This window comes from Klebsiella sp. NPDC088457 (assembly GCF_044900465.1).
Classification (GTDB): Bacteria; Pseudomonadota; Gammaproteobacteria; order Enterobacterales; family Enterobacteriaceae; genus Klebsiella.
Genome location: NZ_JBJDNH010000005.1, coordinates 1 through 115,343 on the forward strand (window position 1 = coordinate 1; position 115,343 = coordinate 115,343).

Annotated in this window: 95 protein-coding genes, 1 tRNA gene, 3 other RNA genes and 1 pseudogene; 53 read left to right on the forward strand and 47 right to left on the reverse strand. The window is 58.3% G+C overall.

Annotated elements, in window-relative coordinates; translation table 11 throughout:
* Positions 1 to 134 precede the first annotated feature (134 nt).
* Positions 135 to 692 carry a DcrB family lipoprotein gene (locus tag ACI2JR_RS04680; protein WP_132729437.1) on the forward strand — a complete coding sequence of 186 codons (558 nt, stop codon included), beginning with the start codon at positions 135 to 137 and terminating at the stop codon, positions 690 to 692.
* On the opposite strand, the pseudogene ACI2JR_RS04685 reads toward ACI2JR_RS04680, so the two are convergent.
* Positions 693 to 1,912 (reverse strand): annotated as a pseudogene (locus tag ACI2JR_RS04685) (MFS transporter). It abuts the gene before it with no gap.
* Positions 1,913 to 2,572: 660 nt separating this feature from the next.
* Between ACI2JR_RS04685 and ACI2JR_RS04690 the strand changes: the two are divergent.
* The 18 genes from ACI2JR_RS04690 to acpT all read left to right on the forward strand — a co-directional run bounded on the left by ACI2JR_RS04690 (position 2,573) and on the right by acpT (position 17,515).
* Positions 2,573 to 2,962, forward strand: coding sequence for a lipoprotein (locus ACI2JR_RS04690; protein WP_132729435.1), 390 nt, complete (start codon positions 2,573 to 2,575; stop codon positions 2,960 to 2,962).
* Between the two features lie 498 nt (positions 2,963 to 3,460).
* A complete protein-coding gene (locus ACI2JR_RS04695; RefSeq protein ID WP_462477995.1) occupies positions 3,461 to 4,183 on the forward strand; it encodes a beta-ketoacyl synthase chain length factor in 723 nt (240 codons plus the stop codon).
* Positions 4,168 to 4,983, forward strand: coding sequence for a lysophospholipid acyltransferase family protein (locus ACI2JR_RS04700; protein ID WP_132729489.1), 816 nt, complete (start codon positions 4,168 to 4,170; stop codon positions 4,981 to 4,983). The genes ACI2JR_RS04695 and ACI2JR_RS04700 overlap by 16 nt, the downstream gene beginning before the upstream one ends.
* Positions 4,964 to 5,221 (forward strand): phosphopantetheine-binding protein, encoded by a 258-nt coding sequence (locus ACI2JR_RS04705; protein WP_132729488.1) that lies wholly within the window; start codon positions 4,964 to 4,966, stop codon positions 5,219 to 5,221. Before ACI2JR_RS04700 ends, ACI2JR_RS04705 begins: the two co-directional genes overlap by 20 nt.
* Positions 5,222 to 5,231: 10 nt before the next feature.
* Complete coding sequence (locus tag ACI2JR_RS04710; protein ID WP_132729433.1) at positions 5,232 to 5,483, forward strand: acyl carrier protein; 252 nt, start codon at positions 5,232 to 5,234, stop codon at positions 5,481 to 5,483.
* A gap of 5 nt (positions 5,484 to 5,488) precedes the next feature.
* On the forward strand, positions 5,489 to 6,070 hold the full coding sequence (locus ACI2JR_RS04715) for a hypothetical protein (RefSeq protein ID WP_462477996.1): 582 nt from the start codon (positions 5,489 to 5,491) through the stop codon (positions 6,068 to 6,070).
* The gene (locus ACI2JR_RS04720) at positions 6,067 to 7,425 is read left to right on the forward strand and encodes an AMP-dependent synthetase (protein ID WP_462477997.1); all 1,359 of its coding nucleotides are present in this window, start codon (positions 6,067 to 6,069) and stop codon (positions 7,423 to 7,425) included. Before ACI2JR_RS04715 ends, ACI2JR_RS04720 begins: the two co-directional genes overlap by 4 nt.
* Complete coding sequence (locus ACI2JR_RS04725; RefSeq protein WP_462477998.1) at positions 7,412 to 7,762, forward strand: hydroxymyristoyl-ACP dehydratase; 351 nt, start codon at positions 7,412 to 7,414, stop codon at positions 7,760 to 7,762. The genes ACI2JR_RS04720 and ACI2JR_RS04725 overlap by 14 nt, the downstream gene beginning before the upstream one ends.
* Positions 7,753 to 9,444, forward strand: coding sequence for a glycosyltransferase (locus ACI2JR_RS04730; RefSeq protein ID WP_462477999.1), 1,692 nt, complete (start codon positions 7,753 to 7,755; stop codon positions 9,442 to 9,444). Before ACI2JR_RS04725 ends, ACI2JR_RS04730 begins: the two co-directional genes overlap by 10 nt.
* A gap of 3 nt (positions 9,445 to 9,447) precedes the next feature.
* The gene (locus ACI2JR_RS04735; RefSeq protein WP_462478000.1) at positions 9,448 to 9,870 is read left to right on the forward strand and encodes an acyl-CoA thioesterase; all 423 of its coding nucleotides are present in this window, start codon (positions 9,448 to 9,450) and stop codon (positions 9,868 to 9,870) included.
* Positions 9,867 to 10,472 (forward strand): LolA family protein, encoded by a 606-nt coding sequence (locus ACI2JR_RS04740; protein WP_132729427.1) that lies wholly within the window; start codon positions 9,867 to 9,869, stop codon positions 10,470 to 10,472. Before ACI2JR_RS04735 ends, ACI2JR_RS04740 begins: the two co-directional genes overlap by 4 nt.
* Positions 10,441 to 12,765 (forward strand): MMPL family transporter, encoded by a 2,325-nt coding sequence (locus ACI2JR_RS04745; RefSeq protein WP_462478001.1) that lies wholly within the window; start codon positions 10,441 to 10,443, stop codon positions 12,763 to 12,765. Before ACI2JR_RS04740 ends, ACI2JR_RS04745 begins: the two co-directional genes overlap by 32 nt.
* The gene (locus tag ACI2JR_RS04750) at positions 12,762 to 13,346 is read left to right on the forward strand and encodes a DUF3261 domain-containing protein (protein WP_462478002.1); all 585 of its coding nucleotides are present in this window, start codon (positions 12,762 to 12,764) and stop codon (positions 13,344 to 13,346) included. Before ACI2JR_RS04745 ends, ACI2JR_RS04750 begins: the two co-directional genes overlap by 4 nt.
* A 1-nt stretch (position 13,347) precedes the next feature.
* Entirely contained in the window at positions 13,348 to 14,517 is a 1,170-nt protein-coding gene (locus ACI2JR_RS04755) for a beta-ketoacyl-[acyl-carrier-protein] synthase family protein (protein ID WP_462478003.1), read from the forward strand.
* On the forward strand, positions 14,514 to 14,990 hold the full coding sequence (locus ACI2JR_RS04760; RefSeq protein ID WP_132729423.1) for an ApeP family dehydratase: 477 nt from the start codon (positions 14,514 to 14,516) through the stop codon (positions 14,988 to 14,990). Before ACI2JR_RS04755 ends, ACI2JR_RS04760 begins: the two co-directional genes overlap by 4 nt.
* On the forward strand, positions 14,987 to 15,718 hold the full coding sequence (locus tag ACI2JR_RS04765) for a 3-ketoacyl-ACP reductase FabG2 (protein WP_462478004.1): 732 nt from the start codon (positions 14,987 to 14,989) through the stop codon (positions 15,716 to 15,718). The genes ACI2JR_RS04760 and ACI2JR_RS04765 overlap by 4 nt, the downstream gene beginning before the upstream one ends.
* Complete coding sequence (locus ACI2JR_RS04770; protein ID WP_132729421.1) at positions 15,715 to 16,944, forward strand: beta-ketoacyl-ACP synthase; 1,230 nt, start codon at positions 15,715 to 15,717, stop codon at positions 16,942 to 16,944. Before ACI2JR_RS04765 ends, ACI2JR_RS04770 begins: the two co-directional genes overlap by 4 nt.
* A 1-nt stretch (position 16,945) precedes the next feature.
* Entirely contained in the window at positions 16,946 to 17,515 is a 570-nt protein-coding gene (acpT, locus tag ACI2JR_RS04775; RefSeq protein ID WP_132729420.1) for a 4'-phosphopantetheinyl transferase AcpT, read from the forward strand.
* A 1-nt stretch (position 17,516) separates the two neighbouring features.
* Here acpT and arnF read toward each other — a convergent pair whose 3' ends face one another.
* The 8 genes from arnF to ACI2JR_RS04815 form a co-directional block, all read right to left on the reverse strand.
* Positions 17,517 to 17,900 (reverse strand): 4-amino-4-deoxy-L-arabinose-phosphoundecaprenol flippase subunit ArnF, encoded by a 384-nt coding sequence (gene arnF, locus ACI2JR_RS04780; protein WP_132729419.1) that lies wholly within the window; start codon positions 17,898 to 17,900, stop codon positions 17,517 to 17,519.
* Positions 17,900 to 18,238 carry a 4-amino-4-deoxy-L-arabinose-phosphoundecaprenol flippase subunit ArnE gene (gene arnE, locus ACI2JR_RS04785; RefSeq protein ID WP_132729418.1) on the reverse strand — a complete coding sequence of 113 codons (339 nt, stop codon included), beginning with the start codon at positions 18,236 to 18,238 and terminating at the stop codon, positions 17,900 to 17,902. The genes arnF and arnE overlap by 1 nt, the downstream gene beginning before the upstream one ends.
* On the reverse strand, positions 18,235 to 19,890 hold the full coding sequence (arnT, locus tag ACI2JR_RS04790) for a lipid IV(A) 4-amino-4-deoxy-L-arabinosyltransferase (protein WP_132729417.1): 1,656 nt from the start codon (positions 19,888 to 19,890) through the stop codon (positions 18,235 to 18,237). The genes arnE and arnT overlap by 4 nt, the downstream gene beginning before the upstream one ends.
* Entirely contained in the window at positions 19,871 to 20,788 is a 918-nt protein-coding gene (gene arnD / locus ACI2JR_RS04795; RefSeq protein WP_462478005.1) for a 4-deoxy-4-formamido-L-arabinose-phosphoundecaprenol deformylase, read from the reverse strand. The genes arnT and arnD overlap by 20 nt, the downstream gene beginning before the upstream one ends.
* Positions 20,785 to 22,770: a bifunctional UDP-4-amino-4-deoxy-L-arabinose formyltransferase/UDP-glucuronic acid oxidase ArnA gene (gene arnA / locus ACI2JR_RS04800; RefSeq protein WP_462478006.1), complete on the reverse strand. Its 1,986-nt coding sequence runs from the start codon at positions 22,768 to 22,770 to the stop codon at positions 20,785 to 20,787. Before arnA ends, arnD begins: the two co-directional genes overlap by 4 nt.
* Positions 22,767 to 23,750 carry an undecaprenyl-phosphate 4-deoxy-4-formamido-L-arabinose transferase gene (gene arnC, locus ACI2JR_RS04805; RefSeq protein WP_462478007.1) on the reverse strand — a complete coding sequence of 328 codons (984 nt, stop codon included), beginning with the start codon at positions 23,748 to 23,750 and terminating at the stop codon, positions 22,767 to 22,769. Before arnC ends, arnA begins: the two co-directional genes overlap by 4 nt.
* A gap of 1 nt (position 23,751) precedes the next feature.
* The gene (arnB, locus tag ACI2JR_RS04810) at positions 23,752 to 24,891 is read right to left on the reverse strand and encodes a UDP-4-amino-4-deoxy-L-arabinose aminotransferase (RefSeq protein ID WP_462478054.1); all 1,140 of its coding nucleotides are present in this window, start codon (positions 24,889 to 24,891) and stop codon (positions 23,752 to 23,754) included.
* A gap of 388 nt (positions 24,892 to 25,279) precedes the next feature.
* On the reverse strand, positions 25,280 to 25,786 hold the full coding sequence (locus ACI2JR_RS04815; RefSeq protein ID WP_165905713.1) for a phenolic acid decarboxylase: 507 nt from the start codon (positions 25,784 to 25,786) through the stop codon (positions 25,280 to 25,282).
* A gap of 96 nt (positions 25,787 to 25,882) precedes the next feature.
* Between ACI2JR_RS04815 and ACI2JR_RS04820 the strand changes: the two genes are divergently transcribed.
* The 8 genes from ACI2JR_RS04820 to ACI2JR_RS04855 all read left to right on the forward strand — a co-directional run bounded on the left by ACI2JR_RS04820 (position 25,883) and on the right by ACI2JR_RS04855 (position 33,742).
* Positions 25,883 to 26,743, forward strand: coding sequence for a LysR family transcriptional regulator (locus ACI2JR_RS04820; protein WP_462478008.1), 861 nt, complete (start codon positions 25,883 to 25,885; stop codon positions 26,741 to 26,743).
* Between the two features lie 113 nt (positions 26,744 to 26,856).
* Positions 26,857 to 28,434 carry a nickel ABC transporter substrate-binding protein gene (gene nikA / locus ACI2JR_RS04825; RefSeq protein WP_462478009.1) on the forward strand — a complete coding sequence of 526 codons (1,578 nt, stop codon included), beginning with the start codon at positions 26,857 to 26,859 and terminating at the stop codon, positions 28,432 to 28,434.
* The gene (gene nikB, locus ACI2JR_RS04830; protein ID WP_132729410.1) at positions 28,434 to 29,378 is read left to right on the forward strand and encodes a nickel ABC transporter permease subunit NikB; all 945 of its coding nucleotides are present in this window, start codon (positions 28,434 to 28,436) and stop codon (positions 29,376 to 29,378) included. The genes nikA and nikB overlap by 1 nt, the downstream gene beginning before the upstream one ends.
* Positions 29,375 to 30,208: a nickel ABC transporter permease subunit NikC gene (gene nikC / locus ACI2JR_RS04835; protein WP_462478010.1), complete on the forward strand. Its 834-nt coding sequence runs from the start codon at positions 29,375 to 29,377 to the stop codon at positions 30,206 to 30,208. Before nikB ends, nikC begins: the two co-directional genes overlap by 4 nt.
* Entirely contained in the window at positions 30,208 to 30,972 is a 765-nt protein-coding gene (locus ACI2JR_RS04840; RefSeq protein WP_462478011.1) for a nickel import ATP-binding protein NikD, read from the forward strand. The genes nikC and ACI2JR_RS04840 overlap by 1 nt, the downstream gene beginning before the upstream one ends.
* Entirely contained in the window at positions 30,969 to 31,760 is a 792-nt protein-coding gene (nikE, locus tag ACI2JR_RS04845) for a nickel import ATP-binding protein NikE (RefSeq protein WP_462478012.1), read from the forward strand. Before ACI2JR_RS04840 ends, nikE begins: the two co-directional genes overlap by 4 nt.
* The gene (nikR, locus tag ACI2JR_RS04850; RefSeq protein WP_132729406.1) at positions 31,748 to 32,164 is read left to right on the forward strand and encodes a nickel-responsive transcriptional regulator NikR; all 417 of its coding nucleotides are present in this window, start codon (positions 31,748 to 31,750) and stop codon (positions 32,162 to 32,164) included. The genes nikE and nikR overlap by 13 nt, the downstream gene beginning before the upstream one ends.
* Positions 32,165 to 32,728: 564 nt before the next feature.
* Positions 32,729 to 33,742 carry a magnesium transporter gene (locus tag ACI2JR_RS04855; RefSeq protein WP_132729405.1) on the forward strand — a complete coding sequence of 338 codons (1,014 nt, stop codon included), beginning with the start codon at positions 32,729 to 32,731 and terminating at the stop codon, positions 33,740 to 33,742.
* A 42-nt stretch (positions 33,743 to 33,784) separates the two neighbouring features.
* On the opposite strand, the gene ACI2JR_RS04860 is transcribed toward ACI2JR_RS04855, so the two are convergent.
* The gene (locus ACI2JR_RS04860) at positions 33,785 to 34,978 is read right to left on the reverse strand and encodes an NAD(P)/FAD-dependent oxidoreductase (RefSeq protein ID WP_462478013.1); all 1,194 of its coding nucleotides are present in this window, start codon (positions 34,976 to 34,978) and stop codon (positions 33,785 to 33,787) included.
* 230 nt (positions 34,979 to 35,208) lie between these two features.
* On the opposite strand from ACI2JR_RS04860, the gene pitA reads away from it, so the two are divergent.
* Positions 35,209 to 36,708 carry an inorganic phosphate transporter PitA gene (gene pitA / locus ACI2JR_RS04865; protein ID WP_132729403.1) on the forward strand — a complete coding sequence of 500 codons (1,500 nt, stop codon included), beginning with the start codon at positions 35,209 to 35,211 and terminating at the stop codon, positions 36,706 to 36,708.
* A 75-nt stretch (positions 36,709 to 36,783) separates the two neighbouring features.
* On the opposite strand, the gene uspB is transcribed toward pitA, so the two are convergent.
* Positions 36,784 to 37,119: a universal stress protein UspB gene (uspB, locus tag ACI2JR_RS04870; protein ID WP_132729402.1), complete on the reverse strand. Its 336-nt coding sequence runs from the start codon at positions 37,117 to 37,119 to the stop codon at positions 36,784 to 36,786.
* Between the two features lie 379 nt (positions 37,120 to 37,498).
* On the opposite strand from uspB, the gene uspA reads away from it, so the two are divergent.
* The gene (gene uspA / locus ACI2JR_RS04875) at positions 37,499 to 37,936 is read left to right on the forward strand and encodes a universal stress protein UspA (protein WP_004126268.1); all 438 of its coding nucleotides are present in this window, start codon (positions 37,499 to 37,501) and stop codon (positions 37,934 to 37,936) included.
* A 305-nt stretch (positions 37,937 to 38,241) separates the two neighbouring features.
* On the forward strand, positions 38,242 to 39,714 hold the full coding sequence (gene dtpB / locus ACI2JR_RS04880; protein WP_462478014.1) for a dipeptide/tripeptide permease DtpB: 1,473 nt from the start codon (positions 38,242 to 38,244) through the stop codon (positions 39,712 to 39,714).
* A gap of 36 nt (positions 39,715 to 39,750) precedes the next feature.
* Here dtpB and ACI2JR_RS04885 read toward each other — a convergent pair whose 3' ends face one another.
* Positions 39,751 to 40,254, reverse strand: coding sequence for an RrF2 family transcriptional regulator (locus tag ACI2JR_RS04885; RefSeq protein ID WP_462478015.1), 504 nt, complete (start codon positions 40,252 to 40,254; stop codon positions 39,751 to 39,753).
* Positions 40,255 to 40,486: 232 nt separating this feature from the next.
* Between ACI2JR_RS04885 and ACI2JR_RS04890 the strand changes: the two genes are divergently transcribed.
* Complete coding sequence (locus ACI2JR_RS04890; protein WP_462478016.1) at positions 40,487 to 41,689, forward strand: NAD(P)/FAD-dependent oxidoreductase; 1,203 nt, start codon at positions 40,487 to 40,489, stop codon at positions 41,687 to 41,689.
* A 66-nt stretch (positions 41,690 to 41,755) separates the two neighbouring features.
* Here the strand turns inward: ACI2JR_RS04890 and rsmJ are convergent, their stop codons facing one another.
* From rsmJ to ACI2JR_RS04905, 3 genes are all read right to left on the reverse strand, one after another.
* Positions 41,756 to 42,508 carry a 16S rRNA (guanine(1516)-N(2))-methyltransferase RsmJ gene (gene rsmJ / locus ACI2JR_RS04895; protein WP_132729398.1) on the reverse strand — a complete coding sequence of 251 codons (753 nt, stop codon included), beginning with the start codon at positions 42,506 to 42,508 and terminating at the stop codon, positions 41,756 to 41,758.
* Between the two features lie 133 nt (positions 42,509 to 42,641).
* Entirely contained in the window at positions 42,642 to 44,684 is a 2,043-nt protein-coding gene (gene prlC, locus ACI2JR_RS04900; protein ID WP_132729397.1) for an oligopeptidase A, read from the reverse strand.
* Positions 44,685 to 44,952: 268 nt separating this feature from the next.
* Positions 44,953 to 46,224 carry a phosphatase PAP2 family protein gene (locus ACI2JR_RS04905; protein ID WP_462478017.1) on the reverse strand — a complete coding sequence of 424 codons (1,272 nt, stop codon included), beginning with the start codon at positions 46,222 to 46,224 and terminating at the stop codon, positions 44,953 to 44,955.
* Positions 46,225 to 46,417: 193 nt separating this feature from the next.
* On the opposite strand from ACI2JR_RS04905, the gene ACI2JR_RS04910 reads away from it, so the two are divergent.
* Positions 46,418 to 47,260, forward strand: a complete 843-nt coding sequence (locus ACI2JR_RS04910) for a 23S rRNA (adenine(2030)-N(6))-methyltransferase RlmJ (protein ID WP_132729395.1) — start codon at positions 46,418 to 46,420, stop codon at positions 47,258 to 47,260.
* Positions 47,261 to 47,354: 94 nt separating this feature from the next.
* Positions 47,355 to 48,707 carry a glutathione-disulfide reductase gene (gorA, locus tag ACI2JR_RS04915; protein ID WP_462478018.1) on the forward strand — a complete coding sequence of 451 codons (1,353 nt, stop codon included), beginning with the start codon at positions 47,355 to 47,357 and terminating at the stop codon, positions 48,705 to 48,707.
* A gap of 120 nt (positions 48,708 to 48,827) precedes the next feature.
* Here gorA and ACI2JR_RS04920 read toward each other — a convergent pair whose 3' ends face one another.
* Entirely contained in the window at positions 48,828 to 49,769 is a 942-nt protein-coding gene (locus ACI2JR_RS04920; protein ID WP_132729393.1) for an AEC family transporter, read from the reverse strand.
* Positions 49,770 to 49,870: 101 nt separating this feature from the next.
* On the opposite strand from ACI2JR_RS04920, the gene ACI2JR_RS04925 reads away from it, so the two are divergent.
* Positions 49,871 to 50,791 (forward strand): LysR substrate-binding domain-containing protein, encoded by a 921-nt coding sequence (locus tag ACI2JR_RS04925; RefSeq protein WP_132729392.1) that lies wholly within the window; start codon positions 49,871 to 49,873, stop codon positions 50,789 to 50,791.
* Positions 50,792 to 50,947: 156 nt separating this feature from the next.
* On the opposite strand, the gene ACI2JR_RS04930 is transcribed toward ACI2JR_RS04925, so the two are convergent.
* On the reverse strand, positions 50,948 to 51,658 hold the full coding sequence (locus ACI2JR_RS04930; RefSeq protein WP_462478019.1) for a FadR/GntR family transcriptional regulator: 711 nt from the start codon (positions 51,656 to 51,658) through the stop codon (positions 50,948 to 50,950).
* 730 nt (positions 51,659 to 52,388) lie between these two features.
* On the opposite strand from ACI2JR_RS04930, the gene ACI2JR_RS04935 reads away from it, so the two are divergent.
* The 6 genes from ACI2JR_RS04935 (at position 52,389) to ACI2JR_RS04960 (ending at position 59,193) form a co-directional block, all read left to right on the forward strand.
* Complete coding sequence (locus ACI2JR_RS04935; protein WP_462478020.1) at positions 52,389 to 53,366, forward strand: NAD(P)-dependent oxidoreductase; 978 nt, start codon at positions 52,389 to 52,391, stop codon at positions 53,364 to 53,366.
* Positions 53,367 to 53,397: 31 nt separating this feature from the next.
* The gene (locus tag ACI2JR_RS04940) at positions 53,398 to 54,423 is read left to right on the forward strand and encodes a hypothetical protein (protein WP_462478021.1); all 1,026 of its coding nucleotides are present in this window, start codon (positions 53,398 to 53,400) and stop codon (positions 54,421 to 54,423) included.
* Positions 54,424 to 54,462: 39 nt separating this feature from the next.
* The gene (locus ACI2JR_RS04945; protein WP_462478022.1) at positions 54,463 to 56,004 is read left to right on the forward strand and encodes an FGGY-family carbohydrate kinase; all 1,542 of its coding nucleotides are present in this window, start codon (positions 54,463 to 54,465) and stop codon (positions 56,002 to 56,004) included.
* A 51-nt stretch (positions 56,005 to 56,055) separates the two neighbouring features.
* Positions 56,056 to 57,309, forward strand: coding sequence for a class II aldolase/adducin family protein (locus ACI2JR_RS04950; protein WP_462478023.1), 1,254 nt, complete (start codon positions 56,056 to 56,058; stop codon positions 57,307 to 57,309).
* Between the two features lie 63 nt (positions 57,310 to 57,372).
* Positions 57,373 to 58,758: an MFS transporter gene (locus ACI2JR_RS04955; protein WP_462478024.1), complete on the forward strand. Its 1,386-nt coding sequence runs from the start codon at positions 57,373 to 57,375 to the stop codon at positions 58,756 to 58,758.
* Positions 58,759 to 58,854: 96 nt separating this feature from the next.
* Positions 58,855 to 59,193 (forward strand): hypothetical protein, encoded by a 339-nt coding sequence (locus ACI2JR_RS04960; protein WP_462478025.1) that lies wholly within the window; start codon positions 58,855 to 58,857, stop codon positions 59,191 to 59,193.
* 51 nt (positions 59,194 to 59,244) lie between these two features.
* Here the strand turns inward: ACI2JR_RS04960 and ACI2JR_RS04965 are convergent, their stop codons facing one another.
* Both ACI2JR_RS04965 and hisD read right to left on the reverse strand, forming a co-directional pair.
* Positions 59,245 to 60,636: a GntP family permease gene (locus ACI2JR_RS04965; RefSeq protein ID WP_165905704.1), complete on the reverse strand. Its 1,392-nt coding sequence runs from the start codon at positions 60,634 to 60,636 to the stop codon at positions 59,245 to 59,247.
* 100 nt (positions 60,637 to 60,736) lie between these two features.
* On the reverse strand, positions 60,737 to 62,044 hold the full coding sequence (gene hisD / locus ACI2JR_RS04970) for a histidinol dehydrogenase (protein WP_132729390.1): 1,308 nt from the start codon (positions 62,042 to 62,044) through the stop codon (positions 60,737 to 60,739).
* A gap of 180 nt (positions 62,045 to 62,224) precedes the next feature.
* Between hisD and ACI2JR_RS04975 the strand changes: the two genes are divergently transcribed.
* On the forward strand, positions 62,225 to 63,241 hold the full coding sequence (locus tag ACI2JR_RS04975; RefSeq protein WP_462478026.1) for a LacI family DNA-binding transcriptional regulator: 1,017 nt from the start codon (positions 62,225 to 62,227) through the stop codon (positions 63,239 to 63,241).
* Positions 63,242 to 63,257: 16 nt separating this feature from the next.
* Here ACI2JR_RS04975 and ACI2JR_RS04980 read toward each other — a convergent pair whose 3' ends face one another.
* Positions 63,258 to 63,881 carry a glutathione S-transferase family protein gene (locus ACI2JR_RS04980; protein WP_462478027.1) on the reverse strand — a complete coding sequence of 208 codons (624 nt, stop codon included), beginning with the start codon at positions 63,879 to 63,881 and terminating at the stop codon, positions 63,258 to 63,260.
* Positions 63,882 to 64,002: 121 nt separating this feature from the next.
* Between ACI2JR_RS04980 and ACI2JR_RS04985 the strand changes: the two genes are divergently transcribed.
* From ACI2JR_RS04985 to ACI2JR_RS04995, 3 genes are all read left to right on the forward strand, one after another.
* Entirely contained in the window at positions 64,003 to 65,151 is a 1,149-nt protein-coding gene (locus tag ACI2JR_RS04985) for an iron-containing alcohol dehydrogenase (protein ID WP_462478028.1), read from the forward strand.
* A 260-nt stretch (positions 65,152 to 65,411) separates the two neighbouring features.
* Positions 65,412 to 67,064 carry an alpha,alpha-trehalase gene (locus ACI2JR_RS04990; RefSeq protein WP_132729386.1) on the forward strand — a complete coding sequence of 551 codons (1,653 nt, stop codon included), beginning with the start codon at positions 65,412 to 65,414 and terminating at the stop codon, positions 67,062 to 67,064.
* Positions 67,065 to 67,136: 72 nt separating this feature from the next.
* Positions 67,137 to 67,676: a GNAT family N-acetyltransferase gene (locus ACI2JR_RS04995; RefSeq protein WP_462478029.1), complete on the forward strand. Its 540-nt coding sequence runs from the start codon at positions 67,137 to 67,139 to the stop codon at positions 67,674 to 67,676.
* Between the two features lie 90 nt (positions 67,677 to 67,766).
* On the opposite strand, the gene ACI2JR_RS05000 is transcribed toward ACI2JR_RS04995, so the two are convergent.
* The gene (locus ACI2JR_RS05000) at positions 67,767 to 68,525 is read right to left on the reverse strand and encodes an SDR family NAD(P)-dependent oxidoreductase (protein ID WP_462478030.1); all 759 of its coding nucleotides are present in this window, start codon (positions 68,523 to 68,525) and stop codon (positions 67,767 to 67,769) included.
* A gap of 119 nt (positions 68,526 to 68,644) precedes the next feature.
* Between ACI2JR_RS05000 and ACI2JR_RS05005 the strand changes: the two genes are divergently transcribed.
* The 3 genes from ACI2JR_RS05005 (at position 68,645) to ACI2JR_RS05015 (ending at position 72,286) form a co-directional block, all read left to right on the forward strand.
* On the forward strand, positions 68,645 to 69,544 hold the full coding sequence (locus tag ACI2JR_RS05005) for a LysR family transcriptional regulator (RefSeq protein ID WP_462478031.1): 900 nt from the start codon (positions 68,645 to 68,647) through the stop codon (positions 69,542 to 69,544).
* A 121-nt stretch (positions 69,545 to 69,665) separates the two neighbouring features.
* A complete protein-coding gene (yhjD, locus tag ACI2JR_RS05010; RefSeq protein ID WP_132729382.1) occupies positions 69,666 to 70,697 on the forward strand; it encodes an inner membrane protein YhjD in 1,032 nt (343 codons plus the stop codon).
* A gap of 269 nt (positions 70,698 to 70,966) precedes the next feature.
* Positions 70,967 to 72,286 carry an MFS transporter gene (locus tag ACI2JR_RS05015; protein WP_132729381.1) on the forward strand — a complete coding sequence of 440 codons (1,320 nt, stop codon included), beginning with the start codon at positions 70,967 to 70,969 and terminating at the stop codon, positions 72,284 to 72,286.
* Positions 72,287 to 72,336: 50 nt separating this feature from the next.
* Here the strand turns inward: ACI2JR_RS05015 and ACI2JR_RS05020 are convergent, their stop codons facing one another.
* The gene (locus ACI2JR_RS05020) at positions 72,337 to 74,388 is read right to left on the reverse strand and encodes an AsmA family protein (protein ID WP_462478032.1); all 2,052 of its coding nucleotides are present in this window, start codon (positions 74,386 to 74,388) and stop codon (positions 72,337 to 72,339) included.
* A 194-nt stretch (positions 74,389 to 74,582) separates the two neighbouring features.
* Between ACI2JR_RS05020 and ACI2JR_RS05025 the strand changes: the two genes are divergently transcribed.
* Positions 74,583 to 75,512 carry a sugar kinase gene (locus tag ACI2JR_RS05025; protein WP_462478033.1) on the forward strand — a complete coding sequence of 310 codons (930 nt, stop codon included), beginning with the start codon at positions 74,583 to 74,585 and terminating at the stop codon, positions 75,510 to 75,512.
* 162 nt (positions 75,513 to 75,674) lie between these two features.
* Here ACI2JR_RS05025 and ACI2JR_RS05030 read toward each other — a convergent pair whose 3' ends face one another.
* The 9 genes from ACI2JR_RS05030 to bcsR form a co-directional block, all read right to left on the reverse strand.
* A complete protein-coding gene (locus ACI2JR_RS05030; protein WP_132729378.1) occupies positions 75,675 to 77,171 on the reverse strand; it encodes a M16 family metallopeptidase in 1,497 nt (498 codons plus the stop codon).
* Positions 77,172 to 77,390: 219 nt separating this feature from the next.
* Complete coding sequence (locus tag ACI2JR_RS05035) at positions 77,391 to 78,677, reverse strand: dicarboxylate/amino acid:cation symporter (RefSeq protein WP_132729377.1); 1,287 nt, start codon at positions 78,675 to 78,677, stop codon at positions 77,391 to 77,393.
* 155 nt (positions 78,678 to 78,832) lie between these two features.
* Positions 78,833 to 80,839: a biofilm formation regulator HmsP gene (hmsP, locus tag ACI2JR_RS05040; RefSeq protein WP_207896644.1), complete on the reverse strand. Its 2,007-nt coding sequence runs from the start codon at positions 80,837 to 80,839 to the stop codon at positions 78,833 to 78,835.
* 292 nt (positions 80,840 to 81,131) lie between these two features.
* On the reverse strand, positions 81,132 to 84,611 hold the full coding sequence (gene bcsC, locus ACI2JR_RS05045) for a cellulose synthase complex outer membrane protein BcsC (protein WP_462478034.1): 3,480 nt from the start codon (positions 84,609 to 84,611) through the stop codon (positions 81,132 to 81,134).
* Positions 84,593 to 85,702 (reverse strand): cellulose synthase complex periplasmic endoglucanase BcsZ, encoded by a 1,110-nt coding sequence (bcsZ, locus tag ACI2JR_RS05050; protein ID WP_165905703.1) that lies wholly within the window; start codon positions 85,700 to 85,702, stop codon positions 84,593 to 84,595. The genes bcsC and bcsZ overlap by 19 nt, the downstream gene beginning before the upstream one ends.
* Positions 85,703 to 85,705: 3 nt before the next feature.
* The gene (gene bcsB / locus ACI2JR_RS05055) at positions 85,706 to 88,063 is read right to left on the reverse strand and encodes a cellulose biosynthesis cyclic di-GMP-binding regulatory protein BcsB (protein WP_462478035.1); all 2,358 of its coding nucleotides are present in this window, start codon (positions 88,061 to 88,063) and stop codon (positions 85,706 to 85,708) included.
* A 10-nt stretch (positions 88,064 to 88,073) separates the two neighbouring features.
* A complete protein-coding gene (bcsA, locus tag ACI2JR_RS05060; RefSeq protein WP_462478036.1) occupies positions 88,074 to 90,692 on the reverse strand; it encodes a UDP-forming cellulose synthase catalytic subunit in 2,619 nt (872 codons plus the stop codon).
* The gene (gene bcsQ / locus ACI2JR_RS05065; RefSeq protein WP_132729373.1) at positions 90,689 to 91,426 is read right to left on the reverse strand and encodes a cellulose biosynthesis protein BcsQ; all 738 of its coding nucleotides are present in this window, start codon (positions 91,424 to 91,426) and stop codon (positions 90,689 to 90,691) included. The genes bcsA (ACI2JR_RS05060) and bcsQ (ACI2JR_RS05065) overlap by 4 nt, the downstream gene beginning before the upstream one ends.
* A gap of 11 nt (positions 91,427 to 91,437) precedes the next feature.
* Entirely contained in the window at positions 91,438 to 91,626 is a 189-nt protein-coding gene (bcsR, locus tag ACI2JR_RS05070; RefSeq protein ID WP_132729372.1) for a cellulose biosynthesis protein BcsR, read from the reverse strand.
* 168 nt (positions 91,627 to 91,794) lie between these two features.
* On the opposite strand from bcsR, the gene bcsE reads away from it, so the two are divergent.
* From bcsE to map, 5 genes are all read left to right on the forward strand, one after another.
* Entirely contained in the window at positions 91,795 to 93,351 is a 1,557-nt protein-coding gene (gene bcsE, locus ACI2JR_RS05075) for a cellulose biosynthesis protein BcsE (RefSeq protein ID WP_462478037.1), read from the forward strand.
* Positions 93,348 to 93,545: a cellulose biosynthesis protein BcsF gene (gene bcsF, locus ACI2JR_RS05080; protein ID WP_132729370.1), complete on the forward strand. Its 198-nt coding sequence runs from the start codon at positions 93,348 to 93,350 to the stop codon at positions 93,543 to 93,545. The genes bcsE and bcsF overlap by 4 nt, the downstream gene beginning before the upstream one ends.
* Positions 93,542 to 95,203, forward strand: a complete 1,662-nt coding sequence (gene bcsG, locus ACI2JR_RS05085; RefSeq protein WP_462478038.1) for a cellulose biosynthesis protein BcsG — start codon at positions 93,542 to 93,544, stop codon at positions 95,201 to 95,203. The genes bcsF and bcsG overlap by 4 nt, the downstream gene beginning before the upstream one ends.
* Positions 95,204 to 95,381: 178 nt before the next feature.
* Positions 95,382 to 95,600, forward strand: coding sequence for a ParD-like family protein (locus tag ACI2JR_RS05090; RefSeq protein WP_004868736.1), 219 nt, complete (start codon positions 95,382 to 95,384; stop codon positions 95,598 to 95,600).
* Positions 95,581 to 96,360 carry a type I methionyl aminopeptidase gene (gene map / locus ACI2JR_RS05095; protein ID WP_132729368.1) on the forward strand — a complete coding sequence of 260 codons (780 nt, stop codon included), beginning with the start codon at positions 95,581 to 95,583 and terminating at the stop codon, positions 96,358 to 96,360. Before ACI2JR_RS05090 ends, map begins: the two co-directional genes overlap by 20 nt.
* A 56-nt stretch (positions 96,361 to 96,416) precedes the next feature.
* On the opposite strand, the gene ACI2JR_RS05100 is transcribed toward map, so the two are convergent.
* The 16 genes from ACI2JR_RS05100 to ACI2JR_RS05175 form a co-directional block, all read right to left on the reverse strand.
* Positions 96,417 to 97,418, reverse strand: a complete 1,002-nt coding sequence (locus ACI2JR_RS05100) for a glycosyl hydrolase family 8 (RefSeq protein ID WP_462478039.1) — start codon at positions 97,416 to 97,418, stop codon at positions 96,417 to 96,419.
* An 11-nt stretch (positions 97,419 to 97,429) separates the two neighbouring features.
* The gene (bcsD, locus tag ACI2JR_RS05105) at positions 97,430 to 97,906 is read right to left on the reverse strand and encodes a cellulose biosynthesis protein BcsD (protein ID WP_165905712.1); all 477 of its coding nucleotides are present in this window, start codon (positions 97,904 to 97,906) and stop codon (positions 97,430 to 97,432) included.
* Positions 97,906 to 101,958, reverse strand: a complete 4,053-nt coding sequence (locus tag ACI2JR_RS05110; RefSeq protein ID WP_132729365.1) for a cellulose biosynthesis protein BcsC — start codon at positions 101,956 to 101,958, stop codon at positions 97,906 to 97,908. Before ACI2JR_RS05110 ends, bcsD begins: the two co-directional genes overlap by 1 nt.
* Positions 101,955 to 104,354 carry a cellulose biosynthesis cyclic di-GMP-binding regulatory protein BcsB gene (gene bcsB / locus ACI2JR_RS05115; protein ID WP_462478040.1) on the reverse strand — a complete coding sequence of 800 codons (2,400 nt, stop codon included), beginning with the start codon at positions 104,352 to 104,354 and terminating at the stop codon, positions 101,955 to 101,957. The genes ACI2JR_RS05110 and bcsB (ACI2JR_RS05115) overlap by 4 nt, the downstream gene beginning before the upstream one ends.
* Entirely contained in the window at positions 104,351 to 106,462 is a 2,112-nt protein-coding gene (gene bcsA, locus ACI2JR_RS05120; RefSeq protein ID WP_132729363.1) for a UDP-forming cellulose synthase catalytic subunit, read from the reverse strand. Before bcsA (ACI2JR_RS05120) ends, bcsB (ACI2JR_RS05115) begins: the two co-directional genes overlap by 4 nt.
* Positions 106,463 to 106,481: 19 nt before the next feature.
* Positions 106,482 to 107,285 carry a cellulose biosynthesis protein BcsQ gene (gene bcsQ, locus ACI2JR_RS05125; RefSeq protein ID WP_132729362.1) on the reverse strand — a complete coding sequence of 268 codons (804 nt, stop codon included), beginning with the start codon at positions 107,283 to 107,285 and terminating at the stop codon, positions 106,482 to 106,484.
* Positions 107,276 to 107,806, reverse strand: coding sequence for a cellulose biosynthesis protein BcsO (locus tag ACI2JR_RS05130; RefSeq protein WP_132729361.1), 531 nt, complete (start codon positions 107,804 to 107,806; stop codon positions 107,276 to 107,278). Before ACI2JR_RS05130 ends, bcsQ (ACI2JR_RS05125) begins: the two co-directional genes overlap by 10 nt.
* A gap of 486 nt (positions 107,807 to 108,292) precedes the next feature.
* Positions 108,293 to 109,306 (reverse strand): dipeptide ABC transporter ATP-binding subunit DppF, encoded by a 1,014-nt coding sequence (gene dppF, locus ACI2JR_RS05135; RefSeq protein ID WP_462478041.1) that lies wholly within the window; start codon positions 109,304 to 109,306, stop codon positions 108,293 to 108,295.
* Positions 109,303 to 110,286: a dipeptide ABC transporter ATP-binding protein gene (gene dppD, locus ACI2JR_RS05140; RefSeq protein ID WP_132729359.1), complete on the reverse strand. Its 984-nt coding sequence runs from the start codon at positions 110,284 to 110,286 to the stop codon at positions 109,303 to 109,305. Before dppD ends, dppF begins: the two co-directional genes overlap by 4 nt.
* Positions 110,287 to 110,296: 10 nt before the next feature.
* On the reverse strand, positions 110,297 to 111,199 hold the full coding sequence (dppC, locus tag ACI2JR_RS05145) for a dipeptide ABC transporter permease DppC (RefSeq protein WP_132729358.1): 903 nt from the start codon (positions 111,197 to 111,199) through the stop codon (positions 110,297 to 110,299).
* Between the two features lie 9 nt (positions 111,200 to 111,208).
* Positions 111,209 to 112,228, reverse strand: coding sequence for a dipeptide ABC transporter permease DppB (gene dppB, locus ACI2JR_RS05150; protein WP_132729357.1), 1,020 nt, complete (start codon positions 112,226 to 112,228; stop codon positions 111,209 to 111,211).
* Positions 112,229 to 112,335: 107 nt separating this feature from the next.
* Positions 112,336 to 113,943 (reverse strand): dipeptide ABC transporter periplasmic-binding protein DppA, encoded by a 1,608-nt coding sequence (gene dppA, locus ACI2JR_RS05155; protein ID WP_132729356.1) that lies wholly within the window; start codon positions 113,941 to 113,943, stop codon positions 112,336 to 112,338.
* Positions 113,944 to 114,703: 760 nt separating this feature from the next.
* Positions 114,704 to 114,835: non-coding RNA, RtT sRNA (locus tag ACI2JR_RS05160), on the reverse strand.
* Between the two features lie 34 nt (positions 114,836 to 114,869).
* Positions 114,870 to 115,001: non-coding RNA, RtT sRNA (locus ACI2JR_RS05165), on the reverse strand.
* Between the two features lie 34 nt (positions 115,002 to 115,035).
* Positions 115,036 to 115,167, reverse strand: a non-coding RNA gene (locus ACI2JR_RS05170) — RtT sRNA.
* A gap of 34 nt (positions 115,168 to 115,201) precedes the next feature.
* Positions 115,202 to 115,278, reverse strand: a tRNA-Pro gene (locus ACI2JR_RS05175).
* Positions 115,279 to 115,343 lie beyond the last annotated feature (65 nt).

Below are 115,343 nucleotides of genomic sequence, written 5' to 3' on the forward strand. Positions count from 1 at the left end.
GAATATGTAGCTGCAAAAACAGCCAGCTCAAGCTCAGTTATCGGCATTGCAGCCAGGTTAAGAGTACTCGCAAGCTGATGTGATAAGATAAGCGAATGAGCCATTAATGGCCGTTTATCGAAAGGAAGATGTCAATGCGCAATTTGGTTAAATATGTCGGTATTGGCCTGCTGGTTATGGGGCTTGCGGCCTGTGATAACAGCGATTCAAAAGCGCCAACCGAAGGGGCGGCGGCGGAAAGCAACGCCAGCGGGCAGACGATCGAGCTGCTGGATGGCAAGCTGAGCTTCTCCCTGCCGGCCGGGATGACCGACCAGAGCGGCAAGCTGGGCACCCAGGCCAACAACATGCACGTCTACTCCGACGTCACCGGGCAGAAAGCGGTGATCGTGATCGTCGGCGACAGCACCAACGAAGAGTTAAGCGTGCTGGCTCAGCGCCTGGAAGATCAGCAGCGCAGCCGCGATCCGCAGCTGCAGGTCGTGACCAATAAATCCATTGAGATCAAAGGCCACACGCTACAACAGCTGGACAGTATTATCTCCGCCAAGGGTCAGACCGCCTGGTCTTCGGTTATTCTCGGCAAGATTGACGATAAGCTGTTGACCCTGCAGATCACCCTGCCGGCAGACAACCAGCAGCAGGCGCAAACTGCGGCGGAAAATATTATCAACACCCTCGTCATCCAGTAATTACTGGCCTGACGTCGCGGCCTCCGGCGCCACCGCCGGGGGCCGTTTTTTTAAGCGCCAGCCCAATAAGAACGCTACGGCCGCCAGCCCCGCCGCCGCCAGATAAATCGTCGATATTCCCGCCCACGCCATCAGCAGCCCGGCTAACGGACCGCTCAGCCCTAAAGAGAGATCCATAAAAACCGTATAGGTGGCCAGCGCCGACCCCTGGTTCTGCTGCGGCACCGCCTTCACCGCCACCACCCCCAGCGCCGGGAAAACCAGCGAAAAGCCGGCTCCCGCTAAAAACGTGCCGGCTTTCGCCATCAGCGAGCTCTCTGCCAGCCCCACCAGCAATAAGCCGACAATCTCAACGCTAAAGCACAGCAGCGCCACGTTCAGCCCCCCAGACGCTGAATCGCGTTGGGGAACAATAGCCGCGTGCCGACAAACGCACAGCTGAACAACGTCAGGGCGAACGCCGCGCCGTCCCAGCCTTTAGCGGCGTAAAATAGCGTAATAAAGGTGGCGATCGCGCCAAATCCGGCGGAAGCCAGCGCCAGCGCCATACCATAGAGCCAGACCCGGCCCAGCACCGCCCGAAACGACATGGCCTTCCCCTTCGCCGCCTTCACCGCCGCCCTCGGCAGCGCGCAGCAGATAGCCGCCAGCGCGACCGCCATAATCGTCAACGCCAGGCCATGCAGGCCAACGAGGGTGTAACACAGCACCCCGAGCGGCGCCCCCATCGCCATCGCCCCGTAGGTGACGATGCCGTTCCACGAAATCACCCGCCCGATATGTAACGATCCCACCACTCCCACGCCCCACAGGGTTGAACCGGTGCCGGCAAAACTTTGCCCGATACCGAGGATCACGCGGCCAAGGCACAACAGCGCCAGGCTCAGCGTCGGCCAACCGCTCCCGCTCGCCGCCAGGAGATAACTCAGGCCGCTGAGAAAACAGCCGCACAGCCCGAACACAACAATCTTTTTGGGCCCGAGGAGATCGGCATAGCGCCCGGCATGGGGGCGACTGAGAAGGGTCGCAAAATATTGCAGACTGATCACCAGACCGGCCCAGAACGCGCTGAATCCCATCACATCATGAACATACCCGGGCAGCACCGCCAACGGCAGGCCGATCGTCAGGTAGCTGGCAAAATTAAACATCACAACAGAGACAATCCGCAGATTGAGGCGCAATCCATTCAGCGCCGGTGCGTCAACGGGTTCGGGCATCGGGTCCACCAGATTTTTACCACAAGGTTTCACTATTACCATGTCGCCCGCCCAAAAGCAGCACGCGGCGTGGAAATTCCCGCTTCGGCGGGCCGCGCGGTCGCCCTCAGCCTAAGGCGCCGGTTCCGCACGCGGCAATAATAACCCTGCGATATATGATGATTGACTTTCTTTTTCGCCTGGCTACGGCGTGAATGATTTTTTGTATAGCCCTCAATAAGGCGCCAGGAGAGAGAGCAATTCGCCAGGTACGAATTTGAACCGCTGAAGGCGGTCCCCGGCGAGCGACAGGGATGTCCTTACCCTTCCCCTGGAGCACCGCCCCCCACAGACAACGTGAAGTATGGCGGGGATATATTTAAATACCGCCAACGATATGGCTGAATATCCCCGCGAATTAACTGTCTGGCGAATAATAATGTTGATTGTATAAATTTTGTGAATTCCCGTTACGTCGTTAAAATTCAACTTCATAACACCATGGTTCATCACTCATTGCTGCTGGTGGCCTCGCTCGCTATCCTTTATGATAAAAACCGTCCCACCTTGCGATAACACGGAAATCCACACGGGATATTTATCCGGGACGCTCTTGTGGCTGATATTCATTTTAAGGTCATCTATTTCATTGTATTACCGGTAATTTGACAGGGAGTATTCATGAAAAAATATGTGCAGTGGTTTGCCGCTATTGCGGTGGTGGGTACGTTGGCGGGCTGTGCGCGCACCGCGCCGGTTGAGCAGATTCAGACCACCGTCAGCGCTGGCCATAGCGATGCTCAGGTGAAGCAGGCCATTCTGCGGGCCGGGGTGCAGCGCCAGTGGATCATGTCGGAAACCGCCCCTGGCACGATCGCCGCGCGGCAGCAGGCGCGTGACCATGTCGCTGAGGTCCGTATTAATTACTCCGCCACCGGTTATTCTATTCACTACGTCAGCAGCAGCAATCTGATGGCGTCCGATGGGAAAATCCATAAAAACTATAACCGCTGGGTCCACAACCTGGATAAAGATATTCAGGTAAATCTGGCCGCGGGTTCGAGCCTGTAATCGCCCCCGTCGCAGCAATCTATCGTTGCTTCAGGGGTTGGCGCGCCAATGCTTACCCCTGAAGAGGAATAGGGTCAGAGACTATTCTGCTGCGATACTGGATTCGGCATTATCCTATGTATTCATTTGCCGCCCGGTACAATATGTGGCGGAAATGTCGAAGACGGGCCATCAATCTGTTAACGACGGGATGGAATATCTCTGTCAGACGCTGATATTTGCCATAATAAATTGCACTGACGGGCGAAAATATCGAAAATACGCCCGGATCTCGCCCCATAAATTGTCATGCGGTGACTACGCTTGCCCGATATGTCCTCAAGCCAATCCTGAGGGCGGATATCCGGTCGGCAAAAAAACGGAACGCTAAACAATCCAGGTCGGTAACGCGCCGTTCGTTGAGGCGTTAGCCATACTGTATACGCGGGCCAGAACAAAAATAAAAAGTGACGTTAAAAAACGGCACTCAGATCACCGGCTTATCGCGGATACGCGTTGATGAAATTTGCACTAAACATAGTTGACTGGCAGGGCCGGGCCCCGGGAATGAGCGAAACGACGCAGTGGCAGCAATGGTCACGGCATCCGTACGCCATCGATCCCTCAGCCCCACAGGCAAAACTAACCGAATTACCGATGATGACCGCCAGACGCCTCAGTTCCGGCAGTAAACTCGCCGTCGAGTGCGGGCTGGCCATGCTGCGCCGCCATCATATCGATGCCGTACTGTACACCAGCCGCCATGGCGAACTGGAACGCAATTATCGCATTCTCCACGCTCTGGCGACGCAACAGGCCATCTCCCCGACCGACTTCGCCCTTTCCGTCCATAACTCGGCGGTGGGGAATCTGACGATTGCCGCCCAACGGCCGATCGTTTCCTCTTCGCTTTCGGCCGGGCGGGATACCTTCCAGCAGGGGCTATGTGAAGTCATGTGCCTGCTGCAGGCGGGCTATCAGCGGGTGCTGATGGTGGATTTCGACGGCCACCTGCCCGAGTTTTATCATCCGCAGCTACCGCCGGCGATGCCCATCTGGCCCTACGCGCTGGCGCTGGTGATTGAAGCCGGAGAATCCTGGCGCTGCGCCAGCCACAGCGCTAGCCCATGTGCCGAAACAGAACTTCCGCAGAGCTTATTATTTTTACAACACTATTTGCGGGACCGCCCCGCCTTCACCCTCCCCGGCGAACGCGTACAGTGGCAATGGAGTCGCGCATGAAGCGTCTGAACCGGGTCTGGCGGGGAGCCATGACCGGCGTCTGTTTCGCCCTGTTTGGTCTTGGCGGGCTGCTGCTGTCCCTCATCTGGTTTAACCTGCTGCTGGTGGTGGTCAGGAATAAAACCCGTCGTCGTCGCCTGGCGCGCCGCAGCATTGCGGCCAGTTTCCGCCTCTTTCTGACGGTGGTGAAAGCCGTCGGCGTGCTGGATTATCGCATTGCAGGCGGCGACATTTTGCGCCAGGAGCGCGGTTGTCTGGTGGTAGCCAATCATCCAAGCCTGATCGACTACGTGATGCTGGCTTCGATCATGCCGGAGACCGATTGTCTGGTAAAAAGCGCGTTGCTGAAAAACCCGTTCGTCAGCGGCGTGATTCGCGCGGCAGATTATTTGATTAACGATCAGGCGGATTCGCTGCTGCCCGCCAGCCGGCAGCGGCTACAGCAGGGCGATACCATTTTAATTTTCCCCGAAGGGACGCGTACCCGCCCCGGCGAAACCATGACCCTGCAGCGCGGCGCGGCCAATATTGCCGTACGCTGCGCCAGCGATTTACGCGTTGTGACGATCCGCTGCACCGAGCATATGCTCGGCAAGCAGTGCAGATGGTACGATGCGCCGCCGACAAAACCGCTGTTTACCATTGAGGTACGCGATCGGGTACAAATCGACTCATTTTACGATGCCCGCTCGCAGGAGCCGTCGCTGGCGGCAAGAGAGTTAAATCGGCATCTTTTGCTTCAATTACAAACAGGTACTACGCCTACTTCAGGAATTAATGATGCAAGCGCTCTATCTTGAAATTAAAAATCTGATCATAACTACGCTGAATCTCGAAGAACTGTCGGCTGACGACATTGACTCCGATGCGGCACTCTTTGGCGATGGCCTGGGTCTGGATTCCATTGACGCCCTGGAGCTGGGGCTGGCGGTGAAGAACCGGTATGGCGTGGTGCTCTCCGCCGAAAGCGACGAGATGCGCCAGCACTTCTTCTCCGTTGCCACCCTGGCCGCTTTCATCCACGCCCAACGTACCTGAGGCAAGCCCTATGACTCAATCACCCGATATTTATGCAGAAGTCTCGGCACTTCTGGTCAAGCTGTTTGAAATCGACCCGCAGGATATCAAGCCGGAAGCGCGCCTGTATGAAGACCTTGAGCTCGATAGCATTGATGCTGTCGATATGATCGTCCATCTGCAAAAGAAAACCAGCAAGAAGATCAAGGCGGAAGAGTTTAAAGCCGTGCGCACCGTGCAGGATGTGGTTGATGCGCTCGAACGCCTGTCCCGGGAAGGCTGAGCCGCATGTCGGGGGGGCTCTCACGCAAGGGCATACCGCTGCTGACGAGCCTGCTCCTGCTGGCCTGGCCATGTGTCATCTGGCTGGGCCTCGCGCATAACAGCCTGCACTGGCTGCTTCCATTAATGGCGCTGCTGCTGTGTTTACGCCTGCGTCAAACCCGGCGCCAGGCGGGCCCGCTGCGCGTCGTCACCCAGTTGGCGGCGCTGGCGGGGATCGTCCTGTGCGTGGCCAGCGCGCTGCTGAAAACGCACCAGCTGCTGCTGTTTTACCCGGTAGCGGTGAACGCCGTCATGCTCGCCGTGTTCGGCGGTTCGCTGTGGTCAGCCATGCCGCTGGTGGAACGCCTGGCCCGCTTACAGGAGCCTCACCTTCCCGCCGCCGCCGTGCGCTATACCCGCCGGGTCACGCAGGTCTGGAGCCTGTTTTTTATCGCCAATGGCAGTATCGCCCTCTGTACGGCGCTGTATGGCGATATGGCGCTCTGGACCGCGTGGAACGGCATGATTGCCTATCTGCTGATCGGCGCGCTGATGGCCGGAGAGTGGCTGGTACGCCGGCGGATGATTAAGCGAGAATCCTCATGACCTTGCCTCTTTCTATGGCCCGCTGGCTGAATGCTCCCCGCCCGGCCGACACCCTGGTGGCCTGGCGGGACGATCGGGTCTGGACATTAGGCCATTTGCGCGATGACGTCGCGCGCTGGGCGGAACAGCTGCTGCAGCACCCGGGGCAACGCTGGGCGCTCTGTTTTGACGACAGCTATCTGTTTCTGGTCGCGCTGCTGGCCACGCTGCATGCCCATAAAACGCCGGTGATCCCGGGGCATAACCGACTCTCCCTGCTGGAGGAGCAGCGCGCGCTGTTCGACGGCGTGCTCAGCGACACGCCTCTTGGCTGGAGCGGCCCGGCATGGGTCATCAGCAGCGCCCGGCGCTCTCCGCCGCAGGCCGTCGCCTGGCGCGAGCTGGCCGATGACGCCTGCATTGAGCTTTTCACCTCGGGTTCGACGGGGCAACCGAAGCGGATTAGCAAATCGTTAGCCTGCCTCGACCGCGAGGCAGCGCTGCTGGCCACGCGTTTTGCCGCCCGGCTGGAAAGCTGCCGTATTGTCGCCTCGGTGGTGCCGCAACATCTCTACGGATTGACCTTTCGCATCATCCTGCCGATGGCGCTCAGCCTGCCGCTGCACGCGGCCATGCTGCATTATGCCGAGCAGCTCAGCGCGCTGAATCCCCGGCACCGCTATGCGTTTATCAGTAGCCCGGCCTTCCTGAAGCGCCTTGACCCCCGGCTGATCCCGCCGCCGGTAGCGGCCGTCTTCTCTGCGGGCGGACTGCTGCCCTGGGAGAATGTCACCCAGGCGGCCGGGTGGCTTAAATGCTGGCCGGATGAGATCTACGGCAGTACCGAAACCGGCGTCCTTGCCTGGCGCTGCCGCGAACAGGAGCACGGCGCCTGGCAGCCTTTCCCCGGCGTCAGGTTCATTGCGCAAGGCCCGAAAATTCGCGTATTTTCGCCGCTGATCGCCGATCGAGACGGCCTGTTACTCGACGATACCCTGCAATTCACCGAAGATGGGCAGTTTCGCCTGATCGGGCGTCAGGGACGGGTGGTAAAAATTGAAGAAAAGCGGGTTTCGCTCAGCGAGATCGAGCGGCGCCTGCTGGAGCTGGAAGGCATTTGCGAGGCGGCGGCTATCCCCGTCAGCCACGCTGGCCGCCAGGGCGTCGGCGTCCTGCTGGTGCTGGATGAAAGTACCCGTCAGGAGTGGCACTCCGCGGGCAGAGCCCTTGAGCAAAGGTGGCGGCAGGCGCTACGCCCCACGCTGGAGCCGGTCGCCATCCCTCGCTACTGGCGGATTATCGACGAAATTCCGGTTAACAGCATGAATAAGCGTGTCTATGCGCAATTACAGGAGCTGTTTCATGAAACCCCATGAAATTGAACGTCATCAGGCCCAGCAGCAGAGTGAAGTGGTTCTCCATCTCGACCCCAACCTTTTCTGGTTCAGCGGCCACTTTGCCGTACAGCCGCTGCTGCCCGGCGTAGCCCAGCTGGACTGGGTGATGCATTATGCCACCACGCTGCTGGCGCCAGGCTGGCGGTTCCACAGCATTCAGAACGTCAAATTTCAGGCGCCGCTGCTGCCGGATGCTACCGTCACGCTCACCCTGAACTGGCAGGAGGCGCGCCAAATCCTCACCTTCAGCTATCAGCGCCACGACGGCGAAGCGCGACATACCGCCAGCAGCGGGAAGATCCGATTATGTCGCTAACCTTCACCCCCTGCGTGGTGATCCCCTGCTACAACCACGGCGCGATGATGTCTCAGGTGCTTGCCCGGCTGCAGCCGTTCCACCTGCCCTGTATCGTGGTGGACGACGGCAGTGACGAAGCCACCCGGCAGGTGCTGGAGCAACTGGCGATGCGGAAACCGAATCTGACGCTGATTCGGCTGGCGAACAATGCCGGTAAAGGCACGGCGGTAATCCGCGGCCTGCAGGCGGCGGCCGAAGCCGGGTATAGCCACGCCGTGCAGGTCGATGCCGACGGGCAGCACGCCATCGAAGATATTCCGCAGCTGCTGGCGCTGGCGCAGGCCCATCCGAGAGGGCTGATCTCCGGGCGGCCGATTTACGATGACTCTATTCCCCGCTCGCGCCTGTATGGCCGCTGGATAACCCACGTCTGGGTGTGGATTGAAACGCTCTCGCTCCAGCTCAAAGACAGCATGTGCGGCTTTCGCGTGTACCCGATTGCGCCAACCCTACAGCTGGCGCAGCGCGTGGCGCTCGGGAAGCGGATGGATTTCGATACCGAAGTGATGGTGCGCCTCTACTGGCAGGGCCATAACAGCTATTTTGTTGCGACCCGCGTCACCTATCCCGCCGACGGGCTGTCTCATTTTGATGCCCTGAAGGACAACATCCGTATCTCCCGGATGCACACCCGCCTGTTCCTCGGCATGTTGCCGCGTATCCCTGCCCTGCTGTTTCGCCGCGCCGCCCCCCACTGGGCGCAGCAGGAAGAGCTGAAGGGGCTGTGGGGGATGCGCCTGATGCTGCTGGTCTGGCGTCTGCTGGGACGCGGCGCGTTTTCATGGCTGCTCTACCCGGTGGTGGGCGCCTACTGGCTGACGGCGCATCGCGCCCGGCGGGCCTCGCAAAACTGGCTCTCCCGCGTGCGCGATCGGCTTAGCGCCCACCGGCTACCGCTGCCGCCGCGCCTCAACAGCTATCGCCACTTTCTGCGTTTTGGCGAGGCGATGCTCGATAAGATAGCCGGCTGGCGCGGCGAATTGCGTTTCGACCGCGATGTGGTTTTCGCGCCGGGAGCGGAAGAGGCGCTCAGCAACACAACGCCAGGCGGCAAGCTCTTACTGGCCTCCCATCTCGGCGATGTCGAAGCCTGCCGCGCGCTGGCGCAACTGCAGGGCAGCCAGATCATTAACGCGCTGGTGTTTAGCGACAACGCCCGCCGTTTTCAACAGATCATGGCGGAGATGGCCCCGCAGGCCGGGGTAAACCTGATACCGGTAACCGATATCGGCCCGGATACCGCCATCCTGCTGCAAGAGAAGCTGGACCGTAACGAATGGGTAGCCATCGTCGGCGACCGTATTGCCGTGACGCCCCAGCGCGGCGGCGAATGGCGCGTCTGCTGGAGCGAGTTCATGGGGCAGCCCGCGCCGTTCCCGCAGGGTCCGTTTATTCTGGCGTCAATTCTGCGCTGCCCGGTACAGCTGATTTTTGCTCTGCGCCAGCAGGGCAAGCTGCATATTCATTGTGAACCCTTTGCCGACCCGCTGACCTTGCCGCGGGCCGGACGCCAGGCGGCGTTGCAGGAGGCGGTCGACCGCTACGCGCAACGTCTTGAACACTACGCGCTGCAGTCGCCGCTGGACTGGTTCAATTTTTTCGATTTCTGGCAGTTGCCGGATGCCAAAGAGAAGGAGTAAAGGGTGCTTAACGATCCCCGTTTTACTGCCGAGGTAGAGCTGACCGTACCGTTTCACGACGTCGATATGATGGGCGTGGTGTGGCACGGCAACTACTTTCGCTACTTTGAGATCGCCCGCGAGGCGCTGCTCAATCAGTTCAACTATGGCTACCGTCAGATGAAGGAATCCGGCTATCTCTGGCCGGTGGTGGATACCCGGGTGAAGTACCGCGACGTGCTGACTTTTGAACAGCGTTTTCGCGTGCGCGCCCGGATAGAAGAGTACGAAAACCGGCTGCGCATCGGCTATGAGATTTTCGCCGCCGACAGCGGAAAACGCACCACCACCGGCTACACCATCCAGGTGGCGGTGGCGGAGCAAAGCCGCGAGTTGAGCTTCGTCTGCCCGGATATCCTGTTTGAACGTATGGGGGTGAAGCCATGAGAGGGTGGCCCCTGCTGGCGCTCTTGATCAGCCCGCTGGTCAGCGCCCTGACGCTTGATGATCTGCAACAGCGCTTTAGCGAACAACCGACGATCCGCGCCCACTTCGATCAAACCCGTACCATTAAGGATCTGCCGCAGCCGCTGCGATCCCAGGGCCAGATGTTGATCGCCCGCGACCAGGGGCTGCTGTGGGATCAGACCGCGCCGTTCCCGATGCAGCTGCTGCTGGATGATAAACGGATGGTGCAGGCGATCGGCGGCCAGCCGCCGCAAACGATCACCGCCGCCAACAATCCGCAGATGTTCCAGTTCAACCATCTGCTGCGCGCGCTGTTCCAGGCCGACCGGCAGGTGCTGGAGCAGAACTTTCGCGTCGAGTTCGTCGATAAAGGCGAAGGGCGATGGACCCTGCGCCTGACGCCGAAAACCACGCCGCTGGATAAAATCTTCGCCACCATCGACCTGGCCGGCCAGAGCTACCTGGAAAGTATTCAACTCAATGATAAACAAGGCGATCGTACCGATATCGTCCTCTCTCAACATCAACTGACGCCCGCGCAACTGACCGATGACGAACGACAACGATTTGCTGCACCGTAACCGCAGGCGCATCGCGCTGCTCTGGGGAGCGATCTGCCTGCTGATGCTGGGCCTCCTGCTGACGCAGCTGCCCCGGTCGCGCATCAACAGCAGCGTGCTGGCGATGTTACCGCAACAGACGCTCGGAGCCATTCCGCCAGAACTGAACGATGGCTTTGTCCAGCGCCTTGACCGGCAGCTGGTCTGGCTGGTCAGCCCTGGCCAGCAGGCCGATCCTCAGGTGGCGCGCGCATGGCTCAGCCTGCTGCAAAAATCCCACGTCCTGGCCGACGTGAAAGGTCCGATGGATGCCGCCAGCCAGCAGGCCTGGGGAGCGTTTTTCTGGCAGCACCGCAACGGCCTTATCGATGACGCTACCCGCGCGCGCCTGCAAAACGGCGGCGCGGCGCAGGCGCAGTGGGTCCTCTCCCAGCTCTATTCGGCGTTCTCCGGGGTCAGCGGCCAGGAGCTGCAAAACGATCCGCTGATGCTGATGCGCGGGTCGCAGCTGGCGATGGCAAAAAACGGTCAGCATCTGCAGCTCAAAGACGGCTGGCTGGTGGCGCAGGATAAACAGGGAAACAGCTGGTATCTGATCCACGGCGAGCTGGCCGGTTCCTCATTCGATATGCAGCAGACGCACCGCTTAGTCACCACCCTGGCGGCGCTGGAGGGGGAATTAAAAGCACGCTACCCGCAGGCGCAGCTGCTGTCGCGGGGTACGGTATTTTACAGCGACTATGCCAGCCAGCAGGCCAAACGCGATCTCTCCACCCTCGGCGTGGCCACGATACTGGGGGTGATTCTGCTCATCGTTGCGGCCTTCCGCTCGCTTCGTCCGTTGATACTGTGTCTGATCTCCGTCGGTACGGGCGCGCTGGCGGGAACCGTCGCCACGCTGCTGCTGTTCGGCGAACTGCATCTGATGACGCTGGTGATGAGCATGAGTATTATCGGTATCTCCGCTGACTATACGATCTACTATCTGACCGAACGCATGGTGCACGGCCAGGAGGCCACGCCGTGGCAAAGCCTCGCCAAAGTCCGCAACGCGCTGCTGCTGGCGCTGCTGACGGCGGTGGTGGCCTATCTCATCATGATGCTCGCCCCCTTCCCGGCCATCCGCCAGATGTCGGTGTTCGCCGCCGCCGGGCTCAGCGCTTCGTGCCTGACGGTGATTTGCTGGCATCCGCTGCTCTCCCGCGGTTTACCGGTTCGCCCGGTTCCGGCGCTGGTGCTGATGCTGCGCTGGCTGGCGGCGTGGCGGCGCAATAAAAAACTGTTCATCGGCCTGCCGCTGGCGCTGGCGCTGGTATCAGTAGCGGGAATCGCCACGCTGCGCGTCGATGACGATATCGCGCAGCTGCAGGCGCTGCCGCAGCCTATTCTGGCTCAGGAAAAGGCGATCGCTGCCTTAACCGGCCAGAGCGTCGATCAGAAATGGTTCGTGGTCTACGGCGCGACGCCCCAGCAAACTCTGGAACGGCTGGAAGCGTTTATTCCCGCGCTTGAGCAGGCGAAAAAAGCGGGAACGATCGCCGGGTATCGCACCCTCCCGCTGAACTCGCTGGCCCGCCAGCAGCAGGATCTCGCGCTATTAAACAAAGCCGCGCCGGCGGTCGCTGCCGCGCTGCAAAGCGCCGGGCTGAAAAACATAAACGCCGATCTTCAGCCGATGCCGGTCACGGTCGATGCCTGGCTTGCCAGCCCGGCCAGCGAAGGCTGGCGTCTGCTGTGGCTGACGCTGAAAGCGGGCGAAAGCGGCGTGCTGGTCCCGGTTGACGGGGTCAAAGAGAGCGCTGCGCTGCGGGCTCTGAGCGAAAAACAGAGCGGCGTGGCATGGGTGGACCGCAAAAGCGCCTTTGACGATCTGTTCATGCTCTATCGCCACCTGCTGACGGGGCTACTCGGCATCGCGCTGGCGGTCATCGCCTGCGGCGCGATGCTGCGTCTCGGCTGGCGCAAAGGGCTTATCAGCCTGCTGCCTTCGGTGCTGTCGTTAGGCTGCGGGCTGGCGGCGCTCTCCCTGAGCGGCCATCCGCTGAACCTGTTTTCCCTGCTGGCGCTGGTGCTGGTGCTGGGAATCGGCATCAACTACACGCTGTTTTTCAGTAATCCGCGCGGGACGCCGCTGACGTCGCTGCTGGCGATCGTGCTGGCCATGCTGACCACTCTGCTGACCCTGGGGATGCTGGTATTCAGCGCCACTCAGGCGATCAGCAGTTTTGGTATTGTGCTGGTCAGCGGTATTTTCACCGCCTTCCTGCTGTCTCCCCTGGCGATGCCCGGTAAAAAAGAGAAAAAAAGACGATGATTAAGCACAGACTCTGGCGCGCCGCCGCGCTGGCCGCCACCCTCATCCTCGCCGGCTGCAGCCACTCGCCTCAGCCTCAGCAAGGGCGTCCGCAGGCCTGGCTGGAGCCGGGAACCCGCGTGACGTTACCGGCGCCGGGCATCACTCCGCCGCTGAATGCGCAGCAGCTGCTCACCGGACGGTTCAACGGCCAGAGCCAGTCGCTGCTGGTGATGCTCAATGCCGATGAGCAAAAAATCACCCTCGCCGGCCTCTCCTCGGTGGGGATCCGGCTGTTTCTCGTGACCTATGATGATAAGGGGCTGCGCGCCGAGCAATCGATCGTCGTCCCGCAGCTGCCGCCGGCAAGCCAGGTGCTGGCCGACGTGATGCTCAGCCACTGGCCGATAGCGGCCTGGCAGCCGCAGCTGCCGCAAGGCTGGACGTTGACCGACGCTGGCGACCGCCGCGAGCTACGGAACGCTCGCGGCCAGTTGGTGACGGCGATCGCCTATCTGAACCGGCATGGCAAGCGCGAACCTGTCAGCATTGAGCAACGGGCCTTTAAATACCACATCACCATTCAATATCTGGGCGACTGAGATGATCTACCATTCCGCTGTCGGCATGATCAATGCGCTGGGCGACAACTGCGACGACATCGCCGCAAATCTGACGCGCGGCGTCGCCCCCGGTATGCGCCCGCGCGCAGGCTGGCTTCAGGGGCAGCCCGCGGCGGTACTCGGCGGCGTTGACGGCGAACTGCCCGCCATCCCTGACGCGTTTGCCGCCCACCGCTCGCGCAACAACCAGCTGCTGCTGGCGGCGCTGGCGCAGATCCGACCCCAGGTCGACGACGCTATCGCCCGCTACGGCCGCGACAGAGTCGCCGTGGTGCTCGGCACCAGCACTTCCGGGCTCGATGAAGGCGATATTCACGTTGCGTTAACGCTCAACGGCAAACAGAGCGCCGCCTGGCAATATCCGCAGCAGGAGCTTGGCGACCCGTCGCGTTTTCTGAGCCACTGGCTGGCGCTGGACGGCCCGGCGTTTACCCTTTCCACCGCCTGCTCCTCCAGCGCCAGGGCCATCATCAGCGGCCGGCGGCTGATTGAAGCCGATCTCGCCGACGTGGCGATTGTCGGCGGCGCCGATACGCTGAGCCGAATGCCGATCAACGGCTTTCATAGCCTGGAGTCACTTTCGGCAACGCGCTGCCAGCCCTTTGCCCGCGACCGCTGCGGGATTACCATCGGTGAAGGGGCGGCGCTGATGCTGCTGACGCGCGAAGCGCAGCCCATCGCGCTGCTGGGCGTCGGCGAATCAAGCGATGCGCACCATATTTCGGCGCCCCATCCGCAGGGCGAAGGGGCCATCCGCGCGATTACCCAGGCGCTTGATGACGCCGGTATCCCCGCCGGGGCGGTGGGCTACATCAACCTGCACGGCACCGCCACGCCGCTTAACGATCGGGTGGAATCGCAGGTCGTGCAGCAGCTGTTCGGCGACCAGGTGCCGTGCAGCTCAACCAAACACCTCACCGGGCATACCCTCGGCGCCGCCGGGATTACTGAAGCGGCAATCAGTATGCTGATTTTGCAGCGCCATTTGCCGCTGCCGGCCCAGGATTTTAGCCTCTCGCCGCGCGACCCGGCGCTGCCGGCGTGCGGTATCATCACCGCCACACAGCCCCTTGAACGCCCGGTGATTTTGTCCAACTCATTTGCCTTTGGCGGCAATAACGCCAGCATTCTGCTCGGGAGACTTTCATGAGCCACTACCTGTCGCCCGGCGACTATCTGCCGCACGACGCCCCCATGCTGTTGCTCGAAGAGGTACTGGACGTTACCGACGAGACGGCGATCTGTCAGGTGAAGGTCGCCGCCGGGGGCGTGCTGGCGCCGTTTCTTGATGCCAACGGCGATCTGCCAGGCTGGTTTGCGCTGGAGCTGATGGCGCAGACCATTGGCGTCTGGTCCGGCTGGCATCGCCGCCGCCGGGGTCAGAGCAGCATCGCCCTCGGCATGGTGCTCGGCGCCAGAGAGCTGGTATGCGCCGCAGGCGTCCTGCCCGCCGGGAAAACGCTGACCATCGCGGTCAGCTTATTAATGCAGGATGAGCGTTTCGGTAGCTTCGAATGCACCCTCCGCTCCGGGGAGGAAACGTTGGCAACGGGTCGTATCAACACCTTCCAGCCAACCCCCGAAGAGTTAACGACGCTTTTTAATCAGGGAGAGAAACCATGAGTCGTTCCGTATTAGTGACCGGTGCCAGCAAGGGTATCGGGCGTGCTATCGCCTGCCAGCTGGCGGCCGATGGCTTTGTCGTCGGCGTCCATTATCATCGTGACGCAGCAGGCGCGCAGGAGACGCTGAATACCCTCCGCGCCGCCGGTGGCGCAGGCCGGACGTTGAGCTTTGATGTTGCCGACCGCGAACAGTGCCGCGAGGTGCTGGAGCAGGACATCGCCGCCCATGGGCCGTGGTACGGCGTGGTGAACAATGCCGGCATTACCCGCGATGGCACCTTCCCGGCGCTCAGCGACAATGACTGGGATGCGGTGATCCACACCAATCTCGACAGTTTTTATAACGTCATTCAGCCGTGTATTATGCCGATGATCGGCGCCCGTCAGGGCGGAAGGATTATTACCCTCTCCTCCGTTTCCGGGGTGATGGGCAACCGCGGGCAGGTTAACTACAGCGCCGCCAAAGCGGGAATTATCGGCGCGACCAAAGCGCTGGCCATTGAGCTGGCGAAACGCAAAATCACCGTTAACTGCATCGCGCCAGGGCTGATTGATACCGGGATGATCGACATGGAAGAGGCGGCCCTCAAAGAAGCGATGTCAATAATCCCGATGAAACGCATGGGCCAGGCAGAGGAAGTCGCCGGGCTTGCCAGCTATTTAATGTCGGATATTGCGGGCTATGTGACGCGTCAGGTGATTTCCATCAATGGAGGTATGCTATGACCCGGCGCGTAGTCATTACCGGCATGGGCGGCGTCACCGCCTTCGGCGAAAGCTGGCAGGCGGTATCCGCCAGGCTGCAGGCCTACGAGAACGCCGTGCGCAAAATGCCGGAATGGCAGATCTATGACGGGCTGCACACCCTACTCGGCGCGCCAATCGACGATTTCGCGCTACCGGAACACTATACCCGCAAGCGTATCCGCGCCATGGGCCGCGTCTCGCTGATGTCCACCCGCGCCAGCGAGCTGGCGCTGGAACAGGCGGGGCTGATTGGCGATGCGGTGCTGACCAACGGCGAAACCGGGATTGCCTACGGCTCCTCCACCGGCAGTACCGGCCCGGTCAGCGAATTCGCCACCATGCTGACGGAAAAGCACACCAATAACATCACCGGCACCACCTACGTCCAGATGATGCCGCATACCACCGCGGTGAACACCGGCCTGTTCTTCGGCCTGCGCGGCCGGGTAATCCCGACCTCCAGCGCCTGCACCTCCGGCAGCCAGGCGATTGGCTACGCCTGGGAAGCCATTCGCCACGGTTATCAAACGGTAATGGTCGCCGGCGGGGCTGAAGAGCTGTGTCCGTCAGAGGCGGCCATCTTCGACACCCTGTTCGCCACCAGCCAGCGCAACGACGAGCCGAAAACCACCCCGTCGCCGTTCGATGAACAACGTGACGGCCTGGTGATTGGCGAGGGCGCCGGCACGCTGATTCTGGAAGAGCTGGAGCACGCCAAAGCGCGCGGGGCGACCATTTACGGTGAAATTATCGGCTTCGCCACCAACTGCGACGCCGCGCATATCACCCAGCCGCAGCGGGAAACCATGCAGATCTGCATGGCGCAATCGCTCAACATGGCCGGGCTAAGCCCCCAGGATATCGGCTACGTGTCGGCGCACGGGACGGCGACCGATCGCGGCGATATTGCCGAGAGCCAGGCCAGCGCCGCCATTTTCGGCGACAAGGTGCCGCTCTCCTCGCTGAAAAGCTATTTTGGCCATACCCTGGGCGCCTGCGGCGCGCTGGAGGCCTGGATGAGTCTGCAGATGATGCGCGAAGGCTGGTTTGCCCCAACGCTTAACCTGCGCCATCCGGACCCGCAGTGCGGCGAGCTGGATTACATTATGGGCGAAGCCCGCCGCATCGACTGTGAGTTTTTGCAGAGCAATAACTTCGCCTTCGGCGGGATCAATACCTCCATCATCATTAAGCGTTGGCCCTGATATGTATCGCTTTTATCTGGGAAAAATCTCGACATTCAGCACGGGTTCCCTGCCGCCAGCGCTCGCTGCGCAGGCGCCGCAGGGAGCGCGTCGCGCAAGCTGGTTAGCCGGACGCGCCCTGTTAGCTCAGGCGGTATCGCCGCTGCCTGAGATTATCTACACCGGGCAAGGAAAGCCGGGCTTCTCCGGCGAAACGACGCTGTGGTTTAACCTCAGCCACAGCGGGGATGATATCGCCCTGCTGCTCAGCGATGAAGGCGAAGTGGGCTGCGATATCGAAGCCATTCGCCCACGGCAGAACTGGCGTAGCCTGGCCAATGCGTTATTTAGCCTCGGGGAACATGCGGAGCTGGAAGCGGAGCCTCCGGATCGGCAGCTCAGCGCCTTCTGGCGCATCTGGACGCGTAAGGAAGCGATGGTGAAACAGCGCGGCGGCAGCGCCTGGCAGATTGCCAGCGTCGACAGCACGCGGCATCCCACGCTGTCGGTCAGCCAGATCCAGCGCAACGGTCTGAGCATGGCGGTCTGTACGCCCACGCCGTTTGTATTGCAGGCGGAGAGTATTGGCTGAATCAGGCGCCGCGCTTCACCGGCCAGAAGATCGTCATTACGCCAGCGACAATCATCAGCACGCCCGACAGCGACCGCCAGTGGAAAGGTTCATGCCAGCCGGGCAGCCAGATGGCGGCGGCCCATACCAGGATGTAGCTCAGACTCAGCAACGCATAGGCTTTGGCGAGCGGCAGCCGATGTAGCGCAAAGTACCAGCACACCATCGACAGAAGATAGCCGCTCAGCCCGAGCGCCAGGCCGAAAGTCCCGGCGCGCAGATGCAAAAGATGATTGAGAAACGCCAGCAGCCCGCTCAGCGGCGGCAGTTCAACCATCGCCCCGCGTAGCAGCAGCTGCGCGGCGCTGACCAGCCCAACGCTGAGTAACGCCCAGAATAAGCCCATCAGACGCTGCTCCCCAGCACCACAATGCCGACGACAATCAGCCCCACCCCCACCCAGTGACGTCGCGCCACCGGCTCGCGCCAGATCCCCCAGGCCGCCAGCGTCACCCAGACAAAATTGAGGCTCAACATGGGATAGGCAATACTCACCGGAATGGCCTGCAGCACGCTTAACCACAGCAGCATACCGCCGCCGAGCGCCAGCAGCGCCAGTCCAAGCCAGCCGACAATGTGGCGACCGCGCCGCCGGGATTTAGACGGACGCGTCGCCTGTTTCTGACACAGCTGTCCGACGCAGCTCAACAGGCTGGCGAATGCCAGACAAATCCAGACGCTCATTGCGGCAGATACTGGAGAAACACAACCCGCCCTGACACATAGATGTTGTCAGGTTGCGGTAGTGGTAAATCGTCGATACTTTCCCCCTTGTCCATCAGCAGCACCAGAGATACCGGCCCCTGCTGGCGATGCGTTGCCAGCCAGTCGGCAAAGTCACGCTGGCTGACAAAGCTGCGCTGCGCATCCGGCCAGCCTAAACCGTACTTCAGCTCGCCCTGTTTGTCATACATGATGATATCGTCGCGCTTGAGCTCCCATGCCAGAGCGGCGGCAATGCCGACGCTATTACTCAGCACATAGCGGCTTGGCGTCAGTGATTCACTGACAATATCCACCATGAACTGCGGCTGTTTGCTATCAATCACCCGATCGGGGATGGCGAAGCCCATCAGCAGCGCCAGGCCCAGCGGACAACAGGCGGCCAACGGCCAGCGACGACCGTTCTCTTTCATCGCCAGCCAGCCCATCAGCGCCCAGATGGCAAACGCCACCGCCGCCAGCAGGCATTTATACAGCTCAATCTGCGTCCACACCGGTTTATGCATCAGGCCCCACGGCGACACCACCAGCACCGTCACGAGGCCCGCCAGGCCGAAGAGGAGGTTGATCAGGCCGTTAATCCGTAGCGCTTTCGCTCCCGCCCTCGCCGCATCCAGCGCATAGCGCGCCATCAGAATCGCCAGCGGCCCAAAGCAGGGCAGGATGTAGGTTGGCAGTTTGCCTTTGGCTATGCTGAAGAACAGGAGCGGCATCGCCACCCAGCCCAGCAGATACAGCGCCCCGCGGGCGTCATCCCGCTCGGTCCAGCCGCGCTTTAGCGCTCCGGGCAGCAGCGCCAGCCACGGCAGGCTGCCGGCCGCCAAGTACGGGATGTAGTACCAGAACGGCGCTTTATGCTGGGCATCCTCCTCGGCAAAGCGTTGAATATGCTCCACCCAGAAGAAATAACGCCAGAAATCCGGCTCGCGTTTAGCGATAGCCAATCCCCAGGGCAGGACCATCAGCACACAGACGCCCACCGCCAGCCAGCCGTAGGTTAACACTTCACGCCAGCGTTTACGGGCAATCACCCACGGCAGAACGCCCACGACCGGCACCGCCAGGGCGAGGAAACCTTTGGTCATCACCCCCATCCCGCAGGCGGCTCCCAACAGCACATAGCCGATGATTTTGCCGTTGCGGGTCTGCGCCTGAGCCGCCGCCCAGAAGCTGCACATCGCGAGGGTCATCCACAAGGCGATCATCGGATCCAGTACGGCATATGTACCAATACCGTAAACCAGCAGCGCGGTCAGGAAGATCGCCCCTGACAGGATCGCCACCCGTTTGTCCTGCCAGATCCGCCACGCCAGCCAGCCGACCAGCAGCGCGGTCAGGCTAATGGAAAATACCGAGCCGAAGCGTACGCCAAAGTTATTATGGCCAAATAACCACTGGCCGATGCTATTAATCCAGTAGCCGGCAATCGGTTTTTCAAAATAGCGTAGCCCAAGCAGATGCGGCACCACCCAGTCGCCGGACGCCAGCATTTCGCGACTGATCTCCGCGTAGCGCGTTTCGTCGGGCTGCCAGAGCATGCGGAAATTCAGCGGAAGTACATAATAGAGAGCAAATAACACCAGCAAAGCGAGGCTATAACGAATGCTTTTCATACGTCGAACTCAATAATTGTTCACGCCCAAGCCAGCCTTCCCGGCCGGCCAGCTCACCGCGCACCACTTTCCCCACCGGCAACACGCTGAAATCAGCGGGCAGCAGCTGGCTAAGCGGACAAAACTGAATCTCCTCTTCCGCCGCCATCGTGAGCAGGGCATCAAACTGCTGCGCAAAAGCAATCCCTTCGACTTCCGCATGAATGGTATACACCGGCGTGCCGGTATCACGATGAATGCAGTCCAGCAGATAGCGATTGAAACCGTCGGCGTCGACGGCGCTGCCGACCACCTCATCCCAGGTAGGTAGCGTCACCGGGACCTGCACGGTCCCCAGCGCCTCCTGCCCGGTCTGCGGTAGAAATGGCCCGCTCCCCCGACAGTCGCTGTTGTAGAGAAAATAAAACGACTCTTTCGCTTTAATCACCCGCTGGTCGGCCCGCCAGCCCGCCACGGCCGAGCAGGTGACCGGGCGGCCGATGATCCGTTCCAGCTCCAGCAGGCCACGCTCCACCTCCAGCACCAGCCGTTCCTGCGGCCAGACGCCGCTCCAGGTCTGCCAGCTGTAATGATCCCAGGCATGTAGCCCCACTTCATGCGTTTGCGCCGTCTCGCGGATCACCGCCTCATTGCCGGCGCCGATGCGCCGCCCGGGCCACGCGGTACCGGCTAGCAGAATATCCCAGCCGTACAGCGAGGCGGCGTTGGAGCGCAGCATCTTCCACAGAAACTTCGGTTTTATCAGACGCCATAAATGACGCCCCATATTGTCCGGCCCAACGCTGAAGAAGAAGCTTGCCTGAATCCCGTGCCGGCGCAGCAGGGTCAGCAGCCGCGGGACCCCGTCCCGCGTACCGCGAAAAGTATCAACATCGATGCGTAAGCCGACCCGTTTCATGATGTCTTGTCGTCCGCCAGTTCTACGGTGCGCAGGAAGAAGTCGAGGGTCTGTTCCACGGTCGCTTCCATCGGTACCGTCGGCGCCCAGCTCAGACAGCGCTTCGCGTTGCGAATGCTCGGTTTACGATGCTCCACATCCTGATAGCCTTTACCGTAGTAATCGCTGCTCTCCACATCGCGGAAACCGGCGAACGGCGGGAAATTGCCGCGCAGCGGATGACGTTCGAAGCAGTCCAGCAGCATTTCCGCCAGCTCTTTGATACTGGCTTCGTTGTCCGGGTTGCCGATGTTGATAATCTGCCCGTCACAGCGGCCATCTTTGTTCTCGATAATCCGGAACAGGGCTTCGATACCGTCGCTGATATCGGTGAAACAACGCTTCTGCTTACCGCCTTCGATATGCTTAATCGGCGAGCCTTCCACCAGGTTCAGGATCAGTTGGGTAATCGCGCGGGAGCTGCCGATACGCGCGGCGTTGAGGTTATCCAGACGCGGCCCCATCCAGTTGAACGGACGGAACAGGGTGAAGCGCAGGCCGGACTTGTCGCCGTAGGCCCAGATAACGCGGTCGAGCAGCTGCTTCGATACCGAGTAAATCCAGCGCTGTTTATTAATCGGCCCCACCACCAGGTTCGAGCTGTCCTCATCGAAGTTGTTGTCGGTGCACATGCCGTAGACTTCCGAAGTCGACGGGAAGATGATGCGCTTATCGTATTTCACACAGTCGCGGATGATCTTCAGGTTCTCTTCAAAATCCAGCTCGAACACGCGCAGCGGGTTGCGGGTGTATTCAATAGGGGTGGCAATCGCCACCAGCGGCAGGACCACGTCGCATTTCTTGATGTGATATTCAATCCACTCGGAGTGAATGCTGATATCGCCTTCAACGAAGTGGAAACGCGGGTTGCCGAGGAAACGGCTGATGGCGTCAGAACCGATATCCAGGCCAAAGATTTCGTAATTATCGTCCTGCAGCAAGCGTTCGGTCAGGTGGTTGCCGATAAACCCGTTCACGCCGAGGATCAGTACGCGGGTGCGGCGTTTGATCGCCGCCACCGGTTTGCTGCTCAGCACCGCGCCGGATACCAGCCCCAGCGCCTGCGCCAGCTGTGCGCCCTGCATGTACACGCCGTGTTCGGTTTGCCCGGTGACGATCTCCAGCGCGCCGTCCTCACAGGCCACCAGCAGCGGCGCAGTGGAGATCACCGTTCCCGGTTTTGCCGCCGTCAGATCGCGACGCACGCGGGATGTCCAGACGATAAACTTGTTGGCGCCGACATAGCCAAAGGCGCCCGGCCACGGATCGGAAACGGCGCGAACCAGGTTATGCAGCGTCAGGGCCGGTTTGTCCCAATCAAGACGCCCGTCTTCCGGCGAGCGGCGGCCGACATAGGTCGCCTGGCTCTCATCCTGCGCGCGCTCCTGAGTGTTGCCATCGCGAATCGCCGGCAGCGCCTGCCCCAGCAGGTCTGCAGCCGCGGAACACAGTTTGCGATGCAGGGTCAGCGCCACGTCATCGGCCCCGATAGCGACCGCCTGCTGCGCGACGATATCGCCCGCATCGGCACGGCCAATCATCCGGTGCAGGGTGACGCCGGTTTCGCTTTCGCCGTTAACCAGCACCCAGTTCAGCGGGGCGCGGCCGCGGTATTTCGGCAGCAGCGAACCGTGCAGGTTAAAGGCCCCTTTTTCTGCCAGGCTGAGGATTTCATCACCTAACAGGTTACGATAATAGAAAGAGAACAGCACATCCGGCTGCATTTCGCGGATGCGTTCCACCCACAGCGGATGGTTGACGTCTTCCGGCGCCCATACCGGGATACCTTGTTCCGCCGCAATGCGCGCGACCGAACCAAAGAAATGGTTTTCGCCAGCATTATCCGGATGGGTGAAAATAGCCGCGATTTCATATCCGCACTGCAGCAGGGACTGGATACCTGCGCAACCCATATCGTGATAAGCGAAGACTACAGCTTTCATGAACGATCTTCCTCTTGAGATGCCGTTTCCGGCTGACGAACAACACGTTGAATAAAGTAGCGAGGACGGGCGCGCACATCGTTATAGATACGGCCGATATACTCCCCGAGCAGCCCCATGCCGACAAACTGGGCGCCAATAAACATGAACAGCACGGCGAACAGCATAAACACCCCTTCCGCCGCCCACTGCGGGCCAAATACCAGCCGCAGAATCACCAGCAAGAAGGCGAAGGCGAAGCCCAGCTGGGCAATAATGCTGCCGAAGACGCTAAGCAGACGCAGCGGCGTGGTGGTCAGACAGGTCACCAGGTCGTACATCAGGTTAATCAGGCGCATAAAGCTGTATTTCGAATCACCGAACTCCCGTTCGGCGTGCATCACCGGGATTTCGACCGCCCGGCGGGCGAAGGTATTCGCGAGGATCGGGATAAACGTACTGCGCTCATGGCAGTTCAGCATCGCGTCGATGATATGCCGGCGATAGGCCCGCAGCATGCAGCCGTAATCGCCCATGGCTTTACCGGTGGTGCGTTGAATCAGGCGGTTGATCATCTTCGAGGCGCTTTTACGGAAGAAGGTGTCCTGGCGGTTCTGCCGGACAGTCCCCACCACGTCGTAGCCCTCATCGGCCTTCACCACCAGCCGCGGGATCTCTTCCGGCGGGTTTTGCAGGTCGGCATCGAGGGTGATAATCAGGTCGCCGGTAACATGGCTAAAGCCGGCCATAATCGCCGAATGCTGACCGTAGTTGCGGTTTAGCAGCACCGCCACCACGTGGCTGCCTTCGGCTTCAGCCGCCTCCGTCAGCATCCGCGCGGAATCATCGCTGCTGCCGTCGTCGACCAGCAGAATTTCATACTGGCGTCCCAGCGTCGCACAGGCGCTATCCGTACGGCGGATAAGCTCGGGCAGGCTCTCCTGCTCGTTATAAACCGGGATAACAACCGAAATCTTTTTCACGGGAGGGTAACTCAACATATCAACATCCTGACAGCTGGTGCAGCGCGGAAATGACGCGGGTGACGTCGTCATCGGTCATATCCGGGAACAGAGGGAGTGAACAAATGCGCGCGCTGTTCCATTCCGTATTCGGCAATGAAAGCGTCGGGAAACGTTCGCGATAGTACTTTTGCGTGTGCGCCGCGCGGAAATGCAGGCCGGTACCGATGCCCATGGCCTTCAGCTTTTCCATTAAGGTATCGCGGCTGAGGCCGCAGGAGGCTTCATCCACGCGAATAATAAACAGATGCCAGGCGTGCTGATGTTCCCACTCCGGTACCGTCAGCGGTTTGAATGGCGTATCCGCCAGCTCGCGCAGATAACGCTGCGCAATCTCGCCCCGGCGCTGGTTGGCATGCGCCAGTTTATCCAGCTGCACCAGCGCCAGCGCGGCGTTGATATCGGCCAGATTGTATTTAAAGCCCGGAGAAATTACCTCCGCCTGCGGGGCGCGCCCGTGGGTCTGGCGGTCATACGCGTCGACGCCAAGGCCGTGGAACTTCAGGCTGCGGATCCGCGAGGCCAGCCGTTCGTCATCGGTGACAATCAGGCCGCCTTCGGCGCAGGTCATATTTTTAATCGCGTGGAACGAGAAGATGGCGGTACCCCGATAGCCCACGTGGCGGCCTTTGTAGTACGTCCCCGCCGCGTGCGCAGCATCTTCGATAATCGGGATGCCGTGGCGTTCGCCGACGGCGCGCAGCGCGTCGATATCCGCCGGCGCGCCGGCGTAATGCACCGGAACAATCGCTTTCGTGCGCGGGGTGATCGCCGCTGCCACCGCCTGCACGGTAATCATCAGATTATCGCCGTCGACATCGATCATCACCGGTGTCGCCCCCAGCAGGCAGATCATGTTCAGAGTGGAGACCCAGGTCTGCGACGGAGTAATGACCTCATCGCCGGGACCGATGCCCAACGCCATTAAAGTGACGTGCATACCGCCGGTGGCGGAACTGACCGCCACGGCGTGAAGATTACCGGTCAGCGTACAAAAAGCCGCCTCCAGCGCCTGATTTTTCGGCCCGGTGGTGATCCAGCCCGATTGCAACACTTCACGCAGCGCAGCCAGCTCTGCGTCACCCATTGACGGGCGCGAAAACGGCAAAAATTCGCTCATCATGTTCCTGCTCTGTATATGACCCAAACCTAAAACCCGGTGCGATAAAAAATATCCTGCGCCAGTGCACTTAAACAAAATGAAAATGGAATTCTTTCAATGCCACATTTCATGGCATAGTGACGGTATATCATTAAATTTAGTCAGGTTTGCTTAGGATAATATTAAGAAATTAATATTATTTGAGAAGGAATCAAAATATGAATGCAATTCATTGATATATATTGATATTCAATATGAATATTCTCCGAAGAATGCGTTCCTGCAATGAGAAAAACGGGAACGCAATATCGAAAAATTAAACGAAGAGTAAACCAATTCGCAATAATGATTACGGGTGTCAAGATTATGAAACCCTGGATGGGATCACAGATTGTTTTCGAAAATATTACAAATTTTCAGGAAAGTTTTCCGCTAATTCATTAGCCGGGCAATTAATCACATTATCATTGTTAGCGCCACAATCACGAACAAAGGTGATGGTCGCAAACTCATCAATCACTTCAGTGGGGTAGGCAGGACCAGCCTCGCGGTAAGAAATCATCAACGGGATATGCTCATTCTGGAAGCAAACGGTTTTTTCCGGGTTGTTGATAACCCAACGCGGGAAGAAGATCGTACCGTGGAAGAGTTTATCGCCGAGGTTCACGATCAGGCTAACGTCAGTACCGGTCGGCTCGGTCCATGAGATTTTATAAATGCTCTCCCCCACCCGGACGATCCACGCCTGCTGATCTTTCACCCAGCGGTTAGCCACGATCCCGCTGTGAATTCGGTAATCCAGCGTGGTGCCGTTTTTCACATATATCTCGTAGTTCCAGCCATTATCGTAGGTATAAACCAGATGTTTACCGATAAAGCCGCTCAGGTCATGTTTGTCAAAAGTGCTCATTATTTTTGCTCCTCTGTTGTTGAGAAGCAGCTTACTGCTTTAAAAAATGAATGAATAACGCTATGTTTTGATTAAATACATCCACTTTTTAGATGAATTATGCACAAGACAACCCTAGAGCAGTGGGCGCTGCTGGAGAAGGTTATTGAGCTGGGTAGCTTCGCCAAAGCGGCGGAAGAGACCCACCGCAGCCAGTCGTCGGTCAGCTATAACCTCGCGCTGCTCCAGGAGCGTCTGGGAGTCACGCTTCTGACGCCATCAGGGCGCCGCGCCGTACTGACGCCAGCAGGCGAGCTACTGCTCAGCCAGGTCAAACCGCTGCTGCAGGCCTTTGCCTATGTGGAAACTCATGCCGCGACCCTGCGTGACGGCGCGCGAACCCGGTTGAATCTGGTCGTTGACAGCATTTTCCCCCGCGAGCGGCTGTTTGCCATTCTGCGGCAGTTCCAGCAGCGCTATCCGCAAACGCAGGTCAGGATGACCGAGGTACTGGAGACGTTCGATGAAGAAGATCCGGCGCGTAGCGAAGCCGATGTGATGGTGCTGACCCGTCGTCAGGATATTACCGGGCGCGGGGAGTGGCTGATGAATATCGATTTTGTCGCCGTCGCCCACCGGGATCACCCGCTTGCCGCCTTTGACGGACCGCTGAATGATCACGCGCTGGCCCCCTGGCCTCTGGTGCGTATCGCCGATCGCAGCCACGATCCACACTCCGCCCGCGAGGCGTGGACCTTTTCGACCATTGATGCCGCCATCGACGCGGTACAGTATCAGGTTGGCTTCGGCTGGCTCCCGGAAGAACGCATCCGTCGGCAGTTGGACCAGGGCATCTTGCAAGCGCTGCCGCTCGGCCACGGCGCACGGCGGGCAACGCCGCTGCATCTGATCGTCAAACGCGATCTGACCCCTGTTGATGAACAGGTCGCCACGCTGCTGGCGCTGTTCAGGCACGGCTGAGCAGACCGTGGCCGGATATAGGGTTTTCTTATGTTTTAAGGCCTGATATTGATCCAGGTTACGCCCTAAGTATGATGAATTATTAAAATCATCATACTTTCCTGTCCACTGAGATGCATACCTTGTCTATTTTCCGCACGGCCCTGCTGGCGGTTCTCGCCTGCGCTCCTCTGCTCGCCTGCGCAGCGCCAACGCAATTAACCACCGCCTGGCCGGTAAACGTTGGCCCCCTGAATCCGCATCTGTATACCCCCAACCAGATGTTCGCCCAAAGTATGGTCTATGAACCGCTGGTGCAATATCAGGCGGATGGTACGGTAAAACCGTGGCTGGCAAGCCGCTGGAGCCACTCCGCCGACGGGAAAGTATGGCGTTTTACCCTGCGTAACGACGTGCGCTTCTCGAACGGCGAGCCGTTCAACGCCCAGGCGGCGGTTGCCAACTTCCAGGCGGTGCTGGCTAACCGCCAGCGCCACGCCTGGCTGGAGCTCACCAACCAGATTAGCGATGTCAGAGCCCTGAGCGATACGCAGCTGCAAATCACCCTGAAAAGCGCCTACTATCCGTTCCTGCAGGAGCTGGCGCTGCCGCGCCCGTTCCGTTTTATCGCCCCGTCGCAGTTTGTGGAGGGCGGCACCCTGCACGGCATCAAAGCCCCCGTCGGCACCGGCCCCTGGATACTGAAAGAGTCAAAGCTCAACCAGTATGATGTCCTGGTGCGTAACGAACGCTACTGGGGAGAAAAGCCGGCGCTGCGCCAGGTAACCGTGAAAGTGATCCCGGATCCGATGACCCGCGCCGTGGCCTTTGAAACCGGGGATATCGACCTGCTTTACGGTAACGAAGGTCTGCTGCCGCTGGATACCTTCGAACGTTTCCGTCACAACCCGGCTTACCGTACCCAGCTTTCTCAACCCGGCGAAACGGTGATGCTGGCGCTGAACTCCGCCAAAGCCCCCACCAATGAGCTGGCGGTGCGTGAAGCGCTAAACTACGCGGTGAATAAAAAGTCGCTGATCGACAATGCGCTGTACGGCACGCAGCAGGTCGCCGATACGCTGTTCGCCCCCTCCGTCCCGTATGCCAATATCGGGCTGCAACCGCGCCAGTACGATCCCCGGCGCGCCAATGCCCTGCTGGAGAACGCCGGCTGGCTAAGGCCGGCGGGCGAAGAGATTCGGCACAAAAACGGCCAGCCGCTGCGCATTGAACTGTCGTTTATCGGCACCGATGCGCTGAGTAAATCGATGGCGGAGATTATTCAGGCCGATATGCGCCAGGCTGGCGTCGATGTCGCGCTGGTCGGCGAAGAAGAAAGCAGTATTTACGCCCGCCAGCGCGACGGCCGTTTTGGCATGATATTCAACCGTACCTGGGGGGGACCGTACGACCCGCATGCGTTTATGAGCTCTATGCGCGTGCCCTCGCACGCCGATTACCAGGCTCAGCAGGGGTTGGCAGACAAGCCGCTGATTGATAAAGAGATCGGTCAGGTTCTGGCCACCAGCGATGAGACTCAACGTCAGGCGCTGTATCGCGATATTCTGACCCGCCTGCACGATGATGCGGTCTATCTGCCAATCAGCTATATCTCAATGATGGTGGTGGCAAAACCCGAACTGGGGACGATCCCTTACGCCCCCATCGCCACCGACATTCCCTTCGCGCAGATCCAGGGGGTAACCCCCTGATGCGACATTATCTCCTGCGGCGTCTGCTGCTGCTGATACCAATGATTTTCGCCGCCTCGGTGATTATCTTCCTGATGCTGCGCCTCGGCACCGGCGACCCGGCGCTCGACTATCTGCGGCTATCGAACCTGCCGCCTACGCCGGAGATGGTCGCCTCCACGCGGACGATGCTTGGGCTGGATCAACCGCTCTTCACCCAGTACGCCAGCTGGCTGTGGCGGGCGCTGCATCTGGATTTTGGCCGCTCTTTCGCCACCCAGCGCCCGGTACTCGACGACGTCATGCACTTCCTCCCCGCGACGCTACAGCTGGCGGGCGCGGCGCTGGTGCTGATCCTGCTGACCTCCGTACCGCTGGGAATCTGGGCCGCGCGCCATCGCGAGCGCCTGCCGGATTTCACCGTCCGGCTGATCGCCTTTCTTGGCGTGTCGATGCCCAACTTCTGGCTCGCCTTTTTGCTGGTGATGGGCTTCTCGGTCTATTTACAGTGGCTACCGGCCATGGGCTACGGCGGCTGGCAGCACATCATCCTGCCCGCCGTGTCGATTGCTTTTATGTCGCTGGCGATTAACGCCCGTCTGCTGCGCGCCAGCATGCTGGATGTCGCCGGGCAACGCCATGTCACCTGGGCGCGCCTGCGCGGTCTGAACGCCAGACAAATCGAACGCCGCCACATTTTACGTAACGCCTCGCTGCCGATGATTACCGCCGTTGGGATGCATATTGGCGAACTGATCGGCGGCACGATGATTATTGAAAACATTTTTGCCTGGCCCGGCGTCGGGCGCTATGCCGTGTCGGCAATCTTTAATCGTGACTATCCAGTTATTCAATGTTTTACGCTTATTATGGTGATGGTGTTCGCCCTCTGTAATCTGGCGGTAGATGTCCTGAACGCCGCGCTGGATCCACGCATTCGCCGCCATGAAGGAGCGCATTCATGAACGTTTTCCGCGCCGCACCCGGGTCGGTGCGGGTCGCGCTGATCGTCATCGCCCTGCTGGCGCTGGTGGCGCTCACCGGCCAGTGGTGGTTACCGTATGACCCCCAGGCCATTGATTTACCCTCTCGCCTGCTCTCGCCGAACGGCCAGCACTGGCTGGGAACCGACCACCTCGGCCGCGATATTTTCTCCCGCCTGCTGGCGGCCACGCGGGTGTCGCTGGGCGCGGTGATGGCCTGTTTATTGCTGGTGCTGGCGCTGGGGCTGCTGGTCGGCGGCTGCGCGGGCCTGATGGGCGGACGTGTCGATCAGCTCACCATGCGAACCGCCGATATGTTTATGACCTTCCCCACCTCGATCCTGTCGTTTTTTATGGTCGGCGTGCTGGGCAGCGGGCTGGGCAATGTGATTATCGCCATCGCCCTGTCACACTGGGCGTGGTACGCGCGGATGGTGCGCAGTCTGGTGGTTTCCCTGCGCCAGCGCGAATTTATTCTCGCCGCGCGGCTGAGCGGGGCGAGCCGCTGGCGGCTCTTTATCGATCATCTGGCAGGCGCGGTGGTGCCTTCGCTGCTGGTCCTCGCGACGCTCGATATCGGCCATATGATGCTGCACGTCGCCGGGATGTCGTTCCTCGGTCTCGGGGTCAGCGCCCCGACGGCGGAATGGGGGGTGATGATTAACGACGCCCGCCAGTACATCTGGACGCAGCCGTTACAGATGCTGTGGCCAGGCCTGGCGCTCTTTATCAGCGTAATGGCCTTTAACCTGGTGGGCGACGCCCTGCGCGATCGTCTCGATCCTCACCTGATCGCGGAGCACAGTCACTGATGCCGCAGAAGATCCAGTTCGAACAGTTTACCCTGTGCGCCGACCGTCCGCTGGTAAACGACCTGTCGCTGACCTTGCGGCGCGGGCAGGTGCTGGCCCTGATCGGCAGCAGCGGCTGCGGGAAATCGTTGACCTGCGCCGCCGCTCTTGACGTGCTGCCCCCTGGCGTTAAACAGACCGCCGGTCGTCTGCTGCTGGACGGCGTGCCGGCGCACGGCGCGCAGCTGCGCGGCGGCACCGTCGCCACCATCATGCAGAATCCGCGCAGCGCCTTTAATCCGCTACACACGATGGGCACCCACGCGCGGGAAACCTGTCGCGCCGTCGGCCAGCCTGCGGATGACGAGACCCTTATCGCCACGCTGCGGGCGGTCGGGCTGGAAAACCCCTCCCGGCTTCTGCTGCGCTACCCGTTCGAAATGAGCGGCGGCATGCTGCAACGGATGATGATTGCTCTCGCGCTACTGAGCAAAGCGCCGTTTATCTTTGCCGATGAACCGACCACCGATCTTGATGCCGTCGCCCAGGGGCGTATTCTCGATCTGCTGGCAGAGATTGTCGCGACCCGCGGCCAGGGGTTGCTGCTGGTCACTCATGATATGGGAGTGGTGGCGCGGCTGGCGCACGAGGTGGCGGTGATGGACCACGGGCGCATCGTCGAACGCTGCGATGTCGATACCCTGTTTAGCGCCCCGCGGCACCCGGTCAGCCAGCGGCTGCTGGCGGCCCATCTGGCCCTGTATGGTATGGAGAGCGCATCATGAATCTGCTGGACGTCAACAATGTCAGCCACGATTACCCGCACCATCCCGCCGTCCTGCACGAGGTGAGCCTCAGCATCGCCGCGGGAGAAACGGTGGCGTTACTCGGACGCAGCGGCTGCGGTAAAAGCACCCTGGCGCGTATGCTGGTCGGCCTTGAATCTCCGGCTCGCGGCGCAATCTGCTGGCGCGAGACGCCGCTTAGCGTCTTAAAAGGCGAGGCGCTGCGGGCTTTCCGCCGTGAGATCCAGCTGGTTTTTCAGGATGCGCACAGCGCCGTGAACCCGCGGAAAACGGTGGGAGAGATTATCGGCGAGCCGCTGCGCCATCTGTTTCGCGACTCGCGCGATGAGCGGCTGGCGCGGGTCGAGGCGATGATGCGGGCCGTCGATCTTTCCCCCGCCGCGCTCGATAAACGCCCGCTCCAGCTCAGCGGCGGGCAGCTCCAGCGCGTGTGTCTGGCGCGCGCGCTGGCGGTGCAGCCGCGGCTGCTGATCCTCGATGAAGCGGTATCGAATCTCGGCCTCGTTTTGCAGGCGGAGATCGTTGCCTTACTGAAGCGTCTGCAGGTACAGTTTTCTACCGCCTGCCTGTTCATCACCCACGACCTGCGGCTGGTGGAGCGTTTTTGCCAGCGGGTGATGGTGATGGAAAGCGGGCAGATTATTGAAACTACGGCGGTCAACGCCCCGCTGCGCCTTCAGTCTACGGCGGGCCGGGCGCTACAGCGGGCGGTACTTCCCGCGTTTCCGCCCTCCCTTGCTAAAGAGAAACGACCATGCAGCGCGTAACCCTGACTCTTGATGACGATCTTCTGGCGACCCTCGACGCGTTAAGCGCCGGGCGCGGCTATCACAACCGCTCGGAGGCGGTACGCGATATTTTACGCAACGCTTTGATGCATGAGCATGCGCAGCAGAGCGGGCAGCGTGGCTACGCGGTGCTTTCCTATGTGTACGAACACGAAAAGCGCGAGCTGGCGAGCCGGCTGATCGCCACCCAGCACCATCATCACGATCTCTCCGTCGCCACCCTGCATGTCCATATCAGCCACGACGACTGCCTGGAAATCGCGGTCCTGAAGGGAGAAATGGGCGAAGTTCAGCATTTCGCCGACGAGGTGATTGCCCAGCGCGGGGTGCGTCACGGGCATCTGCACTGCTTAACCGCGCAAGACGACGGCCCGCACGACTGACCCGGCGATGCTTGCCGAAACGCAGTTCGACGTATCATCCTGAAAACCGGCCAATTTTACGTGGTTTATCAACCATTGATAAACCACGTAAATTATACGCTTTCACCACTTTCCCACCTGCCTATAATGGCCGCTCATTTAACGATCTCGTTATGGCGAGGCTCCTGCATACATACAAGTTGCCGCCCTGCTGGTATCAACAGAGACCCCTCAGGGAAATACAGGCATCCATCGAATCAAGATGTTGCCAGGGTAACTTCTGACGGCGTTTATGCCGGACAGATACGTTGTGCAGTTCGAGGCTGTGTCCCTGATTATACGTGGCGTTGACGCGTTTCCGGCGCGCGTCCCGAAGGGCTGGGGCTATTTTGCCCCAATGCTGCGTTGCTCACAGCGCATTTGGGGCCCCAAACCACACTGCTCACGCCTTGCTCTGGGGCAAAATAACCGCCAGCGACGTTCACGTCTAATCAGGGGCACAACCTAATCCAGGACGTAGGGATCTGCCTGTGCTCATCCTGTCTTGTTCGCCCCTATGAGGGATTTTTTATAGGGAATTACACCATGTCTTCAATGCAACACTGCGCCGCGCACCTGGCCACTTCCGCCTTCGACGGGGATGCGATCGCCCAGTACATGCGTACCGATTTTATTACTCTGCCCGAGCACCTCAGCGTCTATGAAGCGCGGGAGCTCTTTGTCTCACAGCTCACCAGCGATGATATTCCCGGCCAGGTTTTTGTGGTGGCTGGAAAAAAACTGCGCGGCAGCCTGTCCATTAAAAAATTGCTGCAGGAGAGCGATGCGGCGCAATCCATTCGCTATTTAATGGACAGCTGCCTGTTTCGCGTCAAACCTGATGACGAACGCCAGCAGGTGGTGACCGAACTCACCGAGCGCGGTCTCGACCTCGTGCCGGTGGTCGAGAAAGGCGAGCTGGTGGGCTGCCTGATGGAAAAAGAGATTGCCCATCTGCTGGAAGATGATGTCACCGAAGATGCGCATCGTCAGGGGGCGACGCTGCCGCTGGAGCAGCCCTATCTGGAGATCAGCCCGTGGACGCTGTGGAAGAAGCGATCGGTGTGGCTGCTGCTGCTGTTCGTCGCGGAAGCCTACACCAGCAGCGTCATTCAGCATTTTGAAGAGGCGCTGGAATCGGCCATTGCGCTGGCCTTCTTTATTCCGCTGCTGATCGGTACCGGCGGCAACAGCGGAACGCAGATCACCTCAACCCTGGTGCGTTCCATGGCGCTGGGCGAGGTAAGGCTACGCGATATGGGCCGGGTGATTCGTAAAGAGGTCTCCACCTCGCTGCTGATCGCCCTCACCCTGGGGCTGGCGGGATGCGTACGCGCCTGGATGATGGGTATCGGCATGGAAATCACGCTGATCGTCAGCCTGACGCTGGTATGTATTACGCTGTGGAGTGCGGTGGTCTCATCGGTGATACCGATGGTGCTCAAGCGCGTCGGTATCGACCCGGCGGTGGTCTCCGCCCCGTTTATCGCCACGCTGATTGATGGCACCGGGCTGATTATCTACTTCAAAATCGCCCAGCACTTTCTTGGCCTGAACTGATCGTCCTGGGGTCAGGCTCCGGCAAAGGAGGCTGACCCCCTCTTACGCTTCCGCCAGCGCCTGCGCGCAGGCCCAGGCGCTGGCCCATGCCCACTGGAAGTTATACCCCCCGAGCCAGCCGGTCACGTCCATCACTTCGCCGATAAAATAGAGCCCCGGCACCTTGCGCGCTTCCATGGTCCGTGACGAGAGCTCGTGAGTATCCACGCCGCCAAGCGTCACTTCCGCCGTGCGATAGCCTTCGGTGCCATTCGGCTGGACCCGCCACGCGGTCAGCGTTTCCACCAGCGCCTCCTGCTCGCGCGCGTTCAGCTGCCTGAGGGTGACGTCCGGAATCTGTCCCAGCTGCTGCAGGCACTCCACCAGCCGCTTCGGCAACTGCATCGCCAGGGTGTTTTTCAGGCTTTGATTCGGGTGCGCATTGCGCTGCTGGTCAAGAAACTCAGCAAGCTGACAATCCGGCAGCAGGTTGACGGTGACAAACTCGCCCGGCTGCCAGTAGCTGGATATTTGCAGCACCGCCGGCCCGGATAGCCCGCGGTGGGTAAACAGCAGATTTTCGCGGAACAGCGTGCCATCCTGCGCGGCGATGGTTGAGGGCACCGAAACGCCGGAGAGAACCTGCAGCTGTTCCAGCAGCGGTTTGTGCAGGGTAAAGGGCACCAGCCCTGCGCGGGTCGGCAGCACCTTAAGGCCAAACTGCTCGGCAAGCTTATAGCCGAACGGCGACGCGCCGAGCCCCGGCATCGACAGACCGCCGGAGGCGACAACCAGTTTTTTTGCCGCCACCGGCTCGCCGTTAAGCTGCAGCGTAAAGCCCTCGTCGTCACGTTCGACGCTGAGAATTTCGCTACGCAGGCGAATCTGTACGCCGCCCTTTGCACACTCGGCCAGCAGCAGGTTGACGATTTGCTCGGCGGAATCATCGCAAAACAGCTGGCCGAGGGTCTTCTCATGCCAGGCAATACCGTGTTTGCCCACCAGATCGATAAAATCCCACTGGCTGTAGCGCGCCAGCGCTGATTTACAAAAATGCGGGTTCTGACTGAGATAGGCCGCCGGTTCAATATACATGTTAGTAAAGTTGCAGCGCCCGCCACCGGACATCAGGATCTTGCGGCCTGGCTTTTTACCATTATCCAGCAGCAGCACGCGCTGCCCCGCCTGGCCCGCCTGCGCTGCACAAAACATTCCCGCCGCACCGGCGCCGATCACAATGGCATCAAACCTTTCCACACAACTTTCCTCATGTCCCGATTGTCGGGAATTGTAAATTTTTCACTCTGGTCGCACCAGCACGAAAATCCATGTATTTAGATACATCATTGAAAGATATAGGATTACTCCCAAGCGGGTAGCCCCCAAACAGGAAGAAAATCAAAAAAAGTCTATATTTCACTTTGCCCGCGCCGCTAAAGTCACTGATAATGCGCCGCGTTCATGTCCTCAAAATGGCGTAACGTCCTATGCTACATTTATTTGCCGGTCTGGATTTACACACCGGATTATTACTATTGCTTGCTTTAGCTTTCGTACTGTTTTACGAAGCGATTAACGGTTTTCATGATACCGCAAACGCAGTTGCAACTGTGATTTACACGCGCGCAATGCGGTCGCAGCTTGCTGTGGCGATGGCGGCCCTCTTCAACTTCTTCGGCGTTCTGTTGGGTGGTCTTAGCGTAGCTTATGCCATCGTGCATATGTTGCCGACCGACCTGCTGCTTAATATGGGATCCGCACATGGCCTCGCCATGGTGTTCTCTATGCTGCTGGCAGCGATTATCTGGAACCTCGGAACCTGGTATTTCGGCCTTCCGGCCTCCAGCTCGCACACCCTGATCGGCGCTATCATCGGTATTGGTTTAACCAATGCGCTGATGACCGGCACCTCGGTGGTCGACGCGCTGAATATCCCGAAAGTCATCGGTATTTTCGCCTCGCTGATCGTCTCGCCGATCGTCGGTCTGGTGGTGGCAGGCGGTCTGATTTTCATTCTGCGTCGCTACTGGAGCGGGACCAAGAAACGCGCCCGTATCCACCTGACGCCGGCGGAACGTGAAAAGAAAGACGGCAAGAAAAAACCACCATTCTGGACCCGTATTGCCCTGATTCTGTCGGCTATTGGCGTGTCGTTCTCCCACGGCGCCAACGACGGTCAGAAAGGCATTGGTCTGGTGATGCTGGTGCTTATCGGCGTGGCGCCGGCAGGTTTCGTGGTCAACATGAACGCCTCCGGCTATGAAATCACCCGTACCCGTGATGCGGTCAACAACGTGGAAACCTTCTTCCAGCAGCGCCCTGAGCTGTTGAAAAAAGCGACCGGCGTCGATCAGCTGATCCCATCCCCGGAGCCTGGCGCGGCCAACACCGGCGGTGAGTTCCACTGCCACCCGGCGAACACCATCAACGCGCTGGGTCGCGTGAAGACGGCGCTGACCGGTATTGAAAGCTATGACGCGCTCTCTATTGACCAGCGTAGCCAGCTGCGCCGCATTATGCTGTGTATTTCCGACACTACCGATAAAGTGGCGAAGCTGCCGGAAGTCAACGCTGACGACCAGCGTCTGCTGAAGAAACTGAAAACCGATATGCTGAGTACTATCGAGTACGCGCCAATCTGGATCATTATGGCGGTTGCTCTGGCGCTGGGCATCGGCACCATGATCGGCTGGCGTCGCGTGGCAACCACTATCGGCGAGAAGATTGGTAAGAAAGGCATGACCTACGCACAAGGTATGTCAGCCCAGATGACCGCCGCCGTTTCGATTGGCCTGGCCAGTTATACCGGGATGCCGGTTTCCACCACTCACGTACTCTCCTCCTCCGTGGCGGGGACGATGCTCGTCGATGGCGGCGGCCTGCAGAAAAAGACCGTCACCAGCATTCTGATGGCGTGGGTTCTCACCCTGCCGGCAGCGATTCTGCTGTCAGGCGGACTGTACTGGATTGCCCTGAAGATTATCTAAATCCGCTTATCCGCCATCGCGGTAACAGCATGAAACGGGTCAGGAAACTGGCCCGTTTTTTTACCTCACAGCCGGCTAGTGCCAGATCAGCAGCGCAATCAGACTCACCACCACCAGCCCGCATAAGGCGCTGGTCAGAATAAATTGCCGCCGTACACGCTCGCAGCGACGAATAAACTCGTCATCGTGGTGATCGCGGTAACGTTGGGCATAGATATACCATACCAGGCGCATCTGTTTACCCGGTTGCCCGTGCGAAGTGAAAAAACCTCCACCATCAACATATTGATAAAGCAAGGGATCGCAACCACGTAGCACAACCAATAACGCACGCAATGATGAGAAGTAGCGTGCCATATTCACCACACAAACGATACACAGGGCCCAAAACAGCGCAATAGTGCTGATCATACGTCCTCCCCGGCGACCCGCCCTCGGAGACTCCTCCGGGGCTAGCGCTCCCCAATACCCGACCCAACATACAATACAAGAGTGCGATTCCGATCACGTTTATTTATCCGATCGGCTCATTAAATAGTGTAGGAGATCAGTCCATTTTTTTACCACAAGGTTAATCGTTATCAATACGTAAGATGAATATATTTGTTTAACTTTAGGTGGGCCAGGTGCATTGACGGAGCGCAAGGGGCGCTATAAGGTAGAAATATCTTCTACAATTAAGTCCTTAAAGGGCTGAACCCCCGCGGGTTAGCCCGCAGGACGCGGGCGAAGCGGCAGCACCAGCTGTCTGGTCCAATGGTCATCGACAACTTATGGAAGGAGTAACACTATGGCTTACAAACATATTCTTATTGCAGTAGATCTCTCCCCGGAAAGCAAAGTGCTGGTAGAGAAAGCCGTTTCTATGGCGCGTCCTTACAATGCCAAGGTTTCTCTGATTCACGTCGATGTTAACTACTCCGACCTGTACACCGGTCTGATCGATGTCAATCTTGGCGATATGCAGAAACGCATTTCCGAAGAGACCCACCACGCGCTGAGCGAGCTGTCGACCAATGCAGGCTATCCGATTACCGAAACCCTGAGCGGTAGCGGCGATCTCGGCCAGGTACTGGTGGATGCCATTAAAAAATACGATATGGATTTGGTGGTCTGCGGGCACCATCAGGATTTCTGGAGCAAGCTGATGTCTTCCGCACGCCAGCTGATCAATACCGTGCACGTCGATATGCTGATTGTTCCGCTGCGCGACGAAGAAGACGAATAACCGCCCGCGCCTTGACCATCAGACTTATCAACGCCCGCTTATGCGGGCGTTGTTGCTTTCTCCGGCGCCATCTCCCCTCCCTCTTCTGCGCTTCACTCACGCGAATTCTTTTGCAGAAAAAATAAGCATATCAATCCAATTATTTATTAATGATTAGTGTGATAAACCAATTAAAAGAAAAATAATCTATATAATAATCTACACATAAGGCAAATGACCACGTCATTTAGCTTAAGAATACTTTTCAGCGCGTTCCGGCATACGCGTTCATACTTTTTTGGGATAGCACGACAAGGCGAAGGAATATGAAAACAACAGCACCTACGGGGTTACTGCAGCAACCCCGGCCGTTCTTCATGATTTTTTTTGTGGAATTATGGGAGCGATTTGGCTATTACGGCGTCCAGGGCATCCTGGCGGTCTTTTTCGTTAAACAGCTTGGATTTTCTCAGGAACAAGCCTTTGTTACCTTTGGCGCCTTTGCGGCATTAGTTTACGGCCTGATCTCCATCGGCGGCTATGTGGGCGATCACCTGCTCGGCACAAAGCGTACGCTGGTATTGGGGGCGATTGTGCTGGCGCTCGGCTACTTCATGACCGGACTGTCGCTGTTAAAACCGGACCTGATTTTTATCGCCCTGGGCACCATCGCCGTCGGTAACGGGCTGTTTAAGGCCAACCCCGCCAGCCTGCTGTCAAAATGCTATCCGCCAAAGGATGCCCGCCTCGATGGGGCGTTCACCCTGTTTTACATGTCGATTAATATCGGCTCGCTGCTCTCGCTCTCTCTGGCGCCGGTGATTGCCGAAAAATTTGGCTATGCCGTCACCTATAATCTGTGCGGCGCGGGGCTGATTATCGCCCTACTGGTCTATTTCGCCTGCCGCGAGATGGTAAAAGATATCGGTTCAGAGCCAGACCACCGGCCGTTAATTTTACGTAACCTGCTGTGCGTGCTGTCTGGCACCGTGGTAATGGTGTTCCTCTGCGCCTGGCTGATGCATAACGTCAAAATCGCCAATCTGGTCCTGATTGTCCTCTCCATCGTGGTGGTCGTTTTCTTCTTCCGCGAGGCTTTCAAGCTCGAGAAAACCGGGCGCAACAAGATGTTTGTCGCCTTTATCCTGATGCTGGAAGCGGTGTTGTTCTACATTCTGTACGCACAAATGCCGACCTCGCTCAACTTCTTTGCCATCAATAACGTCCATCACGATATTCTTGGCTTCACTATTAACCCGGTCAGTTTCCAGGCGCTGAACCCGTTCTGGGTGGTGGTCGCCAGCCCGGTACTGGCGGCCCTGTACACCCGCCTCGGCAACAAAGGTAAAGACCTGACTATGCCGATGAAATTTACCCTCGGTATGTTTTTATGTTCGCTGGGGTTCCTGACCGCGGCGGCGGCGGGGATCTGGTTCGCCGATGCGCAGGGGCTGACATCGCCCTGGTTTATCGTGCTGATTTATCTGTTCCAGAGTCTGGGGGAATTGCTGATTAGCGCCCTCGGCCTGGCGATGGTCGCCGCGCTGGTGCCCCAGCATCTGATGGGCTTTATTCTTGGGATGTGGTTCCTGACCCAGGCGGCAGCCTTCCTGATGGGGGGATATGTCGCCACCTTCACCGCCGTCCCGGAAAATATTACCGACCCGCTGCAAACCTTACCGATCTATACCAACGTATTTGGCAAAATTGGTCTGGTCACCCTCGGCGTCACCCTCGTGATGGCGATTCTGGTGCCGTGGCTCAACCGGATGATTAACACGCCGGCGAGCGAGAAATAGCGACGCCGATTAACCTCAGTCAGCGACTGGCTGAGGTTAACTCTTCCGCGCGGCGATCCAGTCCTGTACCTCAATGACAAACTCATCCGGCGCTTTGCGATACATCTTGCGCGTCAAGTCCAGAATAGTATGTTGCCCTAAGGCCTCTTCCATCCGCTGCTGTGCTATCTCCATCACCGAACGCACGCCGCAAATCCCTTCGCAGGCCCATTCCGGCGGCTGTGCGTCAAACACCGCCAGCCGCTGGCGAATCTCACGGCATTCGAAAATACGCTTGTCGCCATCGATGGCATTTACCACATCCAGCACCGTGATGTGCTCCGCAGGCTTCGCCAGCTGGAACCCGCCGCCCTTGCCTTCAATGCTGCGCACCAGGCCTGCTTTGGACAGCCGGGTAAAGATTTTGGCCAGATAATCGTAAGGCACGCTTTGCAGATCGGCGATTTCCCGCACGCTCATATCGCGGGCATCGCCTTTACTGTCCACCATGCACATCAGGCTATGGATGCCGTACTCAACTCCGGAACTGTAGAATGCCATTCTCTAATCTCAGCCAAAATAAATCTGAGTTATTGTAGCTTTTTCGCTACATCCATACCAGATGGATAAAATGCAAGGCAGCAAAGTATAAATTTAATTAGTTAATTATCAATAATATAAAACAAATTACACCGCCATAACTTCCGCGATCGCACAAATCACATTGCCATCACAAACTACGACCGATAAAATCCGAGTAAATACATCGTAGTTAACCGTGAGTGAAGCCATTATGAGTAAGAAAATTGTGATCGTTGGCGCTGGTTTTTCGGGGATGTGGGCCGCGCTTAGCGCCGCACGTCTGGCCGATAAATATCAACATCAGGCCATCGAGATCGCGGTCATTGCGCCGCAGCCGGAACTACGCGTGCGACCGCGTTTCTATGAGAATGCCGTGCCGACGCTGGTGGCCCCATTGCAACCCCTGTTTGAGGCCACCGGGGTCCGGTTCTTGCGCGGGACGGTTTCCCAGCTCCTGCCGGCCAGTAAGTCCGTGATCTGGACGGATGCCAGCGGTGACACGCACTCGCTGGCTTACGACCGCTTAATCCTGGCCAGCGGCAGTCATGTCAACCGCTCACTGGTCGCCGGAGCCGAGCGCTATGCCTTCGATCTCGATCAGCTGGAAACCGCCATCGTCCTGGAGAAGCACCTACAATCACTGGCCCACCTCGCCGATAGCACATCGCGCAACACCGTGGTGGTTTGCGGCGGCGGCTTCACCGGTATTGAGATGGCAATGGAGCTCCCCGATAAGTTGCGCGCGATCGTCGGCCCGAATGCTAAGACCAGAGTAGTCGTAGTTGAGCGCGGTCCACGGCCGGGTTCCCGCTACAGCGACGCATTACGCGACGTGATTGTCGAGGCCTCTGCTGAGCTCGGTATAGAATGGCGGGTTAATGCTGAAGTCGAACGTGTTGATGCCGACGGCGTAGTACTGAAAGATGGGCACAAAATTGCGTCGCAGACCGTTATCTGGACCGTTGGCGTACAGGCTAACGACCTGACGACACAGATTGACGCTCCGCGCGATCGACTGGGCCGTCTGCATGTCAATCCGGCGCTACAGGTGGAGGGCTATGACGATATTTATGCCACCGGCGACGTGGCCTACGCGGCGACTGATGACAAGGGTAATCATGCGCTGATGACCTGCCAGCACGCGATTTTGCTGGGCAAATTTGCCGGCAACAACGCGGCGGCCAGTCTGCTTGAGGTCGCGCCGCTGCCCTATCGCCAGGAAAACTACGTGACCTGTCTCGATCTCGGTGCCTGGGGCGCGGTCTATACCGAAGGCTGGGATCAGCAGGTAAAACTGACCCGCGAAGAGGCCAAGAAACTGAAGATGTCGATCACCCGCGAGCTTATCTATCCGCCGAAGGCTGAGAAAGCCGCCGCCCTGGCGATTGCCGACCCGCTGGCGCCGTTTGTGTAAGAAAACGTGGGCCCGGGGAGCGAACTTCTGCAGCGCTGGACCCGGGCGCTCCACGGGTGTGCGTGTTTACTCAGGCGTACCGGCGTAGATATCGAACCGGTGGCCCTTGGTGACGACGGCGTTCGGCGTGGCGACGTCCGCCAGCGGCGGTGCATAATCCGGGCGCTTCACCACCACGCGTTTACTGGCCAGCCGTCGCGCCGGCTCCAGCAGCCCGTCGGCATCGAGATCCGCTCCGACCAACGACTGAAACACGCGCATCTCTTTCTTCACCAGCGCGCTTTTCTGCTTGTGCGGGAACATCGGGTCAAGATAGACCACCTGCGGACGCGGCGTGATGTCCGTCAGCGCCGTCAGGCTGGAAGCATGGATCAGCTGCAAACGCTCGCGTAACCATGGGCCGATTTCCGGGTCGGCATAGCCGCGGGCCAGGCCATCATCGAGCAGCGCCGCCACCGCCGGATTCCGCTCCAGCATGCGCACGCGGCAGCCCACCGAGGCCAGCACAAACGCATCGCGCCCCAGTCCTGCCGTCGCATCCACCACATCCGGCAGGTAGTCGCCTTTCACGCCCACCGCTTTCGCCACCGCTTCACCGCGGCCGCCGCCAAACTTACGTCGATGGGCCATCGCTCCGCCGACAAAATCGACAAAGATCCCGCCGAGTTTCGGCTCATCGCGCTTACGCAGCTCCAGATGTTCGCGGGTCATGACCAGCGCCATCAGGTTGTCCTCGTCCGGCGTCAGATTCCAGCGGGCGGCAAGAACAGATAAGGCGCCGTCTCCGGCGCCCGTTTCATCAATTAAGCAGATCTTCACTTCCGCTTTACCCTAAATAATTCACGTTGCATCAAGACAACAAGGGAACAAATCCCTGGGAACGGACAAGCGTACGTGCCCAGGGCGAGTGAGAACAGTTGCCGAAGAGGCAGCTTGAAGTATGACGGGTAAATCAGCCTTTAATCCCGTAGTGATCCAGCATCGCGTCGAGCTGCGGCTCGCGCCCGCGGAAGCGTTTGAACAGCACCATCGGCTCTTCAGAACCGCCGCGGCTCAGAATGTTATCGAGGAACGACTGTCCGGTTTCGCGGTTGAAGATGCCTTCCTCTTCGAAGCGCGAGAAGGCGTCCGCGGCCAGTACGTCGGCCCACAGGTAGCTGTAGTAACCCGCCGCGTACCCTCCGGCGAAGATATGGCTGAAGGCATGCGGGAACCGGCCCCACGACGGCCCCGGCACCACGGCGACCTGCTTTTTGATCTCCGCCAGGGTTTCGAGGATTTTGGCCCCCTGCTCCGGCCGGTATTCGGCGTGCAGACGGAAGTCGAACAGGCCAAACTCCAGCTGGCGCAGAATAAACAGCGCGGCCTGGTAGTTTTTCGCCGCCAGCATTTTGTCCAGCAGCGCCTGCGGCAGCGGTTCGCCGGTTTCGTAATGGCCGGAGATAAACGCCAGCGCTTCCGGCTCCCAGCACCAGTTTTCCATAAACTGGCTCGGCAGCTCGACCGCATCCCACGGTACCCCGCTGATGCCGGAGACCCCGGCGGTGTCGATCCGGGTCAGCATATGGTGCAGGCCGTGACCAAACTCGTGGAACAGGGTAATGACTTCATCATGGGTAAACAGCGCCGGTTTACCATTAACCGGACGGTTGAAGTTGCAGGTCAGGTAGGCGACCGGCTTTTGCAGCGACCCGTCGAGTTTGCGCATCTGGCCGACGCAATCGTCCATCCACGCCCCGCCGCGCTTGTGTTCGCGGGCATACAGGTCAAGATAGAAGCTGCCGCGCAGTTCGTTGTTCTCGTCATACAGTTCGAAGAAACGCACCTCCGGATGCCAGACGTCAACATCGGTGCGCTCTTTGGCGGTAATACCGTAAATGCGCTTAACGACTTCGAACAGGCCGTTAACGGCTTTGTTTTCCGGGAAGTAAGGGCGCAGCTGCTCATCGCTGATGCTGTAGAGATGCTGCTTCTGTTTTTCACTGTAGTAAGCGATATCCCACGGCTGCAGTTCATCAACGCCAAACTCCGCTTTCGCGAAGGCGCGCAGCTGGGCCAGCTCTTTCTCCCCCTGCGGGCGGGCGCGTTTGGCCAGGTCGGTCAGGAAGTCGAGCACCTGCTGCGGGTTTTCCGCCATTTTGGTCGCCAGGGATTTGCAGGCATAGCTTTCAAAGCCCAACAGCTGCGCCAGCTCGTGGCGCAGAGCGAGAATTTCTGCCATCACCGGGCTGTTGTCCCATTTGCCGGCATTCGGCCCCTGGTCCGACGCGCGGGTGGAGTAGGCGCGATACAGCTCTTCGCGCAGCGCCTGGTTGTCGCAGTAGGTCATCACCGGCAGGTAGCTCGGGATATCGAGGGTCAGCAGATAGCCTTCCTGCTCTTTGGCCTGCGCCTGAGCCTGGGCCGCCGCCAGCGCGCTCTCCGGCATACCGGACAGCTCGGCTTCGTCGGCGATCAGCTTGCTCCAGCCCATGGTGGCATCCAGGACGTTGTTGCTGTACTGGTTGCCGAGTTCGGACAGCCGCGCGGCGATCTCGCCGTAGCGTTTTTGCTGCTCTTTCGCCAGACCGATACCGGACAGCTCAAAATCGCGCAGCGCGTTGTCCACCGCTTTTTTCTGCGCGGTGTTCAGGGTGGCGTAATGGTCGCCGTCGCGCAGATCGCGATACGCTTTGTACAGACCTTCGTGCTGACCCACCCAGGTGCTGTATTCCGACAGCAGCGGCAGGGTTTGTTCATAGGCTTCCCGCAGCTCGGGGCTGTTTTTGACCGAGTTCAGGTGGCTTACCGGGGAGAAGATACGCCCCAGCACATCGTCCGTTTCGGCCAGCGGCTGACACAGCGTCTCCCAGCTATACGGCGCGCCTTGCGCGACCACGCTTTCTACCGCAGCCCGGCAGTCGGCCAGCGCTTTGGTGACCGCAGGGACGACATGTTCCGGCTTGATCGCAGAGAAAGGCGGCAGTGAAAAAGGCGTCAATAATGGATTGGTCATATGCGCAGTCCTGTTGAAAAGGGTGAATGAAGCGCGCTCCGGCGCTTTAGCATGAGATCTAGAATGGGGGATCGTTGCGGGAATTTCAATGTCACGCCGTGCGTCGCGCCGGGTATTACTGCAATCAGCGTTTGCCGGGGTTGGCCGGATAAGACGTGGGCGCCGCTATCCGGGGGCTCCCGGCGGCAGGGCGGCGCCCCATATTGCGCATTGCAGGGGGGATAGCGATGCCTTCCTGCAATGCGAATACTTCAGGCTCCCGCTTCAATTAGCGCGTTTTCTGCGCCATCTGCCAGGCGGCAGGCAGGTTCACGCGCTGCCAGAACTGCTGGTCGGCGTTCTCTCCCGCCAGCGGATAGCCTGCCGGAAGCGCGGTTTTCACCATCAGCGCCCGACGCTGCGCGGCGGACAGATGCGGCAGCGCGGTTTCCAGCAGCACTTCCGCGCCTTCCGGCACCTTCAGGCCCGGCTTCGCACCCTTCTGCTGCGGCAGGTCGTAGGTCATGGTGAACTGATAAAATGCGTGCATCGCCGGGTCGCGATACGGATCGTCTTTCCCGGCGGGCTTCGCACACTCGGCCAACGAGGCGCCACACTCTTTTTCCAGCGCCGCGCGCAGCTGATCGCGGGCCTCATTGAATAAGGCGCGATACTTCGCATCATTGAGATAATGCGCCACGTTACGCTGAGCCACCATCCGCGACCCCATCACGTCCAGGGGATAGTGGACGCCGAGCACGATACGGGAATACCCATAGCGCGCCCCGCGCGTGACCAGCGCATCGAAGCGCTCTGGGATCATTTCGGCCATCAGCAGCGCATCGGTATACCCGGTATTGGTGTGCCCGCTGGGGAAGGAGCCTTCGTCGGCGGTATAGGGCTGGTTATCCTTAACCACCACGTCGTCCGGCACCAGATGGATGGTGTTGCCCTGAATCAAAAACGGGCGCGGGTTGTTGAAGTGTTTTTTCGCCGCCCCGGTGCTGACTTCGCTGGCCTTGATCAACGCTGCCGCTTTGCTCAGTTCGCCTTTATCGTAGGCGGTGAGGAAAGCTTTCCCCAACCGCGGCCCCAGCGCATCGCTGAGGAAATAGAGATAGTTAATCCCTTCCGCGTCCGCCAGCGCCTGATGACGGGTCGCCTGCGTCGCATCGCGGTTAATGGCGGTGACCGTGGCGAGGTTATCCTTCACGACCGAATCCGGGAGCGTTCTGAAGGCGGAAAGCAGCGCAATCCCCGCCTGCTGGTTGGCTTTCGCCTGGAAGTCATAGCCGCTGGCCTTTAGCCAGGCCTTATCCGCCTGGGTTTTAGTCTGTTTCGCGTGTTCCAGCTGAGCGCGAGTCAGCGTCGCGGCATCGCCCTGCAGCGCATGGCGCAGCTGGCTCAGCGCCTGGCTTTCGAGGGCGCTAAACGCCGGGCCTTCCGCCGCCGGGGTGACGCTGCCGGCGATCGCCGCCGCCTGATTCAACGAAACGTCTTTCGCCAGAACCGGTAGCGCGAGGAGTAACGCCGACGTCAGAAGTGTGATTTGCAGTTTCATTATTTTTCCTTTTATTCAAACAATTACCTTGCCTTCACGCGACGCTAGCGCTGATGTTTGACATTTTTATGACGCAGTCATGTTTTTCAACGCTTTTGTCGGTATTGAAACAGCGCGGCGCTACAGCGGTAATCTGCGCGGATCTGCGGTAAACTATCGATCATCTTGTTTAATTCCCGGAATCTCCGCATCCATGCTCAGTTATCGCCATAGCTTTCACGCAGGCAACCACGCCGACGTCCTTAAACACACCGTTCAGAGTCTGATCATCGAATCGCTGAAAGAGAAAGAGAAGCCGTTTCTCTATCTGGACACTCACGCCGGCGCAGGCCGCTATCAGCTGAGTAGCGAGCACGCCGAGCGGACCGGCGAATATCTGGAAGGTATCGCCCGCGTCTGGCAACAGGACGATCTGCCGGCCGAGCTGGAGCCGTATATTTCCGTCGTTCAGCATTTCAACCGTAGCGGCCAGCTGCGCTATTATCCGGGATCTCCGCTGATCGCCCGCCAGCTGCTGCGCGAGCAGGACAGCCTGCACATGACCGAGCTGCACCCGAGCGATTTCCCGCTGCTGCGTGCTGAATTCCAGAAAGACGAACGCGCCCGGGTGGCAAAAGCCGATGGTTACCTGCAGCTGAAAGCCAAACTGCCGCCGGTTTCCCGTCGCGGCCTGATTCTTATCGACCCGCCATACGAAATTAAAAGTGATTATCAGGCGGTGGTGGCCGGGATTCACGAGGGCTACAAACGCTTTGCCACCGGCACCTATGCGCTGTGGTACCCGGTGGTCCTGCGTGCGCAGATTAAGCGTATGATCAAAGAGTTAGAAGCGACCGGCATTCGCAGAATTATGCAGATTGAACTGGCCGTGCGTCCGGATAGCGACCAGCGCGGTATGACGGCCTCCGGGATGATCGTCATCAACCCGCCGTGGAAGCTGGAGCAGCAGATGAACAATGTCCTGCCGTGGCTGCATAAAAAGCTGTCGCCGACGGGCATCGGCCATGCCACGGTCAGCTGGATCGTGCCTGAGTAATCGCAATCATCGGTGGAACCTTTTAAACCTCGCGCTACAATCGCGGCAATCAACAATGAAGAGCCTATCCCGGTAGGCGCTAAGGATATACGCTATGAGCAAACATTATGACTACATCGCTATCGGCGGCGGCAGCGGCGGTATCGCCTCCATCAACCGCGCGGCAATGTATGGCCAGAAGTGCGCGCTGATTGAAGCCAAAGATCTGGGCGGCACCTGCGTAAACGTCGGCTGCGTACCGAAGAAAGTTATGTGGCATGCGGCGCAGATTCGCGAAGCGATTCATCTGTATGGCCCGGATTATGGCTTCGATACCACTATCAACCACTTCGACTGGGACAAACTGGTTGCCAGCCGCAGCGCGTATATCGACCGGATTCACACCTCTTACGACAACGTGTTGGGTAAAAACAAAGTTGACGTCATCAAAGGCTTCGCCCGTTTTGTGGATGCCAGAACCATTGAAGTCAACGGCGAGACCATCACCGCCGATCATATCCTGATCGCCACCGGCGGCCGCCCGAGCCACCCGACGATTCCCGGCGTTGAGTACGGCATCGACTCCGACGGCTTCTTCGCGCTGCCGGCCCTGCCGCAGCGCGTTGCGGTAGTGGGCGCAGGCTATATCGCCGTTGAGCTGGCGGGCGTGATTAACGGCCTCGGCGCCGAAACGCATCTGTTCGTGCGTAAACACGCGCCGCTGCGCAGCTTCGATCCGCTAATTGTTGAAACGCTGGTTGAAGTGATGAATGCCGAAGGGCCGCAGCTGCACACGCATGCGGTGCCGAAAGCGGTGGTTAAAAATGCCGACGGCAGCCTGACGCTGGAGCTGGAAGACGGCCGCAGCCAGACCGTGGATTGCCTGATTTGGGCGATTGGTCGTGAGCCGGAGACTGATAATTTCAACCTCGCCGCTACCGGGGTGAAAACCAACGATAAAGGCTATATCGTCGTCGATAAGTGGCAGAATACTAACGTTCCGGGGATCTACGCCGTGGGCGATAATACCGGAGCGGTCGAGCTGACGCCGGTGGCGGTCGCCGCGGGTCGTCGCCTGTCCGAACGCCTGTTCAACAACAAGCCGGATGAGCATCTGGATTACAGCAATATCCCGACCGTGGTCTTCAGCCACCCGCCAATCGGCACCGTTGGCTTAACCGAGCCGCAGGCGCGCGAGCAGTATGGCGATGACGCCGTGAAGGTTTATCAATCCTCCTTCACCGCTATGTATACCGCCGTGACCTCGCACCGCCAGCCGTGTCGCATGAAGCTGGTCTGCGTGGGCCCGGAAGAGAAGATTGTCGGTATCCACGGCATTGGTTTCGGTATGGATGAAATGCTGCAGGGCTTCGCGGTGGCGCTGAAAATGGGCGCCACCAAGAATGACTTCGACAACACCGTGGCGATTCACCCGACCGCCGCGGAAGAGTTCGTGACCATGCGTTAGGGCGAAAGCCGAGCCATTTCATTTCTACCGCTAAAAACGCACCAGGCCAGACAGGATAACTATCTGGCCTTTTCTCTGCGCGTCAGGCTGGATGCCGCATATCCACAAAACAAACCGGTGCTATACCCCAATCAGATAAAGATAAATAGAGAGGGTGAATAGCGAGATAATGGTCGAAATAAGGATGCACTGCGACGTGGTGCCCGCTTCGCGCCGATAAAACTCCGCCAGCATAAAGGGTCCCGTACCGGTCGGTAATGCCGCCATCAGTACCGACGTATGGATCAGCAGTGGCGATAAAGCAAACAGATAAGTCGCTGCCCACCACGTGATTAGTGGCTGAACGAGGAGTTTGAGTATCACCAGCATGGCCACGGTCGCATTCTGGTTTTGCGCTTTGCGCGTCGGCTGGCCGGCCAGAAACAGTCCTAATGCGATTAAGGCGCAAGGCGACGCCGCCCCGCCCAGCAGTTTGAGGAAGACGTTTATCGAGCCCGGTACGCTGACGCCAGATAGCGGAATAATCATGGCGATGGCCGGAGAAAACAGCAGCGGGTTGCAGATAAGCGATTTGGCCACCCTGGCAAAAATGATCCGCCTCCTGACTTCGCCCTGCAACCCCGTTTCAATCAGAACGATACCCACGCCAAAGACAACGCAGACCGTCAGAATGGTGGCAATCAGCGTCGGCGCCAGTGACTCATGTCCTAAAAATACCAGCGCCAGCGGAAAACCGATAAAACCGGTATTGGCATAGCCCGCGTTAAGGGCATCGATTGCCGCGTCAGCCAAATGGCGGGTGCGCCTGATCTGGATGAATATGGTGAAGAAAAAGACACATATCATCCCAAGCGAAAATGCCATGATGAACCTGGGCTGGGCGAGATCGCCCCATTTCGCATTGGCGATAATATCGAACAACAACGCAGGCAACGCCAGATAGACGACGAAACGATTGAGTTCAGCAAGCGCATTCTCCCCCAGGATTTTTAACTTACGGGCAAGCCAGCCGACGAGTATCAGGGCAAATATGGGCAGTACAACGTTGAGAGTTGAGAACATATGACAGTTTCAATGGTGAAAGAAACATACTTTAACTACCGCAATTGATATAATCTAATGTCTTTTAGTAGGCTTACTCATACCATAAAGGTATCGCTAGCATGTCGGATCTACGCCAGTTACGCTACTTTGTTACGCTTGCTGAAACGCTGAATTACGGAAGAGCCGCCGCACAGCTAAACATCACGCAACCACCGCTCAGCCGCCAGATCGCCGCGCTGGAAAAGCGGCTCGGCGTGAGGCTATTTGCCCGCCACCATTACGGGGTATCGCTGACCGAGGCCGGGAAAAGCTTTCATGATGATGCGCAGGCGGTCATTGAGGCCTATCAGCAGGCCTGCCGTAACGCTCGCCTTACCGCTATAGGGGAAAAAGGGACGCTCTCGATCGGTTTTATGATGCATGCAGCGTATTCGACCATTCCTGAACTGACGCGCCAGATGCTCACCGCCTACCCTGACGTAAAACTCCTGCTGCATGAAGCAACGCCGGGAGTGCTGGTTAAAGCCGTACTGGACGGCGCGTATGATGCCGGTCTGGTCTTCCAGACCGGTAAAATAAACAGCCTTAATAACATTATCTTACACCAGGAAAAGCTCTGTCTGGCGGTTAATCAGCAGCATCCGCTGGCGCAAAGGGAGCGGATTATTGCCGAGGATCTACGGAATGAACCCTTGATTGTGACACCGCATGCCGCCGCACCGGTGCTCAGAGAGATGATTGATATTTTTCTTCTTAAACAGGGAGTTGAGCCTTATTACCGTCTGGAAACCCAGCTGCAGCAGACGATTATCAGCTTTGTAGCGGAAGGGCTGGGTAGCGCGCTGGTGCCGGAATCGGTGAAAAAGCTGAATTATGCAGGCGTCATGTACCGGCCTGTTGAAGAAAGCCCGGTGATAGAACAGGCGCTGATCTGGCGGAAAGATAATAAAAATCCGGTCCTCACTTCATTTACGCAAACCGCCGCACGTATTTTTAACGACGACTCCCCGTCAGGCGCCAGGGATCTCATCGTAGCGTAGTCAGGCAATCTGGACTACCGTTCCCGCCGTGACGGGAGCGCCTCGCAGCACCGGGACTGCCATACGGGTACCGGCTGAAAAATCCAACCGTGGAAGTCAGCCACGGCTAAATGTGATTTCTCCTGGCCCGTATTTTCACCGCGCTTTTTGCCGTGATTATTTATGATGATCCAGCGAATGCTCTTTCCATTTATCGACGGTGCTATGCACGACTTTTTCAATAGCATCAACATCGTTATCACGTAGCGCTTGTAACATCATACGGTGCTGTTCCAGAATCGCCTCGCACTGCGTTATATTGACCACCGTGAGCGAACTTCGAAATAGCTCCATAATCGTCGCACCGATTAATACCAGGTACGGATTATGAGTACTTTTAAAAATAAGATTATGAAAATCAATATCATTATCAGGAGTATGAATACCCCTTGCATAATCTTTTTCAGTTTTTTCTATCGATTTTTCCAGCAGCAGTAAATCTTCTTCTGTTGCGTTTTGCGCTGCTAGCCTGGAGGCGGAGAGTTCAAACAAAAGACGCAGCTCTATCAGGTCCTTATCGGTATTTTGCTGCAAGATCATCTGAAAAATCATCGACTGTAGAACATCGCTATCGAACGTACTTTTAATTCGACAACCCTGCCCTTTGATTATTTCGATGACCCCCATGGCTTCCAGCATTTTAATGGCTTCACGGGCGCTGGATTTCCCCACGCCCATTTTCGTCACCAGCTCATTTTCTGAGGGAAGAAAATCTCCGGGTTTTAACTCTTTCCTGATCATCGCATCTTTAATCTTTTCCAGCACCATTCTGGAAATAGATTGTTTGGGAATGGGTGTTATCCAGTCTGATTTTTCTTCTTTATTCATCACTTTTCCTCAATAATCCATTCATAACGGCAAGCTATAAAACAGGAATTTTTCAGTCAGTTATCTTTTCTTTTTCCACCTTTCAATGATACAGGGTTAGACCTGAAAACGGTATACCACCGGCGGCGAACCACAAAAAGGCCGCGCATCTTTGATGACCAATCTTCATCGTCACCAGGCGAAAGTCTTCTTCGCAGCCCGCCACTTTCTTTCGTCGAGGACTTTTTTGCCCCTTCAGGCAGTGGTTTTCCCCTATGAACCCCCAGAAAACACGAGGCTCTCCCCCTTTTTCACACTCCGTCACCTTCGATTTAACAACGTTATTCACCTCACAGAATCTCACAAAGGCCGTTGACTTTGTAATCAGCTAAGCAGCAAATAAGACATAGGTCATCAGATGACCTATTATCAGATGTCAGATCTGAAGACATCCACCAGATTACGATGAACAAACCCAAAAAGCAGCCAGCGTTATTTGTATCACTGGACAACGGCTCCCTGCCGTTATTCACGCAGGACGTCACTGCGGGCTTCAGTGATTATTTTTTGCGTTGTCACCAAAAATGAGAGGTGTCATAGCGGTACACCATAACTACCTATATAAGGTGAAAAATTTCCAGGCAGGATGGTAATTCACTTACATTCAATGACATACACAAAAAGAAAGGGTTGTTAAACGCAATAGCAAGAACAGGAGACTTTAACCACATGCGTGGTTGAGTAAAACACGATGAAAAAGATCTTATTAACCCGCAATATCCCGCACGAAGCGCTTGCGGATGCTGAAAAAAATTATCTGATTACGATGCCCGACGTGGAGAAAGATATGTTCTCCGCAGAGGAGCTGATGGGAATGCTGCCGGATCACGATGCGCTGCTGAGCATCAACGAATATCCCGTTCCACAGGAGCTGATCGCCACCTCCGAACGGCTGGCCGTTATCGGTAACGGCGGCGCAGGATTTAACCATATTGACGTCAAAGCGGCTACCGAACGCGGGATCGCCGTGATCAATACCCCCATATCAGTGGTGGAGCCTACAGCCGAATTAACCATCGGTCTTATCCTGTCCATCACCCGCGGCATCGTGATGTACAACAACGAGCTGAAAGCCACCCGCCATTGCCGCAAGGATATGTTCTTCGAACGAGATATGGTGCTGGAAGGCAAAACACTCGGCATTATCGGCATGGGTAATATCGGCAAAAAGCTGTCCGAAAAAGCCCGCGCCTTCGGCATGCAAATCTGCTACTCCGATCGCTCCCCCCTGACACCGGAGATGGAAGCGGTTTTTCACGCGGAATATCTGCCTCTGGAAACCTTATTAGCGCGTAGCGACGTGATTGCCATCCATGCACCTTATCTTCCGGAAACCCATCACCTGATTAACCGCGATAACATCAAGCTGATGAAGCCTACGGCGTACCTGGTGAACGCGGCGCGCGGGGCGATCGTGGAAGAACGCGCGCTGCTGGATGCGTTGCACAACAAAACCATCCGCGGCGCGGCACTCGATGTTTTTGAATTTGAACCCACCATCAGCGAAGAGATGGCCGCCTTCGACAATATCGTTATCACGCCGCACGTGGGCACCAATCTGAAGGAAGTACGCGTCACGATGCTGAAAGAAGCGCTTGCCGGAATGGCGGCCATTTTAGAAGGGCAGCGTCCGACCAATCTGGTGAATCGCGACGTCTTTGACAACTAACTAACGGCTTCATTGAGCCCAGGGAGAACTGATGAATTACCAGAAACACGTGATTGGTACGCTGGACACCTGCTACGCCGTCTCCAGCACTACGATCGGCAGCAGTCAAAAGCTGATTTTTGCGACGGAAGCGCACGGTGGATGCTACCTGTATGACATGGCGGATAAAACTACGCAGGCCGTCTGGAAAGAGCCGGGAGGCACGCTTTCCATTGCCGAAATTCCCGGTACGGGCGGTGATTTCCTGGCGGTGCAGAATTTCTTCCCGGTTTATCAGGCCGCTGAGTCCAACATCGTCTGGGTTCATCCGCAGGAAGACGGGACGTTTAAAGTCACGCCGTTTCTTGATATTCCGTACGTTCACCGCTTCGGCATCATCCGTATAGGCGAGAAGAACTTCATTATTATCGCCACGCTGTGCACCTCGAAACAGAGCATTGATGACTGGTCCGATCCGGGCAAAGTACTGGTGGGGGAATTACCTGACTCCCCTGATGGGCCGCTGTCTCTCCACGTATTAATGGACGGTCTGACCCGTAATCACGGTTTCTGGCAGGGAACGCTCGATGGAGAGAAAACCTTCCTGATCTCCAGCGACGAAGGCGTATTCGGCGTCTGCCCGCCGGAAACACCCGCCGGCCAATGGCGCATGCGTCCATTGCTCAACAACCCAACCGGCGACGTTGCCGCAGTGGATATTGACGGCGACGGCGTGGACGAGCTGCTGACTATTGAGGCCTTCCACGGTAATCAGGCCAAAATTTATAAAAAGCAGGGTAACCGCTATGAAGCCATTTGGGAATATCCTGGTGAAATTGCCTTTGGTCACGTTGCCTGGGGCGGGAAATTAAAAGGCGAACCGGTATTTATTTGCGGTTATCGGGCAGAAAAAAAAGAATTATTTGAAATCAGTTATCACCACGGAGAATTTAAAACACAGATTATCGACAGCGGTCAAGGGCCGAGTAATGTTTATGTCCTCCAGCAGAACGATCGAGAAATTATTCTTGCGGCCAACCGTGAAAATAACGAAGCCGTTATTTATAGCGTGTCTTAATTTCTTTTACCTCACTTCCCTTAAATAAAGGAATGGTTTATGGCAAACTATTTCGTCGGTTCCGACGTGGGTACCACCGGAACAAAATCCGTCATTATTGATGACAGCGGAAATATATTGGGGTTATCCTATATCGAATATCCATTAATAACCCCTCGCCCCGGCTGGGCGGAACATAACCCCGAAGATTACTGGAACGCGGTTGCCGATACGATTAAACAGGCGATTGCCCATGCGGGCGTTGACCCGCGGGATATTCGCGGCGTCAGCATTAGCGCCCTGGCGCCAGCCTGTATTCTGGTGGATAAAAACTTAAGGCCGCTACAAAACAGCCATATCTGGATGGACAGGCGCGGCACTCGCCAGGCACAGTGGCTACGGGACCACATCGGCGAAGAACGCATCCATGCCGCCAGCGGTAATCCGATCGATCCCTATTACGCCACGGTTAAGCTGATGTGGGAGCGGGACAATCGCCCTGACCTGTATCGCACAGCATACAAAATCCAGACCGCAGCAGATTACCCCTGCATGAAACTAACCGGGCGCGCGATTACCGATTATTCCAATGCCAGCCTCTTCGGCGCCGGGTACGACATCGTCAATAAAAAGTGGGATACCGCGCTGCTTGAGGAGATCGGTCTCGATCCGGATAAATTCCCGGACGCTTTCCCCTGCGACGAAATTATCGGCGAAGTCACCCGAGAAGCGGCCCAACGTACCGGGCTGGCTGTAGGTACGCCGGTCATGGCAGGGACGGTGGATAGCGTGGCGGCCTGGATTGCCGGTGGCGCGACCGAAAACGGCGATATGTCGCTCGCAATGGGTACCGCAGGCGTCATGGGCGTCGTGCACACAGAAGCCCGTTTTACTAAAAACATGATAACCATCGCTCACGCCGTGAACTCACGCGACACCTACACCACGGTCGCCGCAATCACCGCCTGCGGTTCCGTGATGCGCTACTTCCGCGACACCTTCGGACAGGAGGAAACCCTGGCGGCGCAGAGTCGCGGAGCTGAGGTTTATGAGCTGCTTTCAGATCTGGCGCAACAGGCGCCAGCCGGATGCGATGGGCTGATCACCGTGCCATATTTCATGGGCGAACGCACGCCGGTCTGGGATCCGATTGCCCGCGCCGTGGTGTTCGGTCTGTCGCTGTCGCACAGCAAAAGCCATCTACTGCGTTCCTTTATGGAAGGCGCCTGCTTCGCTCTTAAGCATAACTATGACCTGATCCAACAGAGCGGTATTCAGATGAATCTGCCGCTGGTGCTTACCGAAGGCGGTGCCAGTAACCCGTTCTGGCGTCAGATGGTGTGCGACATGCTGGGTGTACCCTGCGTCTTTATGAAAGCAGCCAAAGGCGCGCCGTTCGGCAATGCGCTGGTCGCCGGGGTCGGTTCCGGCATATTCAGCGATTATTCGGTGGCGAAACGGTGGACTGAGATTGGCGCATCCCACCAGCCACAGGAAAAGAATACCGCGCTATATCGTCAGCTATTCCGAATTTACCGGAATATCTACGAGGATATCAAAAGGAATTATCAGGACCTGGCGGACGTCACTGGGTTCCATTAATCCCAGCGCTGCTTCTTGCGCTTTGCGATATATAGCAGTGAGGAATCGACCATGAGTGAGAGCACAGTAAACGTCCCTCGGAAAATCGTCGAGGTGATGAGCCTGATTTATCGAAATAACCTGACGACAATATCCGGCGGAAATATTTCCATGCTGGACGAGAACGGCGATATATGGATCACGCCATCAGGCGTTGATAAAGGCAATCTGCAGGAGCACGATATTGTCCGAATCAACGTAGACGGCACGGTTTTCGGGGAGCATATTCCGTCTATCGAGCTGCCGTTTCATCAGCAGATTTACCAGAGTCGTCCCGATATCCGCGCCATTATCCACGCACATCCGCCGGCGCTGATTGCCGCAAGCCTGGTGCATCAAACGCCACCAATCGATATTGCGCCGATGTTTAAACTGCAGTGTGCAAAAATCGATATCGCCCGCTACGCGCTGCCCGGCAGCCCCCTGCTGGGTAAAAACATCGCGCAGCAGTTTGCCCAGGGCTGCAACGCGGTCATTCTCGAAAACCACGGGGTCGCGGTGGGCGACAAATCGCTGGATGACGCCTGGCTAAAATTCGAACTGCTAAATTTTTGCGCCGCCACCGCCATTCACGCCGCGCCGCTGGGGCCGTTGAAAACGCTCAGCAACGAGCAGTGCGAGAAATTCTGGCGCCTGACGCAGACACTTCAGCGCTATCCGCTTGAACAGGAACATCTGGCCGAACGCCGCATTCTGAACAACATCGTCCATCGCGTCCAACAGAAGGGTCTTTCCCCTTGCGGTTTTTTCTCCATATCGCAGCGACTGAAGGACCATACCGTTTTGATGTCCTGCCCCGATCAGGGACTACACATCCTGACGGAGAACGATTTCGTCCGGTTACCGGAGACACCTGTCAACCCGTCGCTAGCGGCGCTCCATCAGGCGATTTATGCACGCCATCCGCACATCCACACCATCATGACGGCGCTGCCGCCGCACGCTATGGCTTTTGCCTGTACCGGTGTGCCATTCGATTCGCGGCTTATCCCCGAGTCTTACATGGTGATGCGGCAGGTGAAAACGCCGGTATATGAATCGTTATTCGACGGTTCACTCCCCGACCTTATCGACCGACGCAGCGACGTGCTGTTGATTCAGAACGCGATGGTGATGGTGTGCGGCGAAAGTCCGCTCAAGGCTTACGACCGGCTGGAAGTACTGGAGTTCAGCGCCAAAGCAGGGGATTACGCGAGGGCGCTCGGCCGCATCGTGCATATCCCGGCACAAGATATCGAGGATATTCATCAAGCATTCAATCTGTAACCCGCCCGGGACGGGCGGTGTATACCGTCGCGTCCTATTTTTATAATAATGATGGAGGCAATCATGCGATTAGAACAATCGGCAGTCGACGTAGTTTTTTCTTCGACGCCTCAGCAACCCAAAATAAAGTCACTCGAGGTCACCCCCGAGCAGTTGCGGCGGGCTATTCTCACCAGCGCGGTCGGCAGCGCGCTTGAGTACTATGACTTTGCCATCTTCGGACTCGCGACGGCGCTGATTTTTAGCCACGTATTTTTCGCCACATTGGATGCCAACTCTGGCCTGCTCGCCAGCTTTGCCACCTACGGCGTGGGTTTTCTCGCCCGCCCGCTGGGTGGGCTCTTCTTCGGTTCGCTAGGCGACCGCAAGGGACGCAAATTCGTGCTGCTGGTGACAATCGCCATTATGGGCGCGTCAACCATGATGGTCGGCCTGCTGCCCGTCGGCCCGGCAGGGGCAATCGGCCTGGTGTTGCTGCGTTTGCTGCAAGGTTTTGGGGCGGGGGCGGAACAAGCGGGAGCATCCACGCTGATGGCTGAAGTAGCGCCCGCAACCAAACGCGGTTTTTACGCGGCGCTACCCTTCGTGGGTATCTTTGCTGGCTTTGGCATCGCCACCGCAACCTTCAGCGTCATGCAGCACTTGCTCGATCAGGAGACGATTCTGGCCTGGGCATGGCGCCTGCCGTTCCTCGCCAGCATTATCCTGATTGGCGTAGCCGTCTGGATTCGTTTGCGCCTGCGGGAAAGTCCCACCTTCGCGGCGCTGGAAGGAGAGCGCAACGTTGTGCACTCGCCAATGAAGCTAGTGATCAAGGAGGCGCGTCGGCCTATTCTGGCAGCAGTACTGATGCGTCTGGCGGAACAAGGTGGATCGACAATTTATACCACTATTGTTATCGCTTTCCTGGGTAGCGTGGTCGCGCCGCGACTTGGCATGGCTGCGGGGGATCTGAGCCGTATCGGCACCACCGCCGCATTGATTGCCACCTTGTCGAGCGTGATTACCACGCCGTTCTTCGGCGCCATGTCGGACCGCTTTGGCCGTAAAACAATTTATCGCTGGGGAGCGACATTCATGTTGCTGTGGGCAATTCCGGCCTGGTGGATGATCAATACCGGCGACGCGCTATGGGTGACCATCGCGATGTTCGGTGGGCTGGCGATCGGCTGCAACAGCATGTTGGGCGCCCAGTGCTCGCACTTTGCCGAATTGTTCGGTAACCGTTATCGCTATTCCGGCGTTGCTCTGGCGCGCGAGCTGGGCGCGATGCTATCGGGCGGCATCGCCCCGCTACTGGGTATCTATTTGATAGGCCTCTCTGGCGGCGCATTCTGGGTAATGGGCGTCTATACCGGCATTCTCTCGATATTGACCTTAATCGGCGTCGCCATTTCCACTGAAACTCGCGGTCGCGACCTGACCGATCTGAAGGACGCCATTCATTGATCCACGAGCATTTGCCGCCATGATCTGCGGTGAATGCCCGGCGTCACTAACCATACACTACCGAAAGTTAAGCTGCTGCGGTTAAAGGAGAAAATAATGACGACATCAGGTTTGACCCGGTGCGCCTTTTTCCAGGGACGTATTCATCCGGGTATGGAAGCCGCTTTTTATCTACATGTGAAAAACGTTATGATTCCGCTGTGGTCGCAGTTTCCTGAAGTACGGGAAGTGCGCGTCCTGACGCAAGAAAGTGCTGACATCGGGGATCCCGCTTATCCACTGGTCATGGTGATGCGTTTTGATAGCCATGAGGATATTGAGCAAGCCCTCTTGTCTGCGGTACGGGCGGAAAGCAAACGCGAGTCAGCCGTGCTGATAGCCATGTTTGAGGGAACGATCTTTCATACCGTCTTTAATCATCTTTATCCCGCTTAGTCTGAACGACCGTCTGACACGCTGCCAGACGGTCTGCTCTGATTGGTCTCGCTACACCAGTCCCGTCGCGTAATAAACGCCAATAATGAAAAACGCTCCGAGAATCTTAAACAGCGTAATTCCGAGTATCGGTTTATAGGCCTGACGGTGAGTTAACCCCGTCACCGCAAGCAGCGTGATGATCGCCCCGTTGTGCGGCAACGTATCCATTCCTCCCGCCGCCATCGACGCGACGCGGTGCATCACCTCCAGCGGGATCCCCGCCGCATGGGCCGCCTCAATAAAGCGATCGGCCATCGCCGCCAGCGCAATACTCATGCCGCCCGAGGACGAGCCGGTGATCCCGGAGAGAATATTGATGGTGATCGCCTGATTAATGAGCGGATTAGGGATAGCTTTCAGCGCATCGGCCACCTGGACAAACCCCGGCAGCGCAGCGATGACGCCACCAAAACCGTACTCCGATGCGGTATTCAACGACGCGAGCATCGCGCCGCCGACCGCCACCTTACTGCCATCCGCCAGCTTGCCTTTCAGGCTGCGCCAGGCAAACAAAAAGATGGTGACAATACCGCACAACAGCGCCGCCATGACCGCCCAGATGGCGACCATCTTTTTGACATCGCTTTCCAGCGGCGCTTTCAGCCCCGGCAGGTCAATCAGGAAATGGCCGCCGTAGGTCAGAGGAATAAGCCAGGTAAAAATCAGGTTGGCGATACCGACCACAATCAGCGGCAGCAGCGCGATAAACGGATGCGGCAAATTGAGGTCCGCCGGGGTTTCCGGCTCATTCACTAAATTTGTGCCGTAGCCCTCCCCGTTACGCTGCGCTTTACGCCGCATCACGTCGAGATAGAGCCAGCCGCCGATCGCCACGAAGGCCGATCCGAGGATCCCCAGCCACGGCGCGGCCCAGGAGGTGGTGCCATAAAAAGTGGTCGGGATGATGTTCTGGATCTGCGGCGAACCCGGCAGGGCATCCATGGTGAAGGTAAACGCCCCCAGCGCAATAGTGGCCGGCATCAGGCGTTTAGGGATCTGGCTCTGACGGAACATTTCAGCGGCAAACGGATAGACCGCGAAGACCACCACAAACAGCGAAACGCCGCCATAGGTCAGCAGAGCGCACACCAGGATAATCACCGGCATCGCCTTGTTCTGGCCCATTAAGCGGGTCACGGCGCTGACAATCGAGCGGGAGAAGCCGGAAAACTCAATCAGCTTGCCGAAGACCGCCCCGAGCAAAAACACCGGGAAATAGAGCTTCACAAACCCAACCAGCTTATCCATGAAGATATCGCTGAAAACAGGCGCAACCGCCGCCGGTTGAGTTAACAAAACGGCGCCAAGTGCGGCCAGGGGGGCAAAGAGGATCACGCTGTAGCCACGATAGGCGGCTAACATCAATAATCCTAACGCCAGTAAGGCAATCAATACGTCCATAGGGCTATCCATCAGCGTGGCCGCCACTTTTCTCCGAGTTATATGGCGGCCGATGTTATCCAGAGGGGCTTATCCTGCCCTCCGCTTCAGTGCTGAATGCTCACTCAGGGATACCGGCGTAAGGTACGTCTTTATGGCCATAGCGACGCACGCGAACGTTGGCCTGCTCGCCGTGTCCGGAGAACCCTTCCAGCGCGCACAGGCGCGAGCAGTACTCGCCAATCTGCGCGGAAGCGCTATCGGTCAGTACCTTTTGATAAGTGCAGGTTTTGATGAATTTGCCGACCCACAGCCCCCCGGTATAGCGGGCCGCTTTGCGCGTAGGCAGCGTATGGTTAGTCCCGATAACCTTATCGCCATAGGCCACGTTGGTACGCGGGCCGAGGAACAGCGCGCCGAAGTTCTGCATACTGGAGAGGAACCAGTCGGGATCTGCCGTCATTACCTGCACATGTTCGAAGGCCAGCTCATTGGCGATCTTCAGCATCTCTTCCTTGTCCTGAGCGACGATGACCTCACCAAATTTATCCCACGATTGACGAGCGATTTCCGCCGTCGGCAGCACCGCCAGCAGACGCTCAATCTCCGCCAGGGTTTCGCGCGCCAGCTTCTCGGAAGTGGTCAGCAGAATAGCCGGTGAATCCAGACCATGCTCGGCCTGGCCCAGCAGGTCGGTGGCGCAAATTTCGCCATCCACGCTCTCATCGGCAATCACCAGGGTTTCGGTTGGCCCGGCAAACAGGTCGATACCGACGCGGCCGAACAGCTGTCGCTTCGCTTCGGCAACAAACGCATTTCCCGGCCCTACCAGCATATCGACCGGAGCAATGCTCTCGGTGCCGACCGCCATCGCCGCCACCGCCTGAATACCGCCCAGACAGTAGATTTCATCCGCGCCCGCCATATGCTGCGCCACCACAATGGCCGGAGCCGGTTTACCGTTAAACGGCGGCGCGCAGGTGACGATGCGCGGCACGCCGGCCACTTTGGCCGTAATGATCGACATATGCGCCGAGGCCAGCAGCGGGTATTTGCCGCCCGGGACGTAGCAGCCCGCCGCGCTTACCGGAATATTTTTATGGCCCAGAATGACGCCCGGTAAGGTCTCAACCTCAATATCTTTCATGCTGTCGCGCTGATGCTGAGCAAAGTTGCGCACCTGCTCCTGGGCAAAACGGATGTCCGCAATATCGCGCGCGGAGAGCTGGGCATAACAGTCGTCAATCTCCTGCTGGCTCAGACGGAAGTCCTCTCTGTCGAGTTTGTCGAACTTAATCGACAGCTCGCGTACCGCGGCGTCTCCGCGCGCTTCAATGTCCGCCAGAATTTTTTCCACCGCTTCACGAACGGAACGATCGTGCGTTTTTACCGCTTCAGATTCAGCACCGCGTTTGATCCAGGTCGCCATGATTTGCCTCACTATGATGTTAATAAAATGCTAATGCATTCGAATTCACTTGTATCCTGGCGTGAATGAGATGTGATGAAAAGGATCAATGCATTCGAATGCAACGCAGATCGCAAAATGAGTGACAGCGGGGCAGATTCACGCATAATGACGAGGCATTCGTTAGCGGGAGACAAAGGAATGGCAGGTGCAATCAAACGAGCGGTGACAAGTTATGACGTGGCGAAAGCGGCGGGTGTCTCGCAATCTGCAGTTTCCAGAGCCTTTACCGACGGGGCGAAAATATCGCCCGCCACCCGGGAGAAAGTGCGCAAAGTCGCCGCAGAGCTCGGCTATCGGCCGAGTTTTATCGCGCAATCGCTGATCACCCGCCGTTCCAATCTGATAGGCATTGTGGTGCCAGGACTGGTCAATCCGTTCTATTCGGCCGTCCTCGATGAGCTTTCGCATAAGCTTAATCTGATGGGATATCGGGTCCTGCTGTTTTCCATGTATCGCGATGACGATACCACGCCGATCATGGAGGAGATCCTGCGCCATCGCGTCGAAGCGCTGGTGCTGGTTTCCAGCAGCCTCTCTTCCCATTTCGCCCTGGAGTGCCAGCACCTCGGGCTCCCGGTTTTGCTGCTCAATCGTAAAAATGACAGCCAGTCCGTCTCCAGCGTCACCAGCGACAACCTCGCCGGCGGCGCGGCGATTGCCGATTTCCTGCTGGATGCCGGCCACCGGCAGCTGGCGTTTATTGCCGGGAGAGATACCTCATCCACCAGCCGCGACCGGGAAACCGGCTTTCGCCGCCGGCTGGAAGCGCGCGGGGCCAGGCCCCCGTTGCGCGATAGCGGGATGTGGTCGATTGAAGAAGCGATGCACGCCACCCGCAGGCTGATGGCCCTGTCAGACCCGCCGGATGCGCTGTTTTGCGCCAATGACATGATGGCTATCGCGGCATTAAACGTTGTGGTGGGCGAAATGGGTATGCGGGCCGGCCGCGATATTTCCGTCGTCGGCTTTGACGATATCGCGATGGCCAGCTGGCCGCTGATCGATCTCACCACCTGGGTACAGCCGCTGTCGGAGATGGTGGAAGCCGCGATCGCGGTATTAAAGACCCAGCTGGATAGCGCGGAGGCGGCCCCCGTGCAGCACGTGCTGAAAGGCAAGCTCATTATCAGGGGCAGTACCCGGCCGCGGCGTTAACGCCGGGAGTCCACCGTCACGCCGTACCGTTATTGCCATGGCGCATAAATGCCGGACGTTGATTGAGCGCCATATACCAGTGCTCAACCGCCGGCAGCTCCGGGTGGGCAAAAGGGGTCATTTTCCAGCGGTGAACCGACAGGCCGAGCACAATATCCGCCAGCGTAAACTGATTCCCCGTCATCCACGCGCCGGTGCGTTGCAGCTGTGATTCAATGATGTGAACACAGCGGGTCCACGTGGCGATGCTTTCTTTCATCGCCGCCGGATCCTGAAAACGCGGGTCTTTACGCACCAGGCCCATAAACGCATAGCGCCAGGCGTTGTTAAACTCCGTGGCCTGCCAGTCCATCCAGCGTTCCACATCGGCTGCGCCCTGCGGCGTGAGCGGCAGCAGATCCTCGCGCCCGGCTTTGCGCGCCAGATAGCGGCAGATGCTGTTCGACTCCCACAGAACAAAATCCTCATCCAGCAGCACCGGCACCAGACTGTTAGGGTTAAAGGCGCGGAACTCCGGCGTGTCGATGGGCTGGAAGCCGCTGCCGTAATCCTCCTGCTGGTAGGCCAGACCGACCTCGTCGCAGGTCCATAACACTTTACGGACGTTAATTGATGAGCGTTTGCCCAGTATTTTTAGCATCGTGAATTCCTTAAGCGATAAGACGTTTCTTCCACCCTACTCCATCCGGCGACAAAGAGGCAGCTTGCCGGATAATGTGTATAGTTGATTTCAGTCTTTTTTGCCGACACAGGAACCCGCCATGCTAACTCCGTTTAACGTTTTAACGCCGGGCAATATCCGTTTTGGCCGCGGCCTTGCCCGTAGCGCTGCCCCCTGGCTGGCGCAGCATACCGCCCAGGTGCTTCTGGTTCACGGGGCCAGCGCGCAGCGGGCCGGTTTTTTACTCGCCGAGCTGCGCGCCCATCATCTTGACGTGATTACGCTATCCGTTGCCCATGAGCCCTGCCTGGAAGATATCGAACAGGGGGTGCGTCTGGCGCGGGAAAATAGCATCGGGGCGGTGGTCAGCCTCGGCGGCGGCGCGGTTATCGACGCCGGAAAAGCGATTGCCGCGCTGGTGCCGGCCTCGGGCCCGGTGATTGAGTATCTGGAAGTGGTGGGCAACGGGCGGGTATTAGAGGGGCATCCGCTGCCGTTTGTGGCAATCCCCACCACCTCAGGCACCGGCGCAGAGGTAACGAAAAACGCGGTGATTAACGTCCCTCAGCAGCAGCGCAAAGTGAGCCTGCGCGACGACCGGATGCTGCCGGACCTGGCGATCGTCGACCCGGCGTTGACCGATAACGCCCCGCGAGCGGTGACCCTGGGATCCGGTCTGGATGCCATCACTCAGCTGATTGAGCCCTGGCTATGTACCCGCGCCAATCCCTTTACCGATGCGCTGTGCCGGGCGGCGATCCCGCGCGGCATCAAAGCGCTCAGCACGCTGATGGAGAAAGAGTGTCCGGACAGCCGCGATGAGATGGCCTGGGTTAGCCTGTGCGGCGGCCTGGCGCTGGCCAACGCCGGTCTCGGGGTGATTCATGGTCTGGCCGGCCCGCTGGGTGGCCTGAGCCATGCCTCTCACGGCGCGCTCTGCGGCAGCCTGCTGCCCTTCGGCCTGGCGCTCAATGAGTCGCAGATTAGCGACCGGGCCGTGCGTGGACGTTTTGCTGAGGTTCGCCAGTGGCTGGCCGCCGGTCTGAATGTCGATGCGGATACCGCCTGGGAGAGCCTGCGGGACTGGAGCCGTCGCGCCGGGCTGGGCAATCTGCGCGAACTGGGCGTACCGCATGAGGCGCTGGAGCCTGCGGCGCTGGCCGCCAGCAGCTCATCATCGATGAAGGCCAATCCGGCGCGCCTCGATAGCGAGCAGCTGCTGGAGATGCTGGAAGCGGCGTGGGAGTAACGCCCGGGCCTTATTCAGCATAATTAGATTTTGTTGCAAAACGATTGCTCCGAATTTGCGCTCTCGCTTCGGGGCAATTAAATTTAATTTAGCAAACAAAATCAATGGATTAATTATAACTTCACTTCAACGCACCGTGAAGAAGCGTGAGCTAACGCACACTTTTACTCCCGCATACCGAAGCGAATGACTAAGCTTAATAGTCAGGCCGGGAGAGGCCCGGCACCCTGAACTGACGCGATCCGGAGGTCCGTATCCCTATGTCCAGCCAGACATTACGCAACGACAATGGCGATGAGTTAAAGATCGAGGTCGATCTGTGCTACGAAGCCGATCCGTATGAGTTAAAACTGGATGAAATGTTCGACGCCGAACCGGAGCCGGAGATTATCGAAGGCTTTCCGGCCTCCGACGCCCTTACCCCTGCCGATCGTTACCTGGAACTGTTTACCCACGTGCAGCGCTCGCGCATCTTCCTCGACAGCAAAACCTTCCCCGACTGCGCGCCAAAACAGGACCCGCTGGATATTTTAATCCGCTACCGTCGGCTGAAGCATACCCCCGGGTTCGATCTGCGCCAGTTTGTCGAAGAGCACTTCTGGCTGCCGGACCACCGCACCGGCGAGTACGTTTCCGATCCCCAGCGATCGCTGAAAGAGCATATCGATCATCTCTGGCCGATCCTCACCCGCGAGCCGCAGGATCATATTCCCTGGTCGTCGCTGCTGGCGCTGCCGCAGTCATATATCGTTCCCGGCGGCCGCTTTAGCGAGACCTACTACTGGGATTCGTATTTCACCATGCTGGGGTTGGCGGAGAGCGGCCGCGAAGACCTGCTGAAATGTATGGCGGATAACTTCGCCTGGATGATTGAAACCTACGGTCATATCCCCAACGGCAACCGTACCTACTACCTCAGCCGCTCGCAGCCGCCGGTTTTTGCCCTGATGGTTGAGCTGTTTGAGGAGGATGGCGTGCGCGGCGCGCGGCGCTATCTCGACCATCTGAAACTGGAGTATCAGTTCTGGATGGATGGCGCCGAATCGCTGATCCCGAATCAGGCCTATCGCCACGTGGTGCGCATGCCGGACGGTTCGCTGCTTAACCGCTACTGGGACGACCGCGATACGCCGCGGGATGAATCCTGGCGCGAAGATGTGGAAACGGCGCGCCACTCCGGCCGCCCGGCGAACGAAGTGTATCGCGACCTGCGCGCCGGCGCCGCCTCCGGCTGGGACTACTCCAGCCGCTGGCTGCGCGATATCACCCGGCTGGCAAGCATCCGCACCACCCAGTTTATCCCCATCGATTTGAACGCGTTTCTGTTCAAACTGGAGAATACCATCGCCAATATTTCCGCGCTGAAAGGCGACCGGGAAGCCGAAGCCGCGTTTCGCCAGAAGGCCAACGACCGGCGGGCAGCGGTGAACCGCTATCTGTGGGATGAAGAGAGCGGCTGTTTTCGGGATTACGACTGGCGACGCGAACAGCTGGCGCTGTTTTCCGCGGCCAGCATCGTGGCGCTGTACGTTGGCATGGCCACGCACGAACAGGCCGAGCGGCTCGCCGACGTTGTGCGCGCTCGTCTGCTGACCCCAGGCGGCATCATGGCGACCGAATACGACAGCGGAGAACAGTGGGATAAGCCCAACGGCTGGGCGCCGCTGCAGTGGATGGCGGTACAGGGGTTTAAAATGTACGGCCAGGATCCGCTCGGCGACGAGATTGCGCACAGCTGGCTGCAGACGGTGAATCATTTCTACAAGCAGCACCATAAGCTGATTGAGAAATACCATATCGCCAGCAGCGTCCCGCACGAGGGCGGCGGCGGCGAATATCCGCTGCAGGACGGCTTCGGCTGGACCAACGGCGTGGTTCGTCGGCTGATCGGGCTGTATGGCGAGCCCTTATAACCAGGTGCTGTTGGTGAAAGTCATCTCCTGCTATGGTCAGTCATATCCTCGTCCCTCGCAGGAATCGTTCTGATGCCCGAATTGCTTACGCCACGGCTGCGCTGTTCACCGCTGCAGCTGGACGACTGGTCCTTTTTTCTCGCGCTGCAGCGGGACCCGCAGGTGATGCTCTATATTGCCGATGCGCGCCCGCAGCGCGAAATTCGCGAGGCCTTTGATTCGCGCCTGCCGCCGTGGTCGCCAGGAACGAAACAGTGGCTGTGTCTGGTCGTTCGCGACCGGCAAAGCCACCAGCCGCTTGGCCTGACCGGTTACCGACACCATGAAGACGATTGTGCGGAAGTCGGATTTTTGTTTACCCCCGAGGCGCAAGGTCACGGCTATGGTTATGAATCCCTGCGTGCGCTGTGCGACTTTGCTTTTAGCGCGGGAGGCGTGCGGCGCCTGACGGCCACCGTCACCGCCGGCAATCTGGCGTCGAAGAAGCTGTTACAGAAGACCGGGTTTCTGCAGGAGGGGGAGCTACGCGAATGTTACTGGCTGAACGGCCGCTGGCATAACGACTGGCTGTTTGGCTTGCTGCGTCGCGATTACCGCCATTCCATTCCCTAAGCAGCTTGCGGACCGGTGCCAGAGTGTGGCCAGGACCCTGGTGCTGGCGGACGGACGTTACGCCTCTCCTCCCGGAGAGGCCCTCAACGATTACAGGAACATCCCGCCGGAGACTTCAACGCGCTGGGCGTTCATCCATGCCAGCTCATCGCTCAACAGCGCCGCGATCGCATCGCCGATGTCGTCCGGCAGTCCTACCCGGCCCAGCGCCGTTTGCGCGGCAATATGCTGGTTGACCTGGGCATTATCCCGCACCACGCCGCCACCAAAGTCGGTCTCAATCGCCCCCGGCGCAATGATATTGACGGAAATCCCTCGTTCCCCCAGCTCTTTTGCCTGGTAGCGGGTCAGTACCTCCATCGCCCCCTTCATCGCGGCATAGGCGGAATAGCCCGGCAGCGCGAAACGCGCCAGTCCGCTTGAGACGTTGAGGATCCGGCCCTTATCCGCCAGCAGCGGTAAAAGACGCTGGGTCAGGAAGAACGGGCCCTTCAGATGGATGTTCATCAGCTCGTCAAACTGCGCTTCGCTGGTCTGGGCAAAAGGGGCGTTCAAACCGATACCGGCATTGTTCAATAAATAATCAAAGGTATCGCGCTGCCAGCGCTGTTGCAGGAGGCTGGCAACATCCTGAGCAAAGGCGTCGAAACTTGCAGCATCACCGACGTTCAGCGCTAATGCCGCCGCTTTCACCCCTTTTTTCTCGATTTCGTTGACCACTTCCAGGGCTGCCTGCCGGTTGCTATGGTAAGTGAGAATAATATCAGTACCCTTCGCCGCCAGCTTCAGCGCGGCGTTTTTCCCCAGTCCACGGCTGCCGCCGGTCACTAAAGCAATACGTTGTGTCATCAGAAAACCCCTTCTCGGTTACATTTGCCTGTCTGAAGAGCTTATTAGCTGCAAGTTAATCAATAAATAGGCTAAATTACGTTTTACTGTTTCAGTTGAAACAACAATAGGGTTTCAGCATGGATAAAATTCACGCAATGCAGCTGTTCATTCGCGTAGCGGAACTGGAGAGTTTTTCCCGCGCCGCCGATACCCTGGGCCTGCCTAAAGGGAGCGTTTCGCGCCAGATTCAGGCGCTGGAGAGCCACCTTGGCGCACGCCTGCTGCACCGCACCACGCGCCGGGTCCAGCTCACCCAGGACGGGATGGTCTATTACGAACGCGCCAAAGATCTGCTGAGCAATCTCGATGAGCTGGACGGAATGTTTCAGCACGATCCCTCCAGTATCAGCGGCCGTTTACGCGTAGATATGCCGGTCGAGCTGGCCAAAAAATGGATTATTCCGCGCCTGCCGGCTTTTTTGCAGCAGTATCCGGGCATTGAACTGGAGCTGAGCAGCAGCGATCGGCTGGTTGACGTGATTCGCGAAGGCTTTGACTGTGTCGTGCGCATCGGCGCGCTGAAAGATTCTGGTCTGATCGCCCGGCCATTGGGCAAACTGACGCAGGTTAACTGCGCCAGCCCGCAGTATCTGGCGCGATTCGGCTACCCAACCGCTCTCGACGATCTGGCCGATCACGCCCTGATCCACTATGCGAGCACTCTCGGCGTTCGCCCGCTGGGCTTTGAGGTGATGAGTGAGGGGGTCGTTCGCTGGGTGAAAACCGGCGGTACGCTCACCGTTAACAGTACCGAAACCTACCAGGCCGCCTGTCTGGCGGGTCTCGGGATCATCCAGGTTCCCCGCATCGGCGTGCGCGAAGCGCTGCGTACCGCCGAGTTGATTGATATTCTGCCGCAGTACCGCGCAGAGCCGCTGCCGGTCTCGCTGATCTACCCGCATCGGCGCAATCTTTCACGGCGGGTGCACCTGTTCATGGAATGGCTGGGCGACGTGCTGAAAACGTATATCGATTAAGCGCCGCAACCCGTGACCAGACCGACCATCCGCTGGTGGGTTTGCCGCTTCGGCGGCCGATGAACGATTTTACGTATATAATTTTGAAGAATATCGCGGTAAAAAAAGGAAGAAATAACGAATGACATCGGAAAACGACACGCAACGCCCGACCCCGGATCCGGAGCAGCCGGCGGCAAAAAGCAAAAGCCCGCTGGCGGCCATTAACGATTCTGCGGTGGCGCAGAAGGCCAACCAGGCGTTGAAGACCGTGACCGGGACGGCGGAAAAAGTCCAGCGTAACCCGATTATCGCCCACCTGCTGCGCGCAGCCGAACGCTTCAACGACAGGCTGGGAAACCAGTTCGGCGCGGCCATCACCTATTTCTCGTTTCTGTCGATGATCCCCATCCTGATGGTCTCCTTTGCCGCCGCCGGTTTTGTCCTCGCCTGGCACCCGACGCTGCTGCAGGATATCTTTGATAAAATCCTGCTCAACGTCAGCGATCCGACGCTGGCGGCAACGCTGAAAAACACCATTAATACCGCCGTCCAGCAGCGCACCGCCGTCGGTCTGGTGGGGCTGCTGGTGGCGCTTTATTCCGGCATTAACTGGATGGGCAACCTGCGGGAGGCGATTCGCGCCCAGTCGCGGGACGTATGGGAACGTACGCCGCAGGATCAGGAAAAAATTTGGGTGAAATACTTCCGCGATTTTATCTCGTTGATCGGCCTGCTGGTGGCGCTGGTGGTGACCTTGTCGATCACCTCGGTCGCCGGTTCCGCGCAGCAGCTGATCATCTCCGCGCTGTATCTCGATAATATTGAGTGGCTGAAACCGGCCTGGCGCCTGATCGGCCTGGCTATCTCAATATTCGCCAACTATCTGCTGTTCTTCTGGATCTTCTGGCGCCTGCCGCGCCACCGCCCGCGGCGCAAGGCGCTGATTCGCGGCACCCTGATTGCGGCCATCGGCTTTGAGATCATCAAAATTATCATGACCTGGACGCTGCCTGCGTTAGTGAAATCGCCTTCCGGCGCCGCCTTTGGCTCGGTATTGGGGCTGATGGCTTTCTTCTATTTCTTCGCCCGTCTGACGCTGTTCTGCGCGGCGTGGATTGCCACCGCCGAATACAAAGATGACCGCCGCATGCCGGGTAAAACCCACGATTGATACCTTCACGGGCTGAATAAAGACGCAACATTCGGCCCCTTTCATCATTTCAGCAGATAAATCCAACACGTAACTTTTATTTAACTCAAAACTGGATTTATCTGCTATTTTTATATTTATGTGAAGCATTTAATGGAAGTTATTTTTACGGAGCGAAAATTATCCGCTTTTTGGCCATTTTTTCGCCGCCACCCTCCCCTGTAACAGATTGAAATGTCCCTTTTGCTGTGGCTATATGACCCTTCGTTCGCTAAAAATAAGAAAGATCTATGCAAGCCACAGCCACCACACTCGACAACGCGCAGGAAACCCCGGTTAATTCGCGCAATAAAGTCGTCGTCGCCTCACTCATCGGCACCGCCATTGAGTTCTTCGACTTCTACATCTACGCCACCGCCGCGGTGATCGTGTTTCCGCACATTTTCTTCCCGCAGGGCGACCCTGCCGCCGCGACGCTCCAGTCGCTGGCCACGTTCGCCATTGCCTTCGTCGCACGTCCGATAGGCTCTGCGCTATTCGGCCACTTCGGCGATCGCGTCGGGCGCAAAGTCACCCTGGTCGCCTCGCTGCTGACCATGGGCATCTCCACGGTGGTGATCGGCCTGCTGCCAGGTTATGAAAGCATTGGCATTCTGGCGCCGATGCTACTGGCGCTGGCGCGTTTTGGTCAGGGTCTGGGCCTCGGCGGTGAATGGGGCGGCGCGGCGCTGCTGGCGACCGAGAACGCGCCGCCGCGCAAGCGCGCGCTGTACGGTTCTTTCCCGCAGCTCGGCGCGCCTATCGGCTTCTTCTTTGCCAACGGCACGTTTCTGCTACTCTCCTGGCTGCTGACCGACCAGCAGTTTATGGAATGGGGCTGGCGGGTACCGTTTATCTTCTCCGCCGTGCTGGTGATTATCGGGCTGTATGTGCGCGTGTCGCTGCACGAGACGCCGGTGTTCGCCAAAATCGCCGCCGCGAAGAAACAGGTCAAAATCCCGCTGGGGACCCTGCTGACGAAGCATGTGCGCGTGACCGTGCTCGGTACCTTCATCATGCTGGCCACCTACACCCTGTTTTATATCATGACCGTCTACTCCATGACGTTCAGCACCGGCGCCGCGCCAATCGGCCTGGGCCTGCCGCGGAACGAAGTGCTGTGGATGCTGATGATGGCGGTCATTGGTTTTGGCGTGATGGTGCCGGTCGCGGGCCTGCTGGCCGATGCCTTTGGGCGGCGTAAGAGCATGATCGTGATTACCACGATGATTATCCTCTTCGCGCTGTTCGCCTTTAAACCGCTGCTGGGCTCCGGCCAGCCGGTTCTGGTCTTCGCCTTCCTGCTGCTGGGTCTGAGCCTGATGGGGCTAACTTTCGGGCCTATGGGCGCGCTGCTGCCGGAGCTGTTTCCGACGGAAGTCCGCTACACCGGCGCATCGTTCTCTTATAACGTCTCGTCGATTCTCGGCGCCTCCGTCGCACCGTATATTGCCGCCTGGCTACAGGGCAACTACGGCCTGACGGCGGTCGGCATCTATCTGGCGGCGATGGCCGGCCTGACGCTGATCGCTCTGCTGCTGACCCACGAAACGCGCCATCAGTCGCTGTAATCCCCTGCTGCCCGGCGCGCCGCGCCGGGCAGCTTTCTTTCTCCGCCCACCTATTTTTTCATCTGTGACAAAATCGTCCGACACTGATTCGCATCGCCTTCTGCCGGCGACACCAGCGCCAGCAGCGCCGCCGCCGGGGTGACCAAAGTCGCCAGTGCCGCCGCGACCGCCCCGCGAGCAATCAGCGGACCGGCCTTCACGCCGGCTTCTGGCGATTTAAAGGTCCCACGGACATACAGCGGGGAGCGCAGCGTAATAATACGCAATCCCTTGCTCTCCGGGTCGATGGTCAGATCAAGCTGCTCCGAAGCAAAGCTGGCGGTTCCGGTCACGTTAATCAGCGCATTTTCGGTATCAAAGGCGAAAATCTGTGGCCGCGCCACGCCGTTAACCACATTGAGGTTTGCCGCTGCGCAGTTCACCCGCACCTCATCGTCGCCAAAAATCTGCCCGATAACATAGTTCCCCACGTTCAGGCCGAGGATTTCCATCAGGTTGCGGCTAATCAGGCCATCGTTCATCAGCAGCTTCAGATTGCCGTTGCTGTTACCCAACAGCGCCGCCACCGAATTGCCGGTACCGCGCAACTGCACGTCGCCATTCATCTCTCCGAGGGTCTTCTGCATCATCTCCACCTTCGGCATCAGGGCCTTCAGCTTCAGCCGCCGCGCCTGCAGGTTGGCTTCCCCCTGCATCGGTTTCTTATTGCCCTGGAGATGGAGCGTGCCGGCGATAGTACCGTTCGCCAGGCCAAAGCGCAGCGGCTGCAGGCGCAGGTCACCCCGTTCAAGGATCACATGGGTAGAAAGGTCGCTAATCGGCAACGTGCCGCCATGTTCAATCCGCCCACCCTTAAAGCGCACATCGGCATCCATCAGCTGCCATTTATCGGTAGCGAAACGATCGTAGGGCAACACCTTCCCCACGGGCTGCGGCGACGACTCGCCTTTACGCCGCTCGCTGCTGCTGGATTTGCCCCCCGGGTTAACGCCAATCAATGGCCCTAAGTCCACCAGCCGCAGCTGGCGTGAGGTCACATCGCCTGCCAGCTTCGGTCGTGGTTTGCCGGTGGTATAGGTCAGAGAGCCATGAATGTCGCTATTGCCAATACGGCCATTAAAATCGCGATAGGCGAAGCGCGAGCCCTTGTTGTCATTAAACGTGGCGCGCAGGTGGCCATCGGTCGAGAAGGCCGGCGTATCGGGCAGCACCACGCCGGTCAGATCGTAAAGGTCCCCTAGCGAATCCCCGGAGAACTTCAGCCGGAGATCGACGCCGCCGAGATTAAGCGGATCGCTGACCGTACCGGTGAAGGCGACCCGGGTATTGCCGGAGCGGAAATCCCCCTGCAGCGGGAACGGCGTTCCCTCGCTGCGCAGGGCCAGCATGCCGCCGATTTTACCGTCCCCGGAGAGAGGTTCTCCGCGCCAGGTTCCCTTCGCCTGCAGGCCGAAAACGTAGTCGCCGGCTTTTGGCGAAGCGCTGCTGCCGCTTTCGCCGGTCACTTCGCTAAAGGGCAGCGGCTTGCCGAGCGGATCGACCGCGATCGTAATATCCGCGCGCGTCACCTTGTCATCAATGGCGATCCGCCCGCGATCGAACAGAATATTATCCAGCCGGAAGGACCAGCTGGAAGGCGGATTCCCGCTGGCGGAAGCGCTGTCCGAGGCCAGATTAAAGGTCCAGTTATTATTTTTTTCTGACAGTCGAATCAGGCGGGCATCGGGTTGCTCCAGCTTAATCCACGGCAGATATACCGTTCTGCTGAGCAACGCCAGCGGCGCCAGGGTAGCTTCGACGCGCGGCAGGTGCACCATCGTGACCTGTGGGATCTCCGGCGGGTTACCGAGAATAATATCTTCGGCGTGGACGTGCGGCCACGGGATCCAGCTGCGCCAGCCGCGTTCGCCGGCCTGACGCTCCCAGACCACGCCCAGGTCGCCGCGAATCGCAAACGGCCGGTTCAGCTCCGCGGAGACCTTCTGATTAATCGTCGGCTTCAGGCGATTCCAGTCAAAGGTCGCCAGTACGATAAAAAACAGAACAATCAGTAAGATTATCGTCCCCGAGATAATGGCAATCGTTTTACGGGTTCTGGTCATCCCCTCTCCACTCCTTTGCGTCTCGTCAGTCCTGAATATAGTTGAAAAGCGCATCTTGCTCTGACAAATGCGTTTTTCGTCACATTACGCGCGTCAGGTCAAAAAAATAATGGAACGATGTTTTAATATGGTTGACCATAAAAACGGCGCAGCGCACACTAGCGCTAATTTCGATTCCATCTCAGGTCATGACTATGTCTAAAAAAATTGCCGTCATTGGCGAATGTATGATTGAGCTGTCAGAGAAAAACGCGGCGGTTAACCGCGGATTTGGCGGCGATACCTTAAACACTTCCGTCTATATTGCGCGTCAGACCGACGCCAACGCCCTCGCCGTCCATTACGTCACGGCGTTAGGCACGGATGCATTCAGCCAGCAGATGCTGGACGCCTGGCAGCATGAAAATGTGCAAACTGACCTGATTCAGCGGATGACCGATCGTTTACCGGGGCTGTACTACATCGAAACCGACGACAGCGGCGAGCGGACGTTTTACTACTGGCGCAACGAGGCCGCGGCCAAATTCTGGCTGGAGAGCGAGCAGTCCGCGGCGATCTGCGAAGAGCTGGCGACCTTTGATTATCTCTATCTCAGCGGGATCAGCCTCGCCATCCTCAGCCCGGCCAGTCGTGAAAAGCTGCTGACCCTGCTGCGCGAATGCCGTGCTAACGGCGGGAAGGTGATTTTTGACAATAACTACCGTCCGCGCCTGTGGGCCAGCCAGCAAGAGACTCGCGAAGTCTATCGGCAGATGCTGGCCTGCACCGATATCGCCTTCCTGACGCTGGATGACGAAGATGCGCTATGGGGGGAGAAACCGGTCGATGAAGTGATTGCCCGTACTCATGCCGCAGGCGTAGAAGAAGTGGTGGTAAAACGCGGCGCGGATTCATGTCTGGTGGCGATTGCCGGCCAGCCGCTGCTGGACGTCCCGGCGGTGACGCTGCCCAAAGAGCGCGTCGTGGATACCACCGCCGCGGGCGATTCGTTTAGCGCCGGCTATCTGGCCGTACGCCTGACCGGCGGTGACGCGGAATCTGCCGCCAGACGCGGCCACCTGACCGCCAGTACGGTCATTCAGTATCGTGGGGCGATTATCCCGCGTGACGCAATGCCGAAGTAGTCCTGGGATCGCGCGTCGTTCGCCAGCCTCCCCCGCTGCCGCTGCGCCTGGCGGGGCTACGACCGGTGCCGTATGTATATGTAGTATATCGCCCGGGCCAGGGGTTACCCCGCCGCCCGGGAGCTTCCCGGTCGCCCTATGCAGACCGGAGATTGCCGCTGCTTACTGCGCAGGCGCAATATCCGTCACCTCGCTATGCGCCTCGGCCGTATCGCTGCTGCCGGTTGCCGGCGCAGGGACGGGCATCATCAGTTTCTCCCAGGTCGCCTTCAACTCCTTCATGTTGTATTCCGGCTCACCCTGCGGCTGTTGCAGCACCAGCGCCATATCCTGCGACAGCTGTTGACGCAGATACTGGTTCAGCATATCGACGGTCAGCGAATCCAGGAACTCCTGACGCAGCTTCTGATACTGCTCCGGGGCGATATCCACCACCTGGTTTTGCAACGAACGGATACGTTGGCTGATCAGGATATCGGTGTCGGTGCGCGCATAGGTCGCAAACAGCTTTTGCAGCTCCAGGTTCTTCTGCGCAATCAGGGTATCGAACTCCTCCTGCGGCAAGCCATTATCACGCACTTTCGCCAGCTCGCGGGAGACGGCGGTCAGATTAGCGTTGAGTTTATTGCCCGGGGATTCAATATTGATGGCGCACTGCGCGCGCTGATACAGCACCCGGCAATCAAAGCCGAGGCTCACGTCTTTGATGTTGCTTCGGCTCAGGTTCTGCTGCACGTGCCAGAACAGCGCCTCGCGCGCAAGGTCATCACGCCAGTAGCGCTGCAGCGCAACCGAGTCACGAATCGGCTGCCATGGGGAATCCCACATGATCGACAGCTTATCCTGACGCACCGTATTGGTCATAATGCTGACCGGCGTCGTCGGTAACGGCGCCAGCGTCGGCACCGCCGCCGGCGTTTCGCGTTTGCCTTTCAGCTCACCGAAGTTTTTGTTGATCTGCTCCGCCACGCTGCGGCTATCAACATTCCCCACCACGATTAGCGTCATCGCATCCGGGGTGTACCATTTCTGATAAAACGCTTTCAGCTGCTCAACATCGACCGGCTTTTTCAGCGGAGCGGCGGGATCGTGGCCCAGCATGGTGGAGCCTTTCAGACGATAGCGCCACCAGCCCTCTTTGGTGTCCAGCGGCCAGGTCGCCACCATATCCTCGCCCTGCAGGGCGTGATTCACGGCTTCCGGGGTCACCGACAGATTGCCGCTGGTATCCGACAGCCAGCTCAACGCCTCTTTCAGCAGGTCGTTGCGGTTATTCGGCAGGCTGAGATTAAACATGGTGTAGCTATATGAGACCAGCGCCGGCGGAAGCGGGCGAGCGGGGTCGATGCTTTGCTGCCACAGCGAACGGGCCTGCATCGTCGGCAGACTGCCGCTTTGCGTCAATGCCAGGCGCGGGATAAAGTGGCTAAAGCCGCTCTGCTGAGTGCTTTCGCTCAGCGAGCCGATATTCACTAACAGACGGACTTCAATACGATCGCTGGGACGCTGCGGTGTCGCTAAAACCTGCCACTGGAGTCCGTTCGCGAGAGTCCCCTGTTGCCAGGCCGGGTCCGGCTGGAGCGCTTCTGCTTGCACATAACCGGCTGCTGCCATCATCAGCAAACCACCCGTTAACAGTCGAATTTTTGTGCCCTGCATGTGAACCCCTGATGAACATTCCTGGTTACAAAAGCAACCCACAAGCGGGCTGCCAAAAATATGGTGAACGAAGTACGTCGGTTAGACCACGCGGAGATGAAAATGTCGCACGGAGACGTAAAATAATCATTTCGTATCATTCCCCCACCCGGAGGAATGATACCTAATTATGCGCAGGAGCCCGGAGTCCAGCAAGGACAACGGGCCTAACAGAAGGATTTAAGAGGATAATTCGTGCGATTTGTTCGCCGGAACGCGGTTATTCAGGACATCATCCAGCTGCTGGCTATCCAGCTCTTTGACCCATTTCGCCACCACGATCGTCGCGACGCCGTTACCGACCAGATTGGTCAGCGCACGTGCTTCAGACATAAAGCGGTCAATCCCGAGAATCAGCGCCAGACCGGCTACCGGTAAATGCCCGACCGCCGAAATGGTCGCCGCCAGCACGATAAAGCCGCTCCCCGTCACGCCAGCCGCCCCTTTAGAAGAGAGCAGCAGCACCACCAGCAGAGTGACCTGATGGAAGATATCCATATGGCTGTTGGTCGCCTGGGCAATGAACACCGCCGCCATCGTCAGGTAGATCGATGTCCCGTCGAGGTTAAAGGAGTAACCGGTGGGAATAACCAGCCCAACCACCGATTTACGACAGCCCAGCTTCTCCATTTTATCCAGCATGCGCGGCAGCGCCGACTCAGACGAGGACGTCCCAAGCACAATCAGCAGCTCTTCGCGGATATAGCGGATAAACTTGAAGATACTAAAGCCGGTCACCCGGGCGATAGAGCCCAGTACCACCACCACGAACAGGATACAGGTGATATAGAAGCAGACGATCAGTTGGCCCAGTTGCACCAGGGTGCCGACGCCATATTTACCGATGGTAAAGGCCATGGCCCCAAAGGCGCCGATCGGCGCGAGGCGCATGATCATGTTGATGATGCCGAAGATCACCTGCGAGAAGCTTTCAATGACGTTAAAAATGAGCTGGCCTTTACTGCCCAGACGATGCAGCGCAAAACCAAACAGCACGGCAAACATCAGCACCTGAAGAATGTTGCCACTGGCAAAGGCGCCGATGACGCTGCCGGGGATAATATCCAACAGGAAGGCGACAATCCCCTGTTCTTTTGCCTGCTCGGCGTAGACCGCCACCGCATGGGCGTCCAGGGTCGCCGGGTCAACGTTCATTCCGGCGCCGGGTTGCACCACGTTAACAATAATCAGACCGATAATCAGCGCGATGGTGCTGACAACTTCGAAGTAAAGTAGCGCCACCGCGCCGGTACGGCCAACGGCCTTCATGCTTTCCATCCCGGCAATCCCCGTCACAACAGTACAGAAGATAACCGGTGCAATCACCATTTTTATCAGTTTAACGAAGGCATCGCCGAGAGGTTTCATCTGCGCGCCCAGTTCCGGGTAGAAATGGCCCAGCAGAATACCGATCGCAATGGCCGACAAAACCTGCACATAGAGGCTTTTGAAGAGAGAGGTTTTCATAGGGTGTCCTTTGGGTATAACCACAGACCTTGAAGGGGTATATGTCGTCTGTGGCTTAAAAGTAACACCAGGGAAACATTTCAGAAATAACTAACCGCGAAAATGCAACGGAATTGTTAAAAACTTTGAGCTGACTCGCACAAGTCCGCAGCCGATTACAGACTTGCACCCTCTTCATTCGCCGGGAAAAAGTGCGCCGTAAACGCCTCCTGCGCTAAGGCGCCGCCAAACAGATAGCCCTGAACAACCTCGACGCCGGCCTCCTTCAGCCACAGATGCTGCGCCTGATTTTCAACCCCTTCGGCAACAATACGCAGCTTCAGGCCACGCGCCAGCTGGATAATCGCCGGGACCATGCTGGTATCGTCGGGCAACATATCGATGAAGGCCTTGTCGATTTTCAGGATGTCGACCGGCAGCGATTTCATATGCTGGAGCTGACGCAAACCCGCGTAGCCCATGCCAAAGTCATCCAGGGCGATACGAACCCCGGCGTCACGCAGCGGACGCAGCAGGGACACGACCATCTGCGGATCGTCCAGCCGACGGCTTTCGGTGATTTCCAGCACCAGCGTGCCGGGAGCGATACGGTAACGTGCCAGTAACGCCAGCATCTCGGCGCCACGATCGTGGTGCAGCAGCTGTAGCAGTGAGACATTCACCGACAGCGGCAGCATAATGCCGCGGCTTTGCCAGGCGGCCAGCTGGCGGCAGGCCTCTTCCATCACCCAGTAGCCGACCGGCACCATCAGTCCGCAGGTTTCAATACGTTCAATCAGATTTGCCGGCAGCGCCCAACTACCGTCGGCCTGGCGTTGACGCAGCAGCACTTCCGCCCCGCAGACCTCGCCGCTGGCGGTATCCACCTGCGGCTGTAGCCAGATAGCAAACTGATGATTATCCAGCGCCGTCAGAATATCGTGCTCCTCCATCAGCCGACGCTGGGCTTTTTCCATCTGCTCCGGGTCAAAAAACTCAATCTGATTTTTGCCTTTGCGTCGCGCGGCGATAGCGGCGGAAAATGCCCGGCGATAGAGCTGCTCCGCGCTCAGTTCGCCATTAAACATCGCAATTCCCACGCTGGCGCAGGGCCGTAGCTGGATACCGTGCAACGGCAGCCGTTCATTTATGACAGTGAGTACTTGCTTACTCAATGTCACCGCCTGCCACGGCTCGCTCATCCCATGGGCCAGAATCGCAAAGTCATACCCGCTGATCTGAGCCAGCACCATTCGCGAGGGGATAATTTCTCGTAGCTTTTCCACCAGAGTCAGCAGCAGTATCTCCCGCTGGGTCTCTTTCAGCACGCCCGCCGTGTCCTGCAAGGTTTCGCAGGCGATGACCAACAGGGCTGACGTTTGCGGCCGGGCGACCGTCTGCTCCAGCAGCGCCATCAAAAACGCTTTATTCGGCAGCTCGGAAACCGGGAAACGGGTGGATTGCAAAGAAAGCTCATCATGCAGGCGCAGCAGGGTCTGCTGGTTGCGGTTATAGCTCCGCACCAACAGGCCAATTTCATCATCATGGTGCAGCCGCGGCACTGTCAGCTGGTGCCCGAGGCGCGCCTGCTGCGGCAGATCGTTGAGTTCACGGGCGACTTTACGCAGCGGACGGACAATCAGGCGGTTGATGCACCAGGTGATGGCGACCGTCAGCATCAGCACCAGCAAGAAGTAAGCGGTCACTAACGTGGAAAGGACGCTCATGACAAATTTGTAGGTCTGGTATGAGTCGGCCTGCAGCACCAGATAGGCGAGCGGCTGCGGGTTGGCCGGTCTCTCCAGCGAGTAAATCGGCAGCGATATCTGTACCGGCAGTTCGAAAATGCGGGTGATCATCACCGGCACCGGACGCTCAGGGATAAAGCGCATCCGCAGCGCCTGAAATTGATTTGGCAAAACGACATCCGCCCGGCTGACGATACCAGCAGGCTGAATATGGCCCAGAATGGCTTCCGCTTCGGGAATATCCGCTTTCAGGATAGCCGCTGACAGCGGTTCGCGAACGGAACGAGCGATACTTTCTAATTGCGTGGCCGTGGTGAGGCGACTCTGTTGCACAAAGTGAAACAACAAAATGGAGCAAAAAACCAATACAAACGCCATGGACACGCCCGCGACCATCGCCATCTGTTTAATTGTAAGTGAACGGCTGACGCGCAACTGTGTTCTCCACTGATACTTAACGCATGTCCGGCCCGGATCCATCAACGCCGGTCTTTATCCGCTGGGGCGCCCCGCAGCAGGCTGATTATATACTCAAACGCGTTCGCCTCGCAGGACGCAAACGACTCAGGCGTTGTTGAACAGCGCTGACGCTGGCCCCGGAGGAGCAAAGGCCCACCAACGGGCCGATCGCGAGCGCAGGCGCTATACCTCGGCGACTCGAAGTATGACGAGTATACGCGAACAGGCGGGTGGAGTGACGCCCGATCGCGTAATTCAGCCTAATCTGCTACCAATCAGCATAGGGGACCAGCGGCTGCGGCGGCATATTCATATCGCCCTGCCAGCCGGAGGCCGAGTAGCGAACGTAGAGCAGCGCGTGGCTCGGGGTATAGTCCTTCGCCTGCTGAATATCCACCGCCGCGCCAACAAACCAGTTGCCGGTGACCCGCCGTTCAACCAGCGCCCGGGCGGTATAGCCAAAGCCGTGGCTGCTGCTGCCCTCTTCCGTTAGCTGACTCGCATCAGCGCGGTACTCTGAGGGGATCAGGTTCAGCAGCGGATAGCGCGCCTGAGTTTGGGTCCGCGAATGGGACCAGGAGACGGAACCGCCCAGCTCCCATGACCAGCTTTCGCTGCGCTGACGCCAGGTAACCGGCACCGCGAACGAGACGTACTCCTGCGGGCTGTAGTAGCCGCCCTGTCCCAGAGTGTAGCCGCTGAGGTCTTTGTCATAGTGCCAGAGCATGTTGTTCAGGCCGACGGTGACGCGACGGTTATCTTCGTTGATAAGCTTATAGTAATACCCGGTCATCCAGCGCACGCGCCAGTTGTCCGCCACGTTTTTCCCCGTGAGCCGATCGGCGCCCAGAGAAGACCACACGCCGTTGGCCTCGCCCTTGTCGTAACTCAGGCTGATGCCGCCGCCGTCGGCACGCACGCCACCCCAGGTTTTCCCGGTATGGCTGCTGCTGTCTTTCTGCCCGCCAAAAGCCAGCAGGGAGCTGGAAATCGGTCGACGGTGCATATTCAGGGTATAACCGACCGGCCCGAGATCGTCGCTGTAGCTCACTCCCCCCACCACATCGACCACGTTGAAACCCATCGGTGTGGTGCCGATATCGCCGCTCCAGGTATCATTCTTCCAGCCCACCGCAACGCTGGCCCCACCGTCGCTCTGGTTCTTGCTGCCGCTGGTGCAGGCAATTTCGCCACAGGTGCCCCAGCTCGGGGAATAGCTGCCGTCGCTGTGAGTTGAGAAGCGGCCGGCATCCATATTCACCAGGTCGGTACGCAAGAACATTCGGCCATCGGCAAGCGGGGCGTCCACATGCAGCATGGTGGTATGCGCTTTCAGGTCGGAATAGCCGCCGGTGCCGCTGGATCCCCAGAAGTCATGTTCGAGGGTGACGTTCAGATCCTGCTGGCGATAAAGATCTGCGGCATCGCTGCGGATCCCGCGCTTCAACCAGTCATCGCTGCTGTCGTTGCGGGTCAGGCGGGTAAAGGCGTCGTTATCCTGCGGACGAGCCGGGGCCACTCCGGAGGCCACCAGCGCGTCTTTGTAACTCTCCAGCGCCCGCTGCGGCTGGCCGCTGCGGGCCTGGAAGCGCGCCGCGTCGCGCAGCACCAGCGCACTGTCCATGGACGGCGGCTGCGCTTTTGCCTGCGGGATGATGCGGTTGAAGATTTGCTGCGCCCCGGCGGTATCACCAAAGCCGGCTTTGGCCAGCGCCACCCGCCGCTGCATATTGATTGAATCGTTCTCTCCGCCTTTCAGCTGTGCGACCTGCGCACGCGCGGCAGAGTCGTCGCCCGCGGCGAGATAGACTTCCGCCAGCCCCAGACGGGCATCGCCGTTGTTTGCCTCCTGATGCAATACCGCGCGGTATTGGGCAATCGCCGTCTGGCTATCGCCGCGCTGCTGCGCCCAGTCCGCGAGGGTCAGGGCGTAGCGCACCGAGGCCGGCTGCTGCTTAATCAATGCGATGGCCTGTGCTTCCTGCCCGCTATCGCGCAGCAGGTTGGCCTGACGCAACACTTTATCGCTTTGCAGTCGCGCCTCCAGCTCACGGATATTATCCGTCCACTGACCGCGCGGCAGAGTGTGAATCTGCGCAAGGGCCATATCGTCCTGGTTGTTCGCGGATAAATACAGGCCCCAGGCATACACGCGCTCGGCATCGCCGGGCCTGCGGTTGACCATATTGCGCATCAGCGTATCGGCCTGTGCCTGCTCGCCTGCGCTAACCAAATCACGGGACAAACGGTAGGTTATCCAGACGCTATCCGGATCAAGCGCCAGACGCCGACGCTGCACTTCCGCCGCCTGCGCCCAGTTTCCCTGGCTTTCCAGCGCTTCAGCCTGTTTCTCCAGCCGCTCGTTGGTCAGGCTACGTTCAATATCGTCAATGCTGCGTCGCTGGGCGGGGGGTAAGCTGGCGATAAAGGCGCTGGCTTTGTCCGCGGATTCCGCCCGATACAGGTTAGCCAGCCCGCGCACCGCCAGGCTGTTGTCGCGATCCATACGCAATGTGCGCTGGTAGTAGCGCTCTGCGGCGGCATTATCTTTGCGCGCCGCGGCAACATCGCCGAGCCCAAGGAGCGCATAGCTGTCGGTATTATCCACCCGCTGCGCCTGCGCGTAATAGTTTTGCGCCTGCGCCAGCTGCCCGGCTTTCAGCGCGCTATCGCCCTGCTTGATCAACAGCCAGTAGCGGTTGGTCTGCAGCAGGCTGTTCCATTTGCCACGGCTCGGGTTATCCGGGTCCATGGCGATCGCTTTACTCAGCTGGGCCACGGCGCGGGCCCTGTCGCCGCGCTGTGAATAAGCCTGGCCCAACGCCCCCACGGCATCGCTATCTTTGGCATCGGTGCGGATCGCCCGCTGTAAATCGGCCACCGCCCGGGTGGAACGATCGTTCCTGACCGCCGCCAGCCCTTCCGAGCGGGTGCGGAATGCCGGGTCCTGCTGCTGCGCCTGCTGCCGATCGAGTAGCACCCGGGCATCCGCCGCCGAGGCGCCGGTGGTGAAGAGCAGCAGAAAACGTTGCAGCGCCTGCACGCTATCACGGCTAACCGGCATCTCTTTTATTTCGTCAAGCCACATATCGGCCGCGGTACCGCGGCCAGCGGCCGAGCGCGCCATCTGCTCTAAATAAGCAAAGCCTTCTTTCGGCTTATCGTCAGCAAACATCTGTTTAGCCAGCGCCGCCTGCAGATCGGCATTGCCTGGACTACGGGCATCCAGTTTCTGCAACTGCGCGACGGCTTCTTTATGCCGCGCCGGCAGACGCGCCACCAGCGCCCAGTATTCAATCGCCAGGGTTTGATCGGGGGGGACGCCGCCGAACAATTTTTCGAAAGCGGCCACCCCTTCTTCCACCCGTCCCGAGACGCCCAGCAGACGGGCCTGCTGTAGCTCCTGACGTCCGTCGTTAGTGTTGAGGTTCATTTCACTGCGTGAGGCCTGTAGCTCCGGTGAGTCCGGAGCCAGCTTTGCCAGCTTATCGAGCTGTTTTTTCGCCTCAGCGGTATCGCCCTGGCGCAGCAGATAGCGCATCCGTGCGGCAATCAACCCGGGATTATTCGGGTCAATCAGCTCCAGGCGGTACAGCGATTGCTTAACCAGATCTTCACGATGACTCGCCTCGCCCAGGCGAACCTGTTCCAGCAAGTGCTCCTGAGCAGGCGTCGTCGCGGCCTGCACCAGCGGCAGCAGACCGATACCCAGGGATAGCGTGATAATACTTAATCTGAACTTGCGCATTCCTGGTCCCAGTCAGGTCGTAATTCGCCACCCGCGGTGAAGCGAAAACGATGTTGATCCCATCCCTGGCCGAAAAGGGTCAGGACTGCGCTGTAGTAAGCGTCCGCACCGGGATAGTTATCGGCGACGCGCTGGCGCTGAATGGCCCGCGCATCGTCATCTTGCAAAAATGGCAGTACCGACGCCGAGAAGCCGACCGGGCCATGACCGCTGGTTTTACCGCTGGCAATATTCACTTTTTCCGGCGGCACGCCCTGGCGGAGAGTCTGCGCCGCCATCGGTTTAAAACGCTCCACCAGTCGCGCCTTCTGCTTATCACCGGCATCCAGCATACCGACCCACAAATAGACGCGAATGGCGTCATAGCTGCCGACGATCGGTTTGTCCGCTTTCAGCTGCCAGCCCTGGCCTTTTTCGTAACGCACCCAGTCGGGAGAAAAGCCTTTGGGCGCCGTCTCCAGCAGTAAACGTAAGTTGCTGTCACGGACTTTCGGCCAGGGGGCGCCGAAGCGGGTAAAGTAGCTGGCCAGCTGCGGCGGGAGATAGCTGGGATTAAAGCGCCAGCCTTTATCGTCAGCAAAACCGACCTTTCCAGGCAGCACCAGCGGCCCCAGCCCGGGCACATTCGCCACTTCCTCAGCCGCAATACGCGACAGCAACGCCTTGCCTACCTCGGTGTACTGCGGCATCTGCCACAAACGTCCGGCTTCCAGCAGCGACCAGGCGGTCCATAAATCGGAATCAGAAGCGGAGTTGCTATCCAGCAGGGTCCACTCGTCCTCGCTTTTCTTACCCCACAGCCAGCCCGGCAGGTGCGCGCGCAGATCGCCCGCCGCGAGGTTGTTCTGCGTCCACTGGAACAGCTTACCGAAGCCAGCGCGATCGTTGGCCGCCAGCGCAAAGAACAGGGCATAGCTTTGCCCTTCAGAGGTGGTGATTTTTCGCGGATCGCTGGGGTCAACCACGCGCCCTTGCGCACTCACGTACTCTTTTTTAAATTGCTCCCAGGCCGGCCACTGACAGGCGGCGCTCGCCTGCGCCGCCGCCAGCATCAGGACTGTCAGGATGACTCCGCGTACCGCGTTCATCATGATTTACTCATCATCCAGGTGGAGACGACGGCGGCTGACAATACGCAGCATGCGCCACAGCACCCACGCCAGCAGCACGATACTGACCGCCGCCAGAATGGCCAGCAGCACCGGATGGTTGGCGAGGGCAAACCAGATGCGTTCAAACCACGGCAGGTGGCCGACATAATACACATCGCCTACGCGCAGGCTGTTGACGCCGGATTCACGAATAACCGCGGCAGAGCCAAACATCGCCGCCCGTTTGCCGCTATCGTTCAGGGCCTCATTCAACAGTTCGTTGCCGCGGGCGCTATCCGCCAGCAGGGCCACGACGCTGCGCTGATCGTGATACGGCGACTGGAAGCTGATAATGGCCGCCATCGGCCCCGAAGAGGTGATATCGGTACGCGTATTCGGCGCCCGGGCGTCATCATCCGGGTAAATGCTCGGCAGGTCGTAATGACGCATCGGCATTTTCACCCAGCTCCTGGTCGCGTCTACCAGCAGGGTAATCTTGCTCTCGTCCTTCAGCGCTGGCGGAATCGAACCAATCAGCAGCAGATCGGCATCTTTATCCTTAATCTTGCTGCCATCGTCGGTCATTTGCAGATTGATAGCCGCCAGGCCGGTCTGCGCGCCGATGCCGCCAACGGATTCCAGCAGCGTCGCCACCTGACCCTGAGTCGGCGTCTTTGGCACCACAATCAGAGTGTCGGACAGATCGGCCATCCGGCTATACGGGAAGCCTGCGTTGGCAAACACGCGCAGGTCCGGCATGGCGATAAAGTGGTAATACTTCGAGAAGTCGATCGTGGAGTCGTCGCCAATCACCACGTGGTTCTGTACCGGCTGGAAGGTAATGCAGTTGTCGATGGAGCCGCCCGGCATCGGGTTCATGTACTGGAAATCGAAACGTAACTGGTTCATCGCCCCCAGACGTAGCGCCGGGATATTCACTTCCGCTTTGCCGTCCAGCAGCCCCTGCAGCACCGGCAGACGCAATATCAGCTTATTGACGTCCTGAGAGCTATTGAGGCTAAACGATTGCAGGAACCGATCGTTAAGGCTGATATCCATGCGTGAGCTGTCTTTCATCGGCGGCATGGTGTAGCGATAGTTCAACCGCATATCAATGCCGTTAGCACGCAGCAGATAGAGGTCCGGCGGTAAATTCAGCGCCACGTTAATCGAATCCGGAACCAGACCGCTGGACTGCAGCTGCTGTTCGTAGGTTTTCAGTTCGCCAAACGTCACCTCACGGTCGGTACGCACCCAATTCGGCGCATCGTAAGGTTTACGCGCCTGCAGCACTTTGACGCCATCCACCACCACGCTGCTGCCGCGGAACAGAATATTGCCCTGCGCAATCCCCTTTGCCGCCAGCAGCAGATCGTTATCGTCGCGCCCAAAGACCACCAGCAGTTTCACGTACGGGTTATGCGGATGGTCAACCATTTCGATGGTCGGCGCCTTCACCGGCGGATGTTCGCGCAGGAACGCCGGGCGTTTGTCGTTGGTCGCAAAAACAATGGCGTTGCGATCCGGTAGTTCATTGAAATAGACCGGGAACTGCTGACCGCGCCAGCCGGCCTTACTGCCGAACCACGAGGCGACGATCGCCGCCGCCTGCTGTTGCTGCGTATCCGGCGCCCCAGCAAAGACCATCGGTAACGTCAGCGGTCGGTTGTCCCGGGCGTCGAAGAACGGCACCGGGAAACGCGACAGGTCGTTACGCACTGCCAGCGCCTGGTAGGTCAAATCCAGGTTGCTGTTACGCCCGACGTCCAGCCACAGGGTGCTGCTGGCCGGGTTCTCACACACATCGCGGTAATGGCCGACAAACTCCAGCCGCAGGCGGTTAAAGTCGGTGATATACAGCGGGTCGACAGGGATCTGCGCACTGACTTTCTTACCCAGCTGCTCTTTGGTGACCGGCAGTACGCCCATCAGCTCGTCGTTGAGGTAAACCTTCAGCTGTGACTGAACCGGCAGCAGCGAAGGCGACGGCGTATACTCGAGATTCAGCAGGGCTTTCGTGACCACCTCGTCGCTGCGCATGCCAAACTCCACCGCGCCGTCGGGATGCGCGCCGCGCAGCACCATACTGCCCGGAGGCGGGGCAATTTTCGCGAAAGAGAGCTTCACGTCGCGGGTTGGGACATTCTCCGTCACCACCACCGGCGCCGCGGGGTCAACCACGGTTGCCGCAGGTTGGCTATCGGCAATCTGCGGCGTCGGAGCCGTCAGCATGCCGGCAGCCGGCGCTGTCGCGGCGGCTGCCGGAGCCGCGGTTGTCGTGGGCTCCGCATAAGATGCGAAGGGGTACCAACCAGCCATTCCCACCGCCACTGCACAAATCAAGGAGAGTTTTCTTTTCATCGTATTATCATCATTGTTGAGCCATTTCTGGTGCGGAAGAGAGTTTCGCCGCGGCGCGTTCAGGCCGGCGGGGAACAAACGAGACTATCCAGGCAACCAGCGTGGTGAGCGAGCGGAAAATAACCTTCACCGACGGCGGCGAGAACTCCGCCAGGTGACGATATCCACGGAGCCCCAGTTTCAGGATATCCAGCAGGCTTTCCATCGGCTTATCTTCCGGGAAGCTATCCTGCCAAAGCGCCCACGTATCGGCGCGGGCAAATGTACACTGCACAAAATCAATATGTTGCTGATTGGTCAACGGCATCAGCTGCAGACCGACTTCGCTGCCATTCACGCGCGCGACCCGTACCGGGAAGACATACTCCTGCTGTCCGCGTTTGAGCAGCAGCTTCGCCTGCTGCCCTTCCAGCACCTGCGCCTTACCGTGAATGTTGATCCCCAGCCCGCCATCGGAATAGTCATGGACGGTACAGGAGAACAGGTGGCCATCTTCGCGGGCAATCGCTGCGGGCATGCTCATTTCCACACGATGCGAACGGCGGACCTGTTTGCTTTCCACCGATACCGCCACCGCACCGCCGAGAATAATCAGGTTATAAAATACCCAGACAATACTCACCCAGACGGTCAGGATTTCGTTTTCCGGGCCGTACATAAACCGCCAGATGCCGGCCGCCACGCCGAAGAGGTTCAGCAGCACCAGATAGATATAAGGTCGGGAAATCACCCAGTCGACATACTCGTCGGCCACCAGCCCGCCCTTCGCCGTCACGTTGAACTTGCCTTTGTGCGGATTAATCAGCGCGACAAAGGTCGGCGGCGCGATATACCACGCCAGCGTCGTTTCGTAGATTTCGCTCCAGAAAGAGTGGCGGTATTTCCCCTGAATCTTCGAGTTCGTCAGGCTGGCGTGAATCATATGCGGCAGGACAAACAGCGCGATCATCAGCGCCGGGGCATAGATGATATAGGCGTGCAGCAGTAAAAATGCCAACGGTGCGGTCAGGAAGATCAGCCGGGGGATACCGGATAAGAAGTGCATCATCGCATTGACGTAACAGATCCGCTGCGCCAGCTTCAGCCCTTTACCCAACAGCGGGTTATCCAGGCGGAAAATCTGCACCATGCCGCGCGCCCAGCGAATACGCTGACCGATATGCGCCGACAGGCTCTCGGTCGCCAGCCCGGCGGCCTGCGGAATACGCATATAGGCGGAGGTATAACCGCGGCGGTGCAGACGCAGGGAGGTGTGCGCATCTTCGGTCACCGTTTCAACGGCGATACCGCCAATCTCATCCAGCGGCCCGCGCCGGATGACCGCGCATGAACCGCAGAAGAAGGTGGCGTCCCACATGTCGTTCCCGTCCTGCACCAGGCCGTAAAACAGGGTGCCTTCGTTCGGCGTCTTACGAAAACGGCCAAGGTTGCGTTCAAACGGATCCGGAGAGAAGAAGTGGTGCGGCGTCTGCATCATCGCCAGCTCTTTCTCTTTCAGAAACCAGCCCATCGTCATCTGCAGGAATGAGCGCGTCGGCACGTGGTCGCAGTCAAAGATCGACACGAACTCGCCTTTGGCGTATTTCAGCGCATGGTTGATGTTCCCGGCCTTCGCATGTTCATGGGTGGTACGGGCGATATAATGCACGCCGACATCTTTCGCGAACTGGCGGAACTCTTCGCGGCCGCCGTCATCAAGGATCCAGATATTGAGTTTGTCTTTCGGCCAGTCGATCCCCTGCGAGGCGTAAATGGTATTTTTCACCACGCTCAGGTCTTCGTTATAGGTGGGCACGAAAATATCCACCGTCGGCCACCCGGCCATCTCTTTTGGTAGCGGCACCGGCTGGCGATTCAGCGGCCATACCACCTGGAAATAGCCCAGCACCAGCACTATCCAGGCATAGGTTTCGGCAAACAGCAGCACGAGGCCGCACACCAGGCTTACGGGATCGTCCCAGTTCAGCGTTGAGGTGTAGCGCCACCAGATGTAGCGGCAGGAGACGGTCAGCGAGAGAACAATCAGCATCAGGGCCGAGAAACGCCCCGGTATACGCCGCACCAGCAGCGCCACGCCCCACAGCAGCAGCAGGAAAATAAACTGCGATAGCGGATTAAACGGCTGGGTAATACACAGCAGCGCCAGCACCAGCGAGAAAAAGACCACCACGCCGAGAATCGCCTTGCGCAACCGCGGGTTAAGATGCGCCAGCTCTTTGTGTTTATCGAGATGGCCGCTGCCGGCGTTCACCCGCTCGGGCAGTTTATCCAGCCACTGCGCGTAGCGCCCGTGTACGCCTTCCAGCGCCGCCAGCGTTCGCCAGTTGGCCTTTTTATCCGCTTCAGGTACCCGCGTCGCCAGCAGCCACAGGGATTGCAGCAGATAGCGAAGGGGATCCAACGGCCGCGGACGATGGGGATTAATATGCGGAAAATAGCGGCCATGGTTTGCCAGAATCGCCTGCCAACGCGGGGTTTCCAGCGGCATCAGCGCCCATACCAGCGACACCCACAGGCACCCCAGCGTTGCCGACAGCCGCGACGCGCCGTGCTGACGATAGTCGTTGTAGCGCTCGCTCAGGCGTGCTGCGACCGGAGGCGCCAGCAGCAGGGTGCTCAGGCGCATCATTGCGCCTCCTGGCGGGAATAGTGCAGTAAGCACCAGTTGGCAAGCGTGAGGATCTCTTCCGCCGCCAGCGAGTCCTGACGATATTCTCCCAGCGGTTGCTTCGCCGCCAGGCACTCCGCCATCGCCTCATCGCGGTGGACGGTGACCGGCAAAATACGGCGCTGGCTCTCCAGCCATAGCTGGTATAAATCTTCCTGCAGCTGGCTGCCGACGCGCAGATCGTTGATCAGAATATCGCCATTCGCCGCCAGCGCCTGTTGATGCAGGCGAATGTGGCTATTGCCATCCGGGTGCACCACCACCAGCGTACGATCGCAGGCGCTAAGCAACGAACGGGTCAGCGGGGAAAAACCGTCCGCTAAATCCAGCAGCAGCCAGCGATGATCGCCCTGCTCCGCCAGCTTCCGCACCATCCCGACGATCGGTTCCAGCGTCGGATAGAGCCTATCGATATTCTCTCTTTCGCCCGGCGTAAGCTGGCCAAAGGGCAAAATATCGATATGCGAGGTATAGCGAATACCGGCATCACGCCAGTCGCGCCCGTCAATCAGCGAACGCGCCCAGCCGTCGCGATGGCTCGCGTCGACGTTGAAAAAAAAGCGCAGCATATTGTCCGGGCTGGTGTCGATCGCCAGTACCGTCTCACCGAGGAGCTGTAACGCCCAGGCTAATGCAGCGGTAATCGACGTGGTGCCGACGCCACCGCGTATCCCCTGTAATCCAAGAATGGCCATCGACGGCGTCCTTACTTTTTCTCTGCGAGTTCGGCCAATAACGGCCAGCGTTTCAGCGCCGCGGCTAATTGCTCGCGTCGGGAAATGTCGTGGTAATCAATATCGGGCAGGGAAAATGCCCGGCTTAAGGCCAGGAAATCATTTTGAAAGGTATAACCCAGCGTGGCGTCTGAGGGTACTACAGGCTCTTTTCCCGGCATTTCTCTATCCATTCAAAAACACATAAATAAAACCCGAGGTGTAAAAGGCTCATTCTCAAATCACCTATATATGCTAAAACTGATACCCTTTAATTTCAATGTTAGGTTTACTCTGACGCTTTCGCTAGTAAACTGATCCAGTATGAATCAGGGCGCGCGAGGAACGACGTGAATATCGTTTATACTTTAGGTATTTCATCATTATGGGACGAAGTTTGCCATATGCCCGTTGGGGGTGTCTGGTGGCTCAACGTCGATCGCTATGCCGATGCGGTCAGTCTGCTTAATCAGACCCTGGCAGCCCAGGACAAAGAGAGTCAGGTCGCGGCCATCGTGATGGGTGATAAACCAAATAAAATCATATCATTAAATAAATCTCACGGCCCGGAAAAAATAGCGTTATTTACCATGCCGAACCATGCGGAAGGGCTGGCAGAAATGCATCGTGACCTGCTGTGCTCTGTCGATCCTGGCAATTATTTGTTTATTCTTCTGGGTGCAGAAAATGCCTGGCAAAACATAAAAAGTGAAAAATTATGCGAATGGGTAGAAAAATCTCAGCGTTGGGCTAAATATCATAAATGCTGCTTATTAATTCTTAATTCAGGTAATGACGTCGACCGGCAACTTTCCCCCTTATTACGCGAGCATCGTGCCCTTTCCGGTCTTGCCAGTATCCGTTATCAGGGCGACAGCTTTCTATTTGATATTGCCTGGTGGGGCAGTGAAAAAGGAATGAGCGCCCAGCAACAGCTCACCATTTTACAGGCTGAAGACGGCTGGCGGCTGGCGCAGGACGAAGAGAAACTCGTGCAGCCGCGCAGCGATGAAAAAGCGGTGCTGAGCAACCTGCGGGTACTGGAAGGGGCTCCGCCGCTTTCTGAATACTGGACGCTGTTTGATACCAACGACGCCGTGTTCAACGCGGGGCGAACGGCGCAGGCGGCGACGCTGCTCTTTTCCATCACCCAGAACGAGCAGATTGAACAGCTCGGGCGCTATATCCACACCCTGCGTCACCAGCGCGGCAGCGCATTAAAAATTGTGGTGCGCGAGCAGACGCCCAGCCTGCGCGCGACCGATGAGCGTCTGTTGCTGAGCAGCGGCGCGAATATGGTGATACCGTCCAGCGCACCGCTTTCGCGCTGCCTGACGCTGATTGAAAGCGTGCAGAACCAGAAGTTTACCCGGCACATCCCGGACGATTTCGCCACCCTCCTCACCTGGAGCCAGCCGCTTAAGCTGCGCGGCTATCAGAAATGGGATGCCTTCTGCGAAGCCGTGCATAACATTATGGCCAACACCATGCTGCCGGCGGATAGCAAGGGCGTGATGGTCGCATTACGCCCGGCGCCGGGGCTGCGCGTCGAACAGGCGCTAACCCTGTGCCGACCAAACCGGATGGGCGATATTATGACCATCGGCAATAACCGGCTGGTGCTGTTTTTGTCGTTTTGCCGGGTTAACGATCTCGATACCGCGTTAAACCATATTTTCCCTTTACCGACCGGCGATATATTTTCCAACCGCATGATCTGGTTTGAAGATAAGCAGATCACTTCAGAAATCATCCTGATGCGCGGGATCGCGCCGGATCAATGGACCACGCCGCTGCCGATTAGCATGGAGAAGAACGAAGCCATTAATGCGACCCATGACGGGCGCAGCTGGCGGCGGGTTCCTGAACCGCATCGCCTCTCTACTGACCGGGAGCAAACGTCATGATGTCCATCAGCGATATTATGCAGCTGGTTGTATTATGCGCCCTGTTGTTTTTTCCGTTGGGATACCTGACGCGCCATTACCAGCGCCGTATTCGCACCACTTTACGCTTGATGTTCTTTAAACCCCGTTATGTCAAACCGGCTGGCGTATTACGCCGGGAAGCACCAACTCAGCAAGGCAAACCGAACAAATGACGACTCCTAAAACTAACGCTACGCCGCTCCCTCTCTGGCAGTACTGGCGCGGCCTGGGCGGATGGAATCTTTACTTCCTGGTAAAGTTTGCGCTGCTCTGGGCGGGATATCTTAATTTTCACCCAATGCTGAACCTGGTGTTTCTCGCGTTTTTGCTGGTTCCGCTGCCTCAATATTCGCTGCACCGCCTGCGCCACTGGATTGCCATTCCCCTCGGTATCGGGCTGTTCTGGCATGACACCTGGCTGCCGGGACCGGAAAGCATTCTCACCCAGGGCTCGCAGCTTGCCGGCTTCAGCGCCGATTATCTCTGGGATCTGGTAACCCGCTTTATTAACTGGAATATGGTCGGCGCCTTCTTCTTGCTGCTGGTGCTGTGGCTGTTCCTCAGCCAGTGGCTGCGGGTGACGGTACTGGTCTCCATCGTCATGGTCTGGCTCGCTATCAGCCCTCTGCTTCCGGCCTTTACGCTATGGCCTGCGGGCCAACCGACGGTCGCCGCGGCAACCACCGCGAATCCGGCGGCTCCGGCAACCGCCGCCGCGGCCAATAGCGATATTCCCCCGCAAAGCGAACCGCCAACCTCAGCAAATCTGAGCAACTGGCTCAACACCTTCTATGCGACGGAACAGAAACGTAAAACGCCGTTCCCGGAGCAACTGCCTGCCGACGCCCAACCGTTCGATCTGCTGATTATCAACATTTGCTCCCTGTCATGGTCAGATATTGAAGCCGCCGGGCTGATGGATCATCCGCTATGGAAGCACTTCGATATCGTGTTCAAAAACTTTAACTCGGCGACCTCTTACAGCGGCCCGGCGGCGGTTCGCCTGCTGCGCGCCAGCTGCGGTCAGCTGTCACATACCAACCTGTATCAGCCGTCGGGTAGCGACTGCTACCTGTTCGAAAACCTGGCGAAACTTGGCTTCGCCCAGCAGCTGATGCTGGGCCACAACGGTCAGTTCGGCGACTTCCTGAAAGAGCTGCGTTCCCTCGGCGGTATGCAAAGTCCGCTGATGGATCAGACCGGCCTGCCGGTGATTTTACAAGGTTTCGACGGCTCGCCGGTCTACGACGACCAGGCGACCCTGAACCGCTGGCTGCAAACCCTGGAGAAACAGAATACGCCGCGTACCGCCACCTTCTACAATACCTTGCCGCTGCACGACGGCAACCACTTCCCGGGGCAGAGCAAAACCGCGGATTACAAAGTGCGCGCGCATAAACTCTTCGACGAGCTGGACAGTTTCTTTACCGAACTGGAAAAATCGGGTCGTAAAGTGATGGTGGTGGTCGTGCCGGAGCACGGCGGGGCGCTGAAGGGCGACAAAATGCAGGTTTCTGGTCTGCGCGATATCCCCAGCCCGTCAATTACCCACGTTCCGACGGCGGTGAAATTCTTCGGTATGAAGGCGCCGCATCAGGGCAGCCCGGTGATCATCGATCGGCCGACCAGCTACCTGGCGATCTCTGAACTGGTGGTTCGCGCGCTGGACGGCAAGATGTTTACCGAAGACAACGTTGACTGGCAGCAGTACACCGCCAATCTGCCGCAAAGCGCGGCGGTATCGGAAAACGCCAACGCCATTGTCATCCAGTATCAAGGCAAGCCTTACGTCCAGCTCAACGGCGGAAGCTGGGTACCGTACCCGCAGTAATCCCAACAGGCCGCAAGGTTCCTCCTTGCGGCCTGTTCAGACCAATACATCGCCATCCCTCCGCCGCTCCCCCTCTCTTCTTGTTGCCGGCAATTCCCTTCCCCCGATAAAAACAGATGTGACAGCGCGCGCGGAAGAATATACGATATGTATATGAATCATTATGGTGTGTATATATATGGGAATCGTAAAAATCTCCGACCTGCTGCATGACGACATCCGCGATGCCAGCAAGGCAATGTCACGTTCGGTGAACGCTCAGGCCGAATACTGGATCCGACTGGGTATGATGAGCGAGCTCTATCCGGAGCTTAACCACCAGCAAATCAAGATGATGATGCTTAAATCAGGTTCCGATCGCTTACTGGAGGTGATCAATGCCATCAATTCCCATTAAAACCGCGGATCAGCTGGCCAGACAGCGCCGCGCCGGGGAGCTGTTAGCCTCCGTCTTTGAGATGCTGGACGGCTTTATCCAGCCTGGGGTGACCACCATGGAAATCAACAACCGGGTGGAAGATTTTATCGTCAATCAGCTGCACGCCCGACCCGCCAGCAAGGGACAATATGACTATCCCTACGTGCTGAATACCTCGGTGAACGAAGTGGTGTGCCACGGCATGCCGAAAGAGACGGAGCATCTGAAATCAGGCGCTATCGTCAATGTCGACATTACGCTGGAAAAAGGGGGTCTGATCGCGGATTCCAGCAAAATGTATTTGATCGGTGACGTTTCGCCGCTGGCCCGCAGGCTGGTGAAAAAGACCTACGAGGCCATGTGGCAAGGCATCAAGGCGGTGAAGCCCGGCGCCACGCTGGGCGATATCGGCCATGCGATTCAACGCTATGTCGAAAGCAACGGCTACAGCGTTGTCAGGGAGTATTGCGGCCACGGCGTGGGACAGGAGATGCATGAAGAGCCGCAGGTGCTGCACTACGGCAAGCCCGGCACCGGTGCCGTACTACAGGAAGGGATGGTCTTTACTATTGAACCGATGGTTAATCAGGGCGATAGCCGGACAAAAATCAAAAAAGATGGCTGGACGGTGGTCACCCGCGATAAAAAACTCTCGGCGCAATGGGAACATACCATTGCCGTGACCGCGGAGGGTTTTGAAGTCCTGACGCTGCGTAACGGGGAAACCCCGGCAGGCTAACCCCGCAACCGCCACGCAGGAATATTGCCAGCGGGAATATTGCCAGCGGCCGCCGATCAGGGCCGCTGGCTGCTCGCCAGCCAGACCAGCAGCTTCAGACTGGCGGAGTAGTAATCATCCTCGGCGGTAATCTGCGGCTCGGCCTGCGGTTCGCCGACGGTTAAATCGCGCACCGCCAGCAGACCGCCGGTCATAAACCATGGGGAAACCTCGTTGGTCGTGACGTTGATCCACGCTGGCGTTTGCAGCCGCGAATAGCGCTGAAACCAGTTTTTCCACGGCGTCAGCAGCGCGCTGTGCGGGTCTGCCCAGGACACATACAGCGGAATACGAATCGCGTCATAGCTCATACGCGGCGGCCACTCTTTGGCGGGCTCCATCGTGCCGTCGGCTTTCAGCGCCACCCAATCGCTGGGCAGCTGCGCCTTACCCCATGCCATTTTGGCCAGCAGCGCCTGGCCATCGCTCTGCAGTTTGAGCCAGGCCGTCAGGTGCGTACGTGCCGCGAAGGCCTGCCAGGCGGGGAAAATAAAGTAGGACGGATTCAGATTGAGATGGTCATTGTGGTTGAAGCCCCTGGCGCCGGGGAGCATCACCTGACGATTGGCAAAGGTCACCACGGTATATTTCAGCAGCGCAGCGGTAATGGCGTCGGAGGCGGCACCGTAGGCTTTATCCCCCCACTGCTGCTGGGCGCGAAGCAGCGCCCACGCAATCATAGTATCGCCATCGGTCGCATCATTTTTATCGGCGACAGGGTCCGGAGCGACGGGGTTATAGCGCCAGTAAAACAGCCCGTTATCTTTATTGCGCAGCGTCTTATCGGTCCATTGCCACAGTTTATCGAAGGCGGGCCGATCGTTTTTCGCCACCGCCAGCAGCATCGCGAACCCCTGCCCTTCGGTATGCGAGATATTACCGTTGCCCGTATCCACGATCCGCCCGTCAGCCATCATAAACCGTGATTTATAGCTCTCCCAGGCGGTATCTGCCCACGCGCGCGGGAGTACCATCATCATGGTGGTAAGCATGACCACCACTGCAGCACGCAAGGACATAGATTCACCCGCTATGGATGGAAGTAGAGGAACTGAACATCAGAGACTGAGAACAAACGCTCACGCTGTAAAACCACGTGCGCACCGCCGCCCTGTCCCCGCAGCCAGCGAGAATAAAGCCCTTCGAGTATGGCACAAAATGCATTACACCAACGCACGCGCTGCGCTTCATCGCGGCTAACCGGCAGCGCCCGGTGGCGCAATCGCAGCCCCTCGTCGCTCACCTCGAGGGTGACCATCCCCCACTGAAAACGGCTCAGCAGCTGGTTGATATTACTCTCCAGCGCGCCGACCGTCTCCGACTCCGGCAGCGGATAACTCTCCGCCAGCGCCTCCCCCATCTGCCGCAGGAAGGGTTGGCTCCCCAGCTCGCCGGCATTGTTCAGCATCCCGTCCACCATGATGCTCAGCAGATCAAACCATCCGGCGGGCGTTTGCTGCTGTTGAAACCAGGCCATGACCTCCGCGTTATTATTCTCCGTCATGATCAATAATCTCCCAGCATATAGCGGATATAGAGCCCTGCGGTGCTCTCGTTATAATCCCCGAAGGTGTCGTAGCCAATCTGGCCGCCAAGCGTCATCTGTTTGTTGACCTTGTAATCCGCACCGGCGCGCAAGGTGTAACCAATCCCACTCTTCGAGGTCGCCGAATAGTAGGCCTCTTTCGCAAAACCACTGGAAACGGCGGTCTCCAGGGTCTGCTGCCATTCCGAATTGGTCGGGAAGTAGGCGCTCTTATCCTGGCTGTAGGATTGATAGCCCACCGAGCCGCCGAGCTTCATCGTCCAGTTATCATAGTTTTCCGTCAGGTTGACCGGCAGCGAGACGCTGACATAGTTTTGCGGGCTGAAATAGCCCCCCTGACCGTAGGTGAAGTAGCTCAGGTTCTTCGAGTAATCCATGTAGCTCATACTCAAACCGGCCTGTAGCTGACGATATTCGTCATGGTAAGGCCGCAGATAAACCCCGGCGTTGGCGTTCACGCTGGTGTTGCTGGCGACATTCTGGCCCAGATAGCTGTACCCGCCGCCGCCGACATAAAAACCGGCGTCGCCGTCGTCATAGCTCAGCTGCAGGGTGCCGCCGTTTTTGGTCACCTGCCCCCAGTTTTTCCCGGAGTAGGCGTCTTTCAGACCGACATAGGACAGCAGGCTATCGGTCAGCGAACGACGCTCCCCGGTGAAAATCAGCGACAGATAGTTGGTGAGCTTCGGCGACCACTGCACGCCCCCCACCACGGTGTTGAGATCCTGGCCCAGCGGCGTGCTGCCGATATCAAGGCGGTAACGATCGCCGCTCAGGGCCATGGCCAGCTCAACGCCATTCGCTTTTTGCGCATCCGTCGAGCCGCTGGTCTGATCGATACTCGGCTTCAGGCTCGATGCCGCCAGATAGCTGGCGACCTGCCCGGAATCATAGGCCCCCAGTTTCGCCAGATTCTCCATGCCGCTGCTGCTGGTGGCGTTAAAATCGGCCGCACTCAGCGTCCCCAGCGAACTCAACGCCTGCGCGCCTGGGTTGCTGGCGAAATAGGTAGTACGTTCCGCATCAGTCATCGCCGCAATGGCCGCCTGCTCCTTAGTGGCGGTGGTGACCATATTAGAGACCGCGTTAGAGAGCGGGTTTGCGCCGTAGCGCCGCCAGGCATCGCCGCTGGCGGTGCCGGCGTTCAATGACACCGGCGTCACGGTAAAATCAAAACGCGCATCGCCAAACGGCGATGAGGACCAGGTCAGCGGCGTTTTTAACTCCGTTAACTTACTGGTACCGGATTCACCATCCCGGCCGCGAACGTCCATGCCGGTCTGCAGCCAGGTAGCGGTTTTTTCCTGCAACGTCTCCATCATGCTATCGACCTGACGCAGCATGCGGGTTTGCGCAGTTTCCACCGGCAGATCGGGGCGCTGGATACCGGGTAACGAGGTCCCGGTTCCGGTCGACACCTGCGAAACCTGCCACGGCATATACTGGCCATAAGCCGACGCCGTTCTTGTCGCGGCTGGCGTACGGGAGACGCCCACGAAGGGGTTATCCGCCGCCAGCACGCCGCCCACCGTTGGCGTTTGCGCACCGTTAGTACTCTGCAGCCCCAGCAGTTTGCCGCGGGCGCTGCGCAGATACGTCATGGCCTGCTGATGATGTCCCTGGGCCTCCGCGACCCGCGCCAGCAGCAGTAAACGATCCGGCGTATTGTCCTGGCGCAGCCCGCCTGCCAGCTGCTGCGCCCGCTCGTTATCACCCGCCGACAGGGCCACGTCGATCGCCCCGGAGCGGGCCGCCTGATCCGGCGTGTCGCGGGTCATCAGGTAGTCATAGACCACCCCGGCTTCTTTATTCATTTTGCCGCTCTGGTAGAGACGCGCCATGGCAAACATCAGGTCGGTATTTTGCGGATCGCTTTGCATCGCCGCCATCAGCTTGTCATAGGCTGCGGCGTAGTTCCCCTGCTCACGTAAACGATCGGCGTCGTTAATCACATAGCCATTGCGAATGCTCGCCAGCTGCGTCGGCGTACTACTGGCCTGAAGCTGGGGGTTGCTTAACAGGCTTTGCGCTTCGTTAGTCAGCCCGGCCTGATTGAGCACCGTCACCTGGTCGGCATAATCCCCGGCATTGCCTGATATCCCGCCGCTGATGCTATTGCGCACCAGCGCGACCGCGCTACTGACATCACCGCTCTGCGCGAGCAGGCGCGCCAGCTTCCCGACATCCGCCGGTGCTTTCGGCGGCGTGGCGGCCATCGCTCTCAAGGTGTTGGCGGCAGCGACCGAATTGCCCTGGGAGAGATAATTTTGCGCGGTTGCCAGCTGCAGGTTGTAGTTTACCCGCTGATGTAACTCACGCATTTGCGCGGTCTGACTGGCGGCAGGTATACGTCCCAGCAGCGTTTGCGCCTGCTGCCAGCCGCCGTTTTCGCTGGCGAAGAGCGCCGCCGCGTACAGCGCGCTGCCACTGGCGCCGGGGCGATACGCGGCAGCCATCAGCGAGGCGGCCTCGCCGTCATTACCGGATTTTTGCAGCAGGCGGGCTAAATCAAGGCGCATCCAGCTATCATCCGGATAGCGGGCAACCCCCTGACGCAGCGTCGCTATCGCGCCGCTCACGTTACCGCCGTTGGCCTGTTCCTGCGCCTGCCGACGTAGCGTATCTCCCGGCATGCCGGTCACCACGCGCGGCTGCAGTTTTTGCTGCAGGCTTTCCGGCAGCGTACGCAGCATCGCCTGCGCTTCTGCCGTTTTATTCTGCTCACGCAGGACGTAGTACAGACTCTCGCGGGCCGGACCGTTTTGCGGCTGTTCATCGAGCAGCGAGCGCAGGGTTTGCTCGGCCTGCGGCAGATCTTTGTTGTGCCGCAGCACATCAGCGCGGAACAGTTTTGCCGATGTGCCGCGTGCGCCGCTCTGTTCAGCCAACGGGGCGGAGAGCGCCAGCGCCTGGCTGATGTTTCCCTGTTTATACGCCTGCTGCGCCTGGGCCAGCTGCCCATAGAACAGAGCATCGGCCGCCTGCTGGCGCCGCGCCGCCGAATCCGCGCCGCCGAGTTCCGCCGCCCGGTTCAGATACTGCGAGGCGGCCTGAAAATCGCCGTTCCGCTGGGCGATGTAGCCCATCCCGGCCAGCGCGTCCGCATCCTGCGGGTTGGTTTGTAAGACCTGCTCAAACTGCTGCTTCGCCGCCGCCGTGTTGCCGCTGTTCAGGTTGGCAAACCCCTGCCCGCGCGCCTGCCCGCTCAGCCGTTGGCGATAATAGTTCTGCACTTCGCTATCCTGCGGGTGGCGCTGCATCCAGGTATCGTAAAACGGCTGGTCGCCGGCCTGCGGCCCCAGCCACAACAGCGCCTGACGCAGGCCGCTGTCGGCATCTGTACTGCCGCTGGCCATCGGTTCCAGCATGGCGATCCCTTCCCGCCGGGTATCTTCCCGCCAGGTCAGCATCTTGCCCAACGCCACGCGTGGCGCATTCTCCTGCGGATGCTGCGCGACGTATTGACGCAGTTCGCTCAGCGCCTGCGGATAGAGTGACTTGTCGCTGGCCATCGTCATATAGTATTCGGCCGCCAGCCCCGACGGCGGGATATCGCCGTTAAACATACTGCGCCAGGTGGTCAACGCCGCGGGGATATTACCGCTTCGCGCCTGCTGCCGCGCCAGGTTCAGTTGACCTTGCGGTACCTGGGCCATTTTTTTGGCCGTATCCAGCTCCTGTAAACTGGCGCTGTTGGGGTCCGCCTTTGCCAACCGCTCCCGCCAGCGCGCGGCCGTCTGCAAATCGCCGCCCTGCTGCGCCCACAGCGCCATCAAATACAGCGCCTGGGTGTTGTTGGCATCGACCAGTAGCACCTTTTGCAGCGACTCCATCGCCAGCTCATCGTGCGATTTTTCATGCCAGTAGTTAGCCTGCGCAAACAGCGCCTGCAGGGCGGCATCATTGCCCGCCGCCTGGGCGCTGCCGAATGCGCCAAGCGTCAGCGCCCCTGACAGACAAAACGTGGATAATCGTCGGGTGGCCCTGGTATTCACTTTGCAAACTCGTCTCATTGGCTATCCCCCGAACTCAGACGCTTGCGCGCATGGCGCTTAAACATGGCGGTTAACGCCAGGCCAACAATCGTGGTGGTGATCAGCCCCAGCAGCGCCAGCAGGCCGGAGTGTTGGTTGGCATACCAGACGGCCATCATGTACCACGGCATTTGTCCGCTGGGGAACGGCGTGCTGACCTGGAAGCTGCGCACGCCATTATCACTGGTGATCACCGCCGTATCGCCGCGGATGCCGGCGTTGATTCGCGGGGACTCAAGGTCATTTGTCAGCCTGGCCAGCTGATCGTCATTGCTGGCCATTGCCACCACCACCGTGCGCTGCGGGCTCCACGGCGAACGGTAGCTAATAAAGCCGCGCCAGGCGCTGCTGGAAGAGAGATAACGATCGGCATCAAGGGTCGCGGAGGTCCAGTCGCCGCTCAGCCAGCGCTGTATTTTCTCACCGATCCCGGACTCGCGTACCGCGAGCTGATTATCGAGCGGATAATACGGGGAGTGGGCCAGCAGGCGTTGATTAAACGTATTCTGGTCAAGAGTCGTCACCGCCAGCACATCGCGATCCCGCAGATATGCGACGCTCGCGTCACCGTCGGGGAGTCCCAGCAGCACCCGGTTGTTGGCCAGCGCCGTACCGGTCGCATTTCCCGAGCGCGCCGCCAGGTTCAGCAGAGTCGCCACCTGGGTTTCCGACGGCTGTTCCGGCAGCAGCAGCGTGGTTTGCGAATAATCCGCCAGCCGCGAGAACGGGAACGACGCGCCGACAAAATAGGAGAGGTTAGGCAGCTGCGAGAAGTGCCGCGTATTGCTCAGGTCAATCCATGAGTCATCGGTAATGCGGCTCTTGATGCCGGTATTCAACAGCACTGAACAGGGCGCGTCCTCTTTTGGCACCACATTGAAATATAAAGACAGTTGGTTATCACCGTAAATCAGGTAGGGCGCCAGCGGGATGGTAAACTGCTCCTGACGCGCATCGCCGCCGAGGTGGCGCCAGAGCTTCTCCAGCGGCCCCTGTTTGTTCATCGGCAGATTGTGCAGGAAGGTATTGTTGAGCGTCACGCTCAGTAGCGACTTATCTTCGTTGATCCAGCTTTCCGACGGGAAGCGATAGCTAATCTGCAGGGGGATGGTTTCGCCATCCCACAAATAGAGATCCGGCGCGGCGCGGAAAGCCACCTGCAGCGGTTCATGCCATACGCCGCTCACCGTTGCGCTTTGATCTTTACGCAGCAGTTCGCTGATTTTTACCGGCCGATCGGTGGGGATCCAGCGCGGCGCATCATACGGTTTACCGAGCGGGATGGTTTGCGGATCCACCTCCAGGCGGGTGGTCTGCGGGGCGATGTCACCGCGGGTCAGCCGCCAGGCCGCCGTGCGCAATGCCGCATCATTGTGCCCGACAATCAGCAGCAGTTTGTAAGCCGGGTTACCCGGGTTATCAACAATCTGCAGCAGCGGTTTATCGGTTTGCGGTAAGGTTAACCCGCCAATCCGATCGCCCGGATGACCGATAAGAATGCCGTGCCGTTCCGGCAGACGATCGCGCATGGCGTTGAAAGCGATCCCGCGATAATCCGCCTGAATCCCCAGCCATGATGACACCAGCGCCGCCGCACTGAAGATATCCGCAGTGGATTTCTCCGGATACGACAGCGCAATATCTGCCGGGGTCATCTGCATACTGTCGAAGAAGGGGCGCGGGAAGAAGCTTAAATCATTGCTGATATTCAGCGGCTGGCTTTCCCAGCTAAAGCGCGAGGTGGGTAAAATCACCACCCCGCGGGTGTCGCGCGTATCGAGCCGACACTGCAGCGTATCGCCATCGTTGACTTTAAAACTTAAATTATTGCTGGAAACCATCAGCGCGGCCGGAATATCCAGCTGATAGTGCGAGATGTCGGCGCCGTCCGTACCCAGCGGCACCGTTCCGAGCGGCTGACCGTTAAGCATCAGCTGGAGCGTGGCGTTTCGCGTCGCCAGCTCCGGTGACACCCGGACATCCAGCATCAGTTCCGCATGCGTGACCACCTGGTCGGAGGGCAGCGTAAAATCAACGCCGCCCTGCTGTTGCCCGCCGCTCAGCATAATCCCGTCCGCCATCCCGAGCTGCGTCATATTCAGGCTACCGCCCACAAGCGGGGATAACGGCACAACATCGGCTGCCGCGCCGCTCGCCGGTGGTGGAAAGGTCGGCGGCGATACGGATTCTGACGTTGGTTCCGTCGGCGTAGCGGGAGTTGCTGAAACCGGTTCATCCGCCGGTGGGCTGTCCTCCGCCGCATCCGGCAGCGGGAAATTCAGCGACGCGGCACGATCGACAGCGCGCTCTTCAGCGTGCAGCGCAGGCGCAGAGAGCATCCCCGCCAGCAGCGCAAGCGTGGTTAATCGCTTCATAGACGCCCATCCTCCTGCGCCGCATGCGCCATCGGTCTCTGCCGACGCTGGCTACGCCGTGTTTTCCACGTCAGCCAGAACAGTTCAAACACGCAGCGCAAAATGGTCACAAACGAACGGAATGGGTTATCCTGCGGACGCGGCGGATTAATCCACGCGTCCGCGCGCGCCAGCACGACGCGCACCAGCTCCCGGCGCAGCGAGAGCGGGATGTTTTCATCAAACTTCAGGCGAATATAACGTTCGTCCGCAGTGACCTGCTCGGCGGGAATACAGATCGCCCCCGACTGCAAAATCAGCTCAATTTCTTCAATCTTATCCTGCAGATGACGCGAGTCCGGAACGGCAATACGGCAACCGCCCATCGACAGGTCAACGGTATGGCTGCGCGAGACAATGCCGCTGGCATAGTGAATCAGTACCGGTACATCAACGTCGATGCGAATCGTTTTGCGTACCTGACGGGTCTCCCGCGCGACGGCGATCGCCGCCAGCAGGAAGATCAGGCTGTACAGCCCCCAGCCGACGTTCAGCGCGATAACGTTGGGATCTGAACCGAAATAGTCATGACCCAGCGCGCGGACGATCCCGAGGATCACCCCCACGCCCAGCAGACATGCCACCACCAGATGCGGCCTGACGACGGTAAAATCAAAGTAACCGACATCCAGCAGCCCCCCCTTGTCGGTGACGTTGAATTTACCGCGTTTGGGGAAAATCATCGTCACCAGAGTCGGCAACACCAGATGGAATGCCAGCACAATGTCGTAAATCTCCCCCCAGAAACTGTAGCGATAGCGGCCGTTCATGCGCGAACCGACGTAAATCGCCAGAAACAGATGCGGTAGCGCATACGACACAATCAGGCTGGCCGAGGAGTAGATAATGTTCAGGTTAAACAGCAGATAGGCTAACGGCGCGGTAACAAATACCACCCGCGGCAGGGCAAACTGGTAGTAGAGCATCGCGCTGAGATAGCACAGACGCTGCTGGAAAGTGAGCCCGCGGCCCAATAGCGGGTTATCAAGACGGAAAATTTGCGTCATCCCACGCGCCCAGCGGGTTCGCTGAATCACATGCACCACCAGACGTTCGGTGGCTAGCCCCGCCGCCAGCGGAATATCGAGAAATGCCGACTTCCAGCCCAGACGCTGGAATTTCAGCGCGGTATGCGCGTCTTCGGTGACCGTTTCTACCGCGAAGCCCCCAATCTGCTCCAGCGCCTGACGGCGAATCACCGCGCAGGAACCGCAGAAAAAGGTCGCATTCCAGTTATCGTTACCCTGCTGAATCGGACCATAGAACAGCATCCCTTCGTTGGGAATGTTGCGCCCTACCGACAGGTTGCGCTCGAAAGGGTCCGGCGAGTAGAAGTAGTGCGGCGTCTGCACCAGCGCCAGCATCGGGTCTTTGAGAAAACCGCCGACCGTCGCCTGCAGGAAAACGCGGGTCGCCACGTGGTCGCAGTCAAATACGCAGATAAGCTCACCCTGCGTGAGCGTCATGGCGTGGTTAAGGTTGCCCGCTTTGGCATGCTTATTATCATTGCGGGTGATATAGCCCACCCCGACATCGGCGGCAAACACCGCGAACTCGCTGCGTTTACCATCATCCAGCAAATAAATTTTCATCTTATCCGCCGGGTAATCAATGCATTGCGCAGCCAGCACGGTATCCCGCACCACTTCAAGCGGTTCGTTGTAGCTCGGAATATAGATATCGACCGTCGGCCACTGGCTCATATCCTCCGGCAGCGGCACAATTTCTCGCTTCAGCGGCCACACCGTCTGCAGATAGTTCAGCAGCAACATCACCCAGATATACACTTCCGCCAGAAATAGCCCCATCCCCAGCACCGTCTCGATTCCGGAGTTGAAATGCAGGGTTTGCGTCAGGCGAAAATACATGTAACGCGTGGACATCAGCAGAGAAGTGACGACCATAATGACCGAAATACCGCGCTTCTTGCTAAAGCCCATTAAGAAAAGAATACCAATGCTGAGCAGGCCAAAAAGATACTGCTTTTGGCTATCCATTGGCGTGATAACGATCAGCACCGCCACCGGCGATAACACCAGCACCAGCAACCAGAAAAGTGTTTTTTTCATTCCGCAGCCCTGCAATAAGTTACAGCCCTGACATGCGAGGCAGGCTGTGCACCGTGCCATCGCCAATATGGATCCCCAACAGTGCAGAGATTTTTTTTGCTATGATTTCAATATCAAAGGCGGCTGCAGAAGATGAGCTAAAGTCAAGAATCGACTTCTGAGAAGCATTCGCCTCCACCACGCTTTCATCACGGTGGATGATGCCCAACAGGCGATCGCCCAGCTTTTCCTCCATCAACGCGGTGACGTCACGGCTCACCTGACGGCGATTATCACTCTGGTTAATCACGAAAAAATGTCCGTGCTTATGATTAAGCTCATCGCCGGTTAAACGCTGCTTTTCCACGTGCGCTAAGGTCGACAGCGAGGCCGTATCCGCCAGCAGCGGTACCAGATGCAGGTCGGCAAGCGGGGTCAGCGCCGTCAGCGCCGCCGAAGGACCCGGCGGCAGATCGGCGATGATAATCAGACCGGGATAGTTCAGCAGCGCCGCCAGACCGCGGGTCAGAAAATGGGGATCGTTGAGCAGACGTTCGTCAAACGCCCGCCGCTGCGTTTCCGTCACGTCGCCGTAGGGCAGCACGAAGATATTGCTGCCTGCGCTAAGCACACACTGGCTCCAGTCATGCAGATCCAGGGCTTTCGCCACATAGCCCCGCTCATCGCTGAGGGGAACGCCAAAATGCAGGCGCAGCGCATTCTGCCTATCAAAGTCCAACGCCAGCACCTTGCTGCCCGCGCGCGCCAGCGACCAGGCCAGATTTGCCGCCAGGGTCGTTTTTCCTACGCCGCCTTTTGGCGAACAGACGCAGATCAACGGCATGTTGCAATCCTTTCTAAAAGAGACTTCAGCGGCTGATCTTTATTTTTCGCCACCGGTTCAGCGGTTTTCGCCGCAAATAAATGCGCATAGCCTTCCGTCGCCGCGGTCGGCTGCGGACGAGGGGCGACCGACGGCGCGGATAGCGTCGCGGCCATCGCCGGAATGGGTTCCGCCGGGATGCTGTTTGCTGCAACAGGAGTTGGTTCGACAGGCGCAGCGGGAGTTGCCGCCGCCGCGGTTATCGGTTCGGCGACCAGGACAGGCGGCGAGAGCGTAGAGGGGGAGTGCACCGGTTCAGCTTCCACCCGGTGAAACAGATCCGCCGGCACCTGCTGCGGTAGCGGTAACGACACGCTGCCTCCCATTGCCAGCGAGGACTCTTTTGCTCCAGGCGTAAGCTGATTGAGAATAACCCAATCGCCCTTATCCCGGGTGACAGCCTGTGATGAAAGGTCCCTGAAATGTAGACTTTGTGTACCGGTCTTTTCCTTGAAGCGCTGCAAATCATCATAATGGTTCATTGATAACCTCATGATTCTACATACATAGTGTTTATCTTTTTATTCTGGCGCTCGATGTCATAAGCGTTGTTTATTTTATTTTTTTCATTCATTGCAACCGAATCAGGACGATCGACGTTACAAGGACTTGCCGGGAATATAAGTCAGGGTGGCTTAATTCACTGATGATTTTGTGGCTACCCTATCAGGTCCTATCTGAAATGATAGCTCCATTTTTTAGTGGCCCCGGAAAGAGCGGCGCAGACTCGGCTGCACATTAAAAATAATCAGTGATTTATCTCGTTAATTTATTAGACACAAGCAGAGATAAACACGCTTCATCCCGAGGATAAAATATATTAATCTTTTTATTACGTTATATAAATAGACTGAATGACTTATCGCGAATAAAAAAATAAGAGCGGTTATTCATGGCGGCAGATAACACGTTAGCGTGGCATGCGCTGCCGCCGACAGGGATTTCTCCGCCGACGGCAGCGCCGATCCTCAGGAAGGATGTTTTTCCTGATTTTCATCCTGATCGACGGCAAAACAGGCGACCAGCTGACCCCGATAATCCTTCAGCTGCGGCTGTAGCTGGGTGCACGGGCCAAAACGACGACGGCAGCGCGCGTTGAATGCGCAGCCCGGCGGCGGATTGAGCGGGCTCGGCAGCTCACCGGTCAATTTAATCCGCTCGCGACGATCGTCCGGATTGAGACGCGGGGTGGCCGACAGCAGGGCCTGAGTATACGGGTGCTGCGGATTGTTGAAGATCTGATCCTTCGACCCTTTCTCCACGCAGCGGCCCAGGTACATCACCATCACTTCATCGGCAATGTGCTCGACCACCGACAGGTCATGGGAGATGAACACATACGACAGCCCCATCTCCTGCTGCAGGTCCATCATCAGGTTCAGCACCTGCGCGCGCACCGATACGTCCAGCGCGGAAACCGGTTCGTCGGCAATCACCACGTCCGGGTCCAGCATCAGGCCCCGGGCAATGGCAATACGCTGCCGCTGGCCACCGGAGAACATATGCGGATAGCGATCGTAATGCTCGGTTTTGAGCCCCACTTTCGCCATCATGGCCAGCGCTTTCTCACGACGCTGCTCTTTACTGAGCGAGGTGTTGATCTGCAACGGTTCTTCCAGAATCTGCCCTACTTTTTTGCGCGGGTTCAGCGAGCCGTAGGGGTTCTGAAACACAATCTGGATTTTCTGCCGACGCAGCTTTTCTGCCGTCGCGTCAGGCTTTAATAAATCCTGCCCCTGATAGTAAAGCTCGCCGCCGGTCGGGATTTCAATCATCGTCAGCAGACGGCCCAGCGTTGATTTGCCGCAGCCGGACTCGCCCACCACCGCCAGCGTTTTACCGCGTTCGAGGGTGAAAGAGACGCCATCCAGCGCTTTTACCAGCCGTTCCGGGGCGAACAGCCCCTTCTTCACCGGGTAGTATTTTTTCAGGTCGATGGCCTGCAACAACGAGCGTTGCGTGGTGGCCTCATGGGTACTCATAGCGTAGGCCTCCCGGCATCATCCAGTGGGTAGTGGCATTTCGACTGACGGCTGCCGTCAACGCGGTTCAGCTCCGGTTCTTCGCTCCGGCAGCGATCCGTGGCATAGGGGCAGCGCGGGTTTAACAAACAGCCGTTGGGACGGTCGTATTTCCCCGGTACCACGCCCGGCAGCGATGCCAGCCGCGCTTTATCCTGGGCAAACTCCGGCAGCGCGCGCAGCAATGCCTGCGTATATGGATGGCGCGGCGCGCGGAAGATATCCTTCGCATCGCCGGCTTCCACCACCTGACCGGCGTACATCACAATGATTTTGTGTGCCGCCTCGGCCACCAGCGCCAGATCGTGTGTAATCAGGACCAGCGCCATGTTCTCTTTTTGCTGCAGATCCAGCAGCAGCTCAATGATCTGCGCCTGGATCGTCACGTCCAGCGCGGTGGTCGGCTCATCGGCAATCAGCAGCTTCGGCCGGCAGGCAATCGCCATGGCGATCATTACGCGCTGGCTCATCCCACCGGAAAGCTGGTGCGGATAGACGTCGAGACGCGATGCCGGGTCCGGGATGCCGACCAGCGTCAGCAGATCGATTGCCCGCTGGACGCGGGTTTTCTTATTGCCGCCCTGATGCACCTTGATGGCTTCCATAATCTGATAGCCGACGGTGTAGCATGGGTTGAGGCTGGTCATCGGGTCCTGGAAGATCATCGCCACTTCCGCGCCAACCAGCTGGCGACGCTCTTTTTCTGAAATGCGCTTCAGGTCGCGGCCATTAAACTCCAGTTTATCCGCCATCACCCGGCCGGGATAATCAATCAGCCCCATAATCGCCAGCGAGCTGACCGATTTACCGGAACCTGATTCCCCGACGATCCCCACGACTTCGCCCTGGTTAACGCTGTAGCTCACGCGGTCTACCGCGCGAAACGGTGTGCCTTCGTCGCCGAAATGCACCGATAATTTATCAACATTCAATAACGCCATCTCGAACCTCTTACTGCTTCAGTTTGGGATCGAGCGCGTCACGCAGACCGTCACCCATCAGGTTAAATGCCAGCACCGTCAGCAGAATCGCTACCCCCGGGAAGGTGACGACCCACCAGGCACTCTGCGCGAACTGCAACACGTCGGAGAGCATCGTGCCCCACTCCGGTGTCGGCGGCTGCGCGCCCATGCCAAGGAAGCCAAGAGCGGCCATATCGAGAATGGCGTTAGAAAAACCGAGCGACGCCTGAACAATCAGCGGCGCCAGGCAGTTAGGCAGAATATTGATGAACATCTGCCGTATCGCGCCCGCGCCCGCTACCCGCGAAGCGGTCACGTAGTCGCGGTTCACTTCCACCAGCACCGCCGCACGGGTCAGACGCACGTAGTGCGGCAAGGCGACAAAGGTCAATGCCAGCGAAGCGTTGACGATAGAAGGGCCGAAGATCGCCACCAGCACCAGCGCCAGCAGCAGGCTCGGCAGGGCCAGCATGATATCGACGATACGCATAATGACCGAGTCAATCACGCCGCCGAAGTAGCCGGCGATCAGACCCAGCACCACGCCAAGAATCAGCGACAGCACGACGACCAGACAGCCCACCAGCAGCGATAAACGCGCGCCGTACATCAGGCGCGACAGAATATCGCGGCCGACGTCATCGGTTCCCAGCAGATGGGCGAAGCTTCCCCCATCCTGCCATGCCGGCGGCGCCAGCAGCACATCGCGGAACTGATCCGCCGGGTTATAGGGCGCGATGAAGTTAGCAAACACGGCGATGATAATCATAATCGCCACGTACACCAGGCCTACCACCGCCCCCTTGTTGCGTTTGAAATAGTGCCAGAACTCCTGCATCGGGGTCATAGGCACCGGCGCGGCGACAGTTTTATGTTCAGTAATTTGTGACATGATGGCCCCTTACTTCTTATGCCGAATACGCGGGTTCACCACGCCGTACAACAGATCGACCAGCAGGTTGACGAGGATGATCATCGTCGCGACCAGCAGCACCCCGCCCTGCACCACCGGATAATCGCGGCGTTGCAGCGCGTCGATCAGCCAACGCCCTAAACCTGGCCAGGAGAAGATGGTTTCGGTCAGAATGGCGCCCGCCAGCAGCGTCCCCACCTGTAGCCCGATAACCGTCACCACCGGCAGCATGGCGTTACGCAGCGCATGAACCACGATGACGCGCATCCGGGTCAGCCCCTTAGCGCGCGCGGTACGGATGTAATCCTCACCCAGCACTTCCAGCATCGATGAGCGGGTCATACGCACGATAACGGCCAGTGGAATGGTGCCCAGCACAATGGCAGGCAGAATCATATGCATCACGGCATCAATAAAATCGCCCGGTTCGCCCCAAATCGCGGTATCGATCAGCATAAAACCGGTCAGCGGCAGGGTATCGTCAAGGAACACAGTATCGCTGATACGTCCGGAGACCGGCGTCAGGTTGAGCTGCACCGAAACCAGCATAATCAGCATCATGCCCCACCAGAAGATCGGCATGGAGTAACCGGTCAGCGCGAGACCGACGGAGGTATGATCGAAGATAGAACCGCGTTTGACCGCCGCCAGCACGCCCACCGGGATACCGACGACAACGGCAAAAATCATCGCGCAGACGCCCAGCTCCATCGTGGCTTTAAAGCGCGGGACGAATTCTTGCCACACGGGAATGCGGCTTTTCAGCGAGATCCCTAAATCGCCGTGCAACACGCCCCAGATATAGTGGACATACTGCTGCCACATGGGCTTATCAAGACCCATTTCAGCCAGCAGCTGCGCGTGACGTTCAGGGGAAATCCCACGTTCGCCCGCCATAATCATCACCGGGTCGCCGGGAATCATATGCACAAAGGCAAAAGTGAGAAGGGTAATACCGATAAATGTCGGGATGACAAGTCCCAAACGTCGGAGGATGAACTGCAACATAACCCGGATTCTCTATAGTGACGACCCGCCTGGTGACAGGGCGTCTGTATTGCTCACAAATGTAAATCCCCCCTCCCCGTTAAGGGAGAGGGGAAACATACTGTTTATTATTCGACAGAGACGTTTTCGAAGTGGTGCTTACCTAACGGGTCAACCACGTAGCCTTTAACTTCTTTACGCACCGGCTCAAAGACGGTGGAGTGCGCGATGATCAAGGCTGGAGCCTGATCGTGCATCACGACCTGAGCCTGCTTGTACAGCTCGATACGCTTGTTATGGTCTTCGGTGGCACGCGCCGGCTGAATCAGGTCTTCAAACGGCTTGTAGCACCAGCGAGAGTAGTTAGAACCATCTTTCGCCGCGGCGCAGCTGAACAGGGTGGCGAAGAAGTTATCCGGATCCCCATTGTCGCCGGTCCAGCCCATCATGACGGTCTGGTGTTCACCCGCTTTCGCCCGCTTCAGGTACTCACCCCATTCGTAGGTCACGATCTTGGCCTGAACGCCGACTTTAGCCCAGTCGGACTGGATCATCTCCGCCATGCGGCGCGCGTTCGGGTTATATGGACGCTGTACCGGCATTGCCCACAGATCGATCGTGAACCCTTTTTCCATGCCGGCTTCTTTCAGCAGCGCTTTCGCCTTTTCCGGATCGTAGGTGTAGTCTTTAACGTCGTCGTTATAACCCCACATGGTCGGCGGAATCAGGTTTTTCGCCGGCTGGCCTGCGCCCTGGTAAACGGCTTTGATAATCGCTTCTTTGTTCACCGCGTAGGTCAGCGCCTGACGGACTTTGACGTTATCCAGCGGTTTCTTCTCGGTATTGAAAGAGAGGTAACCGACGTTCAGACCCGGTTGCTCCAGCAGATTGATGTTCTTATCTTCTTTCATCCGCGCGATGTCTGCCGGGTTCGGGTACGGCATCACCTGGCACTCATTTTTCTGCAGTTTGGCATAGCGCACGGAAGCATCAGGCGTGATGGAGAAGACCAGGCGATCGATCTTCGGCTTGGTGCCCCAGTAGCCCGGGAAGGCTTTATAGAGAATACGGGAGTCTTTCTGGTACTGCAGCAGCTGGAACGGGCCGGTACCGATCGGGTTCAGGTCCACTTTTTCCGGCGTGCCGGCTTTCAGCATGTTGTCGGCATACTCTTTGGACAGAATCGAGGCGAAGTCCATCGCCAGGTCCGCGAGGAACGGCGCTTCCGGACGAGTCAGCACGAACTGGACGGTATTATCGTCCACTTTCTTCACTTCGCTAATCAGGTCAGGCAGGCCCATGCCTTCGAAGTATTCGTAGCTGCCGCCAGACACTTTATGGTACGGGTTTTGTGCGTTTTTCTGGCGATCGAACGAGAACACGATGTCATCAGCATTCAGGTCGCGGGTCGGTTTAAAATCTTTATTATCCTGCCACTTCACGCCCTGACGCAGGTGGAAGGTATAGGTTTTTCCGTCTTCGCTGACTTCCCATTTTTCAGCCAGGCCCGGAATAACTTCGGTGGTACCGGTTTTGAATTCGACCAGACGGTTATAAATTGGCACTGAGCTGGCGTCATAGGTGGTACCAGAAGTGAACAGCTGTGGGTTAAAGCCTTCCGGCGAGCCTTCAGAACAATAAACCAGGGTCTTAGCCTGAACGCTTGCTGCAACGGTCAGGGCGACCAGGCTCAGACCAAGCTTCAGCATCCCTGACTTTTTCAAGGAAATACTCATTATTCTGCTCCAAATGTGATGTTGTTTGCATATATCCGCCAGACCTTTATTTATTTTTTACCCGGTCTGGTCGGTGGTGCCCGAAGGCCTGGATGAGAGATGGGGATTCCTTTCACAAAAACGCCTGAGTTGCAGTGCGGATTCTCCATGAAATGCCCCTCATGCCCTACAATCTGTCAACAGAATGCGTAAACGTCAATACAGCCAACCTGGTTTTACATCCGGGGTGAGAATCAACAGGCAAAGATTAAAAAAACTTCACGGCGCTATTTTCAGCAGAGAAATTTATGCTAGCGGCAAACAGGCAGCATAAATGCCTTAATAGTTTGCAGCAGGTAGTGATAAGCAATTCTGGCAAATGATGAAAATTTATTACGATGTGGCCAATATGTGAGCGATTAATAGCGCGAACGTTAAAACGCACAGCGGAAAATGCTGTAGTTATCCATAAGCTTCGCGAAAAAAGATCGGTACATATATAAAAAAATACAATGGAAGATGTCACAAAATAGTTAACAGGCGGTGTAAAACGCCGATTCATGCTTTTTTTGTGACTCTGGTTAAATATAGCCTCCCCGGCGTTGCGACGTTCGGCCGCGCCCTCAATGCCATCAAGGCGGGGGGGTTCTTTTTTACGGTGGTTTGGGCGAAGAAAACAGCTTCGCCCAAACCACCGTTTACCGGCATAGCGTAAGTCCGCGATAAACTGCTGACCCACCTCAAGTGATCAGCGCTGCTCAAAGAGCGGGCTTTTCAAATTTGGTCGGTGATAGAGGATAACTCGCCACTGTGTGGCTCGCCCTGCGGGCCGTTGCTAACGCAACGTTCCCTCGCGCTGCTCGGGTCGAACCTCTGCCCCCGGAGGTTCTCATCCTCATCGGCCACAGATGCAAAAAAGCCCGCTCAAAGAGCGGGCTTTTCAAATTTGGTCGGTGATAGAGGATAACTCGCCACTGTGTGGCTCGCCCTGCGGGCCGTTGCTGACGCAACGTTCCCTCGCGCTGCTCGGGTCGAACCTCTGCCCCCGGAGGTTCTCATCCTCATCGGCCACAGATGCAAAAAAGCCCGCTGAAAGAGCGGGCTTTTCAAATCTGGTCGGTGATAGAGGATAACTCGCCACTGCGTGGCTCGCCCTGCGGGCCGTTGCTGGCGCAACGTTCCCTCGCGCTGCGCGGGTCGAACCTCTGCCCCCGGAGGTTCTCATCCTCGTCGATCACAGATGCAAAAAAGCCCGCTCAAAGAGCGGGCTTTTCAAATCTGGTCGGTGATAGAGGATTCGAACCTCCGACCCCTTCGTCCCGAACGAAGTGCGCTACCAGGCTGCGCCAATCACCGAATGCGGGCGCATCTTACTGCTGAGACCCGCACCCGTCAATGCCTTATTAAGAAAAAATGGCTCA

What these genes read in the sequence shown, in the direction of transcription:
- ACI2JR_RS04680 (WP_132729437.1), top strand. Translation starts at nt 135, where the DNA reads ATGCGCAATTTGGTTAAATATGTCGGTATTGGCCTGCTGGTTATGGGG.
- ACI2JR_RS04690 (WP_132729435.1), top strand. Translation starts at nt 2,573, where the DNA reads ATGAAAAAATATGTGCAGTGGTTTGCCGCTATTGCGGTGGTGGGTACG.
- ACI2JR_RS04695 (WP_462477995.1), top strand. Translation starts at nt 3,461, where the DNA reads ATGAAATTTGCACTAAACATAGTTGACTGGCAGGGCCGGGCCCCGGGA.
- ACI2JR_RS04700 (WP_132729489.1), top strand. Translation starts at nt 4,168, where the DNA reads ATGGAGTCGCGCATGAAGCGTCTGAACCGGGTCTGGCGGGGAGCCATG.
- ACI2JR_RS04705 (WP_132729488.1), top strand. Translation starts at nt 4,964, where the DNA reads ATGCAAGCGCTCTATCTTGAAATTAAAAATCTGATCATAACTACGCTG.
- ACI2JR_RS04710 (WP_132729433.1), top strand. Translation starts at nt 5,232, where the DNA reads ATGACTCAATCACCCGATATTTATGCAGAAGTCTCGGCACTTCTGGTC.
- ACI2JR_RS04715 (WP_462477996.1), top strand. Translation starts at nt 5,489, where the DNA reads ATGTCGGGGGGGCTCTCACGCAAGGGCATACCGCTGCTGACGAGCCTG.
- ACI2JR_RS04720 (WP_462477997.1), top strand. Translation starts at nt 6,067, where the DNA reads ATGACCTTGCCTCTTTCTATGGCCCGCTGGCTGAATGCTCCCCGCCCG.
- ACI2JR_RS04725 (WP_462477998.1), top strand. Translation starts at nt 7,412, where the DNA reads ATGAAACCCCATGAAATTGAACGTCATCAGGCCCAGCAGCAGAGTGAA.
- ACI2JR_RS04730 (WP_462477999.1), top strand. Translation starts at nt 7,753, where the DNA reads ATGTCGCTAACCTTCACCCCCTGCGTGGTGATCCCCTGCTACAACCAC.
- ACI2JR_RS04740 (WP_132729427.1), top strand. Translation starts at nt 9,867, where the DNA reads ATGAGAGGGTGGCCCCTGCTGGCGCTCTTGATCAGCCCGCTGGTCAGC.
- ACI2JR_RS04745 (WP_462478001.1), top strand. Translation starts at nt 10,441, where the DNA reads ATGACGAACGACAACGATTTGCTGCACCGTAACCGCAGGCGCATCGCG.
- ACI2JR_RS04750 (WP_462478002.1), top strand. Translation starts at nt 12,762, where the DNA reads ATGATTAAGCACAGACTCTGGCGCGCCGCCGCGCTGGCCGCCACCCTC.
- ACI2JR_RS04755 (WP_462478003.1), top strand. Translation starts at nt 13,348, where the DNA reads ATGATCTACCATTCCGCTGTCGGCATGATCAATGCGCTGGGCGACAAC.
- ACI2JR_RS04760 (WP_132729423.1), top strand. Translation starts at nt 14,514, where the DNA reads ATGAGCCACTACCTGTCGCCCGGCGACTATCTGCCGCACGACGCCCCC.
- ACI2JR_RS04765 (WP_462478004.1), top strand. Translation starts at nt 14,987, where the DNA reads ATGAGTCGTTCCGTATTAGTGACCGGTGCCAGCAAGGGTATCGGGCGT.
- ACI2JR_RS04770 (WP_132729421.1), top strand. Translation starts at nt 15,715, where the DNA reads ATGACCCGGCGCGTAGTCATTACCGGCATGGGCGGCGTCACCGCCTTC.
- acpT (WP_132729420.1), top strand. Translation starts at nt 16,946, where the DNA reads ATGTATCGCTTTTATCTGGGAAAAATCTCGACATTCAGCACGGGTTCC.
- arnF (WP_132729419.1), bottom strand. Translation starts at nt 17,900, where the DNA reads ATGGGCTTATTCTGGGCGTTACTCAGCGTTGGGCTGGTCAGCGCCGCG.
- arnE (WP_132729418.1), bottom strand. Translation starts at nt 18,238, where the DNA reads ATGAGCGTCTGGATTTGTCTGGCATTCGCCAGCCTGTTGAGCTGCGTC.
- arnT (WP_132729417.1), bottom strand. Translation starts at nt 19,890, where the DNA reads ATGAAAAGCATTCGTTATAGCCTCGCTTTGCTGGTGTTATTTGCTCTC.
- arnD (WP_462478005.1), bottom strand. Translation starts at nt 20,788, where the DNA reads ATGAAACGGGTCGGCTTACGCATCGATGTTGATACTTTTCGCGGTACG.
- arnA (WP_462478006.1), bottom strand. Translation starts at nt 22,770, where the DNA reads ATGAAAGCTGTAGTCTTCGCTTATCACGATATGGGTTGCGCAGGTATC.
- arnC (WP_462478007.1), bottom strand. Translation starts at nt 23,750, where the DNA reads ATGTTGAGTTACCCTCCCGTGAAAAAGATTTCGGTTGTTATCCCGGTT.
- arnB (WP_462478054.1), bottom strand. Translation starts at nt 24,891, where the DNA reads ATGAGCGAATTTTTGCCGTTTTCGCGCCCGTCAATGGGTGACGCAGAG.
- ACI2JR_RS04820 (WP_462478008.1), top strand. Translation starts at nt 25,883, where the DNA reads ATGCACAAGACAACCCTAGAGCAGTGGGCGCTGCTGGAGAAGGTTATT.
- nikA (WP_462478009.1), top strand. Translation starts at nt 26,857, where the DNA reads ATGCATACCTTGTCTATTTTCCGCACGGCCCTGCTGGCGGTTCTCGCC.
- nikB (WP_132729410.1), top strand. Translation starts at nt 28,434, where the DNA reads ATGCGACATTATCTCCTGCGGCGTCTGCTGCTGCTGATACCAATGATT.
- nikC (WP_462478010.1), top strand. Translation starts at nt 29,375, where the DNA reads ATGAACGTTTTCCGCGCCGCACCCGGGTCGGTGCGGGTCGCGCTGATC.
- ACI2JR_RS04840 (WP_462478011.1), top strand. Translation starts at nt 30,208, where the DNA reads ATGCCGCAGAAGATCCAGTTCGAACAGTTTACCCTGTGCGCCGACCGT.
- nikE (WP_462478012.1), top strand. Translation starts at nt 30,969, where the DNA reads ATGAATCTGCTGGACGTCAACAATGTCAGCCACGATTACCCGCACCAT.
- nikR (WP_132729406.1), top strand. Translation starts at nt 31,748, where the DNA reads ATGCAGCGCGTAACCCTGACTCTTGATGACGATCTTCTGGCGACCCTC.
- ACI2JR_RS04855 (WP_132729405.1), top strand. Translation starts at nt 32,729, where the DNA reads ATGTCTTCAATGCAACACTGCGCCGCGCACCTGGCCACTTCCGCCTTC.
- pitA (WP_132729403.1), top strand. Translation starts at nt 35,209, where the DNA reads ATGCTACATTTATTTGCCGGTCTGGATTTACACACCGGATTATTACTA.
- uspB (WP_132729402.1), bottom strand. Translation starts at nt 37,119, where the DNA reads ATGATCAGCACTATTGCGCTGTTTTGGGCCCTGTGTATCGTTTGTGTG.
- uspA (WP_004126268.1), top strand. Translation starts at nt 37,499, where the DNA reads ATGGCTTACAAACATATTCTTATTGCAGTAGATCTCTCCCCGGAAAGC.
- dtpB (WP_462478014.1), top strand. Translation starts at nt 38,242, where the DNA reads ATGAAAACAACAGCACCTACGGGGTTACTGCAGCAACCCCGGCCGTTC.
- ACI2JR_RS04885 (WP_462478015.1), bottom strand. Translation starts at nt 40,254, where the DNA reads ATGGCATTCTACAGTTCCGGAGTTGAGTACGGCATCCATAGCCTGATG.
- ACI2JR_RS04890 (WP_462478016.1), top strand. Translation starts at nt 40,487, where the DNA reads ATGAGTAAGAAAATTGTGATCGTTGGCGCTGGTTTTTCGGGGATGTGG.
- prlC (WP_132729397.1), bottom strand. Translation starts at nt 44,684, where the DNA reads ATGACCAATCCATTATTGACGCCTTTTTCACTGCCGCCTTTCTCTGCG.
- ACI2JR_RS04905 (WP_462478017.1), bottom strand. Translation starts at nt 46,224, where the DNA reads ATGAAACTGCAAATCACACTTCTGACGTCGGCGTTACTCCTCGCGCTA.
- ACI2JR_RS04910 (WP_132729395.1), top strand. Translation starts at nt 46,418, where the DNA reads ATGCTCAGTTATCGCCATAGCTTTCACGCAGGCAACCACGCCGACGTC.
- gorA (WP_462478018.1), top strand. Translation starts at nt 47,355, where the DNA reads ATGAGCAAACATTATGACTACATCGCTATCGGCGGCGGCAGCGGCGGT.
- ACI2JR_RS04920 (WP_132729393.1), bottom strand. Translation starts at nt 49,769, where the DNA reads ATGTTCTCAACTCTCAACGTTGTACTGCCCATATTTGCCCTGATACTC.
- ACI2JR_RS04925 (WP_132729392.1), top strand. Translation starts at nt 49,871, where the DNA reads ATGTCGGATCTACGCCAGTTACGCTACTTTGTTACGCTTGCTGAAACG.
- ACI2JR_RS04930 (WP_462478019.1), bottom strand. Translation starts at nt 51,658, where the DNA reads ATGAATAAAGAAGAAAAATCAGACTGGATAACACCCATTCCCAAACAA.
- ACI2JR_RS04935 (WP_462478020.1), top strand. Translation starts at nt 52,389, where the DNA reads ATGAAAAAGATCTTATTAACCCGCAATATCCCGCACGAAGCGCTTGCG.
- ACI2JR_RS04940 (WP_462478021.1), top strand. Translation starts at nt 53,398, where the DNA reads ATGAATTACCAGAAACACGTGATTGGTACGCTGGACACCTGCTACGCC.
- ACI2JR_RS04945 (WP_462478022.1), top strand. Translation starts at nt 54,463, where the DNA reads ATGGCAAACTATTTCGTCGGTTCCGACGTGGGTACCACCGGAACAAAA.
- ACI2JR_RS04950 (WP_462478023.1), top strand. Translation starts at nt 56,056, where the DNA reads ATGAGTGAGAGCACAGTAAACGTCCCTCGGAAAATCGTCGAGGTGATG.
- ACI2JR_RS04955 (WP_462478024.1), top strand. Translation starts at nt 57,373, where the DNA reads ATGCGATTAGAACAATCGGCAGTCGACGTAGTTTTTTCTTCGACGCCT.
- ACI2JR_RS04960 (WP_462478025.1), top strand. Translation starts at nt 58,855, where the DNA reads ATGACGACATCAGGTTTGACCCGGTGCGCCTTTTTCCAGGGACGTATT.
- ACI2JR_RS04965 (WP_165905704.1), bottom strand. Translation starts at nt 60,636, where the DNA reads ATGGACGTATTGATTGCCTTACTGGCGTTAGGATTATTGATGTTAGCC.
- hisD (WP_132729390.1), bottom strand. Translation starts at nt 62,044, where the DNA reads ATGGCGACCTGGATCAAACGCGGTGCTGAATCTGAAGCGGTAAAAACG.
- ACI2JR_RS04975 (WP_462478026.1), top strand. Translation starts at nt 62,225, where the DNA reads ATGGCAGGTGCAATCAAACGAGCGGTGACAAGTTATGACGTGGCGAAA.
- ACI2JR_RS04980 (WP_462478027.1), bottom strand. Translation starts at nt 63,881, where the DNA reads ATGCTAAAAATACTGGGCAAACGCTCATCAATTAACGTCCGTAAAGTG.
- ACI2JR_RS04985 (WP_462478028.1), top strand. Translation starts at nt 64,003, where the DNA reads ATGCTAACTCCGTTTAACGTTTTAACGCCGGGCAATATCCGTTTTGGC.
- ACI2JR_RS04990 (WP_132729386.1), top strand. Translation starts at nt 65,412, where the DNA reads ATGTCCAGCCAGACATTACGCAACGACAATGGCGATGAGTTAAAGATC.
- ACI2JR_RS04995 (WP_462478029.1), top strand. Translation starts at nt 67,137, where the DNA reads ATGCCCGAATTGCTTACGCCACGGCTGCGCTGTTCACCGCTGCAGCTG.
- ACI2JR_RS05000 (WP_462478030.1), bottom strand. Translation starts at nt 68,525, where the DNA reads ATGACACAACGTATTGCTTTAGTGACCGGCGGCAGCCGTGGACTGGGG.
- ACI2JR_RS05005 (WP_462478031.1), top strand. Translation starts at nt 68,645, where the DNA reads ATGGATAAAATTCACGCAATGCAGCTGTTCATTCGCGTAGCGGAACTG.
- yhjD (WP_132729382.1), top strand. Translation starts at nt 69,666, where the DNA reads ATGACATCGGAAAACGACACGCAACGCCCGACCCCGGATCCGGAGCAG.
- ACI2JR_RS05015 (WP_132729381.1), top strand. Translation starts at nt 70,967, where the DNA reads ATGCAAGCCACAGCCACCACACTCGACAACGCGCAGGAAACCCCGGTT.
- ACI2JR_RS05020 (WP_462478032.1), bottom strand. Translation starts at nt 74,388, where the DNA reads ATGACCAGAACCCGTAAAACGATTGCCATTATCTCGGGGACGATAATC.
- ACI2JR_RS05025 (WP_462478033.1), top strand. Translation starts at nt 74,583, where the DNA reads ATGTCTAAAAAAATTGCCGTCATTGGCGAATGTATGATTGAGCTGTCA.
- ACI2JR_RS05030 (WP_132729378.1), bottom strand. Translation starts at nt 77,171, where the DNA reads ATGCAGGGCACAAAAATTCGACTGTTAACGGGTGGTTTGCTGATGATG.
- ACI2JR_RS05035 (WP_132729377.1), bottom strand. Translation starts at nt 78,677, where the DNA reads ATGAAAACCTCTCTCTTCAAAAGCCTCTATGTGCAGGTTTTGTCGGCC.
- bcsC (WP_462478034.1), bottom strand. Translation starts at nt 84,611, where the DNA reads ATGCGCAAGTTCAGATTAAGTATTATCACGCTATCCCTGGGTATCGGT.
- bcsZ (WP_165905703.1), bottom strand. Translation starts at nt 85,702, where the DNA reads ATGATGAACGCGGTACGCGGAGTCATCCTGACAGTCCTGATGCTGGCG.
- bcsB (WP_462478035.1), bottom strand. Translation starts at nt 88,063, where the DNA reads ATGAAAAGAAAACTCTCCTTGATTTGTGCAGTGGCGGTGGGAATGGCT.
- bcsA (WP_462478036.1), bottom strand. Translation starts at nt 90,692, where the DNA reads ATGATGCGCCTGAGCACCCTGCTGCTGGCGCCTCCGGTCGCAGCACGC.
- bcsQ (WP_132729373.1), bottom strand. Translation starts at nt 91,426, where the DNA reads ATGGCCATTCTTGGATTACAGGGGATACGCGGTGGCGTCGGCACCACG.
- bcsR (WP_132729372.1), bottom strand. Translation starts at nt 91,626, where the DNA reads ATGCCGGGAAAAGAGCCTGTAGTACCCTCAGACGCCACGCTGGGTTAT.
- bcsF (WP_132729370.1), top strand. Translation starts at nt 93,348, where the DNA reads ATGATGTCCATCAGCGATATTATGCAGCTGGTTGTATTATGCGCCCTG.
- bcsG (WP_462478038.1), top strand. Translation starts at nt 93,542, where the DNA reads ATGACGACTCCTAAAACTAACGCTACGCCGCTCCCTCTCTGGCAGTAC.
- ACI2JR_RS05090 (WP_004868736.1), top strand. Translation starts at nt 95,382, where the DNA reads ATGGGAATCGTAAAAATCTCCGACCTGCTGCATGACGACATCCGCGAT.
- map (WP_132729368.1), top strand. Translation starts at nt 95,581, where the DNA reads ATGCCATCAATTCCCATTAAAACCGCGGATCAGCTGGCCAGACAGCGC.
- ACI2JR_RS05100 (WP_462478039.1), bottom strand. Translation starts at nt 97,418, where the DNA reads ATGTCCTTGCGTGCTGCAGTGGTGGTCATGCTTACCACCATGATGATG.
- ACI2JR_RS05110 (WP_132729365.1), bottom strand. Translation starts at nt 101,958, where the DNA reads ATGAGACGAGTTTGCAAAGTGAATACCAGGGCCACCCGACGATTATCC.
- bcsB (WP_462478040.1), bottom strand. Translation starts at nt 104,354, where the DNA reads ATGAAGCGATTAACCACGCTTGCGCTGCTGGCGGGGATGCTCTCTGCG.
- bcsA (WP_132729363.1), bottom strand. Translation starts at nt 106,462, where the DNA reads ATGAAAAAAACACTTTTCTGGTTGCTGGTGCTGGTGTTATCGCCGGTG.
- bcsQ (WP_132729362.1), bottom strand. Translation starts at nt 107,285, where the DNA reads ATGCCGTTGATCTGCGTCTGTTCGCCAAAAGGCGGCGTAGGAAAAACG.
- ACI2JR_RS05130 (WP_132729361.1), bottom strand. Translation starts at nt 107,806, where the DNA reads ATGAACCATTATGATGATTTGCAGCGCTTCAAGGAAAAGACCGGTACA.
- dppF (WP_462478041.1), bottom strand. Translation starts at nt 109,306, where the DNA reads ATGAGTACCCATGAGGCCACCACGCAACGCTCGTTGTTGCAGGCCATC.
- dppD (WP_132729359.1), bottom strand. Translation starts at nt 110,286, where the DNA reads ATGGCGTTATTGAATGTTGATAAATTATCGGTGCATTTCGGCGACGAA.
- dppC (WP_132729358.1), bottom strand. Translation starts at nt 111,199, where the DNA reads ATGTCACAAATTACTGAACATAAAACTGTCGCCGCGCCGGTGCCTATG.
- dppB (WP_132729357.1), bottom strand. Translation starts at nt 112,228, where the DNA reads ATGTTGCAGTTCATCCTCCGACGTTTGGGACTTGTCATCCCGACATTT.
- dppA (WP_132729356.1), bottom strand. Translation starts at nt 113,943, where the DNA reads ATGAGTATTTCCTTGAAAAAGTCAGGGATGCTGAAGCTTGGTCTGAGC.